The organism is Taklimakanibacter lacteus, from assembly GCA_003576695.1.
GTDB lineage: Bacteria > Pseudomonadota > Alphaproteobacteria > Rhizobiales > Aestuariivirgaceae > Taklimakanibacter > Taklimakanibacter lacteus.
Window position 1 is genome coordinate 1 of record QOZQ01000005.1, and the last position, 111,805, is coordinate 111,805.

The 111,805-nt window shown below is 62.5% G+C and carries 111 protein-coding genes (1 of these 111 cut by a window edge); 56 read left to right on the forward strand and 55 right to left on the reverse strand.

The window, feature by feature from the left end:
• Nucleotides 1-114: 114 nt before the first annotated feature.
• Both DT068_RS10555 and DT068_RS10560 read right to left on the reverse strand, forming a co-directional pair.
• Entirely contained in the window at nucleotides 115-933 is an 819-nt protein-coding gene (locus DT068_RS10555) for a class I SAM-dependent methyltransferase (RefSeq protein ID WP_162914129.1), read from the reverse strand.
• Between the two features lies 1 nt (nucleotide 934).
• Complete coding sequence (locus DT068_RS10560) at nucleotides 935-1,447, reverse strand: OsmC family protein (protein ID WP_162914130.1); 513 nt, start codon at nucleotides 1,445-1,447, stop codon at nucleotides 935-937.
• A 165-nt stretch (nucleotides 1,448-1,612) separates the two neighbouring features.
• Between DT068_RS10560 and DT068_RS10565 the strand changes: the two genes are divergently transcribed.
• The 3 genes from DT068_RS10565 to DT068_RS10575 all read left to right on the forward strand — a co-directional run bounded on the left by DT068_RS10565 (nucleotide 1,613) and on the right by DT068_RS10575 (nucleotide 11,207).
• Nucleotides 1,613-2,299: a glutathione S-transferase family protein gene (locus tag DT068_RS10565; protein WP_119389809.1), complete on the forward strand. Its 687-nt coding sequence runs from the start codon at nucleotides 1,613-1,615 to the stop codon at nucleotides 2,297-2,299.
• Between the two features lie 274 nt (nucleotides 2,300-2,573).
• Entirely contained in the window at nucleotides 2,574-10,592 is an 8,019-nt protein-coding gene (locus tag DT068_RS10570; RefSeq protein ID WP_119389810.1) for an autotransporter outer membrane beta-barrel domain-containing protein, read from the forward strand.
• 63 nt (nucleotides 10,593-10,655) lie between these two features.
• On the forward strand, nucleotides 10,656-11,207 hold the full coding sequence (locus tag DT068_RS10575) for an invasion associated locus B family protein (RefSeq protein WP_119389811.1): 552 nt from the start codon (nucleotides 10,656-10,658) through the stop codon (nucleotides 11,205-11,207).
• Nucleotides 11,208-11,228: 21 nt separating this feature from the next.
• Here DT068_RS10575 and DT068_RS10580 read toward each other — a convergent pair whose 3' ends face one another.
• From DT068_RS10580 to mntR, 5 genes are all read right to left on the reverse strand, one after another.
• Complete coding sequence (locus tag DT068_RS10580) at nucleotides 11,229-12,857, reverse strand: MFS transporter (RefSeq protein WP_119389812.1); 1,629 nt, start codon at nucleotides 12,855-12,857, stop codon at nucleotides 11,229-11,231.
• A 132-nt stretch (nucleotides 12,858-12,989) separates the two neighbouring features.
• Nucleotides 12,990-14,051 carry a PAN domain-containing protein gene (locus DT068_RS10585; RefSeq protein ID WP_119389813.1) on the reverse strand — a complete coding sequence of 354 codons (1,062 nt, stop codon included), beginning with the start codon at nucleotides 14,049-14,051 and terminating at the stop codon, nucleotides 12,990-12,992.
• A gap of 160 nt (nucleotides 14,052-14,211) precedes the next feature.
• Entirely contained in the window at nucleotides 14,212-14,880 is a 669-nt protein-coding gene (locus DT068_RS10590; RefSeq protein ID WP_119389814.1) for a DUF899 domain-containing protein, read from the reverse strand.
• The gene (locus tag DT068_RS10595) at nucleotides 14,877-15,716 is read right to left on the reverse strand and encodes an AraC family transcriptional regulator (RefSeq protein ID WP_119389815.1); all 840 of its coding nucleotides are present in this window, start codon (nucleotides 15,714-15,716) and stop codon (nucleotides 14,877-14,879) included. The genes DT068_RS10590 and DT068_RS10595 overlap by 4 nt, the downstream gene beginning before the upstream one ends.
• A gap of 75 nt (nucleotides 15,717-15,791) precedes the next feature.
• Nucleotides 15,792-16,247 carry a manganese-binding transcriptional regulator MntR gene (gene mntR, locus DT068_RS10600; RefSeq protein WP_119389816.1) on the reverse strand — a complete coding sequence of 152 codons (456 nt, stop codon included), beginning with the start codon at nucleotides 16,245-16,247 and terminating at the stop codon, nucleotides 15,792-15,794.
• Between the two features lie 129 nt (nucleotides 16,248-16,376).
• Here mntR and DT068_RS10605 point away from each other — a divergent pair, with 129 nt between their 5' ends.
• The 4 genes from DT068_RS10605 to DT068_RS27985 all read left to right on the forward strand — a co-directional run bounded on the left by DT068_RS10605 (nucleotide 16,377) and on the right by DT068_RS27985 (nucleotide 19,287).
• Nucleotides 16,377-17,522 carry a multicopper oxidase domain-containing protein gene (locus tag DT068_RS10605; protein ID WP_368904630.1) on the forward strand — a complete coding sequence of 382 codons (1,146 nt, stop codon included), beginning with the start codon at nucleotides 16,377-16,379 and terminating at the stop codon, nucleotides 17,520-17,522.
• Nucleotides 17,519-18,709 carry a ZIP family metal transporter gene (locus DT068_RS10610; protein WP_119389817.1) on the forward strand — a complete coding sequence of 397 codons (1,191 nt, stop codon included), beginning with the start codon at nucleotides 17,519-17,521 and terminating at the stop codon, nucleotides 18,707-18,709. Before DT068_RS10605 ends, DT068_RS10610 begins: the two co-directional genes overlap by 4 nt.
• 112 nt (nucleotides 18,710-18,821) lie before the next feature.
• Nucleotides 18,822-18,974: a hypothetical protein gene (locus tag DT068_RS27980; protein WP_162914131.1), complete on the forward strand. Its 153-nt coding sequence runs from the start codon at nucleotides 18,822-18,824 to the stop codon at nucleotides 18,972-18,974.
• 148 nt (nucleotides 18,975-19,122) lie between these two features.
• Nucleotides 19,123-19,287, forward strand: coding sequence for a hypothetical protein (locus tag DT068_RS27985; RefSeq protein ID WP_162914132.1), 165 nt, complete (start codon nucleotides 19,123-19,125; stop codon nucleotides 19,285-19,287).
• A gap of 3 nt (nucleotides 19,288-19,290) precedes the next feature.
• Here DT068_RS27985 and DT068_RS10615 read toward each other — a convergent pair whose 3' ends face one another.
• Together DT068_RS10615 and DT068_RS10620 are read right to left on the reverse strand one after the other, a co-directional pair.
• Nucleotides 19,291-20,049: an anti-sigma factor family protein gene (locus DT068_RS10615; protein WP_119389818.1), complete on the reverse strand. Its 759-nt coding sequence runs from the start codon at nucleotides 20,047-20,049 to the stop codon at nucleotides 19,291-19,293.
• Nucleotides 20,039-20,590, reverse strand: coding sequence for a sigma-70 family RNA polymerase sigma factor (locus DT068_RS10620; RefSeq protein ID WP_119389819.1), 552 nt, complete (start codon nucleotides 20,588-20,590; stop codon nucleotides 20,039-20,041). Before DT068_RS10620 ends, DT068_RS10615 begins: the two co-directional genes overlap by 11 nt.
• 139 nt (nucleotides 20,591-20,729) lie before the next feature.
• On the opposite strand from DT068_RS10620, the gene DT068_RS10625 reads away from it, so the two are divergent.
• Together DT068_RS10625 and DT068_RS28350 are read left to right on the forward strand one after the other, a co-directional pair.
• Nucleotides 20,730-22,103 carry a S8 family serine peptidase gene (locus tag DT068_RS10625; protein WP_162914133.1) on the forward strand — a complete coding sequence of 458 codons (1,374 nt, stop codon included), beginning with the start codon at nucleotides 20,730-20,732 and terminating at the stop codon, nucleotides 22,101-22,103.
• A gap of 201 nt (nucleotides 22,104-22,304) precedes the next feature.
• Nucleotides 22,305-22,688, forward strand: coding sequence for a hypothetical protein (locus DT068_RS28350; protein WP_368904632.1), 384 nt, complete (start codon nucleotides 22,305-22,307; stop codon nucleotides 22,686-22,688).
• Here the strand turns inward: DT068_RS28350 and DT068_RS10635 are convergent.
• From DT068_RS10635 to DT068_RS10655, 5 genes are all read right to left on the reverse strand, one after another.
• Nucleotides 22,683-23,456 (reverse strand): DUF6065 family protein, encoded by a 774-nt coding sequence (locus tag DT068_RS10635; protein ID WP_438816429.1) that lies wholly within the window; start codon nucleotides 23,454-23,456, stop codon nucleotides 22,683-22,685. The two genes, DT068_RS28350 and DT068_RS10635, sit on opposite strands and share 6 nt — an antisense overlap.
• A gap of 75 nt (nucleotides 23,457-23,531) precedes the next feature.
• On the reverse strand, nucleotides 23,532-24,641 hold the full coding sequence (locus DT068_RS10640; protein WP_119389822.1) for an S-(hydroxymethyl)glutathione dehydrogenase/class III alcohol dehydrogenase: 1,110 nt from the start codon (nucleotides 24,639-24,641) through the stop codon (nucleotides 23,532-23,534).
• A gap of 81 nt (nucleotides 24,642-24,722) precedes the next feature.
• Nucleotides 24,723-25,295 (reverse strand): S-(hydroxymethyl)glutathione synthase, encoded by a 573-nt coding sequence (gene gfa / locus DT068_RS10645; RefSeq protein ID WP_119389823.1) that lies wholly within the window; start codon nucleotides 25,293-25,295, stop codon nucleotides 24,723-24,725.
• Nucleotides 25,296-25,364: 69 nt separating this feature from the next.
• Nucleotides 25,365-25,580: an aldehyde dehydrogenase family protein gene (locus DT068_RS10650; RefSeq protein ID WP_119389824.1), complete on the reverse strand. Its 216-nt coding sequence runs from the start codon at nucleotides 25,578-25,580 to the stop codon at nucleotides 25,365-25,367.
• 63 nt (nucleotides 25,581-25,643) lie between these two features.
• A complete protein-coding gene (locus tag DT068_RS10655) occupies nucleotides 25,644-26,708 on the reverse strand; it encodes a hypothetical protein (protein ID WP_119389825.1) in 1,065 nt (354 codons plus the stop codon).
• A gap of 215 nt (nucleotides 26,709-26,923) precedes the next feature.
• Here DT068_RS10655 and ku point away from each other — a divergent pair, with 215 nt between their 5' ends.
• Complete coding sequence (ku, locus tag DT068_RS10660; RefSeq protein WP_119389826.1) at nucleotides 26,924-27,790, forward strand: non-homologous end joining protein Ku; 867 nt, start codon at nucleotides 26,924-26,926, stop codon at nucleotides 27,788-27,790.
• A gap of 66 nt (nucleotides 27,791-27,856) precedes the next feature.
• Nucleotides 27,857-30,376, forward strand: coding sequence for a DNA ligase D (gene ligD / locus DT068_RS10665; protein ID WP_119389827.1), 2,520 nt, complete (start codon nucleotides 27,857-27,859; stop codon nucleotides 30,374-30,376).
• On the opposite strand, the gene DT068_RS10670 is transcribed toward ligD, so the two are convergent.
• Nucleotides 30,373-30,933, reverse strand: a complete 561-nt coding sequence (locus DT068_RS10670; protein WP_119389828.1) for a TetR family transcriptional regulator — start codon at nucleotides 30,931-30,933, stop codon at nucleotides 30,373-30,375. The genes ligD and DT068_RS10670 overlap by 4 nt on opposite strands.
• A 66-nt stretch (nucleotides 30,934-30,999) precedes the next feature.
• On the opposite strand from DT068_RS10670, the gene DT068_RS10675 reads away from it, so the two are divergent.
• The 8 genes from DT068_RS10675 to DT068_RS10710 all read left to right on the forward strand — a co-directional run bounded on the left by DT068_RS10675 (nucleotide 31,000) and on the right by DT068_RS10710 (nucleotide 36,200).
• Nucleotides 31,000-31,908 (forward strand): SDR family oxidoreductase, encoded by a 909-nt coding sequence (locus DT068_RS10675; protein WP_119389829.1) that lies wholly within the window; start codon nucleotides 31,000-31,002, stop codon nucleotides 31,906-31,908.
• Nucleotides 31,909-31,923: 15 nt separating this feature from the next.
• Nucleotides 31,924-32,796: a DMT family transporter gene (locus DT068_RS10680; protein WP_119389830.1), complete on the forward strand. Its 873-nt coding sequence runs from the start codon at nucleotides 31,924-31,926 to the stop codon at nucleotides 32,794-32,796.
• 133 nt (nucleotides 32,797-32,929) lie between these two features.
• Nucleotides 32,930-33,121 carry a hypothetical protein gene (locus tag DT068_RS10685; protein ID WP_119389831.1) on the forward strand — a complete coding sequence of 64 codons (192 nt, stop codon included), beginning with the start codon at nucleotides 32,930-32,932 and terminating at the stop codon, nucleotides 33,119-33,121.
• Between the two features lie 61 nt (nucleotides 33,122-33,182).
• On the forward strand, nucleotides 33,183-33,536 hold the full coding sequence (locus DT068_RS10690) for a PRC-barrel domain-containing protein (RefSeq protein ID WP_119389832.1): 354 nt from the start codon (nucleotides 33,183-33,185) through the stop codon (nucleotides 33,534-33,536).
• 3 nt (nucleotides 33,537-33,539) lie between these two features.
• Nucleotides 33,540-34,049 (forward strand): low affinity iron permease family protein, encoded by a 510-nt coding sequence (locus DT068_RS10695; protein WP_119389833.1) that lies wholly within the window; start codon nucleotides 33,540-33,542, stop codon nucleotides 34,047-34,049.
• Between the two features lie 54 nt (nucleotides 34,050-34,103).
• Nucleotides 34,104-34,709, forward strand: a complete 606-nt coding sequence (locus tag DT068_RS10700; RefSeq protein ID WP_119389834.1) for a PRC-barrel domain-containing protein — start codon at nucleotides 34,104-34,106, stop codon at nucleotides 34,707-34,709.
• A 126-nt stretch (nucleotides 34,710-34,835) separates the two neighbouring features.
• Nucleotides 34,836-35,846, forward strand: coding sequence for a sensor histidine kinase (locus tag DT068_RS10705; RefSeq protein WP_162914134.1), 1,011 nt, complete (start codon nucleotides 34,836-34,838; stop codon nucleotides 35,844-35,846).
• 147 nt (nucleotides 35,847-35,993) lie between these two features.
• Nucleotides 35,994-36,200, forward strand: a complete 207-nt coding sequence (locus tag DT068_RS10710) for a CsbD family protein (protein ID WP_119389836.1) — start codon at nucleotides 35,994-35,996, stop codon at nucleotides 36,198-36,200.
• Between the two features lie 51 nt (nucleotides 36,201-36,251).
• Here the strand turns inward: DT068_RS10710 and DT068_RS10715 are convergent, their stop codons facing one another.
• Nucleotides 36,252-37,637 carry a sensor histidine kinase gene (locus tag DT068_RS10715; RefSeq protein WP_119389837.1) on the reverse strand — a complete coding sequence of 462 codons (1,386 nt, stop codon included), beginning with the start codon at nucleotides 37,635-37,637 and terminating at the stop codon, nucleotides 36,252-36,254.
• Nucleotides 37,638-37,858: 221 nt separating this feature from the next.
• On the opposite strand from DT068_RS10715, the gene DT068_RS10720 reads away from it, so the two are divergent.
• Nucleotides 37,859-38,119 carry a hypothetical protein gene (locus DT068_RS10720; RefSeq protein WP_119389838.1) on the forward strand — a complete coding sequence of 87 codons (261 nt, stop codon included), beginning with the start codon at nucleotides 37,859-37,861 and terminating at the stop codon, nucleotides 38,117-38,119.
• Nucleotides 38,120-38,175: 56 nt separating this feature from the next.
• Here the strand turns inward: DT068_RS10720 and DT068_RS10725 are convergent, their stop codons facing one another.
• Nucleotides 38,176-38,742 carry a sigma-70 family RNA polymerase sigma factor gene (locus tag DT068_RS10725; RefSeq protein WP_119389839.1) on the reverse strand — a complete coding sequence of 189 codons (567 nt, stop codon included), beginning with the start codon at nucleotides 38,740-38,742 and terminating at the stop codon, nucleotides 38,176-38,178.
• Nucleotides 38,739-38,933, reverse strand: a complete 195-nt coding sequence (locus tag DT068_RS10730) for a NepR family anti-sigma factor (RefSeq protein WP_119389840.1) — start codon at nucleotides 38,931-38,933, stop codon at nucleotides 38,739-38,741. The genes DT068_RS10725 and DT068_RS10730 overlap by 4 nt, the downstream gene beginning before the upstream one ends.
• A gap of 190 nt (nucleotides 38,934-39,123) precedes the next feature.
• Here DT068_RS10730 and DT068_RS10735 point away from each other — a divergent pair, with 190 nt between their 5' ends.
• The 8 genes from DT068_RS10735 (at nucleotide 39,124) to DT068_RS10770 (ending at nucleotide 46,839) form a co-directional block, all read left to right on the forward strand.
• Nucleotides 39,124-39,927, forward strand: coding sequence for a response regulator (locus tag DT068_RS10735; RefSeq protein ID WP_119389841.1), 804 nt, complete (start codon nucleotides 39,124-39,126; stop codon nucleotides 39,925-39,927).
• A 94-nt stretch (nucleotides 39,928-40,021) separates the two neighbouring features.
• On the forward strand, nucleotides 40,022-40,810 hold the full coding sequence (locus tag DT068_RS10740) for a methyltransferase domain-containing protein (protein ID WP_119389842.1): 789 nt from the start codon (nucleotides 40,022-40,024) through the stop codon (nucleotides 40,808-40,810).
• Nucleotides 40,811-40,812: 2 nt separating this feature from the next.
• A complete protein-coding gene (locus tag DT068_RS10745) occupies nucleotides 40,813-41,451 on the forward strand; it encodes a TetR family transcriptional regulator C-terminal domain-containing protein (protein WP_119389843.1) in 639 nt (212 codons plus the stop codon).
• Nucleotides 41,448-42,629, forward strand: a complete 1,182-nt coding sequence (locus DT068_RS10750) for an acyl-CoA dehydrogenase family protein (RefSeq protein ID WP_119389844.1) — start codon at nucleotides 41,448-41,450, stop codon at nucleotides 42,627-42,629. Before DT068_RS10745 ends, DT068_RS10750 begins: the two co-directional genes overlap by 4 nt.
• A 61-nt stretch (nucleotides 42,630-42,690) precedes the next feature.
• Nucleotides 42,691-43,797, forward strand: coding sequence for a polyamine ABC transporter substrate-binding protein (locus tag DT068_RS10755; protein ID WP_368904635.1), 1,107 nt, complete (start codon nucleotides 42,691-42,693; stop codon nucleotides 43,795-43,797).
• Between the two features lie 69 nt (nucleotides 43,798-43,866).
• Nucleotides 43,867-45,024 (forward strand): ABC transporter ATP-binding protein, encoded by a 1,158-nt coding sequence (locus DT068_RS10760; RefSeq protein ID WP_119389846.1) that lies wholly within the window; start codon nucleotides 43,867-43,869, stop codon nucleotides 45,022-45,024.
• A gap of 4 nt (nucleotides 45,025-45,028) precedes the next feature.
• Nucleotides 45,029-46,003 (forward strand): ABC transporter permease, encoded by a 975-nt coding sequence (locus DT068_RS10765; protein ID WP_119389847.1) that lies wholly within the window; start codon nucleotides 45,029-45,031, stop codon nucleotides 46,001-46,003.
• Nucleotides 46,000-46,839, forward strand: a complete 840-nt coding sequence (locus DT068_RS10770) for an ABC transporter permease subunit (protein WP_119389848.1) — start codon at nucleotides 46,000-46,002, stop codon at nucleotides 46,837-46,839. Before DT068_RS10765 ends, DT068_RS10770 begins: the two co-directional genes overlap by 4 nt.
• A 29-nt stretch (nucleotides 46,840-46,868) precedes the next feature.
• On the opposite strand, the gene DT068_RS10775 is transcribed toward DT068_RS10770, so the two are convergent.
• The 5 genes from DT068_RS10775 to DT068_RS10795 form a co-directional block, all read right to left on the reverse strand.
• On the reverse strand, nucleotides 46,869-47,171 hold the full coding sequence (locus DT068_RS10775; RefSeq protein WP_119390245.1) for a helix-turn-helix domain-containing protein: 303 nt from the start codon (nucleotides 47,169-47,171) through the stop codon (nucleotides 46,869-46,871).
• Nucleotides 47,172-47,182: 11 nt separating this feature from the next.
• On the reverse strand, nucleotides 47,183-47,491 hold the full coding sequence (locus DT068_RS10780; RefSeq protein ID WP_438816425.1) for a type II toxin-antitoxin system RelE/ParE family toxin: 309 nt from the start codon (nucleotides 47,489-47,491) through the stop codon (nucleotides 47,183-47,185).
• A 102-nt stretch (nucleotides 47,492-47,593) separates the two neighbouring features.
• Nucleotides 47,594-48,247, reverse strand: a complete 654-nt coding sequence (locus tag DT068_RS10785; RefSeq protein WP_119389849.1) for a LysE family translocator — start codon at nucleotides 48,245-48,247, stop codon at nucleotides 47,594-47,596.
• Nucleotides 48,247-49,233 (reverse strand): acrylyl-CoA reductase (NADPH), encoded by a 987-nt coding sequence (gene acuI, locus DT068_RS10790; protein WP_119389850.1) that lies wholly within the window; start codon nucleotides 49,231-49,233, stop codon nucleotides 48,247-48,249. Before acuI ends, DT068_RS10785 begins: the two co-directional genes overlap by 1 nt.
• Before the next feature lie 55 nt (nucleotides 49,234-49,288).
• Nucleotides 49,289-50,626, reverse strand: a complete 1,338-nt coding sequence (locus tag DT068_RS10795; RefSeq protein ID WP_119389851.1) for a dihydroorotase — start codon at nucleotides 50,624-50,626, stop codon at nucleotides 49,289-49,291.
• A gap of 63 nt (nucleotides 50,627-50,689) precedes the next feature.
• Between DT068_RS10795 and ygfZ the strand changes: the two genes are divergently transcribed.
• Genes ygfZ through DT068_RS10815 form a run of 4 tightly spaced genes read left to right on the forward strand, consistent with a single transcriptional unit; the run spans nucleotide 50,690 to nucleotide 53,269 of the window.
• Nucleotides 50,690-51,550: a CAF17-like 4Fe-4S cluster assembly/insertion protein YgfZ gene (gene ygfZ / locus DT068_RS10800; RefSeq protein ID WP_119389852.1), complete on the forward strand. Its 861-nt coding sequence runs from the start codon at nucleotides 50,690-50,692 to the stop codon at nucleotides 51,548-51,550.
• A complete protein-coding gene (locus tag DT068_RS10805; protein ID WP_119389853.1) occupies nucleotides 51,534-52,151 on the forward strand; it encodes a DNA-3-methyladenine glycosylase I in 618 nt (205 codons plus the stop codon). The genes ygfZ and DT068_RS10805 overlap by 17 nt, the downstream gene beginning before the upstream one ends.
• A 2-nt stretch (nucleotides 52,152-52,153) precedes the next feature.
• Nucleotides 52,154-52,756: an HD domain-containing protein gene (locus tag DT068_RS10810; protein ID WP_119389854.1), complete on the forward strand. Its 603-nt coding sequence runs from the start codon at nucleotides 52,154-52,156 to the stop codon at nucleotides 52,754-52,756.
• A 6-nt stretch (nucleotides 52,757-52,762) separates the two neighbouring features.
• A complete protein-coding gene (locus tag DT068_RS10815; RefSeq protein ID WP_119389855.1) occupies nucleotides 52,763-53,269 on the forward strand; it encodes a tyrosine phosphatase family protein in 507 nt (168 codons plus the stop codon).
• 120 nt (nucleotides 53,270-53,389) lie between these two features.
• Here DT068_RS10815 and DT068_RS10820 read toward each other — a convergent pair whose 3' ends face one another.
• The gene (locus DT068_RS10820; protein ID WP_119389856.1) at nucleotides 53,390-54,244 is read right to left on the reverse strand and encodes a branched-chain amino acid aminotransferase; all 855 of its coding nucleotides are present in this window, start codon (nucleotides 54,242-54,244) and stop codon (nucleotides 53,390-53,392) included.
• A gap of 130 nt (nucleotides 54,245-54,374) precedes the next feature.
• Here DT068_RS10820 and DT068_RS10825 point away from each other — a divergent pair, with 130 nt between their 5' ends.
• Nucleotides 54,375-55,244: a DUF3108 domain-containing protein gene (locus DT068_RS10825; protein ID WP_119389857.1), complete on the forward strand. Its 870-nt coding sequence runs from the start codon at nucleotides 54,375-54,377 to the stop codon at nucleotides 55,242-55,244.
• A 293-nt stretch (nucleotides 55,245-55,537) separates the two neighbouring features.
• Here DT068_RS10825 and DT068_RS10830 read toward each other — a convergent pair whose 3' ends face one another.
• The 10 genes from DT068_RS10830 to DT068_RS10875 all read right to left on the reverse strand — a co-directional run bounded on the left by DT068_RS10830 (nucleotide 55,538) and on the right by DT068_RS10875 (nucleotide 67,537).
• Nucleotides 55,538-56,197, reverse strand: a complete 660-nt coding sequence (locus tag DT068_RS10830) for a hypothetical protein (protein WP_119389858.1) — start codon at nucleotides 56,195-56,197, stop codon at nucleotides 55,538-55,540.
• Nucleotides 56,198-56,493: 296 nt separating this feature from the next.
• A complete protein-coding gene (locus tag DT068_RS10835) occupies nucleotides 56,494-57,375 on the reverse strand; it encodes a cell wall hydrolase (protein ID WP_119389859.1) in 882 nt (293 codons plus the stop codon).
• Nucleotides 57,376-57,541: 166 nt separating this feature from the next.
• Entirely contained in the window at nucleotides 57,542-60,211 is a 2,670-nt protein-coding gene (gene ppdK, locus DT068_RS10840) for a pyruvate, phosphate dikinase (protein ID WP_368904640.1), read from the reverse strand.
• A gap of 173 nt (nucleotides 60,212-60,384) precedes the next feature.
• Nucleotides 60,385-61,512 (reverse strand): sulfotransferase family protein, encoded by a 1,128-nt coding sequence (locus tag DT068_RS10845; RefSeq protein WP_119389861.1) that lies wholly within the window; start codon nucleotides 61,510-61,512, stop codon nucleotides 60,385-60,387.
• Complete coding sequence (gene glyS / locus DT068_RS10850) at nucleotides 61,513-63,588, reverse strand: glycine--tRNA ligase subunit beta (protein WP_119389862.1); 2,076 nt, start codon at nucleotides 63,586-63,588, stop codon at nucleotides 61,513-61,515.
• A gap of 266 nt (nucleotides 63,589-63,854) precedes the next feature.
• On the reverse strand, nucleotides 63,855-64,094 hold the full coding sequence (locus DT068_RS10855; protein WP_119389863.1) for a CDGSH iron-sulfur domain-containing protein: 240 nt from the start codon (nucleotides 64,092-64,094) through the stop codon (nucleotides 63,855-63,857).
• A gap of 28 nt (nucleotides 64,095-64,122) precedes the next feature.
• Entirely contained in the window at nucleotides 64,123-65,031 is a 909-nt protein-coding gene (locus DT068_RS10860; protein WP_119389864.1) for a glycine--tRNA ligase subunit alpha, read from the reverse strand.
• A gap of 172 nt (nucleotides 65,032-65,203) precedes the next feature.
• Nucleotides 65,204-66,334 (reverse strand): trypsin-like serine peptidase, encoded by a 1,131-nt coding sequence (locus tag DT068_RS10865; RefSeq protein WP_119389865.1) that lies wholly within the window; start codon nucleotides 66,332-66,334, stop codon nucleotides 65,204-65,206.
• Nucleotides 66,335-66,483: 149 nt separating this feature from the next.
• Entirely contained in the window at nucleotides 66,484-66,666 is a 183-nt protein-coding gene (locus DT068_RS10870; protein WP_119389866.1) for a hypothetical protein, read from the reverse strand.
• A 31-nt stretch (nucleotides 66,667-66,697) separates the two neighbouring features.
• A complete protein-coding gene (locus DT068_RS10875) occupies nucleotides 66,698-67,537 on the reverse strand; it encodes a S49 family peptidase (protein WP_119389867.1) in 840 nt (279 codons plus the stop codon).
• Between the two features lie 195 nt (nucleotides 67,538-67,732).
• Here DT068_RS10875 and DT068_RS10880 point away from each other — a divergent pair, with 195 nt between their 5' ends.
• Nucleotides 67,733-68,011, forward strand: a complete 279-nt coding sequence (locus DT068_RS10880) for a hypothetical protein (RefSeq protein ID WP_119389868.1) — start codon at nucleotides 67,733-67,735, stop codon at nucleotides 68,009-68,011.
• 39 nt (nucleotides 68,012-68,050) lie between these two features.
• Here DT068_RS10880 and DT068_RS10885 read toward each other — a convergent pair whose 3' ends face one another.
• Together DT068_RS10885 and DT068_RS10890 are read right to left on the reverse strand one after the other, a co-directional pair.
• Entirely contained in the window at nucleotides 68,051-68,863 is an 813-nt protein-coding gene (locus tag DT068_RS10885; protein WP_119389869.1) for a tRNA1(Val) (adenine(37)-N6)-methyltransferase, read from the reverse strand.
• A 119-nt stretch (nucleotides 68,864-68,982) separates the two neighbouring features.
• Nucleotides 68,983-69,189 (reverse strand): putative signal transducing protein, encoded by a 207-nt coding sequence (locus DT068_RS10890; RefSeq protein WP_119389870.1) that lies wholly within the window; start codon nucleotides 69,187-69,189, stop codon nucleotides 68,983-68,985.
• Between the two features lie 114 nt (nucleotides 69,190-69,303).
• Here DT068_RS10890 and DT068_RS10895 point away from each other — a divergent pair, with 114 nt between their 5' ends.
• From DT068_RS10895 to DT068_RS10920, 6 genes are all read left to right on the forward strand, one after another.
• On the forward strand, nucleotides 69,304-70,320 hold the full coding sequence (locus DT068_RS10895) for a polyprenyl synthetase family protein (protein ID WP_119389871.1): 1,017 nt from the start codon (nucleotides 69,304-69,306) through the stop codon (nucleotides 70,318-70,320).
• A gap of 342 nt (nucleotides 70,321-70,662) precedes the next feature.
• Nucleotides 70,663-71,523, forward strand: coding sequence for an ABC transporter permease (locus DT068_RS10900; protein ID WP_119389872.1), 861 nt, complete (start codon nucleotides 70,663-70,665; stop codon nucleotides 71,521-71,523).
• The gene (locus tag DT068_RS10905) at nucleotides 71,520-72,341 is read left to right on the forward strand and encodes an ABC transporter permease (protein WP_368904645.1); all 822 of its coding nucleotides are present in this window, start codon (nucleotides 71,520-71,522) and stop codon (nucleotides 72,339-72,341) included. Before DT068_RS10900 ends, DT068_RS10905 begins: the two co-directional genes overlap by 4 nt.
• A gap of 23 nt (nucleotides 72,342-72,364) precedes the next feature.
• Nucleotides 72,365-73,507: an extracellular solute-binding protein gene (locus DT068_RS10910; protein ID WP_119389873.1), complete on the forward strand. Its 1,143-nt coding sequence runs from the start codon at nucleotides 72,365-72,367 to the stop codon at nucleotides 73,505-73,507.
• A 275-nt stretch (nucleotides 73,508-73,782) separates the two neighbouring features.
• A complete protein-coding gene (locus DT068_RS10915) occupies nucleotides 73,783-74,871 on the forward strand; it encodes an ABC transporter ATP-binding protein (RefSeq protein ID WP_119389874.1) in 1,089 nt (362 codons plus the stop codon).
• Between the two features lie 221 nt (nucleotides 74,872-75,092).
• Nucleotides 75,093-75,677, forward strand: a complete 585-nt coding sequence (locus tag DT068_RS10920) for an imm11 family protein (RefSeq protein WP_162914136.1) — start codon at nucleotides 75,093-75,095, stop codon at nucleotides 75,675-75,677.
• 531 nt (nucleotides 75,678-76,208) lie between these two features.
• On the opposite strand, the gene DT068_RS10930 is transcribed toward DT068_RS10920, so the two are convergent.
• The 4 genes from DT068_RS10930 to relB are packed head-to-tail and all read right to left on the reverse strand — an operon-like array spanning nucleotide 76,209 to nucleotide 77,578.
• The gene (locus DT068_RS10930) at nucleotides 76,209-76,724 is read right to left on the reverse strand and encodes a GNAT family N-acetyltransferase (protein WP_119389876.1); all 516 of its coding nucleotides are present in this window, start codon (nucleotides 76,722-76,724) and stop codon (nucleotides 76,209-76,211) included.
• Between the two features lie 3 nt (nucleotides 76,725-76,727).
• A complete protein-coding gene (locus tag DT068_RS10935) occupies nucleotides 76,728-77,069 on the reverse strand; it encodes a type II toxin-antitoxin system TacA family antitoxin (protein ID WP_119389877.1) in 342 nt (113 codons plus the stop codon).
• 51 nt (nucleotides 77,070-77,120) lie between these two features.
• On the reverse strand, nucleotides 77,121-77,282 hold the full coding sequence (locus tag DT068_RS10940; RefSeq protein WP_368904648.1) for a hypothetical protein: 162 nt from the start codon (nucleotides 77,280-77,282) through the stop codon (nucleotides 77,121-77,123).
• Nucleotides 77,279-77,578, reverse strand: coding sequence for a type II toxin-antitoxin system RelB family antitoxin (relB, locus tag DT068_RS10945; RefSeq protein WP_119389878.1), 300 nt, complete (start codon nucleotides 77,576-77,578; stop codon nucleotides 77,279-77,281). Before relB ends, DT068_RS10940 begins: the two co-directional genes overlap by 4 nt.
• An 85-nt stretch (nucleotides 77,579-77,663) precedes the next feature.
• Here relB and DT068_RS10950 point away from each other — a divergent pair, with 85 nt between their 5' ends.
• From DT068_RS10950 to DT068_RS10960, 3 genes are read left to right on the forward strand one after another with little or no spacing between them, the layout of a single operon-like run.
• Complete coding sequence (locus DT068_RS10950) at nucleotides 77,664-78,122, forward strand: nuclear transport factor 2 family protein (RefSeq protein WP_162914137.1); 459 nt, start codon at nucleotides 77,664-77,666, stop codon at nucleotides 78,120-78,122.
• A 6-nt stretch (nucleotides 78,123-78,128) separates the two neighbouring features.
• Nucleotides 78,129-79,517, forward strand: coding sequence for an aminotransferase class III-fold pyridoxal phosphate-dependent enzyme (locus DT068_RS10955; RefSeq protein WP_119389880.1), 1,389 nt, complete (start codon nucleotides 78,129-78,131; stop codon nucleotides 79,515-79,517).
• 46 nt (nucleotides 79,518-79,563) lie between these two features.
• Complete coding sequence (locus DT068_RS10960) at nucleotides 79,564-80,490, forward strand: DUF2971 domain-containing protein (RefSeq protein ID WP_119389881.1); 927 nt, start codon at nucleotides 79,564-79,566, stop codon at nucleotides 80,488-80,490.
• A gap of 122 nt (nucleotides 80,491-80,612) precedes the next feature.
• Here DT068_RS10960 and DT068_RS10965 read toward each other — a convergent pair whose 3' ends face one another.
• The 3 genes from DT068_RS10965 to DT068_RS10975 are packed head-to-tail and all read right to left on the reverse strand — an operon-like array spanning nucleotide 80,613 to nucleotide 84,062.
• Nucleotides 80,613-81,437: an E2 domain-containing protein gene (locus DT068_RS10965; RefSeq protein WP_119389882.1), complete on the reverse strand. Its 825-nt coding sequence runs from the start codon at nucleotides 81,435-81,437 to the stop codon at nucleotides 80,613-80,615.
• Between the two features lie 8 nt (nucleotides 81,438-81,445).
• Complete coding sequence (locus tag DT068_RS10970) at nucleotides 81,446-82,921, reverse strand: adenylate/guanylate cyclase domain-containing protein (protein ID WP_119389883.1); 1,476 nt, start codon at nucleotides 82,919-82,921, stop codon at nucleotides 81,446-81,448.
• Nucleotides 82,908-84,062 (reverse strand): adenylate/guanylate cyclase domain-containing protein, encoded by a 1,155-nt coding sequence (locus DT068_RS10975; RefSeq protein WP_119389884.1) that lies wholly within the window; start codon nucleotides 84,060-84,062, stop codon nucleotides 82,908-82,910. Before DT068_RS10975 ends, DT068_RS10970 begins: the two co-directional genes overlap by 14 nt.
• 258 nt (nucleotides 84,063-84,320) lie before the next feature.
• Between DT068_RS10975 and DT068_RS10980 the strand changes: the two genes are divergently transcribed.
• Complete coding sequence (locus tag DT068_RS10980) at nucleotides 84,321-85,136, forward strand: hypothetical protein (RefSeq protein ID WP_119389885.1); 816 nt, start codon at nucleotides 84,321-84,323, stop codon at nucleotides 85,134-85,136.
• A gap of 102 nt (nucleotides 85,137-85,238) precedes the next feature.
• Here the strand turns inward: DT068_RS10980 and DT068_RS10985 are convergent, their stop codons facing one another.
• Complete coding sequence (locus DT068_RS10985; protein ID WP_119389886.1) at nucleotides 85,239-86,063, reverse strand: hypothetical protein; 825 nt, start codon at nucleotides 86,061-86,063, stop codon at nucleotides 85,239-85,241.
• 442 nt (nucleotides 86,064-86,505) lie between these two features.
• Here DT068_RS10985 and DT068_RS10990 point away from each other — a divergent pair, with 442 nt between their 5' ends.
• The 6 genes from DT068_RS10990 (at nucleotide 86,506) to DT068_RS11015 (ending at nucleotide 91,623) form a co-directional block, all read left to right on the forward strand.
• The gene (locus tag DT068_RS10990) at nucleotides 86,506-86,856 is read left to right on the forward strand and encodes a hypothetical protein (protein ID WP_162914138.1); all 351 of its coding nucleotides are present in this window, start codon (nucleotides 86,506-86,508) and stop codon (nucleotides 86,854-86,856) included.
• The gene (locus tag DT068_RS10995; protein WP_162914139.1) at nucleotides 86,843-88,222 is read left to right on the forward strand and encodes a PBSX family phage terminase large subunit; all 1,380 of its coding nucleotides are present in this window, start codon (nucleotides 86,843-86,845) and stop codon (nucleotides 88,220-88,222) included. The genes DT068_RS10990 and DT068_RS10995 overlap by 14 nt, the downstream gene beginning before the upstream one ends.
• A gap of 129 nt (nucleotides 88,223-88,351) precedes the next feature.
• Nucleotides 88,352-88,939: a helix-turn-helix domain-containing protein gene (locus tag DT068_RS11000; RefSeq protein ID WP_119389889.1), complete on the forward strand. Its 588-nt coding sequence runs from the start codon at nucleotides 88,352-88,354 to the stop codon at nucleotides 88,937-88,939.
• A complete protein-coding gene (locus tag DT068_RS11005) occupies nucleotides 88,932-90,152 on the forward strand; it encodes a type II toxin-antitoxin system HipA family toxin (RefSeq protein ID WP_119389890.1) in 1,221 nt (406 codons plus the stop codon). The genes DT068_RS11000 and DT068_RS11005 overlap by 8 nt, the downstream gene beginning before the upstream one ends.
• A gap of 168 nt (nucleotides 90,153-90,320) precedes the next feature.
• Entirely contained in the window at nucleotides 90,321-90,854 is a 534-nt protein-coding gene (locus tag DT068_RS11010; protein ID WP_368904653.1) for a hypothetical protein, read from the forward strand.
• A gap of 25 nt (nucleotides 90,855-90,879) precedes the next feature.
• Nucleotides 90,880-91,623 carry a hypothetical protein gene (locus tag DT068_RS11015; RefSeq protein WP_162914140.1) on the forward strand — a complete coding sequence of 248 codons (744 nt, stop codon included), beginning with the start codon at nucleotides 90,880-90,882 and terminating at the stop codon, nucleotides 91,621-91,623.
• A 69-nt stretch (nucleotides 91,624-91,692) separates the two neighbouring features.
• On the opposite strand, the gene DT068_RS11020 is transcribed toward DT068_RS11015, so the two are convergent.
• The 7 genes from DT068_RS11020 to DT068_RS11050 form a co-directional block, all read right to left on the reverse strand.
• The gene (locus tag DT068_RS11020; protein ID WP_119389892.1) at nucleotides 91,693-92,019 is read right to left on the reverse strand and encodes a hypothetical protein; all 327 of its coding nucleotides are present in this window, start codon (nucleotides 92,017-92,019) and stop codon (nucleotides 91,693-91,695) included.
• A gap of 107 nt (nucleotides 92,020-92,126) precedes the next feature.
• Complete coding sequence (locus DT068_RS11025; protein ID WP_368904655.1) at nucleotides 92,127-92,441, reverse strand: hypothetical protein; 315 nt, start codon at nucleotides 92,439-92,441, stop codon at nucleotides 92,127-92,129.
• Nucleotides 92,442-92,464: 23 nt separating this feature from the next.
• A complete protein-coding gene (locus DT068_RS11030; protein ID WP_162914141.1) occupies nucleotides 92,465-92,908 on the reverse strand; it encodes an Hsp20 family protein in 444 nt (147 codons plus the stop codon).
• A gap of 384 nt (nucleotides 92,909-93,292) precedes the next feature.
• Nucleotides 93,293-94,270 carry a hypothetical protein gene (locus DT068_RS11035; RefSeq protein ID WP_119389895.1) on the reverse strand — a complete coding sequence of 326 codons (978 nt, stop codon included), beginning with the start codon at nucleotides 94,268-94,270 and terminating at the stop codon, nucleotides 93,293-93,295.
• A 375-nt stretch (nucleotides 94,271-94,645) separates the two neighbouring features.
• Nucleotides 94,646-95,494, reverse strand: a complete 849-nt coding sequence (locus DT068_RS11040; RefSeq protein WP_119389896.1) for a LysR family transcriptional regulator — start codon at nucleotides 95,492-95,494, stop codon at nucleotides 94,646-94,648.
• A gap of 110 nt (nucleotides 95,495-95,604) precedes the next feature.
• On the reverse strand, nucleotides 95,605-97,206 hold the full coding sequence (locus tag DT068_RS11045) for an ABC transporter substrate-binding protein (protein ID WP_119389897.1): 1,602 nt from the start codon (nucleotides 97,204-97,206) through the stop codon (nucleotides 95,605-95,607).
• 34 nt (nucleotides 97,207-97,240) lie between these two features.
• The gene (locus tag DT068_RS11050; protein WP_119389898.1) at nucleotides 97,241-99,889 is read right to left on the reverse strand and encodes a hypothetical protein; all 2,649 of its coding nucleotides are present in this window, start codon (nucleotides 99,887-99,889) and stop codon (nucleotides 97,241-97,243) included.
• 216 nt (nucleotides 99,890-100,105) lie between these two features.
• Here DT068_RS11050 and DT068_RS11055 point away from each other — a divergent pair, with 216 nt between their 5' ends.
• The 4 genes from DT068_RS11055 to DT068_RS11070 are packed head-to-tail and all read left to right on the forward strand — an operon-like array spanning nucleotide 100,106 to nucleotide 104,651.
• On the forward strand, nucleotides 100,106-101,485 hold the full coding sequence (locus DT068_RS11055; RefSeq protein WP_368904658.1) for an ABC transporter substrate-binding protein: 1,380 nt from the start codon (nucleotides 100,106-100,108) through the stop codon (nucleotides 101,483-101,485).
• The gene (locus DT068_RS11060; RefSeq protein WP_119389899.1) at nucleotides 101,482-102,195 is read left to right on the forward strand and encodes a hypothetical protein; all 714 of its coding nucleotides are present in this window, start codon (nucleotides 101,482-101,484) and stop codon (nucleotides 102,193-102,195) included. Before DT068_RS11055 ends, DT068_RS11060 begins: the two co-directional genes overlap by 4 nt.
• Before the next feature lie 2 nt (nucleotides 102,196-102,197).
• Entirely contained in the window at nucleotides 102,198-103,535 is a 1,338-nt protein-coding gene (locus DT068_RS11065) for an L-lactate MFS transporter (RefSeq protein WP_119389900.1), read from the forward strand.
• Nucleotides 103,536-104,651: a serine hydrolase domain-containing protein gene (locus DT068_RS11070; protein WP_119389901.1), complete on the forward strand. Its 1,116-nt coding sequence runs from the start codon at nucleotides 103,536-103,538 to the stop codon at nucleotides 104,649-104,651.
• A 50-nt stretch (nucleotides 104,652-104,701) separates the two neighbouring features.
• Here the strand turns inward: DT068_RS11070 and DT068_RS11075 are convergent, their stop codons facing one another.
• From DT068_RS11075 to DT068_RS11090, 4 genes are all read right to left on the reverse strand, one after another.
• The gene (locus DT068_RS11075) at nucleotides 104,702-105,538 is read right to left on the reverse strand and encodes a 4-(cytidine 5'-diphospho)-2-C-methyl-D-erythritol kinase (RefSeq protein WP_119389902.1); all 837 of its coding nucleotides are present in this window, start codon (nucleotides 105,536-105,538) and stop codon (nucleotides 104,702-104,704) included.
• 3 nt (nucleotides 105,539-105,541) lie between these two features.
• Nucleotides 105,542-107,272, reverse strand: coding sequence for a tetratricopeptide repeat protein (locus DT068_RS11080; RefSeq protein WP_119389903.1), 1,731 nt, complete (start codon nucleotides 107,270-107,272; stop codon nucleotides 105,542-105,544).
• A 211-nt stretch (nucleotides 107,273-107,483) separates the two neighbouring features.
• Nucleotides 107,484-108,521, reverse strand: coding sequence for a TadE/TadG family type IV pilus assembly protein (locus tag DT068_RS11085; protein ID WP_119389904.1), 1,038 nt, complete (start codon nucleotides 108,519-108,521; stop codon nucleotides 107,484-107,486).
• A 187-nt stretch (nucleotides 108,522-108,708) separates the two neighbouring features.
• Nucleotides 108,709-110,346 carry an electron transfer flavoprotein-ubiquinone oxidoreductase gene (locus DT068_RS11090; protein WP_368904699.1) on the reverse strand — a complete coding sequence of 546 codons (1,638 nt, stop codon included), beginning with the start codon at nucleotides 110,344-110,346 and terminating at the stop codon, nucleotides 108,709-108,711.
• A 178-nt stretch (nucleotides 110,347-110,524) separates the two neighbouring features.
• Between DT068_RS11090 and DT068_RS11095 the strand changes: the two genes are divergently transcribed.
• Complete coding sequence (locus tag DT068_RS11095; protein ID WP_119389906.1) at nucleotides 110,525-111,361, forward strand: uracil-DNA glycosylase; 837 nt, start codon at nucleotides 110,525-110,527, stop codon at nucleotides 111,359-111,361.
• Nucleotides 111,351-111,805 carry the 5' portion of a LysE family translocator gene (locus DT068_RS11100; protein ID WP_119389907.1) on the forward strand. It continues 172 nt past the right edge of the window, so 455 of the gene's 627 nt are visible here — the first part of the coding sequence; its start codon is at nucleotides 111,351-111,353; the stop codon falls past the right edge of the window. The genes DT068_RS11095 and DT068_RS11100 overlap by 11 nt, the downstream gene beginning before the upstream one ends.

Here is a 111,805-nt window from a genome sequence, read left to right on the forward strand (position 1 = left end):
CGTTATACAATCTGTCGGCATCGGAGCGCTCCTCGAATCCATCGAAGTTATTGCAGCACAACAACTTTCGCTGATTCGGCGCTCCGATGCGCTCCTTAGTTTGAGAAATCCGGGCTAGCGCCGTCCGCGCACCGTGACGAACTCGCCGGGAATGAGATAGCGGCCATCGGAGCTGCGATGATCGCGCACCGAATGCAGGAACTCCTGCTCGACTTCCGCCATTATCTGCGGCGTGAAGCGCTTGACGGCCAGCGCCACCGGCCCGCCGACGAGCATCGCGGTCAGCAGCGCGCGGTCGCTGGCGAATTCCAGCACTTCCTTCTGGCGGTGTTCGGCGATACCGGTAAGCCCGGCTCGCGCGAAATCATGCGCGAGCGCGCCCGGCACGCCGCAGGCATAGAACAAGGGGCAGACCTCCGACTGGACACGCGCATCGACGATGGGGAATATCTCGGCCCAGCCGCAATTGCGCCGCTCACCCCAGACTGTGGCGACGACGCGTCCGCCCGGCCTCACCGCGCGCCGCATCGACTGCACGGCAGCGAAAGGCTCGGGCACATACATGAGGCCGAGCGCGCAGACGGCGGCATCGAAGCGGCCTTCCGCGACAGCGAGATCATCGGCATTCATCCGCGCCGTCGTCACCCAGGAGAGACCGTCATCAGCGCAGTTCGCCCGGGTGAGATCGGTCATGTTCTGCGACAGGTCGGTGGCCAGGACTTCGCCTGACGGCCCGACGGCGTGCGCCATTTCCTTCGTCACCAGGCCGCTGCCGCATGCCGCCTCGATGACTTTTTCGCCCGCCACAAGGGCCACAACTTCGAGAAGTGTGCGCTGCGCCGGCATAAGCTGAGCGCGCCAGCCCTCTTCGTAGAATTTAGCCGCGGCATCCCAGCCATAGCGCTGGACCCGGTTCTGCAGCTTCGCTTCCACCCTATTTTGCTCCCGCCACCGTGGCGACCTTGACATTCTGCGCATCGCGCAGGGCGATGAAGAACGGATCGGCCGCCAAAGCGCGCTCGACCATCGCCGTCACCTCGGGCCACGGGGCGGCCGTCGCCAGCGTGATGGTGAAGCGCGTCTCGAGCGGAGCCGCCGTGTTGTCGCCAAGCCCCAGAAGGGCGCTGTCATCAAAATCCATGTCGACATCCACATCAACCGCCGCAAGGGCAATGTCTTCGCGCGCGGCGGTGAGCTTGATCCCGATCGCAACACAGCTCGCGAGGCCGACGCGGATGAAGAAGCCCGGCGTCGGCGCCGAACCACCGCCACCCAGGACCGGGGGCATGTCCGCCACCGCTTCGCGATCACCCTGGCGGACCGTGCAGACAAGGCCCTCGCCCACGTGACCGCTGGCCCTCGTCGAGCTGAAAGCGGCGGTCGGCTTCTTGCGGAATATATCCGCGACGCGCTCCTGCGCGGCACGGATCTGGGCGTCGCGGTGCATGATGCTGGTCTCCTCTTGACGCGTCGTCATAACAGCCAAGACCGCTTTTACAAGAGCGAGGAACGCTGTTCGGCGTCCTTTTGACGAGCCACTTCACGAGAACAACAGAAAGACTTCACGCCAAGCCTACTTGTGCTGATCACCATCTGTCTTAGTGTGGGGACCATGTCGCTCACTCTTTACAGCCATCCCCTCGCGTCGTTCTGTCACAAGGTTCTGATCGCGCTTTACGAGAACGGCACGCCGTTCCATGCCGAGACCGTTAATCTCGGCGATCCGGGCTCGGCCGCCGCCCATATCGAGCGCTGGCCGGTCGGCAAGATGCCGGTGCTGCACGATGCCAAGGCCGGGCGCGTCATCGCCGAGACGAGCATCCTCATCGAATATCTGCAGGAGAAATATCCGGGTCCGGTGCGGCTGCTGCCCGAAGCGCCTGATGTGCTCCTGGAAACGCGCCTGTGGGATCGCTTCTTCGATCTCTATGTCAACATGCCGATGGGCAAGATCGTCACCGATCGCATCCGGCCACAGGGCCAAGGGGATCCGTTCGGCATCAATGAAGCGCAGGCGACGCTCACCACCGCCTATGCGATGATCGAAGAGCGCATGGCGACGCGCGAGTGGGCGACAGGCAAAGACTTCACGCTGGCGGACTGCGCGGCAGCCCCGGCTCTCTTCTATGCATCGATCGTGCATCCTTTCGGCGACAGCCAGCGCCATCTCGGCCGCTATCATGACCGCCTGCTGGCGCGGCCTTCGATGAAGCGCGTCATTGCCGGGGCACGGCCCTATTTCGTGATATTTCCCTATCGCGATGCCATGCCGGAACACTATTTCAAGGATGATGCCTGAGGACCGCACCGGCGTCGGACGTATTTCTCAATATTTTCAGTCGTTTAACTGATCCATAAGCGATCCGTAAGTCGCCGGCTGCGAGCCTCCCAGGCTCAGCGGCGGGGCGCCACTGTGTCAGAAACAGCACAGTCACCAGAAAAATTCCCAGGGGTAATTTGCGGGGGCTTACGTGACGAAAATTGGGTCTAGTCTCTCCTTGGGATCGGTGTGGGTTGCGGATGCGTTCGCGATGCCCCTGGCGCAACCATCGAAAAGGTGGATGCGACGCCCAATGGGCGCCAGCGCTCTCGCTGCGCTTGCTGTCAGCTGTTACCAATTCATCGATCTCTCGCAGGTGCGCGCCGACGATGCCTGTGTCGGCGGTGGTGGCATCATCACGTGCTCGGGCGACCAATCGGAAGGCGTCAACGGCTCAGGCAATACCAGCGTCACTGTCAACAACCTCAATCAGCCGATCGCACCTCCGGACAATGTACCAGGCATCATTGTCACCAATACCGGCACAGGTGGATCGGACGGCGGCGGGATTGGCGAAGACGGTGGCAACGGCGGCACCGGTCCCAGTGTCCTTATCAATTTCGACGGAAGCCAGCCGATCAGCACCGATGGAACTCCCGCCGCCGGGATTTTCGGTCGCAGCACCGGCGGATCTGGCGGCAATGGCGGCAACGCAGCAATAGTCAATGCGGGCGACGCCGGAAACGGTGGTGCGGGAGGCTCCGTCACCATCAACAGCAGCGGCACCATTCAGTCTACGGGCACAGATTCGCCCGGTCTCATGGCGATCAGCCGCGGCGGGAATGGCGGCATCGGCGGTGATTCCTCGGTGACTGGCGATGCCGGCACCGGCGGCGGCGGTGGCGCGGCCGGTGCGGTGACGGTCAACAATCAGAGCAACATCACGACCGGTGAATCCGGCTCGGCGGGCATCATTGCCCGCAGCCTCGGCGGCAATGGCGGCAACGGCGGCGATGGTTTCCTCGTCATTATCGGAAGCGGCGGTGGCGGCGGAGCTACGGGCATCGGCGGTCCGGTCAATGTAACAAGCACCGGTGTCATCACAACCACGGGTCCGTCGAACGCGGCGGGCATCTTTGCCCAGAGCGTTGGCGGATTTGCCGGAAGCGGCGGTGACGCCATTGGCCTCATCACATTCGGCGGCGATGGAAACAGCGGCGGTCACGGCGGCAATGTCGAAGTCCATGTCAATGGCGGTTCGATCACCACGTCGGGATCCAGCTCATCCGCTGTGTTCGCCCAGTCGGTCGGCGGCGGCGGCGGCGCGGGCGGTGTCGGCGGCGGACTTGTGGGCTTTGGCGGCGCGGGCACGGTCGGCGGCAATGGCGGCACAGTTCTCGTCACTAATTCCGTGGCGCTGACGACGAACGGTGTCCAATCGGCGGGCATTTTCGCCCAAAGCGTCGGCGGCAGCGGCGGCTCCGGCGCACCAGCCGGCGGCGCTTTTGCCATAGGTGGATCCGGCGGACCCGGCGGCAATGGATCGGGTGTCACCGTCAACAGCTCGGGTCCGATCACGACGCAACTCGAACAGTCGGATGGTATTTTCGCCCAGTCGGTCGGCGGCGGCGGCGGCAGTGGAGGCGTGGCCGGCGGGCTTGTCGGCATCGGCGGAACGGGTGGTGAAGGCGGCATCGGTGGCGCCGTTTCGGTGACGGCGAGCACCAGCATCACGACATCCGGCACCAATTCGGCCGGCATCTACGCCCAGTCGATCGGCGGCGGTGGCGGACGCGGCGGCGCCACCGGCGGCGTCGTCGCCGTCGGCGGCAAAGGTTCAAGCGGCGGCGGGGCCGGCACGGTGACCGTCAACAACTCGGCAGCGATCACCACCAATGGCATCGGCTCCGAAGCCATATTCGCGCAATCGATCGGCGGCGGCGGCGGCGATGGCGGCTTCGCCGGCGGCTGGTTCAATTTCGGCGGCAGCGGCGCCAAGGGCGGCAATGGCGGTCTCGTGACCGTCACCAATAGCGGCAATCTCACCACTCACAAGGAACAGTCCTCGGCGCTCTTCGCGCAATCGGTCGGCGGCGGCGGCGGATCGGGCGGCGGTGCGGTGGGCGGCGGCCTGTTCATCTCGCTCTCGATCGGCGGCTCGGGCGGCCCCGGCGGCACAGGCGGCGAGGTCAAGATCAATGAATTCAACAATGCCGGAACGCCTGGTTACACGATCATCACGGAAGGCGAGCGCTCGGCCGGCGTATTCGCCCAGTCGATCGGTGGTGGCGGCGGCAATGGCGGATATGCCGTGTCGGCGGCCGTCGGGCTTTATGGCGGTGCGGCGGCTTCATTCGGCGGCACTGCCGCCGGCGGCGGCGATGCGGCGCAGGTGATCGTCGGCAACAATGGCAGCATCACGACGAAGGGCAATTTCTCCGCCGGCATCAGCGCGCAATCGACGGGCGGCGGTGGCGGCGACGGCGGCTTCTCCATTGCCGCGGCTGCCTCGACAGGCGCCGCGGCGTCACTCTCCTTCGGCGGCAAGGGTGGCGCTGCCGGCGCCGGCAAGAAGGTGACAGTCAACAGCTTCACCACCATCGACACGACGGGCACTCAGTCGCATGGCATTTTCGCGCATAGCGCCGGCGGCGGTGGCGGTACGGGCGGGTTTGCGATATCGGTCGCGGGCGCTCCCTATGGCGCGCTCGGCCTGAGCTTCGGCGGCGATGGCGCGGGCGGTGGCGCCGGCGGCGAGGTGCTGGTCAACAGCACCGGCAACATCACCACCAAGGGCACGCTGGCACACGGCATCCTGGCCGAGAGTATCGGCGGCGGCGGCGGCTCGGGCGGCTTCAGCATCGCCGCGGGGCTGACGATCTCATCCGGCGGCGTCTCGGCCGATCTCAGCTTCGGCGGCAAGGGCGATGGCGGCGGCGAAGGCCAGAGGGTCGATGTCAACAGCACCGGCAAGATCGATGTCGCCGGGCAAGGCGCCATCGGCATTTTCGCGCAGAGCGTCGGCGGCGGCGGCGGCAATGGCGGCTTCGCCGGCGCGCTCAGCGTCGCGGCGGGGACGACCTTCGGCCTGAGCATGGGCGGTGCCGGCGGCACGGCCAGCAAAGGCGGCATCGTGAATGTCACCAATAACGGAACCATCGTCACCGGCGGCGAGAACGGCATCGGCATTCTTGCCCAGTCGATCGGCGGCGGTGGCGGTTATGGCGGTTTCGGTCTGGTCGGCACCTTCAGCCTCGATGGCGATGCCGAAGGTCACAGCATCGGCGGCACAGGGGGCAAGGGCGGTGCGGGCGACAACGTCACCGTCAATCACACCGGCGATATCACAACGAACGGCAACAACGCAGCCGGCATCCTGGCCCAGTCGGTGAGCGGCGGCGGCGGCACCGGCGGCTTCAGTGCCGGCGTTTCCGCCTCGTACAAGGCCAACGCAAAGCTCGGCGGCGTCGGCGGCACCGGCGGCGATGCGGCCAATACCACGGATGACAACCTGACCGTCGTGACGGTCAATGCCGGTGGCGGCAAGATCCTGACCAAGGGAGCAATGTCGCACGGCATTCATGCGCAATCGATTGGCGGCGGCGGCGGATCGGGTGGTTTTGCGGTGGGTGCCGGCCTCAGCATCAAGGGCGAGTCCGAGGCGGAAGTCGGCGGCGGCAGCGCCGGAGCTGGCGGCAATGCCGGTCAAGTGAAGGTCACCAATAGCGGAGCGATCGAGACCCAGGGCCATCTTGCCATCGGCATCTTCGCGCAGTCGGTCGGCGGTGGCGGCGGGACCGGCGGCTTCGCGATCGGCGGCAGCTTCACCTCGGGCGATGACGCCGGCGCGGCGACCAACAGCGTGGGCGGATCGGGCGGCGTCGCCAGCCGTGGCGGCAATGTCGAAGTCACCAATCAGGCTTCCGGCACCATCCTGACCCTCGGCAACCGCTCGCATGGCATCCAGGCGCAATCGATCGGCGGCGGGGGCGGATCGGGCGGCTTCGCCATCGGAGCCGCGGTGAGCCTCGATGGCGATGCCGAATCCGATATCGGCGGCGGGGCAGGTGGCGCCGGCGGCAATGCCGGAACCGTGACGGTCGTCAATCATGGCAGCATCGAAACACGCGGCAAGGATGCGATCGGCGTGTTCGCGCAGTCGGTCGGCGGCGGCGGCGGCGATGGCGGCTTCTCGATCACCGGCAGCTATGGAAGCAAGGCCGCCAATAACAGCGTCGGCGGCAATGGCGGTGGCTCGAGCATGGGCGGCACTGTGTCGGTAACGAATACCGGCTCGATCACGACCGGCGAGGTCAATTCTATCGGCATCCTGGCGCAGTCGATCGGCGGCGGCGGCGGCAGTGGCGGCTTCTCGATCTCGGCGGCGCTCAGCAGCGACGAAGGCGGCGAGAATTCCAGCGTCGGCGGCGAGGGCACCGGCGGCGGCAATGGCGGCGATGTGACCGTCATCAATTCGGGCACCATCCTCACCAAGAAATCGGAATCGACCGGCATCAAGGCGCAGTCGATCGGCGGCGGCGGCGGCAATGGCGCCTTCACGATCGCGGGCTCGCTGAGCAGCGGCGGCGATACGACCTCGAGCGTCGGCGGCAATGCCGGCGGCGGCGGCAATGGTGGCGTCGTCAAGGTCACCAATACCGGAACGATCACGGTCGCCGGCGCCAACTCCTTTGGTGTCTTCGCGCAAAGCGTCGGCGGCGGCGGCGGATCGGGCGGCATTTCCGGCGGCCTCTCGACCGGCGGCCAGATCGACAATGTGGTGGGCGGTTCCGGCGGCAAGGGCGGCAATGGCGGCGAAGTCACGGTGGAGAGCAGCGGCGACATCTTCGTGACCGGCGCCAACTCGTCGGCGGTGTTCGCGCAAAGCGTCGCCGGCGGCGGCGGCTGGGGCGGCCTCTATCTTGGCCTGGGCGGCGGCGGTTCGGACGGATTGAAGGTCGGGCTCGGCGCCACGGGCAATCCGCTCGACGGTCTGCCGGTGACGGGCGAGACCGGCAAGGTCACCGTCACCATCAACGGCCAGACCACGATCACCGAAGGCAAGCTCTCCTATGGATTGCTGGCCCAGGCGATCGGCGGCGGTGGCGGCGCGGCCGGCACCGTGATGGACGGGCTCCTGAATTTGACCGGCAGCAATGTCGTCATGGATGTCGGCTCGAATGGCGCGATGAACGGCCATGGCAAGCTGCTGACCGGCTCCTACAGCAATGACGCCACGATGGGCGGTGTCGGTTCCATCGGCCTCATCGCCCAGTCGATCGGCGGCGGCGGCGGCGTCAACGGCATGGCGCTCGACCAGGTCAGCCTCAATCCGGCAGGCAATGACGAATTCCTCATCCGGGTCGGAGGCTTCAGCGCCGGCGCCCAGCATACGGGCGGCGGCACTGGCGGCGGGTTCGACTTCACCGCCACGGGCACGGTCACGACCAAGGAGAAGAACGCCATCGGCGTGCTCGCCCAGACCATCGGCGGCGGCGGCGGCGTCGGCAATCTCACGGTGGAGAGCGTCACCAACACGGCCAATGCGCTCAGGATCACGGTCGGCGGCTCGCAATTGACCGAAGGCGATGGTGGTGACGCTTCCAAGGTGACTGCGCAGGACACGATCGTGACCGGCGGCGCCCTGAGTCACGGAATGGTGGCGCAATCGATCGGCGGCGGCGGCGGCGTGTCCAACCTCCTGTTCCAGAATGGCGTCTCGACGAGCGGCGTCACGATCACGCTGGGCAGCGGCGGAACCGGCGCCGGCGGCGATGGCGGCGATCTGACGGCGACGGCTGCGGATGTATCCACCACGGGGTCGGGCGCGATGGGCATCGTCGCCCAGTCGATCGGCGGTGGCGGCGGCCTGACCGGCATCTTCAGCAACGGCCTGATCTTCGGCCAGGACGGCTTCTCGGCCGGTCCTCTCACCATAGTCGGCGGCGCGGCGGCGGATGGCGATGGCGGTGTCGTCGCCGTCTTCGCCAATGGCGCGGTGCATACGACGGGCTATGGCGCGCATGGCGTCGTGGCGCAGTCGATCGGCGGCGGCGGCGGCATTGCCGGCGGCGGCCTGTTCGCCACCACGCTCGGCGGCACCAGCGCCTTCGCGGGCAGCGTCGGCGGCGACGGCAGCGGCAAGGACGTCGATGTCACGACATTGCGCAATGTGGTGGTCGCCGGGCAGAACAGCGTCGGCATCTTCGGCCAGAGTGCCGGTCCCGACGGACAGGGCGCCGTCGACATCCGCGTCGACAAATCCGGCAATGGCGTCGGCCTGATCTGGGCCCTGGCCGGCATGGGATCGGCGGTGCAGTTCGCCGATGGCGCCACCAATACGCTGCAGACGGACGGCACGCTCTATGCCCAGGGCAGCATCGTCGGGACGGGTCTGCCCAATCTGGGCGGCATCGCCATTCGCGGCGGCAGCGGCGATGAGAACCTGACCAACCTCGCTTATCTGTTCCCGGCGGCACCGCCGCCCGGAACCTTCGGCTTCGGCGCCGATTATGGCGTGCTGTTCGACATGACCACCGGCGCGCTCGATCCCGTCACCAACCTGCCGCTCTTCGATGCCGGGACGCGCACCAACAACATCATCGGAAATGTCGATGTGGCGGGCGGCAACAACAATCTCACCAACCAGGCGGGCGCGCTCTTCATCACCGAAAAATCCGTCACACTGGATGATGACGGCAATCCCAACCCGTTGGGCTCAGGCCAGGAACTCACCAATCATGGCCTGCTGTCGCCGGGCGATCGCGGCCGCATCCAGGTCACCGACGTGGGCGGCAATTTCGTCGAAACCCTGACCGGCAAATATTTCATCGACATCGACCTCAACCAGCAGAATACCGGCAATCAGCTCACCGACCGGCTCAATGTGACGGGCGGATCTGGCGTAGGCGGCGAAGGCGGATTGCTGCTGCTTTCCATCAACAAGGCGTTCACCGAGTATGTGATCGTCAGCTCAGCTGAAGGCACGGCGGACAACGGCTTCACCCCCAAGCTGACGCCGCCCGCCATCGGCTTCAATTTCAAGGTGAAGCTCGCCAATGCCGACCAGGACCTGGTGCTCTATGCCGATAAACCGCCGCTCGAGGATCTGTTAAAGGATCCGGCCTCGGGAACGCGCGATCCCAATGTCTGGCGCATGGGCGAAGGCCTCGACAATATCGAGAACGCGATCACGGTCGATGACCCGTTCAACTATCTGATCAACATCCTGCGCCTGCAGCCCGACGCGAAGGCGCTCGGCGATGCGGTCGTGACGCTGACGCCGAGCCAGGCGCCGCATATCTTCGAGGCCACCTTCCGCCGCAACATGGCGTTCCTCGACCAGATGATCGACTGCCCCCAGGATTTCGGACAAGGCTGGTTTGCCGACCGGCGCAGCTGCGTGTGGGGAAAGTTCAGCTACAGCGTATATGACCGCGACAGCGTCGAGGACAGCCCGACCAATGCGGATGTCTATAGCGGGTTCAGCTTCGGCGCCCATGCGGCGGTCGACGAGAACTGGCAGCTCGGCTTCGGATTCGAGAAGGGCGAGATCAATTCCGACCAGGAGCGCGACGGATCGCCACTTTCGACGCTCGAGAGCGACATCTATCAGTTCGGCGCCTCGGCCACCTACCGCAATTCGGGCTTCGGAATGGCGCTGGCGGCGGCCGGCTCCTATGGCGACTGGGACGCCAGGCGCTTCGTCAATGTCAACGGCTTCGTCCAGAATTATACGAGCTTCGAGGGCATCATGATGAACGAGGCGGGCGTCGAGCAGCCGGCCTTCGTCAACAACGAGATCGTGTTCGACGGCGTCTCCGGCACCGCGCGCAGCAAGCCTGAGGTCTTCACCTTCAACCCGCGCCTGCGGCTGAGCTATATCGACACTTTCGGTGGCGTCGACGTGATGCCCTATCTCGATGTCGACGCCTATATCCTGCACAGCGAGCGGCGCGAGGAGGAAGGCGTCGGCCTCACCAATCTCGAATATCCGGCGAAGACCGAGACGGCCTTCACCTTCACGCCGGGCCTCGAGCTCGGCGGCACGACGCAGCTCGACGAGGGATCGGCGATCCGCGCCTTCCTGCGCGGCAGCGTCATGCTGGCCACCGATGACAGCTGGACGGCGCTGACGCAGTTCGCCGCGGCGCCGGAGGGATTGCCCGATATCGAGATCATCGACGATTACGACGATGTCCTCGGCAAGGTCGATGCGGGTCTCATGGCCTTCGGGGCCTGGGGCCATCAATTGCGACTCAACTACAGCGGCATATTCGGCGAGACCACCGAGCAGCATGCGGTGAGCGGCGACTTCACCTACCGGTTCTAGAATCAGGCTGGCTTCGGGCGCCGATCTGCGCCATCTTCGGGCGCTCTCGGCAAAGGAGGCAGCGTGCCCACTGGCTGGACCACCCGCGCGCGGCGCGGCATCTTCGCGCTCTGCATTGTCGTCTCGATTCCCGGCACTGCCGGCATGGCCCAGGATGCGACCAATCTGCCGGGCGGCGCCAGTGCCATGAGCGAGACCCATGGCGACTGGACGGTCAATTGCGCGGACAAGCAGGGCAAAAAGATATGCACCATGTCGCAGCAGGGCTTCGACAAGGACAGGAAGCAGCGACTCCTCGCCATCGAGCTTGCCATGCCGGAGAAGAACCGGCTGCAGGGCATGATCGCCTTGCCCTTCGGGCTTCTTCTCAAGCCCGGCGTGACGCTGAGGATCGATGACGGCGCGGCGGCCGCGCCCCTGCCTTTCCGCACCTGCCTGCCGCTGGGCTGCCTGGTTCCGCTCGATATCGATGCGAAGACCGTGGACCTGCTGCGCAAAGGCAAGGCCATCAATATCACGGCGACCGTGGCGCAGACCAACGAGCCCGTCACTTTCACGGTTTCCCTGAGCGGCTTCAGCACCGCGCTGGCGCGGACGGTCGAGCTGGCGAAATAGAGCGCCATGGCGCGGCCGCCATCACGGGTTGATCAGCTCCTTGGGCGGCACATCGAAATCGGAGCGCGCGGTGGTGCGCTCGATGAGGCGATGGGCGCGCGGCGGCCCGGCGCCCTTGTGCAGCCGGCGGATCTTCTCGCCCACCGCATCATCGGCGAAGGTGACGCGCTGGGCGAGGCGCACATAGTCGACCCAGGTCGGCACATTGTACATCTCGGTCCATAATTCGGGATTCTCGACGTCTCGGAAGAGCGCCCAGTGGCGCGCCCCGTCCCGCCGGCGGATGCGCCGGCGTTCGGCCATGGCGTCGAGGAAATCGCGCGTATCCTCGGGGCGGATGATGTATTCGACGGTGATCCGGATCGGCCCGCTGCGCGGCTTGAGATCGAGCGCGAGGCTGGGCTCGCGCCAGCGGCCGAGCGGGTCGAGATTGAGCTCGCGCTGATCCGGCATGGCGAACCAGCGCAGGCCCATGAGCACCCCCAGGAGCGCAACTCCCGACGCCCAGAGCAGTGCGTTGTCCGAGCCCCTCTCCTCGGCGATGAGGCCCCAGACCCAGCTGCCGAGCGCCATGCCGCCGAAGGTCGCCGTCTGATAGAGCGACAGGACACGGCCGACCACCCAGCGCGGGGTGGAAAGCTGCAAGGTGATGTTGAAGAGCGACAGCGTGACGACCCAGCTGGCGCCACCGAGCATCAGAGCAGCACCGGTGAGCCAGGGCGAGGAACTGATGGCCGCCGTGGCGAGGCAGATGACGAAGCCCAGGAAGCCCAGCCGCACGCAATTTTCATTGGAGAACAGATTGCGCAGCCGCGCACTCGACAGAGCGCCGCCGACGGCGCCCATGCCGAAGGCGCCGAAGAGCAGGCCGTAGAGCAGAGCATCGCCCTGCAGCAGGTCGCGGGCGATGAGCGGCAACAGGGCCACAGAGGCGATGGTGGCAAAGCCGAAGACCGCGGCGCGGAACTGCACCCGCCGGATATTGGGCGACATTGCGAGATAGCGCAGCCCGGCCGCCATCGCGGTGCCCATCGATTCGCGCGGCAGCCGGTCGGCGGTGGCCGCCGGGCGCCAGCGCGACAGCACGACGATCAGTGCCACATAGCTCGCCGCATTGATCGCGAAGGCCGTCACCGCGCCCGCCGCCGCCACGATGATGCCGCCAAGCGCCGGGCCGACACTGCGGCAAAGATTGTAGTTCATGCTGTTCAAGGTCACCGCACCCGGAATATCCGAGCGCGGGACCATGTCGCCGACGGCCGCCTGCCAGGAGGGATTGTTGAGGGCATTGCCGCAGCCCAGCAGGAAGGTGAAGGCCAGAAGCAGCCAGGGTGTCAGCATCCCCAGATAGGCCGAGACGGCGAGCAGCACCGAAACCACCAGCATGAAGCCCTGCGCGACCAGCATCACCTTGCGGCGGCCGAAATTGTCGGCAATGGCGCCCGAGGGAAGCGAGAACAGCATGATGGGAAGCGCCAGCGACGCCTGGACCAGCGCCACCATATCGACCGAGCTCGAGATGGCGGTCATCAGCCAGGCGGCGCCGACATTCTGGATCAGCGAGCCCAGATTGGACACGAAACTTGCGGTCCACACCGCCCGGAAGACCGGATGCCGCAACGGCGCCAGAGATGAAATGCGATCAGGCAATAGTCTTGCGGTCCCCGCTGACCGGCAGGCGCTTGGCGCGCCACCGCCGGATCAGTGTTGATTGAAGGCCCGCAAGCCGCGAGTCAACCATGCCGCTGTTGCAAGGACGGCAAGCCGGCCATGCGCAAGGCTTCACTTGGTGCCGGACACCAGACCGCTGGCCGGTTCCGCCGATCCGATATCGTTCTTGAGCCAGCACTCCCCGCGGGCCGCAACAAAGGTGAAGGCCTTGCAAACCTCGGCCTCACTGCAGGCGAGAAGACAGGTCTTGAACTTCATGCCCTTCAACCGGTCGATGTCGTTACCCGGATAGTCCGTTTCATCGCGGACCGTCATGGCGATATGCCGGATGCCTGCCTCAAGCCGGGCGCGATAACCCGAAATGGCCCAGGGATAGCCGATGGCGAGTTCGGCGCTCGCTTTCAGGAAGCAGGCGGAATGCTTCTGGTTGAAGGTGAAAGCGGCGCACTCGCCATCACCCACGCAGCGTGCCTCGCAATCGGCAGCGTCGATGTTGCGGATCGGCATGCCGGGAAGGTCGAGACCGATCAAGTCGATTGCGGGGACCCGCTTCATGGAAGCGGCAGGCGCCTTGTCCAGGGAACCGGTTATGCCTTCCTGTGTGTAGGTGCCGGCCTCGATGCCGAGACTGCGGGCATCATCGATGGAGAGCCAGTACATCCTCTCGGGCGGCGCCCCGGTAATATGCGCGATCGTCCGGCGCGGCAAAGCCAGCCCCCTCAAATACTCCGTGACGACGGCATTCGCGGTCGTGCTCCTGCGCGCCCTTCCGCCCCTGCTGACATAGGCGGCGTGAAAGCCGATTTGCGAACTCTCCGCCATGAGGCGCGGAGTCCCGCCAAGCCAGGCGAGCGCGCAGGCCGAAGCGCAGTTGATCGCGGACGGCACGACGGTGCGAAACCCCTTCTGGCGGATGGCCCTGCCGATCTGCACTCCGGCGACGGCATTGCCGCCTGGGCTCTTGAGGAGAACAACCGCATGGATCAGATCTTGTGTTTTGCGCAGGAACTCGACGGTGTCCGCGAAATCAAGCTCGCCTGCGACCGTGACCAGCGACGGGCCGGATCCTGACGAAACGGAAATCTGTGCCGGCGCGGCATCATCGACGCCAGCCAGCCAGACGACGCAAGCCAGCGCCAGCCGCAACACCCTCAAACGAGCAATTTCGATCATCGAGCGGCATCCACCCCCGGCGCCTGCTTCATGATGGCATGATTCCGAACGAAATGGCAGGTGCTGCGGCTGGTTTGGACGTCACGTTCGGCGAATTCCATGCCGATTTAATCGAGGCACATGATCAGACTGTATTTCTGTTTTCCGGTCATCACCTCGTTCAATCGTCACGCCACGATCCCCACTCGTAAGTGGGGGATTGCGGCCAGCCTTCCGGCGAGTCTTCCCATGCCTCCTGGCGTCCATAAGGCGTCAGGTCGAGAAGCTGGCGAAATCCCGAAGGCTCGACGCCGCGGCCGGTGGTGAAATAGCTGCGGCAGACCACGCCGTCTCCTCCCTTCAGGAAAACACTGAGCCCGAAATCCTCGCCATCCTCGCTGCTGACGCCCATATCGGCGTTGAAGGTGCTGCCGGCCGAGGAATAGAACGGGACGGTCCAACCCTTGCGTTTCCGCAAATCGGCGAGACGCGGATAGGGCGCCAGCGCCACGGCTACGAAGCTCGTGTCCCTGGCATGGAGATGAGCCAGATGCCCGACATCGTCGATACGGCGGGCGCAGCCGGCGCAGGCGGTTTGCCAGTCGGGAGCGAACATGAAGTGATAGACGATCAGTTGCCGACGCCCGGCAAAAAGATCCCGTATCGACGCCCTCCCGTCGGCGCCAGCAAGGACATAGTCACGGCCGAGCGGCACCATGGGCAAGCGGCGGCGCTGCGCCGCAAGCTCGTCGAGCAATCGCGTTGCCGCCTTTTCCCGGACCAGCAGCCGGTCGCGGGCGGCCTGCCATTCAGCTCGCGTGACGATGGCCGGCAGGGGAACGCCCTTCACCGCGCGGCCTCCAGAGGTATCCACAATGTAAGGCCGCCCTCACCCGTGCCTGGATCGAAGGCCGGATTGTGACGCTCGATAGCGGGCGCGTCGGCGGGCCTCAGCCCCTGCGCCGGCAGGGCCTCGTTCCAGATCGTTGTGTAGGTTTCGTAGATCCGCGAGACGTGCCCCTTATGCTCGAATATCGCATATCGGCGTGGCGCGATTTCGAGCCTCGCCAGCTCTTCCGGGATATCGCCGAAGCGCGACACCTCGACTGCGCAGATATAGGGAAACTGGCCATTGTCGTCCGGTGCATGGCTGATGCCGATCGGGATGTGATCCAGCTTAGCCGGGATGGCTTCATAGTAGGCCATGAAACGCTGCCATTGCGCCGGAATGCCGATCGTCGTCGCAAAGGTGAAGACCTGCGAAAGCCCGACGGCGCGGATCGGCCCCTCATCGCAGAGGCGCGGCACCGCCAGATGCCCCTGCGGCTGCGTCTTGAGCTCCAGCGGCGCAGTCAATTCGAGTCCGGCGAGGCTGCGGCCATCGCGCACGCTTTCGGGCGTCCTGCCGAATTGCTCGCGAAAAGCGCGGGTGAAGGCCTCGTGCGAGCTATAGCCCGCCTCGAGCGCCACAGCGAGAATATCCGGCGCGCCATCGGCCAGGATGCGCGCGGCTTCGCTCAGGCGCCGGGCGCGCAGATATCTGACCACCGACAGCCCGGTCGCCGTGCCGAAGGCATTGGCGAGATGCGAGCGCGAGACGCCACAGGCCTCGGCGATCGAAACCAGCGTGATCGGCTGCTGCAAATTGCGCTCGATGACCCAAAGCGCGTTGTCGGCAATCGGCATGAATTATCCTCTTCGACCGCTCCCATAACAAGGATGCGGAGATGCCGCTTGATCGTTCGTCCAGACAGGCGCCGATCAGTTGCGCTGCTTCAGGAAATCCCGGAAGGCGTTCAAGGTCTCGAGGCTGACATGATGCTCGATGCCCTCGGCATCGACTCGGGCGATTTCCGGGCTGATGCCGAGCGCGCAGAGGAAATTCTCGACGATCTGGTGGCGCTCGCGGCTCTTCCCGGCAAGGCTCGAGCCCTCCTCGGTGAGGAACACGCCGCGATAGGGGCGCTGCTGGATGAGACCGTCGGCGGCGAGCCGCTTCAGCATCTTGGCGACGGTCGGCTGGGCGACGCCCAGACGCTGGGCAATATCGACCTGGCGCGCCTCGCCGCGGTCGGCAATGAGATCGGCAATGAGCTCGACATAATCCTCGACCAGCTCGGTGCGCCGGTTGTGGCGGGTCTGGCGGAAGCTTTCGACATGAGTATCGGCGTCCACCAAAGTGCTTTCGGGGATCGCTGCGGCTTTCTTCACTTTCATCACGGCACTCGGAAATAAACTTCTTAGCTCCGGCTATACGATGTTCCTGGATTAACATCAAAACATAGCCATTGCTATAACATTACTCTTGTGCTCTTATTATTGCCCGGGGCTAACAAGGAGCGGATCATGTCGGGCTGGTTGCCATTCGACCTCAAACGGCGCGGCTTCATGGGCGCGGGGCTGCTCGCGGCAAGTGCGGCGGTCATCGGTACCAAGCGTGCGCTTGGGCAGGCGGATCAGGCGTCCGCACATCACGGCCACCAGGCCGCGACGACAGGCTCTGCCCAGTATGATGCCGGCAATCACATGAACGCCCATGGCGAGATGATCACCATTGGCGATGTCGATTATGCGCGCAACGGATTCGATCCAACACCGATGCTCACCCAATGGGAAACGGGCACTGTCTCGATCCTTCCCGATGGGCGCAGGCTGCGCAGCTTCGAGGTGACCGCCGAGGACAAGGAGATCGAGATCGCGCCCGGCGTCATGTTCCCGGCCTGGACCTTCAATGGCCGCGTGCCGGGCCCGGCTCTGCGCGCCACCGAGGGCGATCGGGTGCGCATCACCTTCAGGAATTTCGGATCGCATCCGCATTCGATGCATTTCCATGGCTTCCATGCGGCGCGCATGGACGGCATTCCGGGCGCCGGCCTGGTGCCGCCGGGCGGCGAATTCATCTACGAGTTCGATGCCCGGCCCTATGGCTGCCATCTCTATCACTGCCACGCTTTGCCGCTGGCGCGTCATATCCACAAAGGCATGTATGGCCTGTTCGTGATCGATCCGGATCCCGAGAAGCATCCCGAAATGGCGGCCGCCGCCAGATCGCGCCTCTTCGGCACGCCCGAGAATGCGCAATGGCAGGAAATGGCGATGGTGATGAACGCCTTCGACACCAATTTCGACGGCGAGAACGAGTTCTATGCCTGCAACACCATCGCGCACTGCTATGCCAAGCAGCCGATCAAGGTGGTGAAGAGCCGGCCGGTGCGCATCTATCTGGTCAATGTGACCGAGTTCGACCCGATCAACTCCTTCCACCTGCATGGCAATTTCTTCGACTATTACGACCAGGGCACGACGCTGACGCCGACGCTCAGGACCGTCGATGTCATCATGCAGTGCCAGGCGCAGCGCGGCGTTCTCGAATTCACCTTCGCCGAACAGGCCGATCACGAGCCCGGCCTCTACATGTTCCATGCGCATCAGTCGGAATTCACCGAGCTCGGCTGGATGGGCATGTTCGATGTCGTCGAGGCGCTGTCATGAGCCTGGAACAGACATCCGACGTCCCAGCGTCGCGTCCTTGGACGAAGCTATTATGGGCGCTGGCGCCGCTCGCCCTTCTCATCGCCGCTCTGTGGTGGCTCATTGCCGGCAATCTCCTCGGCCAGTTCAGCAATGGCGCGCCGCCGGTCGAGAATCTCACCATCGAGCGCACCATCCTCGACCAGAACGGTTTGCGCCTCCTGGTGCGGGGCGGCGGCTCGGCACCGATGACCATCGCGCAGGTGCAGGTCGATGCCGCCTATTGGCGCTTCACCCAGGATCCGCCCGGCGAGATTGCGCGCGGCAGCGCCGCCTGGGTCGCCATCCCCTTTCCCTGGGTGCTGGGCGAAGCGCACAAGGTGACCTTCGTCACCAACACCGGCGCCACATTCGAGCATGACATTCCCGTCGCCGTCGAGACGCCGCAAGCGACGTCGCTCAATTTCGCCGCGCAGGCGATGCTCGGCGCCTTTGTCGGCATCGTGCCGGTGGTGATCGGCCTCATGTTCTATCCGGCCTTGCGCGGCGCCGGCCCGGCGCTGATAAGCTTCCTGCTCGCGATGACGATCGGCCTTCTCCTCTTCCTCCTGATCGACACGATGGAGGATGCGCTCGAATTCGCCGGGCGCTCGGCGACGATCTTCCAGGGTCCGATGATGGTGATCCTTGCCGCCGCGGCGAGCTTCATCGTGCTGCTCGGCATCTCACGCCGGCAGGGCCAGCCGAGCGGCCTGGCACTCGCCACCTATATCGCCATCGGCATCGGGCTTCACAATCTGGGTGAGGGCCTTGCCATCGGTGCGGCCTTCGCGGCGGGTGCGGCGGGTCTCGGCACTTTCCTGGTGATGGGCTTCACGCTGCACAACATCACCGAGGGCGTCGGTATCGCCGCACCGCTGCTCAAGCTCCAGCCGTCGCTCGCCCGCTTCGCCGGCCTGGCGCTCATCGCCGGCGGGCCGGCGGTGATCGGCATGTGGGCGGGAAGCCTGGCCTATGCGCCGCACTGGTCGGCGCTGGCGCTTGCCATCGGCGCCGGCGCCATCCTGCAGGTCATCATCGAGGTTGGCGCCTTCCTCACCCGCTCGTCTGAGAGGCCGCTCAACGGGCTTATGACGCCGCCCGTTCTCGCCGGTATCGCCGTGGGCGTGGCGCTCATGTATGCGACCGCCATGCTGGTCAAGATCTGACAGAAGGCCAGCCCGCCAGCTGCAGGACCGTTCCGGCAAGGTCGGCCGGCGTCTGGCCATCGGTCGGGACCGAGATGATTCCTTCCCTCCCCTGCCCGGCCATCCGGCGCGCTTGTCTCAGGCTGCGCTCGAACTGGTCAGCGGCACCAGAGCCGACCTCGCGCTGCGCCAGGCGCGCGGCCAGCGTCGCTTCGCTGCCAAGAAGGCGGATGACGGTGATCTCGGCATCGGCGATGGCTGCAAATCGATATGCCTCGGCATTTAGCAGCCTGTGGTAGAATTGCGGTCTTGAGAAATCGCCGGTTGTGGGCGTAAAGATTTAATGGACGGAATCTGCAGATCGGAGGGACTGTTTACCGGATAGTCATCCGTCTTCTGCTTGTTCGGTCACGACATCGAGGAGGCGGCGCAGGATGACTGATGCGGAACTGGCGGAGGCATTGCGATCTCAGGCGAGAAGCTGCGAGGAGACAGACAGGGTCAATCCGTTTCTCACCCATGAATATGAGGTCCTGCTGCGGGCGGCGGACCGCATCGACTATCTCAGCACGAAACTACGCCTGACCGGTCAGTCATAGACCTCAACGGAGCTTGCCCAACGCATCGCTCTCCACCTCCGCCTCGAGCGCCGGCCCGGCACCCAGGGCTTCGAGATAGGCGTCGAGCGTCTCCGCCGATGAAGCGGGCCTGTAGCCATCCCCCACGCCGCCCTCGATGCGCATCGCGAAATCGACACCCCATTTGCCGGGGCCGTGGCAAGCCACCACCAGATAGTTGCCCATATCGGCGCGGCTGATCCGGAATTCCCGGCAGAGCGCCTGGTCGCCGCGATGGAAGGAAGAAATCATGGCGATCTCGGCGCCGGAACTTGCCAACCGTGAGCTCTTGCCGGCCGGGAGGCTCGATAGCAGCCGCGCCAATTCCGGATCGGCGGCGGCCGCAATCTCATAGAAGCCGGGAGACCCTGCATTCTGGGTCGCGATCCAGTATCCGATGGCGCCCGAGATCACGGCGAGCACCGACGCCGCCATCGGCAGGGCCCAATTGCGGAAGGGCTGCCGCGATGCCGCTGCCTTTGCCGGCTTCATGGCCGTGACCGTGGCGGACGAGGCGTTGCGGATCATGTCCTCGACCGAGGCCTTGAGCCCGCCCGGCACCGGTTCGCCAAGATGCGCCCTGACGCTTTCGGCAGAAGCTTCCCGTGTTGCGACAAACAGAGCGATGCGCCGGGCCAGATCGGGACGCTGCGGCAGCAGATCGGCCAGCCTTGCCGCCTTGGCCGCCTGCATCTCGCCGTCGGCATAAGCCATCAATTCCTCGTCGGTGAAATCATCGCTCATGGCTATCGACCTTGTTGTCACGATGGGAACGGCTGGCCGGCTGATCTATTCCGGTGCTTGCCGCTAAGTTCGCCCGCGCGCGCGCCAGCCGGCTCATCACCGTGCCGATCGGGATACCGAGCACGTCCGCGGCTTCTCGGTAGGAAAGCTCCTCGACACAGACCAGGAGCAGCACCTCGCGCTGATCGCCAGCGAGATCGCCAATGGCACTCCAGACCTGCCTCAGCATCAGCCGATGCTCCGGCGCCATGCCGGCATCGCCTGCAAGCCTGCCCTCATGGAGGCCGATTTCCTCACGCGGGCCGGCGGTGCGGTCACGGCGCATCTGGTCGATCCATAGATTGCGCAGGATGCGGAACATCCAGGCATCGAACCGCGTGCCCGGCGCAAAGGACGACGCATTGGCAATCGCCCTTTCGCAGGCAAGCTGCACCAGGTCGTCGGCGAGGTCCGACGAGCGGCAGAGCGAGATGGCGAACCGGCGCAGATTGGGCAGGAAGCCGATCAGCCGGGAACCGAAATCCTCAGGAAGTCCTGCCATGCGATGCCCGGAAAGTGATTTCCATTTCGCCGGAATAGGTGATCATGAGCGCCGTTATCACGATGCCCGGCTGTGATCGGATCGCATGCCGATGCCGCAATGGCAAGCCCGGCGGTACCGAGGAACCAAGGAGGCGACAATGGACGAATACCGCAGATGGATGCGCAGGCTCGTCGCGGCGCTTGGCGGGCTCATCGTGATCACCATCGGCGTGCCGCATCTGACGGGAAGCTCCGCCGGCTTCATCGCGACGGCCACGGCGGATGATGATGACGATGGCGGCGATGACGATGATGGTGGTGGCGCATCCTCGTCGCGGGGAGGCCGCGATGGCGGGGCGCGAAGGTGGAAGCCGAGGAAGAGCATCTTCGACAGGGCGCGGCCATCCCGCCCGCCAAAGCGGCGACGCGCCGCCGTGCGGCCGACCCGGCCCGCTTTCGCGCCGGCGGAGCTCATCGGCCGGAACATCGCCGGTGACGATGTCGCGCGCCTCGCAGCGGCGGGCTACACCATCCTCGAGCAGATGACGCCCGGCGGCTCTGGACGGACGATCTATCGCCTGCGCATCCCGCCACGGCTGACGCTCAGCCAGGCGCGCGCCGAAATCGCCGTCGCATCGCCACAAGCCACGATCGATCTCAATCACTACTACAAGCCCGATGCCGAGACACCCTGCACCGCGAGTGCGTGTCTGGCCCGCCACATGATCGGATGGACCCCGGCGAGCGCGGACATGGCCTCGTGCAGCGCCGGATTGCGCATCGGCATGATCGATACCGCCATAAATGCCGAGCATGACGCGCTGGAGGGCAGCCGGATCGAGGTGAAGCGTCTCGCCGGCGACGAGCTGCCGGTCTCCGGTAAGCAGCATGGAACGGCGATCGCGGCGCTCCTCGTCGGCAAACCCGACGGCCGTTCGCCAGGACTGGTGCCCGAGGCAACCCTCATCGCCGTCGATGCGTTCCACCGCTTCCGCGGCGGGTCCGATATTTCCGATGCCTATAGCCTCGTCAAAGGCTTGGACTACCTCGACAGTCGCGGGGTCGATATCATCAATCTGAGCTTCACCGGCCCGCCCAATTCGGTTCTCGAAGACACGATCCGCGAGTTGGCGCGGAAAGGCATCGTGCTCGTGGCGGCGGCCGGCAATGACGGCCCCCGCGCCAAGCCCCTCTATCCCGCCGCCTATCCCGAGGTCGTCGCCGTGACGGCGGTTGACAGGAACAAGCGTCCCTATCGGCGCGCGGCGCGCGGCTCCCATATCGATATTGCCGCGCCCGGCGTCAATGTCTGGATCGCCGCCTCGGTCGAGGGATCGCGGCCGCGGACCGGAACGTCCTTCGCAGCACCTTTCGTGACGGCGGCGCTGGCGCTCGCCCGCAAGCACGCAGCCGGCACCGAAGGAGGCGCAGCGCTGATGCATGTGACCGGTTCGGCCGAGGACCTGGGCGCGCCCGGCAAGGACGATGTCTTCGGCTGGGGTCTTCTCAACCCCAGGGGGCTGTGCGGCTAGCGCATCGGACCGCAGAGCGCAAAGCGGCTTTAGGAGAATCCGATGCGCAAAACAAAGAGATAGAGCGCCGCGGCACTCCACGCAGCTCGCCAATGCGACAGGAAGGGCACGGACTGCCCGTGCCCTTCCCGATGCAGATGCAGGATCGCTCCGACTCAACGCCGCCATTTCCCCCATCTGCGCGAAGAGTTCGAAGAGCTGTTGGAGCTCGAATTCGACGACGAGTTGGAAGATGAGTTGGAGCTCGAATTGGAGGAGCTGTTCGAGCTCGAATTCGATGACGAATTGGAGGAACTGTTCGAGCTAGAGTTGGAGGAGCTGTTCGAGCTCGAATTCGATGACGAATTGGAGGAGCTGTTCCCCGCCAGGATGATCTGGCCGCTCGTGCCAGTCACGCTCTGCATGCCCAGCAAATCAGGCTTGGCCACGGTCATCGCTTGCGCCGCACCGGTGCCAAGGCCCAAGGCCAGGGCTCCCAGGATCACTTTGCGTTTCATGCTGTTTCCTTTCATCAAGGTTGCGAGTGGCTCAGGGGCGCACTCCATCGGCAAACGGGCGAGCGGCGCGGCTATTCCCCGTTCATGACCTCTTCGCCCGGGCGAATTTCCGGTACCAGCCTTCGCCGGCGATTGTGTTGCGGCGAATGCGCTCGCGCTCCTCGCTCTCTTGCAACTGCTCGCGGCGAACGGAAAACCCCCGAGCTTCATCCGCCTCGGCGTCGATGGCCGGCGCGAGCGCACTGTCGGTGCGCCGGAAGGGAATGACCTGCACCAGAGGCGTGCCTCTTTCGAGGGTGTGCACGCCGTCGGCGCCGGTGGCGAAGAACGGGAAGTTGACCAGCGAATGATAGCTGTCTGTATCGACCACGCCGGCCATGATCTCGACCGGAAGCGGCTCGCGATTGAGCGGCGCCACGAACAGGCAGCTCCATCCGGGCGGGGTCTTGATGGTCCAGTAATTGTGAAACTTCATCGGCGGATGGTCGGCGCGCGGATGCCCGGCGATCTGGTGGCTGCCATGGTTGCTGACCATGACCTTGTCGAATTCCCAGCCGGCATTGACCGTCTTGCCGCCCTCCGAGATTTCAAGGCGGGTCGTGGCGGCCAGAGGCAGGATATAGCCGAGCGCCATAGCGTCTAGGAACGGCATGCAGCGCTTGACGGTCAGGCCGTTATTGGTCGCCGACACGACGGAAGGCTCGATCGCGGGGATCCGCCGAAACCAGTCGGGCAGGACCGTTTTGGCGGGAACCGGTTCGGCGATCACGCCTTTATCCTGCGGATCGCAGATGAATTCGATCGTATGGCAGGGTTCGCCTGACGCCTCCGGACGGCTGCGTGTGAATCTGAGAATATCCCGTAAAGCCATGGGCCGTTCTCCTCGCATTCACGGGAGAACGGACCAGCTTGCGGGTTATTCCATCGATTGTCAGTAAATCACGACGCTCCTGATCGACTTGCCCTGGTGCATCAGGTCGAAGGCGTCGTTGATCTTGTCGAGCGGCAGGGTGTGGGTGATCATCGGATCGATCTCGATCTTGCCCTTCATGTACCAGTCGACGATCTTCGGCACATCGGTGCGACCGCGGGCGCCGCCGAAAGCGGTGCCACGCCAGACGCGGCCGGTAACGAGTTGGAACGGCCTCGTCGCGATCTCCTGGCCAGAGCCCGCCACGCCGATGATGACCGATTCACCCCAGCCCTTGTGGCAGGCCTCCAGCGCAATGCGCATCACCTTCACGTTGCCGATGCATTCGAAGGTGTAGTCGGCGCCGCCGCCGGTCAACTCGACGAGATGGGCGACAAGATCGCCCTTCACGTCATTCGGGTTGACGAAATGGGTCATGCCGAAGCGCTCGCCCCAGGCCTTGCGGTCATTATTGAGATCGACCCCGACGATCATGCCGGCGCCGGCGAGCCTGAGGCCCTGGATGACATTGAGGCCGATGCCGCCGAGACCGAAGACGATGCAGTTCGAGCCTTCTTCCACCCTGGCGGTGTTGATCACCGCCCCGATGCCGGTGGTGACGCCGCAGCCGATATAGCAGATCTTGTCGAAAGGCGCGTCACTGCGCACTTTCGCCAGCGCGATCTCGGGCAGCACCGTATAGTTCGAGAAGGTGGAGCAACCCATATAGTGATGCACCATCTTGCCCTTGTAGGAGAAGCGGCTAGTGCCGTCCGGCATCAGCCCCTTGCCCTGAGTCACGCGGATCTTCTGGCAGAGATTGGTCTTGGGATTGAGGCAATAGTCGCATTCGCGGCATTCGGGCGTGTAGAGCGGGATGACATGATCGCCCTTCTTCAATGATTTCACGCCGGGTCCGACATCGACGACGATGCCCGCTCCCTCATGACCCATGATCGCCGGGAAGAGCCCTTCCGGATCGGCGCCGGAGATCGTGAACTCGTCGGTGTGGCAGATGCCGGTCGCCTTGATCTCGACCAGCACCTCGCCTTCGCGCGGGCCCTCGAGATCGACCTCGACGATCTCCAGCGGTTTGGCTTTCTCGAAAGCGACGGCAGCGCGGGTCTTCATGGCGGGGAATCCTTCTTCACATGTCTCATCGATCTAGCCCGGCATGCGCCGTGCCGTCCACCCCAAGATATGAGAAAGCCGTCAGGCCTTGAGCACGCCCGATGCCTTGGCGATATGTGTCGCGATGTAGTCCATGAGCGACGGCGACAGACAGTCATAGGGCTCGAGCTTGAGCTCCCTGAGCCGCGACCTGACCGCATTCATTTCACTGGGCGGGAAGCCCGACTCGATGATTGAAGAGACGAAGGCGGCGAATTGGGGCGCCGACCAACCCTGCTCCTTGGACAATTCGGTGTGGATGAAGTCGAGACCATAGAAGGGATGCTTGGTGTTCTCGACGCGACCATACATATGGACGCCGCAGCCCGTGCAGGCATGGCGCTGGATGGTCGCATTGGCATCGACCACTTTGAGCTTGTTGCCATTGGCGGTGACGGAGAGATTGTCACGCGGAACGACGGCCACGACCGAGAACACTGCACCCTCAGGCTTCCAGCATTTGGTGCAACCGCAGGCATGATTATGCGCGCTCTGGCCAGTGATCTTGACGGTCACCGGATTGCTCGCGCATTTGCATGTGAGCGTGCCGCCTTTGAAGTTGTCGTCCCCCGGCTTAAAGCCCTTATCGACAGATGGATGGATACCAACTGGCATTGCGAGTTCCTCCCTGGTTGATGGCTCACGACGATGACGAGGGGCCGAAGCCCCTCGTCTCATCGCTTGTTATTGTCGTTCACGATACTGCGCGTCGAAGCGCGCAGCAAGAGCGTGTCCGGGCCGTGCGGCTACCCACTTGGCCTCGGTATAGTGCTCCATCACGTCTTCGCTCATTTCGCGGCCCCAGCCCGACTGCTTGCAGCCGCCGAAGGGCCAGGCCGGATCGCCGTAATTATGGGTGTTGATGCAGTTGGTGCCGGCCTTGATCCTGCGGACCGTCATGTGAGCCGCTCGTCATCGAAAGCCTGGGCCGGCGCCGCTCGTCACCGAAATCTGATCTCGCGATCAGGGTTTGGCCGTGGTTTCTGGTGGCTTGGCCGTGGTGTCCGGCGACTTGGCTGTGGCTTCGGGCTTCGCCGCGGTCTCCGGCTTCGGCGCATCGGCCGCAGGCACCGTCTTGGGTGCGCGGTCGACAAGGATCTTGCCCGACGGGTCGATCAGGTTGCCCTTCGGATCCGACATGACGACGAGGACATGGTTCGGCACGTCCGCCGGATAGGTCGGATGCAGGTCCTGCGCCTTGCCGAGCAGGGTCTCGCCGGCCTTCACCGCGAAGCGCGATTTGGCCGCGAGCGCCTGGTCGATCTCCGGCACAAGCTCGACGAAATAAATGGCCGAGCGATAGCCATCGGCACTGCGCAGCACGACGCCCTGCAATCCTTTGCGCGGATCCTTGCGCCGCTCGACCCAGCCGTCGATGGTCGCATAGACGGGATCGCCCGGCCTGGTCAGATAGTCATTGCCGCCATAGAAGCGCAATTTCGTCTTCTCGCGCCGGTCATTGAGGAAACTGCCGCCGCCGCCCACGAGACAGCAGGGCCGCATCTCGCCCGACTTGGTCGGCGGCACGAGCTTCTCTTTCTCGGGATAGCCCTGGCCCAGTTTCGCATTGGGCTGCAGGAACGGGCGGAAATGATGGACGTCGCGATCCTCGATCTCGGCCGCGGTCACTTCCTTGTTCTTCACGAACTCGGCGAGCTTGTTGAGCTCCTTGTCGCGCTCGGTCAGCACCGGATCGGTCTTGTCGCCGCGATATTTCTTCTTCGGGTTCTTCGGGTCGTAAGTATAGGTGCCCTTCTTGTCGTAGCCGATGCCGCTTTCGATCCGGCAGCGCCGATCGCTCTTGTCGGTGAAGGTATCGCAATAGCCATATTCGATCGCCTGGCCGGTCTTTTTAACGCCCCGCTCGATTGCCCGGCCGGTCTTCTTCACGCCGCGCTCGATCGCATTGCCGGCCTTGCGGGCGCCCTTCTTGATATCGGTGAGGAGGTCGGCATTGACCGGGATGGAATGCACGGCCGAGAAGGAAAGAAGGGCGATGAAGCAAAGAGCGAAGCGGCGCAGGATCATCACATCAACCTTTCGACAGCCGATTGAATCATCAGACTCGCATCTTGCTTTTCCGATTTCAACGTCAACCGGGACGTTAGGGCAAAGTTCCATTTTCCATATCTGGTAGGTGGATTTGGTTAACCGCATAGTGCGTTTTCGATTTGTTTCCGTAGAGGAACCCCAACCCGCAGGTTACACTTTAAATCGAAGTCAGTTGGTCAGTGGTGAGTATCATGGCAATGCCGGGCCGCGCCTATTGGAAGGGCTTCCTCAAGCTTTCCCTCGTCTCCATCGGTGTCGCCGTCTACAACGCCGTCGACACGGCGGCGGAGATCAAATTCAACCAGATCCACAAGCCAACCGGGCAAAGGATCAACTACACCAAGACCGTCAAGGGCATAGGGCCGGTGGAGGCCGCCGACATCGTCAAGGCCTATGAGGTCGACGAAGACACCTATGTGATCCTCGAGCCGGAAGAGCTGGACGCCATCAAGCTCGAAAGCAAGAAGACCCTCGACCTGCACCAGTTCGTCGCGACCGACGAGATCGATCCGCGCTATTTCGAGCGGCCCTATTACATCGTGCCGACCGATGAGCATGCGGTCGAAGGCTATCTCGTCATCCGCGATGCGCTGAAGAAAAGCGGCAAGCTCGGCGTCGGCCAGGTCACCATGTCGGGACGCGAATATCTCGTCGCCGTCGGCCCGATCGCCAACGGTCTCGGCATGCATATCATGCGCTATGCCAATGAGATCAGGGCGGCGGGCCAGTATTTCGGCGACCTGCCGAATGAAAAGCTCGACCAGGAGATGGTGTCGCTGGCAAGCGAATTGATCGGGCGCAAGGCGTCGACCTTCGCGCCGGACAAGTTCAAGAACCACTATACGATCGCCCTCCAGGACCTCATCAAGCAGAAGGCCAGGGGCAACAAGATCGTCGCGGCCAAGGAAGATCGCCCGACCGGTCCCAATGTCGTCGACCTGATGGATGCGCTGCGCAAGAGCGTCAAGGTCGATCAACCGGCGAAGACCGGCAGCGCGAAAGGCAAGACCAGCACTGAAAAGTCGCCTGCCAGGAAAAAGGCCACCGCTCGCAGCTAGCTGGTGCCGTACGAAAGCCTTATGCTCGCCGGCATGACGTATATGCCGCAACCGGGCCGGCGCTGAATGCCGTCACCCAGCAGGAAGAAAGCCGCCAAGCGATCGCCCGGGCGTCTCGAGGCCTATCGCAAGAAGCGCGATTTCACCAGGACCCCCGAGCCGCGCCCCAGGATCGCGCGCAAGAAGGCCTTCCGCTTCGCCGTGCAGCGCCATGACGCACGGCGCCTGCATTTCGATCTGAGGCTGGAGCTCGACGGCGTGCTCAAGAGCTGGGCCGTCACCAAGGGCATCAGCATGGTACCGGGCGTCAAGCGGCTGGCGGTGCAGACGGAGGACCATCCGCTCGATTATCTCACCTGGGAAGGCACCATCCCCAAGGGCGAATATGGCGGCGGCACGATGATCGTGTGGGACCATGGCACATGGATGTCCGATGTCGATCCGCATGAGGGCCTGAAGAAAGGCAAGCTTATCATCGCGCTCAATGGGGAAAGGCTGAAAGGCCACTGGCATTTCGTGCGCATGAAGCGCCGGCCGGGCGAGAAGCAGGACCAGTGGCTGCTGTTCAAGGGCGAGGATGAATATTCGCTGGGCGCCACCGATCTGGAGCCCGCGGCGACCGAGCTTTCATCCGTCATCTCAGGCGTTACCAATGAAGACCTCGAACAGCGTAAGCAGATACGACCCGACCACAAAGCGCGCGAGAAGATCAGGCGCGCCAGCGGCTCGAGAGCGGCCGACTACGAGAAGCTCAAGGGTGCGAAGAAGAGCATCCTGCCGGTCTTCGTAGAGCCGGCGCTGGCGGAAGAAGATGACGCCCCGCCTGGCGGCAAAGGCTGGCTGCATGAGATCAAGCAGGACGGCTATCGCATGCAGGCGCGGCTCGACGGCGGCAAGGTCAAGCTCCTCACCCGCACCGGCCTCGACTGGACGAAGCGCTTCCCCACCATTGCCAAGGCGGTGGCGCAATTGCCGGTGAGCTCGGCGCTTCTCGATGGCGAGATCGTCGCCCAGGAAGACAACGGCATCCCGACCTTCAGCGCGCTGCAGTCCGACCTGAAGAACGGGCGGCGCGACCGCCTCGGCTATTTCCTCTTCGATCTTCTCTATTGCGAGGGAGTCAACCTGACCGGCGTGAGCTTGCGCGAGCGCAAGGCCGCCCTCGAAAAACTGTGCGCGGCGCTCGATGGCGGATCGCCGGTGCGCTACAGCCAGCATATGGATGACGGCGACAGCCGCACCATCTTCAAGCATGCCTGCCAGATGGGGCTCGAAGGTCTCATCTCGAAGCGCGCCGATGCGCCCTATTATAGCGGCCGGTCGCGCAACTGGATCAAGTCGAAATGCGTGCTCAGCCAGGAATTCGTGATCATCGGCTATGTGCCGTCCTCGACATCGCGCCAGGCGGTCGGGGCGCTGGTGCTCGGCTTCTACGAAGAGGGCGAGCTGGTGCATGCCGGGCGCGCCGGCACCGGCTTCACCGATGAAACGGCGCTGGCGTTGCGCAGCGGGCTTTCGGCGATCGAGATCGCCAAGCCCGACTTCAAGCGCCCGATCACCAGGGAATCATTGCTGAATGTGCATTGGGTGGAGCCGCGCTTCGTCGCCGACATCCAGTTTCGCGGCTGGAGTCCGGACAGGCTTCTGCGCCAGGCCGCGTTCAAGGGCATTCGCGAAGACAAGGCGCCAAAGGACATTGTGCTTCAGGGACCGCAGGGCCGGACCGCAAAGCCGGCCACGAGCCGGGTCAAGCTTACCCATCCCGACCGCATACTCTGGCCAGAGGACGGCATCACCAAGCAGGGCCTGGCGGATTTCTACAGCGACATCGCCGACTGGATCCTGCCCCATATCACTGGCCGGGTGCTGAGCCTGGTGCGCTGCCCGGCGGGCATCGGCAGATCCTGCTTCTATGCCAAGCATGTATGGGACGGAGCCGACAAGTCGCTGATCCCGATCGATGTCGGCGAAACCGAGCCGATGATCGCCATCCGCGATCTCGACGGCCTCATGGCCCTGGTGCAGGCCAATGCGCTCGAGATCCATCCCTGGGGCTCGCGCGTCGGCAAGCTCGAGCAGCCGGACCGGATCATCTTCGATCTCGATCCGGGCGAGGATGTGGACTGGGCAGAAACGATTGCCGGCGCCTTCGAGGTCAGGGAAAGGCTCAAGAAGCTCGGCCTCGAAAGCTTCGTCAAGACGACCGGGGGCAAGGGTCTGCATGTGGTGGCGCCACTGACACCTTCGGCCAAATGGGAAAGGGTGAAGGCCTTCACGAAGAAAGTGGCGGAAGCGATGGCGGCGGACAGTCCCGGCAAGTATCTCGCCCTTATGACCAAGTCGCGGCGCAAGGGCCGGATCTTCGTCGACTATCTGCGCAACGGACGGGGCGCCACCGCGGTCGGAGCCTATTCGACGCGCGCCCGCAACGGGGCGGCGATCTCGGTGCCGCTCACCTGGCCCGAGCTTCAGACCGGCATCAGGGCCAATCACTTCACCATCGACAATCTTCGCCAGCGGCTCAGCCACCGCAAGCGCGACGCATGGGCGGGCTTTTTTGATGTGAAGCAGAAGCTGCCACGCTAACGCGTCATCGCGGCGACGAAGCGCCTGAGCCCCGTTTCCACAAAGCGCTCGACATCATCCTTGGGATCGAAGCCCCACCACAGGAGCGAGCCCTGCCATTGCGACGCCATCAGGAGACCGACATCCTTGGGCATATCCGGGATGGCGGCGAAGCACTCATTGAGCGCCTTCGCCAGTGCCCGCCGCCAGGCGGTTCCGCGCGCCCGCAATGCCGGATCGCGCAAATCCTCGCGCAGGATGAGCAGCCCATCGGCATAGGCCTCGATGCCGCCATAGGAACCGGAAAGGCCAACCAGCAAGTGGATGGCCCCCTCGGGCGTTCGCGGCAGCGCAGCGGCAAGCTCGGCGGTCCGGGCATCGAGCTTGTCCCAGGCAAAAAGCAAGGTCGCCTGCATCAGGCCGGGCTTGCTCTTGAAGCGCTGGACCAGGGTGGCCGGCGCCAGCCCGCAATATCGCGCAAGCCTCGCGAAGCTCAGCGCCTGCGGTCCCTCGGCATGGATGAGCCGGTGCGCCGCTTTCAGCACTTCCTCATCGGTCTGGGTTTTCGGCCTGGGCATCTTGACTTTCATTTATAAACGAACGATCATTTATAAACAAGACCCTCTGTTTGTCTGGAGCGTTCGATGAGCTTGCACGGAAAAATAGCCCTCGTGGCCGGCGCCTCGCGCGGAGCCGGCCGCGGCATCGCAGCCGAACTCGGCGCCGCCGGCGCCACTGTCTATGTCACCGGCCGCACGACCCGCCAGCAGCAATCGGAATATCAGCGGCCGGAGACGATCGAGGAGACGGCCGACATCGTGACGCGCCTCGGCGGCAAAGGCATCGCCGTCCAGGTGGATCATCTCATCGCCACCGATGTGGCGCGGCTCATCGAGCGCATCCGCGACGAGCAGGGCCGCCTCGATATCCTGATCAATGACATATGGGGCGGCGAAAAGCTGTTCGAATGGAACAAGGCGGTGTGGGAGCATAATCTCGACAATGGCCTCAGGCTGCTCCGCCTCGGCATCGACACGCATCTGATCACCGCGCATCATGCTTTGCCGCTCATGATCGAGCACAAAGGCGGCCTCCTGGTCGAGGTGACCGACGGGACGGCCGAGTACAACGCCGATCACTACCGCCTCTCACCTTTCTATGATCTCGCCAAAGTGGCCGTGAACCGCATGGCGTGGGCGCATGCCAAGGACCTGGAACCTCATGGCGCCGTGGCGGTTTCGATCACGCCCGGCTGGCTCAGATCGGAAATGATGCTCGAGGCTTTCGGCGTCAGGGAGGAGAACTGGCAGGACGCGACGAAGAACGTGCCGCATTTCGTGATCTCGGAGACACCGCGCTTCGTCGGCCGCGCGGTGGCAGCGCTTGCCGCCGATCCTGACAAAGCGCGCTTCAACGGACAATCGCTGTCAAGCGGCGGGGTCGCCAAGGTCTATGGCTTCACCGATCTCGACGGCTCGCAACCCGATGCCTGGCGCTATGTGCCGGAAGTCCAGGAAGCCGGGAAACCCGCCGATGCGACGGGCTATCGCTAACGCAACAGCCGACACATGAACCTCGCCTCCCCACCCTCCACCCGATCACCGCAAACGACCGGCATCATCCTGATGATCGTGGCGATGCTCTTCATTCCCTCGGTCGACGGGCTCGCCAAATATCTGAGCTCCGGCTATTCGCCGCTGTTCCTCGGCTGGGCGCGCTATGCGGTGGCGGCGCTGATCGTCCTGCCGGTCGCGGTCTGGCGCAACGGCACGCATATCTTCCCGGGGGAAAGACGCGGTCCGCATCTGCTGCGCACCCTCTTCCTCGTCCTCTCGATGACGCTCTATTTCCTGGCGCTGGCGCGCATTCCGCTGGCGACGGCGATCAGCGTCTTCTTCATCGGCCCGATCGCCGCCGTGCTGCTCTCCATCTTCGTCCTCAAGGAGCGGATGACATGGACCAAAGGCATCAGCCTCGCACTGGGCTTCATGGGCGCTATCGTCATCCTGCGGCCGGGGCCCGACATCAATCCCGGGCTGCTGCTGGCCTTTGCCGCCGGCCTTGCCTTTGCCTGCTACCTCATCGCCACGCGCGCGGCCGCGCAGCAGAGCGATCCCATCAAGACGCTGGCTTTCCAGTGCGTGATCGGCACCCTGCTCCTGACCCCGCAAGCCATCGCCACCTGGACGGTGCCGCAGTCGGGCGATCTCGTCTTCTTCCTGGGCCTCGGCTTCTGCTCCGTCTTCAGCCATCTGCTGTCGATCGCGGCCTTCCGCCATGCCGAAGCCTCGCTCCTGGCGCCGCTCGTCTATCTGGAACTCCTCGGCGCGACGCTCATCGGCTATTTCGCCTTCGACGAAATTCCCGATATATTCACCATCGTCGGCGCCGGCTTCATCATTACGGCGGGTCTGGTTCTGTTCAGACATCGGACGAGATAATCTTCCTACACATCGGCGAATCCGGCCTGATCCTCCTGGAACCAAAGGACAAAGCAGGCGTTAGCCAGATGAGCTCCGTGCCCGCAACACGGCACGGGAAAGCTCTTCCCCTTACCCAAAATGGAGGCGATCAATGACCAATCGCAATCAGCAGGATCCGAAGCACGTGCAAGGTCAGAAGCCGAACGAGGATCAGCAGCGGCAGAAGCAGCAGCAGGCGGAGAATCCCGATCGCGAAAAGCAGCAGGGTGGTTTCGATCCCAACAAGGAGCGCCAGCAGGGCAATCCGGACCCGGTACGGCACATGCCGGACCAGAGCCGTTAGCGATGCGAGACTGGGCGCCATCACCGGCGCCCTCTTCTCATCCGCACTCCAGGAGGCTGAGATGGAACGCGTACATCCCAATCATGATCTGATTTCTTCCGAGCAGGTCGAGGGAACCGATGTCTTCGACCGCAAGGGCGACAAGGTGGGCAAGATCGACCATCTGATGATCAACAAGAAGAGCGGCCATGTGACCTATGCCGTCATGAGCTTCGGCGGCTTCATGGGCCTCGGCCACAATCACTATCCCCTGCCCTGGTCGGCGCTCTCCTATGACACCGATATCGAAGGCTACCGCACGGCGGTCAACGAGAAGCAGCTGCGCGATGCGCCGGAATTCACCGACGATGCCTGGCAGGACCGCAACTGGGAAACCCGGCTGCATGATCACTATGGCGCGCCCTATTACTGGTAGGCCATGGGCAGCGCGGTCGAAGCCAGATTTGCCCAGCTGACCAGCTGGGTGGCGCGCCAGGCGGGAAGCCCGGTCACATTCGCGGGCGCCTTCCTCGTCATCCTGGCGTGGGCGGCGGCCGGGCCGATTCTCGGCTTCTCCGATATGTGGCAACTCACGGTCAACACGGCGACGACCATCATCACCTTCCTCATGGTCTTCATCATCCAGAATTCGCAGAACCGCGATACCGAAGCCCTGCAGATCAAGATCGACGAGCTCATCCGCACCACGATGGGAGCGCAGAATGCGCTATTGGACCTCGAAAACCTGCCGCAGGGAAGTCTGGACGAGTTCCGCGAACACTATAGCAAGCTCGCCGAACACGCCCGCCAGAAAGGGTTCGATCTCAAATCGATGATCGCCGGCATGGAAGCCGAAGAGGAAACGATCCGGCGCAAGAAGCGGCGGGTTCCGACAAAGTCCAGCAAGGCGGGCAAACGTCATATGGCGCTGGCCCTCAGAGGAACCTGACCGGTGAAGAAACGTTACCTTGGCGACGGCATCGATTATGCAAGGAGTTCCCTCATGAAGAGATTCGCCATCCCAGCAATCTCGCTCGCGGCTCTGATGGCGAGCGGCGTTGCTTTCGCCCAGACAACCCCCGACCAGCAGCCGGCGCAGGAAATGCAGCAGAAGCAGGACCCCGCCACCCAGGCACCGGTGACGCCGGATCCCTCGCAGACCGGCCAATCGTCGGAACAGCCGAAGGACCAGGACACGGCGCAACAGCCCACGCCCTCGACCGAGTCTACCATGGCGGTGACGGTCGACGCCACGAAGGCGGTGCTCGCCACAAGTTACATCGGAAGCTCGGTGTTCACTGCTGCCAACGAGAATGTCGGCGACATCAATGATCTCATCTTCGACGACAAAGGCATGATCCAGGCTGCGATCATCGGCGTCGGCGGATTCCTGGGCATGGGCGAGAAGGACGTCGCCCTCCCGATCGGCAAGATCACGGTCACCCGCGATGAGACCAACGCCATCAAGCTGACTGTCCAGGCTTCGCGTGAGGAGCTTGAACGGGCGCCGGCCTTCGACAGAACGCTGTTCCTCGTCAAGACGCCGGCGCCGGACACGACGACATCGCAGCCGACCACGCCCGGCGGTGGGTCTGCGACACAACAGTAGCCTCTTGTTGAGCCTGGGTCCGGATGGTGCATCCATCCGGACCTCTTGCCCGCCGGAGCAAGAGACAAATTCGTTCTTATAGAGTAACGTGCCGTGCTTTCCCGTAACAGACTGCAAGCGTGCATCGTGCGACAGGCGGCAAACGGAAACAAGCGAGGGAAGCAGCGTGGCGCAACAGCGGGCACGAGGCTCGACGACATATCCGCCGCCGTAAACTTGTCGGGCGCGATGCTCTTCCAGCAGGACAGCGATCTCAGATATGTGTGGGTCAACAACCTGCCGGCCGGCTACCAGCTGGCACAGTTCATCGGCCATGCGGACGAGGATATCTTTTCCGCCGAAACCGTAAACATTATCGTGCCGGCAAAGCGCAGGGCGCTGGAAAGCGGCGAGCCGCAAACAGTCGAGTTCCAGATGCTGGTCGACGGCAAGCCGCGCTGGTTCGAATTGCGCATCGCGCCTTCCGGCAAGGACAGGACGGAAAGAGGCCTGCTGTGCGCCGCGATCGACATCGGCGAACGCAAGCAGACCGAATATCACATGCGCGTCCTGCTGCTCGAGCTGGCGCATCGCTCGAAGAACCTGCTGGCCGTCATCCAGGGCATCGCCAATCGCACCGGACAAACCTCCTCCACGATCGATGAGTTCAACCAGCGCTTCTCGGGACGGCTGATGTCGCTGTCGCGGGCGCATGACATCCTCACCGACGAGAACTGGCGAGGTGCCGCGATGGGCGAGCTCATCCGCACCCAGGTCCTGCTCTTTGCCGGCAAAGCGGCGGAACGGGTGAACTACAAGGGCGATCACGCGTCGCTGCGCCCCTCGGCGGCACAGCATGTGGCGCTGGCCCTCTATGAGCTGACCGCCAATGCGCTCAAATTCGGCGCCCTTTCGGGCGAGACCGGCCAGGTCGAGATCACCTGGTCGCTTGCCGAAAAATCCGGGGCGAAGCCGCAATTCCAGATCCGCTGGATCGAGACGGGAGGCCCCGAAGTGGCGCCGCCCAACGCACGACACTTCGGCCGGGTGCTCCTGGAAGAGGTCGTGCCCCTCTCGGTGCAGGGCAAAGCCAAGCTTGCCTTCACGCCGACCGGCATCAGCTACACCCTCACCATGCCACAGACCGAGCTGATCTGACATTCGCCAATCGCCGGCGCTCATGATCTTCGCCTGCCTGAACGGTGTGGTCTCCTCGCTGTCGCAGGAACCATCGCGCGATCCCACCGTTAGTGAGGCAGGAGCGAGCGCTCGCGTCCGCCACATCATCAGCACAAGGAGGAACCCATGAACTGGGATCGCGTCGAAGGCAATTGGAAGGTCTTCAAAGGCCAGGTGCAGCAGCAGTGGGGCAAGCTCACCAATGACGATCTCGACATCATCGCCGGCAATCGCGAGGAGCTGATCGGCAGGATCCAGAACAACTATGGCATCGCGCACGACGAGGCCGAGAAGCAGGTTACCCTGTGGGAGAAGGACAAGAAGGTCTTCTGACCCGATACCCGCGATGGTCACGCCGTCCCGGAGCCTGCCGGGACGGCGAACTTATGCCGCTGCGGCATCCTGGCTGAAGTCGAGTTCAATCCGTGTTCCACGCCGCGGGCCATCGGGCAGGACATGGGTTCGGCTGAGCTTGGCGCGCAAACTCACCGAGAGCGCCTCGGTGATCTGACTTCCAAGACCTGCCTGCGACCCCGCTTCATCGAAGCCTGCGCCGTCATCTTCGACGATCACGCGCAAAGGCTTCTTGTTCCTGTCCGCCTCCAGCGTCACGCGGATGCTGACGGGGCCGTCGCCCCTGCCCGCATATTTCACGGCATTGTTGATCGCCTCGGTAATGATGACCCCCACGCTCACCGCGTCATGGCTCGGCGCCACCATCTCCTGCGCCTTGAGGGTGATCGTCACCTTGTCGTTGTCGCCGAGGGCCGAGCGTAGATCATGAATCAGATTGTCGAGGAAATGGTTCACCTCGACAAGGTCGTTGCTGCCGGAGAGGCGCACACGCCGCTGCGCCGAGGCGATGGCGTGGACGGAGCCGCGCACCGATTCGATCACCTCGCGCGCCTCCTGGCTCTGGATTCTCGCCCCATGCATGCCGAGAAGCGACGATACGATCTGCAGGCTGTTGCCGACCCGATGATTGAGATCGGCCAGAAGCGCTTCGGCGCGATCCTTCTCGCGCTGAATATCCGCCTTCGCCGTCTCGAGCTCGGCGGTGCGCTGGTGAACGCTCATTTCGAGCTGTGCGTTGAATGCCGATAGGACGCGCTCGCTGGCCTTGAGCAGGTTCACCCGCCGGCGCAGCAGCAGAAGCGCCCCCACGCACAGGAAGGCCGAGAGCAGGAAGGAGGTGGTCGATCCGACCGCCAGCCACCGGCGGCCGATCTCGCTATCGCTGCGGCTTTCGACCAGGCTGGCCATCTCGATATTGGCGACCTGGCGCAAAAGCCCGCCGACCTCGTCGAGCGAGGCTTCGCTGACATCGCGGAATTGCTGATTGAAGACGACGTCGAGACCATCCACGCGCCGCGCCTCCACTGCCTCCGTGAAGCGGGATGCGCGCACCGCAATCTGCGCGGCGATGGCCTTCATCATATCGGCGTGACGTCCAACCTTGCTGGCGAGCTGCGTGAGATTGGCCAGCTTGCCGCGCAGGCTCTCTTCGGCGCGGCCATGGGCGGCAAGGGCCGCATCATCGCCGGTGACCAGGAAATCCTTGGCGGCAAGCTCCTCGCTCTGCACGGCATTCAGAAGCTCGAGGCTCGCTATCCTGATCTCATTGGCTTGGCGCGCGAGCGAGCTTCGATAGGACGTGTCCCAGGAGAGATAGGTCGAAAGCGCCGCCACGAGGAGCAGCAGGCCGAAGCCGACAAGCAAGGCGGAGCTGCTCAACTCCTCGCGCATGCGCCAGAAGCTGCCGCCGGTCATGAGCGTTTTGATTCCGCTGCCAAGGGAAGCCACTTGTCGTACGTCCTCCCGTCTTGCCGAGCTCCCGGCAAATTCTGCAGACACGTCCGCGGGCGACTTCGCAAGCTCTCCGCGAGCATCCCGTTTCACGGCGATGCTCCAGCTTTGGGCGGGATTTGCCCTGGGGAACCCGGCCTGGATCCCCGCGTTGATATTAAACAATATTTGGAAAGGGTAGAGCAATGACAAAATCTGTCGTCAGCGAAGCGATCGCAGATCCGTCACGCATGTTCCCCAGCCCTGCGGCCGTGGCCGAAGCCAAAGATCTGTCCCGCGAAGAGAAGATCAAGATCCTGCAGAACTGGGAGCTCGACGCCAGGCGGCTGCTCGAATCGGCGGACGAGAACATGACCGACGAAAGAGGGCGCGAACCCAATCAGCTGCCCGAAATCCAGAAGGCGTTGCGCGCGCTCGGCGGGGATGCGGCGCTCCCGCCCCGATAACTCCCCAAAAAACCCGCCGGCCGGCGGGTTTTTTCTTCATTTGGCCTCCTCGGAAATCAGTCCTTCCTGCCGCCGCTCTGGCGTAGCGCCGAAAATGTCGCCTCCGATGTGTGATCAGGACCGATATCGGCAGTGCTCTCGATATTGAGCCTTTTGGCGAGATGGGTGCGCGCCCGGTTGACCCGGCTCTTGATGGTGCCGATCGCCACGCCGCAGATCTTCGCCGCATCCTCGTAGGAAAAGCCCGAGGCGCCGACCAGGATGAGCGCTTCCCTCTGATCGTCGGGAAGCTTCTGCATGGCGGCCTTGAAGTCCGCCATATCGAGATGACCATATTGCTCAGGGTGGGTGGCAAGCGTCGCCGAATAGCGGCCCTCGACATCCTCGATCTCGCGCCGCCGCTTGCGGATCTCCGAATAGTAGTGATTGCGCAGGATCGTGAACAGCCAGGCCTGGAGATTGGTGCCTTCCTCGAACTTGTCGAGATTGGACCACGCTTTGACGATGGCCTCCTGCACCAGATCGTCGGCGACATCGGTGCGCCCGCACAATGACACCGCAAAAGCGCGCAACGAGCGTATCGACTTCAGCATTTCCTCGGTGATTTGCGGGTTGAGCTTCATTCCGTGGAACGACCTTCGAGTTTTGCCAATAGATCGAGTATTTCCTTGGGCAACGGCTCGGCCGCGACCTCGTCATAGACGGCCTTCAGCTTGCGGCCGATATGGACCTGAACCTGGCGATCAAGCACGGGCTTTGTTCCTGTAGTTCTCAAGCGGCCGTTCCCTGCCGCGTCGGCTTCATCTTTCGACATCTGTGAATCCGGCCTGCCTCAGCAGCACCCCTTCCGATTGTAGTCGTCACCACACGCCGACAACTCCCATCCCCTGACAGGGTTTCCTAAGGGCGGAAATATTTTTACAGGGGCAGGAACCGCTCAGGCGGGCAAACGTTGTAAAACGATAGTTGTGCTGAAAAGCGTGGCAAGAGACACAGGGGTCCGCATGACCATTGCACAAAGAATTTCCCCATATATTCCGTATCTTAGGCGATATGCGCGCGCGCTTACCGGCAGCCAGAAATCCGGTGATGCTTATGTGGCAGCAGCAATCGAGTCGCTGCTGGCCGATCCATCATCCTTCGACACGGAATTAAAGCCCAAGGTTGCCCTCTACAAGGTCTTAACCAAGATCTGGCGGTCGCTGCGGGTCAACCGGCAGAAATCGGAAGGGGTCAGCTTCGACCACTCTATCGACAGCAAGCTCGACATCATCACGCCACCGGCGCGCCAGGCCTTCCTGCTTCTCTCGATCGAGGATTTCAGCAACCAGGAAGCTGCCGCCGTCCTCGAAGTGAGCGAGAAAGAGCTCGATACGCTGATGGCGCAGGCCGGCCGCGAGATCGCCGAGCAGATCGCCACCACCGTGCTCATCATCGAGGACGAGCCGATCATCGCCATGGATGTCGAGCATATCGTGCGCTCGCTCGGCCATGATGTGGCGGGCATTGCGCGCACCCACAACGAAGCGGTGAGCCTGGCGCGCCGCGGCGGCATCGGCCTTGTCCTCGCCGATATCCAGCTTGCCGACGGCAGCTCCGGCATCAATGCGGTGAACGAGATCCTGCAGAATATCGAGTTGCCGGTGATCTTCATCACCGCCTATCCGGAACGCCTCCTGACCGGTGAACGGCCGGAGCCGACCTTCCTCATCACCAAGCCCTTCCAGCCGGAAACGGTGAAGGCGGTCATCAGCCAGGCGCTGTTCTTCGAATCGGCCGCCCACACGGTGACCCGCAAGAGCGCCTGATCCGCCAGCCCGCCGGCGATCGTTGATTGACTATTCAGCCAGAATGATCTTAGCCTGACACCTGGACGAAATCTCGGGTCAAGCCAAGGTGCAGATGGCCGATCACGGCGCCAGCGGAGAGCTCTATTCAGGGGAGCTGATCGGCATGCTCGAGTTCGTCTGGGGCGAAGGCTGGCTGTCGCCGGGCGGCCCGGAAGAAGTCGCCACCGCGATCAAAGGCATCTCCTTCGCCGGCAAGACCGTGCTCGATATCGGCTGCGGCGTCGGTGGCGTCGACTTCCTGCTGTGCGAAACCCATGGTGCCCGTTATGTCACCGGTATCGATGTCGAGGATACGGTGCTCACCACCGCGCGGCAGCGCGCCGAGGCCAAAGGACTCTCAGACAGATGCGGCTTCGTCAAAGTATGGCCGGGACCTCTCCCCTTCCCGCCTGAGAGCTTCGACATCGTGTTCAGCAAGGATGCGGTGGTCCATATTCCCGACAAGCATTCGCTGATGCGCGATGCCTTCCGCATCCTCAAGCCTGGTGGCTGGTTCGTCGCCTCCGACTGGCTGATCGGCCATGACGGCGATCCCTCGCCCGAGATGAAGACCTATATTGCAGCGGAAGGCCTCGATTTCGGCATGGCCTCGCCCAAGCGCTATCGCGCCGCGCTCGAGGAAGCGGGCTTCCGCAATATCGGCATCGTCAACCGCAATGGCTGGTACCGGGAGACCGCCCGCCAGGAGCTCGCCCGGATGGAGGGGCCGCTCTATGGCCCGGCGGTTCGGCGCCTCGGCAAGGAATTCGTCGACCACAATATCGACATCTGGCGCAAGATGCTTGTCGTGCTCGACACAGGAGAGCATTGTCCGACCCATCTCAGAGGACAGAGGCTCTAACGATGGCTGCGATCGAACAAACCATTGGCCGCAAGGCATCGAAAGAAGTCCGCCGCCAGCAGCTGATCGAAGCCACCATCGATGTGATGGCGCGCAAGGGCTATTCCGGCACCACCATGTTCGATGTCGCCAAGGCGGCGGGGCTTTCCTCAGGCATCGTCAACTTCCATTTCGAGACCAAGGAGAAGCTCCTGGTCGAGACGCTGAAATATCTTGCCGATGAATATCGCGCCAACTGGCACAAGGCCCTGAACGGAGCCGGCAGCAACCCGGCCGATCAGCTCGGCGCGCTGCTGTTCTCGGATTTCAATCCCGATATCTGCTCACCCCGCAAGCTCGCGGCCTGGTGCGCCTTCTGGGCGGAAGCACAGAGCCGGCCGACATATCTCGAGCATTGCGGCTCCAATGACGAGGAATATTCGGCGATCGTACTCGAGCTGTGCCGGGCCATCATCAGGAAGGGGCGCTATCCACTGGTGCCCGACCTCATCGCGCGCGCACTCGATGCGCTGCTGGAAGGCTTGTGGCTCGATCTGATGACCATGGCCAAGCCCTATTCGCTCGAGGATGCGAAGCAGACCATCGCTGCCTGCCTGCATGCCTTCTTCCCCAAGCATTATCCTCCCGCCGGTAAATCATGACCTTCAGCCTGCCGCCAGAGGCGGCCCAGTGGCGCGACAAGGTCCGGCAGTTCGTCGACAGCGAGCTCCAGCCCTTCGAGCTGGAGGCGGAGATGCATGAGGGCCGTATTCCGGAAGCTGCCCGCAAGGCGCATGAAAAAACCTGTATCGCCATGGGTGTGACGCGCATGGACGTGCCGAAGGAACGGGGCGGGCTGGCACTCCCGATCCTCACCCAGACGGCGATCGTCGAGCAGTTCGGCCGCGTCACCAATGCGCTTGGCTGGTGCTATGGCGAGGCGCAGGGGTGGATGTTCGAGGCCTTCAACGAGGAACAGGTGGCGCGCATCGTCATGCCGGTGACGCGCGGCGAGATCCATCTGTGCTATGCCATCACCGAGGAGAATGCGGGCTCGGATCCCGGCGCCATCGCGACCGAGGCGCGGCGAAAAGGCGACAGCTATTTCATCAGCGGCGAGAAATGGCATGTGACCAGCCACAATCTGGCGAGCCATATGATCGTGCAGGCCAAGCTCGGCGGCGGTGAGCATGAAGGCGAGCATTGCCTGTTCGTCTGCCGTGCCGATGCGCCGGGCGTCAGTATCGCGCGCTCGCCCGCCTACACGCACAACTACAATCACCATCATCCGGTCCTGCGCTTCGACAATGTCGAGGTCCCGCTGCACGACCGGATCGGCGCCGAAGGCGACGGCATGGGCTTCACCCATTCCTGGTTCCGGCGCGAACGCCTCATGATCGCGGCGCGCTGCTGCGGGGCGATGGCGCGGCTCATCGAGGAGGCGAGTGAATTCGCCAAAATGCGCGTGGTGTCGGGCCAGCCCATTGCCGACTACCAGATGATCCAGGCCATGCTCGCCGACAGCGTGCTCGATCTGCATGCCGCCCGCCTCCTTACTTATGAAGCTGCCGCCGAGCATGACCGGGGCTGCGATCTCAAGTCACTCCATGCCCGCTGCTCGATCGCCAAGCTGTTCGCCTCGGAGGCCGCCTTCCGGGTGGCGGACCGGGCCGTCCAGATATTCGGCGGGCGCGGCTATATGCGTGAGAATGTGGCGGAACGTTTCCTTAGGGAAGTCCGGGTGGACCGGATCTGGGAAGGAACCAGCGAAATCCAGCGTCTGATTATCGCACGGTCCCTCCTCAAGCGGGGGCTTGAGGGTACGATTGGACCGAACTAGTATTGAATGATCATTCAATGAACCGGCCGGAAGAGTCGGGTAACATCTAGGGAGTAACATTATGAAGATCACAAGACGGTCCGCGATCCAGCTGATCGGCAGCTCGACGCTCGCCATGCCCTTCATCAGCAGGGCCAAAGCCGAAGAAGGCAAAGTCCACGTCTACAACTGGGTGGACTATATCGGCGAGACGACGCTCGAGGATTTCAAGAAAGCGACCGGTATCGAAGTCGTCTATGACACCTATGATTCAGCCGAGACGGTGGAAGCCAAGGTGATGGCGGGATCGACCGGCTATGACGTCATCGATATGGCCTCGGTCAACCTGCCGCGCTTCATTCCCGGTGGCGCCTTCGAGAAGCTCGACAAATCGAAGCTGCCCAATGTCGCGCATATGGATCCCGAGATCATGAAGGTCCTCGCCGATCGCGATCCAGGGAATGAATATGCGGTTCCCTATATGTGGGGCACGGTGGGCACGACCTACAATCTCGACATGGTGAAGGAGCGGCTGCCCAATGCCGATCTGAAGTCCCTCGACACGATCTTCAAGCCTGAAAACATCTCCAAGCTTGCCGATTGCGGCATCAACATGCTGGAAAGCCCGGGCGACATCATGCCGATGGTGCTCAAATATCTGGGCCGCGATCCTGACTCCGAGAAGCAGGAGGACTATGATGCGGTGGTCGAGGCCTTCAAGCCGATAAGGCAATATATCAAGACCTTCGACTCGGCGAACTACCTCAACGCCTTGCCCAACAAGGAGCTGTGCGTATCGGGAACATGGTCGGGCGACTATGCGACGGCCGCCGCGCGCGCCGAGGAAGCCAAGATCGACGTCAAATTCGAGTATAATGTGCCGGCCTCAGGCTCGCCCGCCTGGTTCGACGTCTGGGTCATTCCGGCGGATGCCCCCAACAAGGAAGCCGCCTACAAGTTCGTGAACTATATGATGGATCCGGAAGTGATCGCCAAATGCACGAACTTCACCAACTACGCCAATGCCAATCTGGCGGCGAAGCAATTCATCGACAAGGGCGTCCTCGAAGATCCGGCCGTCTATCCGAGCGATGACATCAAGAAGACGCTGTTCGTGCCCAAGATGCTGTCGCAGCAGGGTGAACGCCTGCGCACCCGCGCCTGGAACAAGATAAAGGCGGGCTCATAATTCTCCAGCAACGAAACCCGGCATCGCAAGATGCCGGGTTTTCACGTTGAAGCGACAGGGGAGAGAGTTATGGACGTCGAAGCAAAACCGCAGAACGGCAGCGAGCGGCCGTGGCTCGATCAAAAGGCCAAGCCTTTCATCCGCATCGACAAGGTGACGAAGAAGTTCGGTGACTTCACCGCCGTCGACAATGTCAGCCTCGACATCTTCAAGGGCGAACTCTTTGCGCTACTCGGCGGCTCGGGCTGCGGCAAGACCACGCTCCTGCGCATGCTGGCCGGCTTCGAGATGCCGACCGCCGGACGCCTCTATCTTGACGGCCAGGACATGACCGACATCCCGCCCTATGAGCGCCCGGTCAACATGATGTTCCAGTCCTATGCGCTGTTCCCGCACATGACGGTGGAAAAGAATGTCGGTTATGGCCTCAAGCACGAGCAGATGACCGACGCGCAGCGCAAGGACCGGGTCAGGCAGCTTCTCGATCTCGTGCAACTGACGCCGCTCGCCGGGCGCAAGCCGCATCAGCTCTCGGGCGGCCAGCGCCAGCGCGTCGCGCTCGCCCGCGCCCTGGCCAAGCAGCCGAAAGTGCTGCTGCTCGATGAGCCCCTGGGCGCCCTCGACAAGAAGCTCAGGGAACAGACGCAATTCGAGCTCATCAACATCCAGGACAAGCTCGGAGTGACCTTCATCGTCGTCACCCATGACCAGGAAGAGGCGATGACGCTCGCCACGCGCATTGCCGTCATGGACCAGGGACTGATCCGGCAGACCGGCACACCGACCGAGATCTATGAATTCCCCAGGACCCGCTTCGTCGCCGACTTCATCGGCTCGATCAACATCTTCGACGGTGAGGTCAAGTCCTCGGCCAAGAGCAAAGTCACCGTCGCCTCGCCCACGCTTGGCACCGATGTGACCGTCGATCATCCGGGCACGCTTGCCAGCGGCGCCAAGGTTGCAATCGCGGTGCGCCCCGAGAAGATTTCGATCGAGCGCAAGAAGCCGGGCGCCAAGGCGGCCGACAATGCGATCGCCGGCAAGGTCATGGATCTCGGCTATTTCGGCAAGGATTCTCTCTACCGGGTGAAACTGCCCTCGGGCGCCATGGTGCGCGTCAATGCCGTCAACAGCAGGCGTGCCGGCGAGAATGAGCGCGTGGCGGTGTGGGAAGACGATGTCTGGCTCACTTTCGCGCCCTCCTCCGTCATCGTGCTGACGGAGTAGCGCCATGGCTGCACTGGCTCCCGCGCCCACTTCGGCGCAAGGCGAAGAAAGCCACCTGCCCAAGGCGCACACCTTCCGCGCCTGGCTTGACCGCGAGGCCTGGCGGCAGGCGATCATCGCCATACCCTATCTCTGGCTCCTGTTCTTCTTCATCGCGCCCTTCCTCATCGTGCTGGCGATCAGCATCGGCACGGCGCAGGTCGGCATTCCGCCCGTCATCTGGAAGGACAGCTTTCCCTTCGGCACCTTCGACAACTACGCCTTCCTGACCCAGGACGACATCTACTGGCAGGGATATCTCAACTCCCTCAAGGTCGCGGTGATCGCGACCTTCTTCGCGCTGCTCATCGGCTATCCGATGGCGCTCGGCATTGCGCGCGCCTCGGGCACCTGGCGCAATGTGCTTCTGCTCCTCGTGATCCTGCCCTTCTGGACCTCATTCCTGCTGCGCGTCTATGCGTGGATCGGCCTTCTCGGCAACAACAGCTGGTTCAACAAGGGACTTACCTGGATCCTCGCCACCTTCTTCCCCTTTTGGGTCGAAGGCGACCATATACAGATGATGAACACGAATTTCGCCGTCGTGCTCGGCATCGTCTATTCCTACCTGCCTTTCATGATCCTGCCGCTATATGCGACGCTGGAAAAGCTCGACCGCACGCTCGACGAAGCGGCGATGGATCTGGGCTCCAGGCCCTGGCAGGTATTCAAGGACATCACCTTGCCCTTGTCGGTGCCGGGCATCGTCGCCGGCGCCATGCTGGTCTTCATCCCGGCGACCGGCGAGTATGTCATTCCCTCGCTGATGGGCCGCGGCGACAGCCCGATGATCGGGCGCGTGCTGGCGGACGAGTTCTTCCAGAACCGCGACTGGCCGGTCGCCTCCTCGGTGGCGGTGGCGCTGCTCGCCATACTGGTCATCCCGATCATGATCTATAATTTCTTCCAGGCGCGCGACGCGCGGGCAGGTGCGAAATGAGACGCCGCCCCTATTTCCTTATTTTCGTGCTGATCCTGGGCTATGCCTTCTTCTATGTGCCGATCGCCTCGATGATCTTCTATTCCTTCAACAAGTCGCGGCTGGCGACGGTGTGGGGCGGCTTCTCGACCGAATGGTACGGCAAGCTTCTGACCAACCAGCAGGTGCTCGACGCCGCCTGGCTCAGCCTGCGCATCGCGTTCCTCTCCGCCACTATCGCCACCATCCTCGGGACCATGGCCGGCATGGCGCTGGCGCGCTTCTCGCGCTTCCGCGGCCGCGTCCTGTTCTCAGGCCTCGTCTCGGCGCCGCTCGTGATGCCCGAAGTCATCACCGGCATCTCCCTGGTGCTGTTTTTCATCGGGCTCGAATTCCTCATTGGCTGGCCGAATGGCCGCGGCTTCACCACCATAACCCTCGCCCACATCACCTTCTCGCTCTCCTATGTCACGGTGGTGGTGCAATCGCGCCTCGCCTCGATGGACCGCTCGGTAGAGGAGGCGGCGATGGACCTGGGGTCGAAGCCGCTGCGCGTCCTCTTCGACGTGACCTTGCCGATCATATCGCCCGCCATCATCGCCGGCTGGCTGCTCGCCTTCACCCTGTCGCTCGACGATGTGGTGATCACCGCCTTCACCAACGGGCCGGGCACGACGACGCTGCCGCTTTATATATTCTCCAAGGTGAGGCTCGGTGTGACGCCCGACATGAATGCGCTCGCCACCATCATCGTGCTGCTGGTCGGCACCGGTGTGGCGCTGGCCGGTTTCCTCATGTACCGCGCCGAGAAGAAGCGCGAGCGTGACGTGCAGATGGCGATTGCCGCGAACAAGTAAACTGTCGGAACCGAGCTGGCCCGCCCGACCTACACGTTTTCCAGCTTTCGTTTCCTGGGTTTGCCGACCTCGATCCTCACTTCTTCGCCCATGAGCTCGAGAAAGCTCATGAGCATTTCGAGCGAGAACTTGCTGAGCTTACCCCGCATCAGATCGGAGGCCCGAGGCTGGCTGATGCCCAGCATCTTGCCGATTTCCGGCTGACTCCATTTGCCTTTCTCGATCTTATCCTGAATGAGGAGCATAAGATTGGCGCGGCGCTCCTTGGCGCGGGCGACAAGGGGATCGTCTTCGAGCGCATCCCAGACGCTCTTGAAGCTTTCACTTTTCATGGCGGCCTTCATCATTTCACTTCACGGTAGCGGCGTTTGGCCAAATCAATATCCTTTTGTGGCGTCTGCTGCGTTTTCTTCTGAAAAGCATGCAGCACATGCACTTTATCGGCAATCTTGACTACATAGATTGCGCGAAAAGCACCATTCGCATCCTGTGTCCGAAGTTCTCGGACTCCCGGGCCAACTGAAGGCATGGGCTTCCAATCTTTCGGTTCGCGATCGTTTTGAACTGCCCAGAGCTGCTGGCCGATATCATCTTTGGCAGCCTCGGGGAAATCCCTGAGGTCTTTCCTCGATGAACCGAGAAAAATCACCATCCTCGGCATTCTCATCGAAAGATGATATCAGTACTTATATGAAAAATCAACTGATACAATTAAGATTAATGAGATTCCGGCGGGAAACGATTGCTGCGATGCTTAGAGTTTCAGATTGAAATAGGTCAGCACAAGATTGCCGAGAATGACGAAGCCGAAGACGGCGATCGCGATGCCGGCCCAGATATTGAGGCGCACCAGCGTGTAGCTCGTCACCCGGCCCTTGATGTGGGTGACGAGATAGGTGAGGAAACTCCACCAGACGAGCGTGCCGAGAATGACGCCTGCCACGGCATTCAGCGGCCTGTAGGGCACGCTGCCGAGATCGAGCACGCCGCCCAGGCCGCTGAAGATGGCGAAGAAGCCGAGCAAGGCTCCCGGATTGGTGATGGTGAGGAAAAAGCAGGTGAAGGCCTTGCGCACATAGGCGCCGCGGCCGAGATCGGCGAGCGAGAGTTCGGCATCCTTCACATGATGCATGGCGGTGCGGATGCCGATGAAGATGAGCAGCAGGCCCCCGACGATCTGGATGGCCTGGGTGTGGGCATGCACCCAATCCTCGATCCAGCGCACGCCATAGGCGGCGAGCGTGGCAAAGAGCGCATCGCTGACAATGGAGCCTGACGCCGCCGCCATGCCGCCGCCCATGCCGGCGCGCAGAGCGGAGCGGATGACGGTCAGATTGACAGGCCCCAGCGGCGCGGTCACGGCAATGCCGATGGCCATGCCAATGGCGATAAGGTCGAGATCTATCATCAAAGGTCGATCACCACGCGGCCACGGATCTTGCCGGCGATGATGTCGGCGGCGATGGCCGGCACGTCATCGAGCTTCGCATGGCTCGTCAGGGCGTTGAGCTTGGCGCGATCGAGATCGCGCGCCAGGCGCGACCAGGCCTCGATGCGGCGCGTCGGCGCGGCGGTCACCGAATTGATGCCGATGAGCTTGATGCCGCGCAGAATGAAGGGCGCCACGGAAGCCGGGAGATCCATGCCCTGAGCCAGGCCGCAGGCCGCCACCGTGCCTTCCGGCTGGATCTGCGAGAGCACATTGGCGAGCGTCGTCGAGCCCACCGCGTCGACGGCGCCGGCCCAGCGCGTCTTGGCCAGGGGCTTCACCGGCCCCATGAATTCGTTGCGGTCGATGATCTGGGACGCGCCGAGGCCCTTGAGAAAGGCCTCCTCCTCGGGTCGGCCGGTCGATGCCGCCACCCGGTAGCCGAGCTTGGCCAGTATGGCGATGGCGATGGAACCGACCCCGCCGGCGGCGCCGGTGACCAGGATCTCGCCGTCCTCGGGGCGTACCCCCTGGCGCTCCAGCGCCACGACGCACAGCATGGCAGTATAGCCCGCCGTGCCAATGGCCATGGTCTCGGCCGTCGTCATGGTGTCCGGCACCGGCACCAGCCAGTCGCCCTTGACGCGGGCCAGCCCGGCGAAGCCGCCATGATGGCTTTCACCCACGCCCCAGCCATTGAGGATCACCTTGTCGCCGACCTTGATCAGGCGGTGGGTCGAGTCGACCACGGTTCCGGCGAAATCGACCCCCGGGATGAGCGGATAATGGCGGATGATCGGGGCGCGGCCGGTGACGGCCAGGCCGTCCTTGTAATTGACGGTCGAATGCTCGACGGCGACGGTCACATCGCCCGGCATCAGATCGGTCTCACTCAGCGTCACGAAATCGAGCTTCTGGCCCTTGTCGGTCTTGCTGATCTCAATGGCGCGGAACTGACGACCCATGAATCTCCTTTAATGTTACCCTCGCCCCCAACGGGGGAAAGGGGATTCCTGTTGCTTATACAGAGGGCAAGGTCTCCATGAAAGCGATGGCTTGGCCCCCAGCCTGCCCCAGTATCTCGCCATCCCACATGACGCGCCGTCCACGGATGATCGTCCCCACCGGCCAGCCGGTGACCTCCACTCCATCATAGGGCGTCCAGCCAGCGCGGCTCTCCATCCAGCGGTTGGTGATGGTGCCACGGCGCTTCAGATCGACGATAGTGAAATCGCCGTCATATCCTTCAGCGATCCGCCCCTTGCGGCTGAGATTGAAGATGCGGCCCGGCCCATGGCTCGTCAGGTCGACGAAGCGCTCGAGCGTCAGCCGGCCCCTGCTCACATGGTCGAGCATGATCGGCACCAGGGTCTGGACGCCCGTCATGCCCGATGGTGACTCAGGATAGGCCTTGGCCTTCTCTTCCAGCGTATGGGGCGCATGGTCGGAGCCCAGCACATCGACGACGCCCGACAGCAGCGCCTGCCAGATCGCCTCGCGGTGATGCGCCTCCCGAACCGGGGGATTCATCTGGGCCTTCGCGCCGAGGCGCTCATAGGCCTCGGGAGCCGCCAGAGTGAGATGATGCGGCGTCACCTCGACGGTCGCCAGATCCTTGTTGGCGGCAAGCAAGGGCACCTCGTCCGCCGTCGAGACGTGGAGGACATGGATGCGCTTGCCATGCTTGCGGGCGATGCGGATGAGGCGCTCGGTGCACAGGCGCGCGGCTTCGGCATCGCGCCAGACCGGATGGCTTGCCGCATCGCCCGAGCGCTGCTCGCTCTTGCGGGCGCGCAATCTCGCCTCATCCTCGCTGTGGAAGGCGGCGCGCCGCCTGATCTGCGACAGGATGAGATCGATGCCGGCATCGTCCTCGACCAGGAGATCGCCGGTGGACGAGCCCATGAACACCTTCACCCCGGCGCAACCGGGCAGGCGCTCGAGCTCGGGCAGGAGCTTCGCATTGTCGCGCGTGCCGCCCATATAGAAGGCGAAATCGCAGAACATGCGGTTGGTGGCGCGGCCGATCTTGTCGGCGAAGGTCTCGGCCGAGGTGGTCAGCGGCCTGGTATTGGGCATCTCGAAGACGCCGGTGACGCCGCCCGCCACGGCGGCGCGGCTGCCCGTCTCCAGGTCTTCCTTGTGCTCTGCCCCCGGCTCGCGGAAATGGACCTGGCTGTCGATGACGCCCGGCAGGATATGAAGCCCCGAACAGTCGATGACCTCGGCGGCGGCCGCCCCGGCAAAGCTGCCGAGCCCGGCGATCCGTCCGCCTCTGACCGCTATGTCCCTGATTCCCGTCCCATCCTGGTTGACGACGGTTCCGCCTTTTAAAACAAGATCATAGGTGGCGGGCATCAGGACTCCTTGAATAGGCTTCCGAGCATTCGTAGATGTCTCTCTCCGGAGGTGCAACATCCCATGCAACGCCTGCCTTTTGCCACCCACAAGCTTGCCGGCCGCGCCGTCCTCACGATCGCCGGCGAGGATGCCCGGCACTTCCTGCAGAATCTCATAACCGCCGATATTGACGGGCTGAAGCCCGGCCAGGCCGCCTATTCCGCCCTGCTGGCGCCGCAAGGCAAGATCCTGTTCGATTTCTTCGTCCTCGCCGAAAACGGGCACTATCTCATCGACTGCTCGGCGGCGCAGAAGGCCGAGCTGCTGAAGCGCCTGACTTTCTACAAATTGCGCGCCAGGGTGACGCTTGCCGACAATGGCGAGGAGGTGGGCGTCACGCCAGTGAAGCCGGAATCGGGCCTTGCCTATACCGATCCCCGCGCCGCCCAGCTCGGCGTCCGGCTCATCGCTGCGAAAGGCAGCCTGCCCCACACGGATGACGCAGCCTATGAGGGCGGGCGCATCAGGCTCGGCCTTGCCGACAGCGACAAGGATATCGGCTCGGGCGAGCTCTTTCCGCATGAGGCCAATCTCGACCAGCTGGGCGCGGTGAGCTTCGACAAAGGCTGCTTCATCGGCCAGGAAGTGGTCTCGCGCATGGAGCATCGCGGCACGGCGCGCAACCGCATCGTGCCGGTCCATGCACCCAAGGGTGCGGCTGCCAAAGGCAGCGAGATCAAGGCCGGCGGCAAGCCGATCGGCACCATGCTTTCATCGGCGGGCAGCGACGGGCTCGCCCTCATCCGTCTCGACCGGCTCAAGGACGCGGTCGAGGCCGGTACTGCGCTCCTGACAGAAGCCGGGCCCATCCATGTTAGAAAGCCGGGCTGGGCGCGATTCGACGTCGCCTTGCCGCGAGATGACGATGACGAAAACGAATGACTCGGTGATCAAGCACGAAGACGGGATAAAGCGCTGCTTCTGGTGCGGCACGGATCCCGTCTATGTCGCCTATCATGACAATGAATGGGGCGTGCCCGAATATGACTCACGCGCTCTTTTCGAGAAGCTTCTGCTCGATGGATTCCAGGCCGGCCTCTCCTGGATAACCATCCTGCGCAAGCGCGATGCCTTCCGCGAGGCGTTTGATGGCTTCGAGCCCGAGATCATGGCGCGCTACAATGCGCGCAAGCTGCAGAGCCTCATGAAGAACGAGGGCATCGTGCGCAACCGGCTCAAGGTCGAGGCCAGCGTGACCAATGCGCAGGCCTATCTGACGCTGTCGGAGAGCCAGCCGTTTTCCACTTATCTGTGGGACTTCGTCGGCGACGGGCCGCGGCAGAACCGCTTTCGCAGCCGCAGGGACGTGCCGGCCGCCACCCCCCTGGCCGAAGCCATATCCAAGGACCTCAAGAAGCGCGGCTTCCGGTTCTGCGGCCCGACCATCGTCTATGCCTTCATGCAGGCCTGCGGGCTGGTGAATGACCACATGGTGACATGCCATCGCCACGGCGCTCACCTCGACAGCCGGCGGCCAAAATAAAGATGGCGCCGAAAAAATCCCAAGAGCCCCGCGCCTGGCAGCGCATGCTGTCGGGACGAAGGCTTGACCTGCTCAATCCCTCGCCGCTCGATATCGAGATCGAGGACATCGCCCATGGCCTGGCGCGCGTGGCGCGCTGGAACGGCCAGACCAGGGGCGATCATGCCTTCTCGGTGGCCCAGCATTGCCTTCTGGTCGAGGCATTGCTGCTGCACGCGGAAGACAATCTCGACCGTGGCGCCCGGCTCGCGGCTCTCCTGCATGATGCGCCCGAATATGTGATCGGCGACATGATCTCGCCCTTCAAGGCCGCACTCGGCCTCGATTACAAGGCCTTCGAGCACAAGCTTCTCGCCGCCATCCATCTGCGCTTCGGCCTGCCCGCCCGGACTTCCGATGCCTTGGGCCGGAAAATCAAGAAGGCCGACCAGGTCGCCGCCTATCTGGAAGCGACGCAGCTTGCCGGTTTCAGCCTGGAAGAGGCCGCCAGGTTCTTCGGGAGACCGAGCGGCCTCGACGGGGCGCGCGGTTTTCACTCACTGCGGCCTCTTGCGCCCAATGACGCGGAAGCGGCATATGTGCGCAAATTCAAGCAGCTTCTGTAGAGTTCCATGGAAATCATCGTCAGCCCGCTCGCCGCCGTCCAACTGCTCGTCAACCGGCACAAGGTCAGCCATGTGGTGAGCCTGCTGGGCCCTGAGACGCCGCATCGCAGCTTTTCCGGCATCGTGGACGACAATCACCTGAAGCTCACCTTCCACGACATTATCTCCCCGGCCGACGGCTTCACCGCACCCATGGCCGATCATGTCGAAACGCTCATCACATTCCTGAAGGCGCGCCAGGGCGAGGATCCGATGCTCATCCATTGCTGGGCCGGGATCAGCCGCTCGACGGCCTCCGCCTTCACCGCCATGTGCCTCTACAATCCCGATCTCGACGAAATGAAGCTCGCCCAGCAATTGCGCGCTCTCTCGCATGTGGCGACCCCAAACCGGCGTATCGTCGCCTTCGCCGACGATATCATGGGCCGCCAGGGCCGCATGGTCGATGCGGTCGATGCGATCGGGCGGGGCGAGGATGCCTATGAGGGCGTCATCTTCCAGTGGAAGGTGTGAGCACTACCGTCATCCCGGCGAAAGCCGGGACCCATTAAATTGGTGAAGTGCCGGCAGCGCCGCCCGGTTGATTCTATTCAGGGGGTCCCGGCTTTCGCCGGGATGACGGAGTGGTGGGTGTCAGCCATGCGCGTATTCCCAGTAGAGCTCGCGCGCTTTCTTGAACATCGGGCCGGGCTGGAGATCGCGATTCTCGATGCGCGTCACCGGAATGACCTTGCCATAATTGCCGGTCGAGAAGACCTCATCGGCGGAAAGCACTTCGGGCCAGCCGACCGCGCGCTCATGCACCGTGACGCCGGCCTTGCGCAGAAGCTTGATGACGCGCTGGCGCGTGATGCCGTTGAGCAGCGTGCCGTTGGGGATCGGCGTGTGGACCTCGCCCTCCTTGGCGTAGAAGAGGTTCGAGGTGGTGAATTCCGACACCTTGCCCACCGGATCGAGCAGGACCGCATTGTCGAAGCCCCTCGCCTGCGCCTCGCGCACCGCCCGGCTGGAATTGGCATAGTGGCAGGCGGCCTTGGCGTCGGTCGGCGCATATTCATAGGACGGCCGGCGGAAGGTGGAGAGGCCGGCCGAGAACCCCTTGGTCGACGGCATCGCCGATTCATAGACCGAGACGCAGTAGCGCGTTTCCACCGGCCCCGGATCGAGAAAATTGCTCTCGGCCCAGAACATCGGGCGCAGGTAAAGCGGAGTATTCTTGGGAAATTTCTTGATGCCATCGCGCACCAGTTCCTCGATGGCGCCGGCCTTCAGGGGCTTCAATCCGAAGGCCAAGGCAGAGCGTTCGCAGCGCTGGCAATGCAGGTCGAGATCGGGGGTCACACCTTCGAAAGCCCGCCCGCCATCGAATATCGCCGAACCCAGCCAGGACGCATCGCTCCACGGCCCCATCAGCGGCGGGTTGCCCTGATGCCACTTGCCCTCGATATAGGTCCAGCACTTGCTCGCGTCATACTGCGAAATCGCCATGATCAATCTCCCATTCGAGAGCAGCTTAGGCGAGCCGACATAAAAAGACAAAGCGCGGCCCAACAAAATGTGGTCACAGAGTTAGCCCAAGCAGATAGGCACGAGAACTTGCCCGCCGGGAAAAGGCACGATGGAAATCGCCGCAGGAACTTTGATCAGCAAGGCCTTCAGATTCAAAATTGCGGCAGGTTGCGCGCCGGCTCTGGCCGCGATCCTTTTGGCATATGCTTTCGAGGGCAGCGCTGTCGCGGCGCAGAAAGGCCGGGTAAAGGCCGGTTATGTGGTCGAAGTCGGCGGTATCTCGGTATTGAAGATGTCCTATGATGCAGCCCTCACTGAAAGAGCCTATCAATCGAAGGCCACGGTAAAGACGAAGGGCCTGGCGGGCCTGTTCTCCGACTACCGGATGGACATGACGGCGACCGGCGCCGTGGTTGGAAACGATCCCCGGCCGTCATGGTTCAGATCGCGTGCCGAGAAGAAGGACAAGAACAAGACAATCGAATTGAGCTGGCGCGACGGCGAGCCGCCGAGCATCGACCCCAGTCCGGACGCCGATGACAAGCGGCTGTTCGGCGATGCCGTCATAGCGAGCCTCGTCGACCCCTTGTCGATGATCGTTCGTCTGACGGCATTGCAGGAAGACCGCCCCTGTCAGACGGTCGAGAGGGTGTTCGACGGCAAGGAAGTATATGACTTGAAGTTTGAACTGGCCGGCAAGGTCACGATCGGATCGGAAGAGGGCGGCAACTATCGCGGCCCCGCCCTTAAATGCAGTGTGACTTACACGCCCGTGGCAGGACGACCGGCCGTCAGGTTCAAGAAGAAGGGGCTGACGCCGCCCAAATTCGATATCTGGTTTGCACCGGCACGATCCGGCACCGAGGGCACATTGTTCCTCCCGGTTCTTGCCACCGGGAAGCTCAAGGGCTTCAGCTTCGTTGCCTATGCCAACAAGACAATGATCGACGGTGTGCCGCTCGCCTCGAGCGCAGATTAGATCTTCGTCAGCCCTGGAGCTGAGATCGCGCCATATGTGCGAAATCTCCCTTCGCCACGCGAAGCGCGGGGAGGATGGCCGCCCGTAGGGCGGACGGGTGGGGTTTCTCCACCGGTTAGTATTCGACGATTGGACTGAGCATATTCAAGATACTCTGCCGGAGAGGTCTCCCTTGCTCAAACACCCCAGCCGTCGCGCGTTCCGCGCGCCACCCTCCCCGCCTCTCGCCTTCGCGAAGCCGAGACTTCGCTTCGGCGGAGCCAGGTCGGCGGTGAGGGAGAAATCATCATGCTCTAGAATCTCACGCGAATGCCGGTAACGACGAATGACGAGCCGCTATGCACGCCATCTATTGTTCCGAAGATGCCGGAACGGTGATGCAGCCTGAGCACGAATTCGAGGTTCTTGTTGTCCGGATCGGCAATCGTGATCTCGGGCGAGAAATTGTGCAGGACCTGCGAGGACTGGCCGCCGCTGCGGTCTTTTTCGAACTCCGAAGTCTCGGCAATCCAGCTGAGGCCGGTGTTCAGCGCGGCGGTCGTATAGATCGTGTCATTCCAGAGAAAACCGTCATAGCGGAAGTAGAGCGATCCCCAGAATTCTCCCTGCTCCTCATATCCGAAACGGTAGGCGGCACCAGCCTCCACTTCGATGGAAACATAGTCACCGAAATGGCCGATATCCGAACCGACCAACTCGCCTATCGTTCCCAAGCGCCGGGATCCGGTGATGCCCAGCATCGTCAGATCAACGAAATTCGTCGTCCATGGTTGGGTGATGATCTGGGTGAAATCCGTGTCGGTTCCCCATCCAACCTGGAAAGTGACGGCATTGGGGGCACCTCTCGCTTCAGCGAGGGCCGGCCCTGTATGGCAGAATGTTGCCAAGGTCACACCAACGGCGAGCGCAAGACCGTTGCGGTCCCAATTGCGGCCTGCTGCCACCTGAAACATGCACTCCGCCCCTTGATACCCCGACGCACTCACAGACAGCCAAGCAGACTGGACTCTAGCCGCGCCCAGCGCAAACGGCACGGTAATCCATGGATAATTTCATGTTTCTGTTCAAGCACAATAGGCCCAAAGGGCAATGGGGCCCGGCAGAGACAATCGGCCGGGCCGCCATACGATGAAACGATGTGAAGGCTGTCCGGCTGTCTTCGAGGGGCCAGGAGCGCTGCTTACGCTGCACCATCATCACACCAGAACCAAGTTCTGCTGTTCGCACAAAACTTGACTATGCGAGAAGACTAGCTGTCGGAATAGAAGATGTGGCGGCCGATCTTGATCAGCTTGCGCATCTCTTTCGCCCATTTGGGCCGCACATAATCGGCATGGTAGTTGGTGGCGGCGCCGATCACGCGGATGGTCTGGTCGCCGGCGATCGCCTTCTGGGCAACGAGCTTGGAGCGGTCCCAGGCGGCCTTGCTCTTCACCTCGTCGGGCACGCCGTCGCAGGCGAAGGAGAACTGGCAGGAATTGCGGCGATCCGATCCCTGATAGACGACGCCGCAGATCGTCTTGGGATAGTTGGGATCCTTGACGCGGTTGAGAACGACCTTGGCGACCGCGAGCTGGCCGAGCTCCGATTCCGAACGCGCCTCGAAATAGACGGCCTTGGCGAGGCAGTTTTCCTCGGCCATGGCGAGACGGCGCTGGGCGACGATCTTCTGCTTCTCGTTGCGCTTCAGCTTGAAGGTCGATTCGAGCTTCCACACCGGCGGCGTCATCGCCAGGCGCTTCTCGATCTTTTGCGGCGCGGGCTGCTGAACCACTTCCGGCACATCGGGCTCGGGGCTGATATAGTCGCCCTTGGCCGTCGACATGACTTCCTGCTCGCGCGTGATCGGCAGATTTATGAGATCGAGGGTCGCATCGCTCGGCATGAGCGAGCCCTTCTGGATCAGGGTCGATACGGGCGAGGCAACCGCCATCATCGGCTCATCTTCGCCAACGAGGCTGTGGGCATCGGCATTGCGGCCCATATAGTGGCCGGCAAAGGCGAAGCTCGCGACCAGCATGGCACCGGCAAAAGCATAAGGCACATAGCTGAGCGCACCGGCCTTCTCAGGCTCCAGCGGCTCATCATAATCCGGCTCGAACTGCCTATGCGCTCGCTTCGCTGCTTTCACTTCCCCTCGCGCTACCGTCTCAACTCTTAAAGTTTCCCGAACAGGCGGTAGTATGACCCTTCCGCGTTTAGCATAGGTTAACCATGCCAGCAACACAAAGCGGCCTATAATCAGCCACTAAATGCTTCAAGGTTAACAAGGCCTTAGAGGGCTGTCTCGCCATAATTCAGCCACGTTTTGCGAGGGCTGCCTGGGCACTTGCGAGTCTGGCGATGGGCACGCGGAAGGGCGAGCAGGATACATAATCGAGGCCCACTTTCTCGCAGAACTGGATCGATGCCGGGTCGCCGCCATGCTCGCCGCAGATGCCGAGCTTGATGCCGGACCGCGTCGCGCGCCCGCGCTCGGCGGCGATCTGCACCAGTTCACCGACGCCCTCGGTGTCGAGCGACACGAAGGGATCAGTCTTGATCACGCCCTTAGCCGCATATTCATTGAGAAATCTCGCTGAATCGTCGCGGCTGATGCCGAAGGTGGTCTGGGTCAGGTCATTGGTGCCGAAGGAGAAGAACTCGGCCGATCTGGCGATATCGCCGGCCCTGAGCGCGGCGCGTGGCAACTCGATCATCGTCCCAACGAGATAATCCAGCTTGTTCCCGGTTTCCTTACGGACCTCCTCGGCAATGGCGACGATGCGGTCGCGCACGATGTCGAGCTCGGCCTTGGTGGCGACGAGCGGCACCATGACCTCAGGGATCGGCGGTGTTCCCGTCCGGCGGCCGACCTCGGCCGCCGCCTCGAAAATGGCGCGCGCCTGCATCTCGGCGATCTCGGGGTAAGAGACCGCCAGGCGCACGCCGCGATGGCCCAGCATCGGGTTGAATTCGTGGAGTTCCGCCACCCGGCTGCGCAGCGAATCGGGGCTGACCGAAAGGGCCGTCGCCACCTCGGCGATCTCGGCCTCGCTATGCGGCAGGAATTCATGCAAGGGCGGATCGAGAAGGCGAATGGTGACCGGCAGGCCCGCCATGATCTCGAACAGCTCGATGAAATCCTTGCGCTGCATCGGCAGGATCTTGGCGAGCGCGGCGCGCCTGCCCTTCTCGTCCGCGGCCAGGATCATCTCGCGCATCGCGACGATGCGGTCGCCCTCGAAGAACATATGCTCGGTGCGGCACAGGCCAATGCCTTCGGCGCCGAATTCGCGCGCCGCGCGTGCATCGAGCGGCGTCTCGGCATTGGTGCGCACCTTCATGCGCCGCGCCTTGTCGGCCCATTCCATGATGGTGGCGAAATCGCCGGAGAGTTCGGGCTTGATGGTGGGAACCGCCCCCTTCATCACCTGCCCGGTCGAGCCGTCGATGGTGACGATATCGCCCTTCTCCAGCACCGTGCCTAAGGCGGACAAGGTCCCCTGGCGGTAGTCGACGCGGATATTGCCGGCGCCCGACACGCAGGGCTTGCCCATGCCGCGCGCCACCACGGCCGCGTGAGACGTCATGCCGCCCCGCGTGGTGAGGATGCCTTCCGCCGCATGCATGCCGTGAATGTCCTCAGGGCTCGTCTCGATGCGCACCAGGATGACGGCGCGGCCCTGCTCCTTCAGCTTCTCGGCCTCATCGGAATCGAAGACGATCTCGCCCGATGCGGCGCCGGGCGAGGCCGGCAGGCCCTGGCCGATGATGTCGCGCCTGGCGTTGGGATCGAGTGTGGGATGCAGAAGCTGGTCGAGCGAGCCCGGATCGATGCGCCGCACCGCTTCCTCGCGGCTGATCAGGCCCTCATTGGCGAGATCAACGGCGATCTTGAGCGCCGCCTTGGCGGTGCGCTTGCCGGCGCGCGTCTGCAGCATCCACAATTTGCCGCCCTGGATGGTGAATTCCATGTCCTGCATGTCGCGATAATGCTTCTCGAGACGCGCGAAGGTCCGGGTGAGCTCGGTGAAGGTCTCGGGCATGAGGCTTTCGAGCGAGGGAGCGCGCGAGCCCGCCTCCTTGCGCGCGACCTCGGTGATGTTCTGCGGCGTGCGGATGCCGGCCACGACATCCTCGCCCTGCGCATTGACGAGGAACTCGCCATAGAGCTCATGGGCACCGGTCGAGGGATTGCGGGTGAAGGCGACGCCCGTCGCCGAGGTGTCGCCCAGATTGCCGAACACCATCGCCTGCACATTGACCGCGGTGCCCCAGTCTTCCGGTATGTTGTGGAGCTTGCGATAGGTGTTGGCGCGAGCCGACATCCAGGACTGGAAGACGGCGCCGATGGCGCCCCAGAGCTGCTCCTTCACATCCTGCGGGAAGGGCCTGCCGGTCGCCTTCTCGACGCAGGCCTTGTATTTGGCGATGACCTTCAGCCAATCCTCGGCAGTGAGCTCGGTATCGAGGCCCAGCTCCTTCTCGTCCTTGTATTCGCCGAGAATGTCCTCGAACTGATGATGCTCGACGCCCAGCACGACATCCGAATACATATGGATGAAGCGGCGGTAGCTGTCATAGGCGAAACGGCGGTCCTTGGCGCGGGACGCCAGGCCCTCGACGGTCTCGTCATTGAGGCCGAGATTGAGGACGGTGTCCATCATGCCCGGCATCGAGGCGCGGGCGCCCGAGCGCACCGAGACGAGCAGCGGATTTGCGGCATCGCCAAATGTCGAGCCGACGATGCGGCCGACTTCGGCCAGGGCCGCATCGACATCGCCCGAGAGCGCTGTGGGATAGGAGCGGCCATTCTTGTAGTAGCCGGTGCAGACTTCGGTGGTGATGGTGAAGCCCGGCGGGACGGGCAGACCGAGATTGGCCATCTCGGCGAGATTGGCGCCCTTGCCGCCCAGGAGATTGCGCATTCCCGCTTCGCCATCGGCCTTGCCATTGCCGAAACGGTAGACAAGCTTCCCATTCACCTGCTGACTCACCCTCGGTGCTCCTCTTTAGGTCCTTGAAGGCCCCCCGCAAGGGGAACGCCCAAGATCATGATCGGCCGTCCAATAGCGAGCGCTGCTCGGTTTCCGACTTTCCATATTGCACTTGCGAAATCAAGTGTGCAGATGCGCAGCCAATGCCGCAGGAGAAAAACTCAGCCGAAATGGGCGAGGTTCCGCCGGATCTCTTCCGGCGTCTGGGCAAAATCGGCAGGGGAATAGACGTGACGGCCATGCTTGTCCTTCGGATTCTCGGCAATGAACCTGCCGAAGCTCCGCTCAAGCTCGGGCCCGATGGTGAGACCCAGACGCTCATAGATGCGCATCATCACCTGCAGAGGCTGACGCGTCAGCTCCTCATAGTCGACCTCCAGAATATGACCTCGGCATGTCGGATATGCCGATACGTAATGCCGGGACTCAGTGGCGTAGAATGTTAGATTGGATTGGCCAAGCTTCGTCTTGTCCGCGCCTGCCGATGTCACCTGATGCAGGCCATCGATCAGGCTGTTGAAGCTTGCAAGCGCCACGGCCGGGTCGCGGCGGCAAACAAGAACGAGCGCCTCCGGCACGCTTTCGATGAGCGCCGCGAGCCCGCCCAGATGATCGGGCGCTTTCAGCAGAAGGCGCCGAGTGGGTGCCCGACGTTGCAGAAGGCAGAGGATGTCGCGATATTCGTGGTATTTCCGGCGGCGATCGGCATTGCCATACCAGGCGAGATAGGAATGGACCGGCGCCAGCGTCCAGGGCAGAAGCGTGCGGAACGAGATCGCCAGAGCGAACATGCATTCTTCCGGTTCGTCGCTCCTGGTGAAGTGTCTGGCATCGAGCCCGCGATTGAGGAGGCGCATCACGGCAAGCTCGATCTTGAGCCGCAGATCGCGAAGCCAGCGTCTCGGACCCGGGCTTTGCACGACGGGCTCGAACAGCTCGCGCAGGATGGGGGCCCGCATCCGCTCATCCACGGCGAGAAGGCGGTGCAGAAAAGTGGTGCCGCTGCGCGGCATGCCGGTGATGATGACGGGCGGCAGCAAGGGCGCCGTAAATATTTCGGGCTGGGTCTTCCGCAGCTCCTGGATCAGGAGACGCTGCTCGAGCGCGATCGTGATGCTGCGCTCCAGCATGCGCCGGCCGATCAGCGTGAGCTTCGCGTCCCGGCGCAGCGAACGCAACAGGATACGCAAGCCCGAACGGTAATAGGGATCGCCGAAATCGCTCAAGCCCGTCGCGCGGCAGGCAGCCTTGCAGAATTGATCGAGGCAGCTTTTGCGCTGCCGCCTCATCTAGCCTTCGATCTTGGAGAAATCCGCAACCTCGCGGGTGGCGGCACGGATGCGGTTCAGGAGCTTCAGCCTGTTCTCGCGGAAGGAGGGGTCATCGGCATTGACCGTCACCTTGTCGAAGAAGGCATCGACCGGGGCCCGGAGCTTGGCGATGGCGCGCATCGCCGCTGCGAAGTCCTCGGCCGCGACCGCCTTCCGGGCCTGGGCGCTCAGGCCGTTGATCGAGGTGTTGAGCTCGCGCTCCTCGCCCTGGATCAGGATGTTGGTGTTGACATTGCCGTCGAAGCTGCGGCCGTCCTTCTTCTCCTCGATCTTGAGGATATTGGTGGCGCGCTTGACGCCGGCGAGCAGGTTCCTGCCGTCATCGCTGTCGAGGAATTTCGACAAGGCCTCGACCCGCTTGACGATCATCAGGAGATCGTCCTGCCCGCCCAGCGCAAAGACCGCATCGATCAGGTCATGGCGCATGCCCTGGTCGCGCAAATAGACCTTGAGCCGATCGGCGAAGAAGGAGAGAAGGTCCGCCCGATCGAAATCGCCGCCGAAAGCCTGGCCGAGCTGAGCGCGATAGAGCTGCAAGCCGCTATCGAAAAGAGCGAGCAGCGGAAGACGCACCTGGTTTTCCTGCACGATGCGGATCACACCCAAAGCGGCCCGGCGCAGCGCATAGGGGTCCTTCGAGCCCGTCGGCTTTTCATTAATGGCCCAGAAGCCGACCAGCGTATCGAGCTTGTCGGCCAGGGCGGCGACGATCGAGAGCGGCGCAGCAGGAACGGCATCGGCCGGTCCCTGTGGCCGGTAGTGATCCTGAATGGCCGCCGCAATTTCGGAATTCTTGCCCTCGTTCAGCGCATAGTAGCGCCCCATCAGGCCCTGCAATTCAGGAAACTCTCCCACCACGCCGGTAAGCAGATCCGACTTGCTGAGGCGCACCGCCATCTGCGCCGCAACCCTGTCGGCCTTGCAGTGCGGGGCAAGATCATTGGCCCATCCCTCGAAACGCTTCACGCGCTCGCCCTGGGTGCCGAGCCTGGCGTGGAAGGTGATGTGGTCGAGCTTCGGCAGCAGCTTCTCGAGCGGCGTCTTCTTGTCCTGCTCCCAGAAGAATTTTGCATCGGACAGGCGCGCGGCGATGACCTTGTTGTTGCCCTGCACGATCTGCTGGCCGCCATCCCTGGCGATCATGTTCGACACGAGCAGGTAGCGGTTGGCGAGCTTGCCCGTCTTGCCGTCCCTGAGCGCGAAGCATTTCTGATGCTGCTTGATCGAGGTGACGATCACTTCCGGCGGCACGTCGAGGAAGCTTTCGTCGAAGGATCCCATCAGCACCACCGGCCATTCGACGAGGCCCGCCGTTTCCTTCAGCAACGCTTCGTCCTCGATCAGCTCGAGGCCTTGCGCGAAGGAAAGGTTCTTCGCCTCGACCCGGATGAGCTCGGCGCGGCGCGCGGCATCGACCACCACCTTCGCGTCATGGAGCTTCTGCGCATAATCCTCGAAGCGGCGCGCGGTGATCTCGCCCGGCGCCAGGAAGCGATGGCCCCTTGTGGCCGCCCCGCTCTTCAGGCCGGCAATCTCGCAATCGACGACCTCGCCATCGAAGCAGCACAGGATCGATTGCAGCGGGCGCACCCAGCGCAGATCGCCCGAGCCCCAGCGCATCGATTTGGGCCAGGGGAATTTGCGGATCACATCCGGCACGATCTCGGCGATCACGGCTTCGGTGGCGCGGCCCGGCTTGCTGATCCGGGCAATATAGAACTTGCCCTTCTTGTCGTCCTGGACCGTGAGATCAGCGAGCTTGAGCCCGGTCGATTTGAGAAAGCCCTGGATCGCCTGCTCTGGCGCATCGACGCGCGGCCCCTTGCGCTCTTCCGCCACGTCCCTAGTGCGGGCGGCAAGGCCCTCGACCGACAGAACGAGACGGCGGGGCGTGGCATGCGCCTGCGCCCCCTCATAGACGAGGCCCGCCTCGACCAGCGCGTTGGTGACGAGCGATTTCAGGTCCTCGGCCGCCTTCATCTGCATGCGGGCCGGGATTTCCTCGGAGAAGAGTTCGAGAAGAAGCTCAGCCATGATCGGGGCTCAAATGCGCGAAATCTCCCTCCGCCGCGCGAGGCGCGGGGAGGGTGGACGCCCGCAGGGCGGACGGGTGGGGTCTATCCACCGGGAAGTACTCATCGATTGATCCAAACCGCTCGGAGAGAATTTGCTTGAGAAACCTCACCCGCGTCGACACCCCACCCGTCGCGCGTTCCGCGCGCCACCCTCCCCGCCTCTCGTCTTCGCGAAGCCGAGGCTTCGCTTCGGCGGAGCAAGGTCGGCGGCGGAGGGAGAACTCGTCAAAGCGTCTTGTGCGTGCCGTCGCAGAAAGGCCGGCCGTTGGTGTGCTTGCAGGCGCAGAAGAATTTGCGCGCCGATTTGTCGGCCGTCCATTTGACGGGCGAGAATTCGCTGCCCTTGTGGCTGCCGTCGCAGAAAGGCTGGTTCCTGGAGCGGCCGCAGGCGCACCACCAATAGTCCTTTCCGGCCTCGACCATGACCGGAATGGGCTCTTTCCGGGCGATATTGGGTACCGACATTGCATGTCCTCCCTCGTTGCAATTGCGATCATTGCGCGCCTCCCCCTGAAGTCCTGGCCCAGGCCTCGCAGCAGCCCTTGGCCAGTTCGCGCACGCGCAGGATATAGGCCTGGCGCTCGGTGACCGAGATCACGCCCCTGGCATCGAGCAGATTGAACACATGGCTTGCCTTGATGCATTGATCATAGGCAGGCAGCGCCAATTCATGGCGGGCACCTTTGTCGCCGGCCTTGAGCAGCGCCAGACACTCCTTCTCGGCATCCTTGAAATGCTGGAGCAGGATGTCGGTGTCGGCATATTCGAAATTGAAGCGTGAGAATTCCTGCTCGGCCTGCAGGAACACATCGCCATAGGAGATGCGTTTCGCACCATCCTGGCCGTTGAAGTTCAGGTCATAGACATTGTCGACGCCCTGCACATACATGGCGAGGCGCTCGAGGCCGTAAGTGAGCTCGCCCGACACGGGCGCGCAATCGAGGCCGCCGACCTGCTGGAAGTAGGTATATTGCGAGACCTCCATGCCGTCGCACCACACTTCCCAGCCGAGGCCCCAGGCGCCCAGCGTCGGGCTTTCCCAATCGTCCTCGACGAAGCGGATGTCATGCAGATCGGGCTCGATGCCGATCGCGGTGAGCGAGCCCAGATAGAGCTCCTGCAGATCGGGCGGCGATGGCTTGATGATGACCTGATACTGATAATAGTGCTGCAGGCGGTTGGGATTCTCGCCATAGCGGCCATCCTTGGGACGGCGCGAGGGCTGCACATAGGCCGCGGCCCAGGGCCTCGGGCCCACCGAGCGCAAGGTCGTCGCCGGATGAAAAGTCCCCGCCCCCACTTCCATGTCATAGGGCTGCAGGATGACGCAGCCCTTCTCGCCCCAGTACTGGTGGAGCGTGAGGATCAGGTCCTGGAAGGATTTGCGTGGATTCAAAGACATTTGCGCCCATAGATCACGATGACTTTGGATTGTTCAATCCAAAGTCATGAACGTGATCGGTTCCTTAATTTTGGCGCGTGATCGGACGGAAAACCGTGTTCACTTTTCCTGATCACGCGCCGAGGTTCCGTTGCGGGCGCAAACTATGGGCCTCGGCCCTATGGGTCAAGAACTACTGCTTCTTGGGGGCTTGGGATTCGTACTCATCCGCTTGCGTGTCGTCGGGGCTGACTTCGTCGTCGCCGCCGGAATTGTCGTCGGTCTCGTCGCCCTGGGTGTCGTCGTCATCGCCACCGGTGACTTCACCACCGCCCTCGGCATCTTTCATCCAGGCCTGGAGCGTGTAGAAGGCCTCTTCATTGATGCGCTGGCCCCACAGATCGGATTTCAGCGGACCGCCATGGAGGGCGATCAGCATCGGACCATTGGACTGCCGGTCGACGATCCAGATGGCCGCACCCGCCATGCCTTCGAGCGGCTTCTTGAGCGGGCAGCCATAGACGATGAAGGATTTGTCGGCGCCCTTCACCGGGCAGGTGGTCTCCCACATGGTGAAGTCGGGCACGCCCGCCGGATAGCCGGTCATGGCCGGGCCCTTGGGAATCTGCGGCAGGTGGCCATAACCGAACCAGCCATTCTGCTCGCCGACATCGCTCTGCAATTCGACCAGGCCGAAAGCCAGGTCCCAATTGCCCTGCTCGGCAAAGCCCTTGGTGACCCAGGCATTCTTCCACTTCACGCCGTCAAACGGGCGGTTGTCGCCGTTCATGCCGGGATAGAAATCGAGATTCTGCTCCCACTGCTTGCTCTCCGGATTGAAGATGCAATAGGCGGCGGTGAGCACGAAGCGCTTGCCGATGAGCGTGCCGGAGCAGCCATTGGAGAGCAGGCCGACGGCGGTATAGGGATATTGCGTCGTGTCCCTGATCGGCACCAGCTTGCCGGGCTTCGGCGCCTGGCCGATCGCTGCAGCACCCTGACCTTTCAGAACCATGCCCTTCAGCCGGTTCGGCACCTTGACGCTGCGGGCCTTGCCGTCGCGGCTCATCGACATGCCGGTGAGCGCATTGAGCTGGCCCGCCGGGGTCAGCTTGCCGCTGTCCTTGCGGGCGAGACCGGCGGCGCCTGGCTTGCCGACCGGCGCCTTCACGTCGCCCGGCTTCGCCTGGCTCGCCTCCACCGAGGGCCACTGGCCGCGCTTGATCTTGGGCGCTTCGGCGCCCACGGCCGGGCCGGCGAGGATTGCGGCGGCGAGAAGCGAACTGGTGAAAACGAGGGATGTGATCGATGAGGATCGAATCATGAGCCGTCCTTAAGGTTGCAGATTGTAGTCGATAATCAAAACGACGTTACAATCTAGCCATGTTCGCGTGACGAAAACTAGACCTGACGGCAATAATTTAGCGGCGGAAAAATGTTCCCGCGGCGGAACCGAAACAGCTGTGGAGTGGCTCAGGCTTCCGGATAGTAAATGCCGGTTCTGGGGTCCTGCCGAAGGCGGGTAACCGCTCGGGGATCCGCCGCCTTGCGCCTGACGGCGACCTTGGCCTTGGCAGCGTTAAGACCATCCATGAGCTGCTTGATGGCGGCGGCGGTGAGGATACCGGCGACGGCAATTGTCAGGGCTTTCAACATGAAATGGTCCTTCCAGTCTTAGTCACAGAGATCATAACCCGAAACGCCCCCATAATGCACGTATTTCCATGGCATCAATGAGGCCCGAGACAGGGTCCAGCGTGCTGCCGAAACCCAGCCGGCGCAAGCCCCAGCCTTGCGGCTTGGCAATCAGCCTGAACTCGGTCTTCTCGCCGAAACGAGCCCGCAAAACGTCGCGCATATGGCCGATGCCGTCGATCAGGCCAAGCGCCAGCGCCTGGCGGCCGGACCAGAAGGCGCCCGAGAACAGCTCCGCCTCGTCGCCCCGCAACTTCCCGTTGCGGCGCGATCGGACCAACGCCTTGAAGTCCTCGTGAACGTCGCGCTGCAGGCTCTTGAGCCGCTCGACATCTTCCGGCTTCTCGGGCTGGAACGGGTCGAGAATGGACTTGCTCTCGCCCGCCGTGTGGACGCGCCGCTCGACGCCCAGCTTCTTGATCGCCTCGACAAAGCCGAAACCCGCCGCGATGACGCCGATCGAGCCAACGATCGAGCTTGAATCGGCATAGATCTCATCGCCGGCGCAAGCGAGCCAATAGCCGCCCGAGGCCGCCACATCCTCGCAGAAGGTGAAGACCGGGATCTTCTTTTCCTCGCTCAAGGCGCGGATGCGGGCATGGATGAGCGCCGACTGCACCGCCGCACCCCCCGGGGAATTGACGATGAGGGCTACGGCCGAGACACCCTTGCGGGCGAAAGCACGCTCGAGCGTTTCGGCGAGGCCTTCCATGGTCAGCGGCGGCTTGAAGGGCGTGCCGACGCCAATGGCGCCCTGCAGGCGCACGACATGGACGAGCGGTGTTTTCTTGCGCCAGCGGCGCGGGATCAGGCGCTGGAGGAGATTGGGCATGGGGCACAAATAGGCATCGCAAGGCCCCCCGGCAAGCTCGCGCGCATGATGTCCCGGCGATCGCCGGGCCCGCCAGCGCTAGGCCCATCGCGCGCGGTTGTGAGTTTCCGCACTGCGCCGGGCGCCACGGGACACTACTCTCCGTCCATCCTATTTCGGTGCGTGCATGGGGGCGTGAACACCAGGAGAGCTTCCATGACTGTCGAGCAGCGTACCCTCATTCGTCCGGCCGGCCTCACCTTGCTGGGCCGCATCTGGTCGGCCGTGATCGCCAGCTTCAGGGCCTGGCGGGCGGAGCGCGCCGAAAGGATGGAGCTGGAGGCCCTGGAAGCGCTCGGCCCGGAAATCCTGGACGATATCGGCGTCAGGATCATCAGGACCGACAATCCGCCGAAGCCCCTCGCTTCATGCAATCCCCATCTGATCGCGGCGATGGCGCTCGGCGCATCGAAACGCGGCAGGGACGAGCGCTAAGCATGATCCGGAAAGTGGATGCCGGTTTTCCGGAACGTTTTAGCGCATCCGCCAGGCAGCGCCTTCGCGCAGGATGGCCTCGGCCTGCGCTGTGAACTTGCCGTCATCGCCATGCAGCACGAGGCCCGGCAGCAGCTGGACGGGTGCCCGCGATCCTTTGATGCCCTGGACGATGATGCGGGTGGCGGCGAGGCCGTCGCGCGGAAACAAAGGCGCCACGGTGATGTCGCCGAAGCGGCCTTCGAAGGTGGCGAGGATCTTGGGTAGCGCCTCGGCGCGATAGACCAGCGTGGCGGTGCCGCGCGGCTCGAGCAGCCCATGCATGGCCTTGATCCACAGATCGAGGTCCTCAGGCGAAAAATTATGGGCGCCCGCCTTCAGTGTCACCGGAGACGGCGTCGACTTGCCCTCTTCGAAATAGGGCGGGTTGGCGAAGGCATGGGCGAAGGAGCCGGCGGCCGGCAGATGGGCGACATCGCGGCGCAGCGTGTCCTTGACATCGGCATGGATCACCTTGATGCCCGCCCCGCAGTCATTGCGCCTCGCATTCTCCTCGGCCAGCATCGCATAGCGGGCGGCGACCTCGATGCCGGTGATCTGGATGCCGGGCACGCGCCAAGCGAGGCAAAGGGCGGCGACGCCTGTCCCCATCCCGGCCTCGAAGACCTTGTCGCCCGCGGCACAGGGGATGCTGGCGGCGAGAAAAACCGCATCGATGCCGGCCCGATAACCCTTTTCCGGCTGCAGGATGCGCAGGCGGCCATCGAGGAAGCCGTCCTCGGTGAGGCTCGGCGGGATGGTGCCCGGTGCCGGGGGCGGCGCGGTCTGGTCGGGGGGTTGGGGTTCCTGCATGGCGCTATATCTACAGAGTCGAGGTTATCGCGGCGTTACCCAAAAGCATCGAACCGAAACTGCGCAGCGGTTTCGGACAATTCGATGCGTAATAACAATGAGCTGGAGCGCCGGGCCGTCTAGCGGATCGCCTGGCGCTCCAGCTCCCGTAAAGCTTTCGCAATATCATCGTCTTGGACCATCAGGCGGCGCGGAAAGGCCCCGATCGAGCCCTCGACGGCGCTCATATGACTATCGAAGACGACCGCCTCGATCCCGGCCTCGGCCAGGACATGGGTGGCATAGGAGAGCAGCACCAGGTCATTGGTTCTCAGCACCTCTTTCATGGGTCCTGCCTGCCTCCTCCAGCCCTTATTCTAGCGTCAACCGGTCACGCTTGCTCATGGGCGGTGCCGCCCCCTATTGTCGGGACAGTAGCATAATCGAGAAGGTGCAATCTCTTGGGTGTCGTCATTCCCTTCGAAGGCAGCGATCAGAAGCAGCCGAGCCTCGATCCCCTGATCGCGCTGACAGCGGCCGACATGGTCAAGGTGAATGAAGCCATCCTGGCCAGGGCCGCCTCCCATGTCGAGCTCATCCCGGAGCTCGCCGGGCACCTGATCAATTCCGGCGGCAAGCGCATCCGCCCGATGCTCACCGTCGCCACCGCCCGCATGTGCGCCGCCAAAGGCGAGGCCCATGTCAAGCTCGCCACCGCGGTCGAGTTCATGCACACCGCCACCCTTCTCCATGACGATGTCGTCGATGAAAGCGACCTCAGGCGCGGCAAGAAGACCGCCCGCCTCATCTGGGGCAACCAGGCGAGCGTGCTGGTCGGCGACTATCTTCTCGGCCAGGCCTTCAAGATGATGGTCGAGACCGGATCGCTCGAAGCCCTGCGCATCCTCGCCAATGCCGCGGCCGTGATCGCCGAGGGCGAGGTGCTGCAGCTTTCCGCCTCGCATGACACGTCCACCACCGAGGACGCCTATATGCAGGTGATCGTGGCCAAGACGGCGGCCCTGTTCTCGGCCGCGGCCGAGGTGGGTGCGGTCGTCGCCGGTCGCCCCAAAGGCGAGCAGGCGGCGCTTGAATCCTATGGCCGCAATCTCGGCATCGCCTTCCAGCTCGTCGATGACGCGCTCGATTATTCCGGCAAGCAGGCGCTCATGGGGAAAAGCGTCGGCGATGATTTCCGGGAAGGCAAGATCACGCTGCCTGTCGTCCTCTCCTATCGCCGCGGCTCGCAGGAAGAACGCAACTTCTGGAAGCGCACGCTGGAAGACGGCAATCAGACGGCGGATGATCTGGTCTATGCCCAGAAGCTGGTGGAGCGCCACAACGCCGTCGCCGACACGGTGGAGCGCGCGCGCCACTATGGCGACATCGCCCGCGACGCGCTGGCCATCTTCCCCGACAGCGCTCACCGGGCGGCGCTGGCCGAGGCCGTCGATTTCTGCGTGGCGCGCGCTTTTTGATTTGGGTAGGAACGTCATCCCGGCGAAAGTGACGGACATTATAATCCGTCATCCCGGCGAAAGTGACGGACCCCATAGTCCGTCATCCCGGCGAAAGCCGGGACCCATTAAATTCGTGCAGAGCGGGCAGCGCTGATGGAATTGCACCTGCCCCCCGATCCGGCTAGGCTCGCCAGCAATGTTCGAACCGGGATCCCGTATATTCTTTCAGCGCCGACCGTTTGATCCCATTCAGGGGGTCCCGGCTTTCGCCGGGATGACGAATAAAGTGTTCGTCACTTTCGCCGGGGTGACGAACTATGGTGGCGTTCGTCACTTCCTCCGGAATGACGGTTCATAGAGATGCAGCAGACCCGCTTTGCCTGGTATCTGCTGGCGCCGGCCCTCATCCTGCTCGTCATTCTCCTGGTGCTGCCGATCATCATCATGATGATCTACACCTTCTATGAGTTCATCACCGCCGGCGTCGAGCAGGCGAACTACACAGCTGCCAACTGGCGTGAATTCTTCACCGACAGCTACTATCACCTGTTCCTGTGGAAGACGGCGCGGGTCGCCGCCATCACGGCCATCGCCTGCGCGCTCATGGGCTATGTGCCGGCCTATTTCATCTGGATGACGTCCTTCCGGCACAAATGGCTGCTGCTGCTCCTGCTGATCGTGCCCTTCTGGATCTCCTTCACCATCCGCACCTTTTCCTGGATCCATATCCTGGGCGAGCAGGGCGCCATCAACGTGACCCTGATGTCGATCGGCATCATCGATAGCCCGATCCAGATGCTCTATACCGAGGGCGCCGTCATCATGGGCATGATCCATTTCCTGCTGCCCTATATGATCCTCAATGTCTATGTGAGCCTCGAGGGCATCGACCGCGACCTGCTCTCGGCGGCGCGCACGCTGGGCTGCACCAGCGCGCAAGCCTTCCGCGAAGTGACGCTGCCCCTCTCGCTGCCCGGCCTCTGCGCCGGGCTGCTTCTGTGCTTCGTGCTGGCGGCCGGCAGCTATGTGACGCCGCAGATCCTCGGCGGCAACCGCGATGCGCTGTTCGGCAACCTGATCTATGACACGATCATGCAGCAGCTCAACTGGCCGATGGGCTCGACGCTCTCGATCGTGCTCTTCGTGCTGCTCGGCATCGTGTCGGCGATCTACAGCCGCTATATGGGCCTTTCCACCATCTTCAAGGGATTGAGCCGATGATGAAGGTGCGGCAGGCCGAGGACGCCTCGGGCGTGTGGGGCTGGCGCGCGGTGAAGCTCCTCACCATCGCGGTCTATGTCTTCATGTTCGCGCCCATCATCGTTACCGTGATCTTATCCTTCAACGCCTCGATGTTCGGCGGCTTCCCGATGACGGGCCTCTCCTTGCAATGGTACGGCAAGCTGTTCCAGAACGAGGCGGTACTGCGCGCGTTCAAGACCTCGATCTGGATCGCCATCCTCACCGCCATCGTCTGCACGGTCATCGGCGTGATGGCCGCCATGGCGCTGACCCGCTATGAATTCCGCGGCAAGCAGCTGATGAACACGATGGTCATCATGCCGGCTCTGGTGCCGGAGACCATCCTGGGCGTCGGCCTCCTGCTCCTCATGAAATGGGCGCACCAGCCCAGGAGCTACCTGCTCCTCGTCCTCGGCCATATCATGCTGGCGCTGCCCTTCGTGGTGCTCGTCGTCCAGGCGCGGCTCATCGGCATCAAGCGCGTCTATGAGGAAGCCGCCCTCTCGCTGGGCGCCAGCCGCTTCAGCACCTTCAGGGAGGTGACGCTGCCGCTCCTGATGCCGGCCATCGTCGCCGCCATCCTCCTCGTCTTCACCATTTCCTTCGACAACATCACGGCGAGCCTGTTCTGGCGCCCGCCCGGCGTCGAGACCATGCCGACCCAGATCCTCGCCATGCTGAAAATCTCGATCAGCCCGGAGATCAATGCGCTCGGCACGCTGATGATCCTCATCACCGTCGGCCTCCCCTTGGCAGGCGGCCTGATTGGGCGCATTCTGTTCGGAAATCGCCAATAACCAACAACCAGGGAGAAACTGAAATGAAGCTGACACAGACGAAGAGGCTCGAGCGGCTCACCGAGCGCTACCGCAATGGCGGCATGGACCGCCGCACCTTCTTAGGCCTGGCGGCCGCGGCCGCGGCCTCCACCGGCGTCATGACCCGCTGGAGCGGCCCCGCTCTCGCGGCCGTCACCGAAGTGCGCTTCGACGGCTGGGGCGGCGTGGTGCAGGAGGCGATCGATAAATTCGCCTTCCAGCCCTATACCAAGAAGACCGGCCTCAAGGTGGTGCAGGGTACCTTCGGCGATGAGAACGAGGTCATCACCAAGGTGAAGACCTCCAATCCGGGCGATTTCCAGATCATCCATTCCTCGGGCGTCGAATATTACAAGAAATATGTCGATGGCGGCTGGGTGTCGGAGATCAACGAGGCCAATATCCCGAACATGGCCAATGTCATGACGGCGATGATCGAGCCGTTCCGCAAGCTGACCCCCAAGCTCTCGGCCATCCCTTACGACTATGGCACCACCGGCATCGCCTACAACACCAAGGTGATCTCGCCCGAGGAGGCGAAGGAGAAGGGCGCCCAGCTCCTCGTCGACAAGAAATATGCCGGCAAGATCGGCGGCTTCTCGGACAAGAACACCCGTGTGTGGTACGCGGCGCTGCAGACCGGCCAGAGCCCCAACGACATCAAGGACATCGAGGCGGTGTGGGCGAAGATCCGCGAAAGCCGCGACATGGTGAAGAAGTACTGGGGCTCGGGTGCCGAGCTCATGGATCTCCTGTCGAAGGAGGAGATCGTGGTCACCGACGCCTGGTCGGGCCGCGTCGCCGCGCTTCAGGAGCAGGGCCATCCGATCGGCTATCTCGACCCCAAGGGCAGCTATGCCTGGATGGAGGACATGCTGGTGCTGAAGGGCTCGCCCATGGCCGAATGCGAGGAGCTGATCAACTTCATGCTCGACACGGAAACCTCGATCGCCGTGGCCGAGGGACAGAAATACCCGCCCTCGCTCGATCCCACCAAGGTCAAGCTCACCGACGCCATCGCCAAACTGCCGGCCTTCGATCCCACCGGCACGATGACGGCGCTCACCTTCGGCGATCCCATCTACTGGGCCGAGCACGACGCCGAATGGCAGAAGCAGTGGGACCGCATCTCCAAGGGTGCGTGAGCTGAAGCAATATCCCCTCTCCCTCTGCGGATGAACTTCCCTCCGCCGCGCGCAGCGCGGGGAGGGTGGCCGCCCGCAGGGCGGACGGGTGGGGTCTTTCCGCCGGAAAAGTGCTCAATGACAAGCCTCAACAGCGTGCATAAAGCCTTAGCTGAGGGATTTTCCTCGTGGAGATACCCCACCCGTCGCGCGTTCCGCGCGCCACCCTCCCCGCGCTGCGCGCGGTGGAGGGAGTATTGGCGTGCGTCTCGAAGCCTCTCGCCTGTTACCACCTCATGACCACCACCGCCGTAGACCTCAAATCCGTCACTCTCACTTACGGGCCCTTCGTCGCCGTGAAGGATGTCGATCTCGCCATCGAGAAAGGCAGCTTCGTCACCCTCCTCGGCCCGTCTGGCTGCGGCAAGACCACCATCCTGCGCTCGATCGCCGGTCTCGTGACCCCGACCTCGGGCGAGATCGTCGTCGCCGGCCGCCTCATCAACGACGTGCCCATCTACAAGCGCAATATCGGCCTCGTCTTCCAGAACTATGCGCTCTTCCCGCACAAGACCGTCGAGGACAACATCGCCTTCGGCCTCAAATACCGCGACGTGCCTAGACTTGAGATCGCGCGGAAAGTGAAGCGCGCCCTCGACATGGTGCGCCTGCCGGGCGTCGAGAAGAAACTGCCCTCGCAGCTTTCGGGCGGCCAGCAGCAGCGCATCGCGCTGGCGCGGGCCATCGTGATCGAGCCCGATGTGCTGCTCCTCGATGAGCCCCTGTCGGCGCTCGATGCCAATTTGCGCGAAGAGATGCGCACCGAGCTCAAGATCATCCAGCGCGAGGTCGGCATCACCACCATTTTCGTGACCCATGACCAGGAAGAGGCGCTGGCCATGTCCGACCGCATCGTCGTCATGAATCACGGCCTCATCGAGCAGAACGGCACGCCGGAAGAGGTCTATCGCACGCCGTCTTCGAGATTCGTGGCGAGCTTCCTCGGCCAGTCCAACCTCATCGCCGGCACCATCGCGTCGAATACCAGGGGCAAGGCGAAGATCACCCTCGACAGCGGCGCCAGCATCGACGCCGCGGCGCCCGCTTCCGCCAAAAAGGGCAGCAAGGTCACGGTCGTGGTCCGCGCGCAACGTCTCGAGGTCGGCAAGAAAGCGGCGGCCGGAAGCAACAGGCTGCAAGGCCGGATCGCCGCCACCTCCTATCTCGGCGGCACCGCCATCTACATCATCGAGGCCGAGGGCCTGAAGCTGCAAGCCAATACGATCATCGATACCCATGTGTTTCGCGAGGGAGACGCGGTGGATGTGAGCTTTTCGCCGGGGGATTGTGTGCTGCTGGGGGAGGATGATCGGCGGCTGGCGTGAGCGCGCCCCCTCCGCATCGTCATCCCGGCGAAAGCCGGGACCCCCTGAATAGAATCAACCGGGCGGCGCTGCTCACGCTTCATCAGCCTAGTTTTTGCAGTACTTTGCGTAAGCCGAGAATCGCCCTCGACAATAGCCGGAGCTCGATGCCACCTTCGGACCCGCCAGCTGCCCAGCCATATTGGCCGGCTGATCAAGATAGCGATCTGCGGGAGCCCTGAATGAGAATTTACACTCCAGCGGTGCTGGCGGGCGTTGAATGGACCACGCTGCAGGATGCCGGTCCCGACGACTGGGAGATGCTTTACGCCCTGTCCGGGCCTGTCGGGCCTGGATGGCGGACGCCGAGGATGACCTTCATCCGCGAGGAGGAGGACGGCACGAAGCGGCTTCATTCCGACTGTCCGTGGTGCCTTCACACCATCCTCGTCTTGCGCGATCGGGTGGTGCCGTCGCTGTTGCCCTTGCTTGAAGCATATGGCGAGCTGCTGTCCGTCGACTGCGAAGAGCCGGTTTCCCTGTTCAACGCCACGACGATCATCGCGGCGCTCGATGAGGAACGCTCCGCCATTGCCCGCTTCTCGGACGGCGAAATCCTGGCGATAGAACGCCATGTGTTCAAGCCGGACGTCATCGGGAATACCGGGATCTTCAAGCTCCCCGGCCGCGCCTCCGCCATCTATCTGAGCGAGACGGTCGTGCGGCGTTTCGGCGAGCTGGGCCTGCGCAACCTGGCCTTCGATTTGCTCTGGTCGGATGAAGCCGTCGCAGACGGTGATCTGCGCATTGAGTATCTGGATCGATGAGGCGGCGGCGCCGATTTCGGTGTTGTGGTGGCGCCCGCGCAGTTGGACCCCGGAAACATGAAAGCCCTGGGCGGGGGGCTCAGGGCTCTCAAGGGCGCCTGGTTCACTGCCGTGGGGGTCGTGTTCGGTGCGCCGGGAATATTCAATCCCAATGTCATGTTGCGGCCAAGCACCAACGGACTGCAGTGCCTAAGTCCAGGGTCCGGCCATGGTGAATTCCACCCTGAATAGGTGAAATCCGCCGGCCACACATTCCTGGCATGCCGGCCCGCCGCGGACTCCCGATTGCCCTGTGCGCACGACCTGTCGCTTCAGATTTCTGTGCCCTTTGTCCCTCATTCCACTTTCCTTTTCTATCACCCCGACATCGGCGAGCTTTTCGGCCGCGGCCGCCTTCCGCTTGTCATCCACGCGCACATGAAGCATCGAAGTCCGAGCGATCGGGGGGATCCTTGAAGTGCCCTCGATAAAGGCACCGGTGGAGCGCTGTGGAATGAGGATAAGGCTGTAATCTTCGGACAGAAGGCCTGGCTAGCCGAAGGCCTCGACCACGGTTTCTATCGGGAGGAACAGGGTTCGGCTGTCCTCGGGATATTCGATGAACTCCGCGCAACGCAGATAGAAGCGTCTGGCTGCGTCGTCCTTTGCCTGTACCAGAACAGCCCCGATACCGATGCTCTGCGACGCCACGGCGATCCGACGCAACGCGTCCGAAAGCATGTCTGCGCCCAGGCCTTTGCCGGCATGCTCGCGGCTGACGGCAAGCCGCCCGATCACCGAAACGGGAATCGTGTCGGGTGCGTTGCGCCGCACCTTGCCCGGTGCGGCGCTGCGCTGCACCGCGCCTGCCGAGATGCAGAAATACGCGATGACCCGATTGTCTTCGCACACGACATAGCTGCGCGAGAAACGGCTTTCATTCCGCAAGGCCCGATGTCGCAGCCAGTCGTTCAGCGCGGGCTCGCCGCAGTCGAACCCGGACAGGTCATGCTCCGCCGTCAGGGGAACGGGAGCCGACAGGCCGCGATCCTGTATGGTCCGGGGCACCGTCTATTTCTGCCATACCGGCGTCCGGCGCAGCAGCGACCTGAGTTTTGGTCCAGGTGCGGGCGGATTGTCGAGCGCCTGCATGAAGGCGTCGTAGCGCGCCGGATCGAGCACGAACAGGCGCTGGTCGAGCAGCACATCGACCGCCTGCCGCCGGGCGCTATCGATCATGAACTCAGTGCGCGTCTTGCCAAGAACCGCCGCCGCATCGTCGATGAGCTGGCGTGTGCCGGTCTCGATCCGCAGATTGATACTGCCCTTCGCATCAGACGCCGAAACGCGTTCCGCGACGGCGACAGTGGCGGAACGGGAGGCTTCTGAAGGGGTGAGGCTAGCTTTGGTCATGGCCCGAATATGGGCGCTTGTATCTACAGTGTCAATACGCCGAGCGGCGGACTATCTCTCTGCACCAGGCTTTTGGCTTCGCCGCGTACGGATCAACGCGGAGGCCATCGCGAACTCCTCCTCGAGCGCGTCATACGCGGCGACATATTCAGGGTCTTTCCGCCATTCGGTGAAAGCCTCTTCGACCGGAATAAATTTGCGCTTGCGGCTCATTTCGCCTCCTTCGCCCGCTTCCTGTCGATCAGCGCCTGCGCCTCGTCCATGACCTTGCGATGCGGCACCGGCGGCCGCGTGTCGTCGAGCGCTTCCTGCACCTTGGCGCGGAACCAGGCGTCATAGGCTTCCGGGTCTGCCGTCAGGCCGGCCGGCAAGCCGCCTTCCTTGGCTATGCGGGTCAGCAGGATGCGCACGGCATCCGAGACTGTCAGCCCGACATCGGCGAGCTTTTCGGCCGCGGCCGTCTTCAGCTTGTCATCCACGCGCACATGGAGCATCGAAGTTTGAGCCATTGAGGGTTCCTTATTTGCTTGCATGAATGTATCTCATTTGAGATACATGTGCAATCAATCATCCAGAGCCGGGAGACGCGAGGCTATGCACCCTTCACCCACACGCCGGGATTTTTCGATTGTCGCTTTGATGGGCCTCTCCACCTTGGCCGCGTCCGCGGCACAGGCGGGCGCGACGGTTGAGATCTCGCCGGAAGAGGCCCTGCAGGCGCTCGATCCCTGGGTGGATGCGCTGGTCACCGGCGATCCGGCCCTGATCGACAAGGTCCTGGCGCCGGAATACCAGACCTTGCGCTCAAACGGCGTCGGCCATGACAAGGCAAGCTACCTGAAATCGCTGCCCCGGCAGAATGTCCGTCCCAAATTCAGCGGCATCGTCGCCACCGGCACGGCCGATATCATGGTCATCCGCTATCTGATCGAGACCGACCAGGTGATCGAGGGCAAGGAGGTCAAAGGCGTCTCGCCGCGCCTGTCGGTGTTCCGCCGCGAAGGCGAAAGCTGGCTGATCTCGGCCCATGCCAATTTTGCCCAGCTGGGCTGACGCATCATGACCGGACCATCGCGCTTCGAGCAGGCCACGAATGAGATGCTGGCCAAGACGAGGAAGTGCCAGGCCATGACGGGCGACCGGGAGAGCATCCTGTTCTCCGGCATGCGCGCCAATCTCCATCTGCCGCATCCGATCTATATCGCATCCGGCGAAGGGGCCACCCTCACCGATATCGACGGCAACACCTATATCGACACCTGCATGGGCTTCGGCGTCTGCGTGCTGGGCCACCGCCACCCCGACATCGCCGCTTCCATGGCGCGGATCTCAGGGAGCGGCTGGCATTTCGGCATTCATTCGCAGGAGCAGCTGCCTTTGGCGCGGCTTCTGCAGGACGCCGTCCCTTGCGCCGAGCGCATCCTGTTCTGCAATTCGGGCTCCGAGGCCACCTCCTATGCGATGCGCGCCGCCCGCGCTTTCACGGGGAAGGAGAAGATCGGCATATTCGACGGCTACTGGCACGGCATGCATGATTATTGCATGGTGGCGCCCACCAACGTCTCCTCGCGCGACCGGCCGGCGGGCGTCGAGATCAGCACCGGGGTGCCCAAGGCCATTCGCGATCTCACGGTTGCGCTGCCCTATCGCAACAGGTGCGCCTTCGACATCATCCGTGAGAACAAGGACGAGCTGGCGATGGTCATCATCGAGCCGGTGCAGCATTCGAACCCGCAACGGGACGTGCGCGACTGGCTCCTGGAGCTTCAGCAGGTGTGCCGCGACTGCAATGTGCTCTTCTGCCTGGATGAGATGGTCACCGGCTTCCGCCTGGCCTATGGCGGCGGCCAGGAATATTTCGGCATCACGCCCGATCTCGCCACGCTCGGCAAGGCCTGCGGCGGCGGCCTGCCGATCGGCGTCATTGCGGGGCGCGAGGATTTCATGCGCATGTTCCTGCCCAGGACGGGCGAGCAGGGCGTGTTCACCGGCGGCACCTTCACCGGCAAATCCGCTGACCATGGCGGCCGGCACGGCTGCCGTCACCTGTTACAAGGAGCATCCGGAGATCTATGCCGGCATGGCGGCGCAGGGCGACCGCCTGACGGCGAAGTTCAACGAGTTTGCCGCGCGAAACAACATGGCGGTGCAGATGGGCAATATCGGCTCGATGTTCCACATCTACTTCCAGAGCGGGCGGGTCGCGTCGAGCTTCGACATCGACGAAAAGCCCCTCGAGCAGGCGCGCCAGGCCTTCCTGATGCACGCCCTCAACCGGGGCGTTCTGATTTCGGGCGGCAATCGCTATTATCTCTCAGCCGCCCATACGGCTGCGGTCGTCGACCAGATGATCGAGGTGTTCGAGGAGTCGCTGGCGCTGGTTCGAGAGGATGGGTTGTTTTAAAAGTGTCGGCGGAGTCGTGTTGGCGCGATCGCGTCGATATTTAAAAAAGCTGATTTCTTTGCAGTAGGTTGATCGTCTGGAGCCGGCGCAATGATAGAGAAGATCGCCTCAATGGCCGACAACAAAGGAAAGCTCGACGAGCATACTGCCGAGGAGCTTAAGGTGCTCGACACCTCGTTGGCGCAAATGCGTGAAAGGCATTTCCCAAGGATCGCAACCAAAGACCTTCAGGCCGTTGTATATCATTATACGAATGACGAGGGGCTCAAGGGGATACTCCAATCCTCCCAGCTTTGGTTTACCAGTATATTTAACCTCAATGATCCTTCAGAATTAACTCGCGGCATGCAGGCTGGCCAGGATCTCCTCATAGGGGCCTTGGGTCACAGAGGCAGCAAGATAAGAAAATTTATAGAAGATCGGCCCTTAGACGCGGCTTACCTCAAATCAACCAGGTTCTTCACTTGCTCCTTCAGCACCGACAGCGATGAGCTGGGGCAGTGGCGATCCTATGCTGACGATGGCAGGGGCTTTGCTATCGGCTTTGAAAGCAAAAATCTATTGCAAGACCAGAATACAATTACCTATCCCGTAAAATATGACGACAAATCCTTTAATGAAACCGCTCGGGACCTCATCGCCATTGCCATTCCATTCTTGCTTAAACATGAAGGTAGCGGCGTCGACGTCGCAAGACCCGCTGTCTCGGGATATGCTTCTCTCCTAGCCTCACTTACTATGGCGGCGATCCTTCATAAGCATGAGGACTACAAGCAAGAAAGTGAGGTTAGATCTATAGTTCGAGCCAAGCAGGGTTTTCAGTACCGAATGCGACCCTATGATTTGGTTCAATATGTCCCGTATCACTATGGAGATACACAAATCATTCGCGAGATTGTGGTCGGCCCATCCCAAAGAGAACGTTCAGCTGCGTTCGTGAGAGACTGCCTTAGTGCATTTTACAAGCACAAAGTCGAGATTCGGTTTTCTGACATCCCTTATCGACCATCTCGCTAGTTGTACAGCACGTCTCCGTCCCCATTCGCGCTATTTTCCTCCACGAGACCAGAGTCTTAGCAAATCGATACATGGAGCTTTCAGCCACTTCGAGTATCGCCTGAACCACTTCTCACTGCCACTTACTCGTTTCGCGCCCTGGCGCGCCGAAGGGCGCGACGATCGGGCAAGGGCTTCCATTTCGGACTAAGAGGACACGTCGCCATCGTGCCGCAGCACAGCTTCCCCTCGTTCAACTTCCAGAAGTCCTGCTCGGCGTCGCGGCGCCGAGCCTCGAGGACGACGAGACAGGGCTCGTTAGCCTTGCGGCACTCTTTGCGTAGCATGCGCCCGCCCCGACTGTCGATTCGCCCGCATATGCAAGGCATACGTCCGTTTAGCAGACGATTGCCATCATCTGTTACTTGCCAGACGTTGTCCGAGACCCAGCCGACGCCATGCATCGCGGACCTGAAGTCTTCGAGTTTGTCTAGCTGCCTCGCAGCCGCTTCTCCCTCCATCTGAAAGAATGCAGCGGCGCCGTGGGCGAGCGCGGCATAGTCTGGCCAATAGCCGGTGTTGGTCGCGGTATCTTGGCACAGGAGGAAGGAACGGAGCTTTTCCCACCACTGCCTACCGGTATCAGCATTGATCACTTGGTTCCCAGCTTCATACCCAAGGCAGAACGAGGTATCGTCGTTAATGTGCCGCTCTGGACAGAACGAAGGCAGCAAGTCGGGCTGGCATTCGCGAATTTCTACCTCTCCCGCGAAGTCGCGCGATAGCCGAAGTCGGTATTGGCGCCCTTTTTTTCCGCTGCCTTGGACGGCTTGCGCACTCAGGTTCACACCGTCCTGCGTTTCCTGCTCGATCACTACCCACTGGGGTGCGCAATCGACAAGTAGCCGCAAACCAGCATGGTTTGCCCTATCGGGAGAGGTCTGAATTTCCGCAATCGTCTCGGCCACAGCGAGTATCAGCTCACATGGGACCGTGCGGAGGGCTGCTGGCTGATGATGGTGGTGACTTGCGAAACAGGGGCCCCAAGCAGATTAGCGGCATCGTCGTATTCAGGGATGCGCCTTGTGCTTCCGAAATGCTGTCTCACGCGATGGGAAGCCACATTCATAGCGCCCTCGCCCAGGCGGGTGCCACCATTCTCGATCTGCTGCTGAGCACGCTCGGACTCAATGACCGCTTTGCCTGCGGCGCATCGAATGCTTTCCTCGCCGGGCCGGCCGATCCTGGTGAGGGGCACCACGCCGTAATCGATGCCGATTGCGAGATCAAGATCTTGCAGTCCAGGAACGATCTCGCAACACAAATCAAAGGAAGACTTCATCGCTGCTGCGCACATGCAAGCATCCAAGACGGCTCCGGCATCATCGTCGGTCGCTACTGTCCCTTTTGTCATTAAGCCGTGGATGCAATCGCCGATGAACCGCACCCGTTTGCCCTCGCAATCTGCTTTCAGGACATCGTTCAGCTCTTCGCGGATCACATGTATGCCGACGACGGCGGTCTTGATGGCCTCGGGCCCTTGGCGGATGGCGTTATCGACGAAGGCGGTATAGCCGTCGATATCGGCGAACAGGGATGCCATGCCCATGCGAACTGTGTTTGAGGGGCTGAGTTCGGAGAACTTCGTCTTGGACAGGGGTGGCGTGGCGCGCCTGAACCCAAATTTGGCCCTATTGGTTGCAGACGCAATGACACGGTTCGCCGCGGCATCGACAGACGTGAAGGGATACTGTCGCCTTGCGAGATCGATCAGGTCTTGCCGCGCCCGAAAGGATGGGATGCCAGACTGCGAAGGAACCTGGGTGACGATCTGCTGGGCATTGGGCATCAGAAAGATGCCACTCTCCTGCCCGCTCGACGCGAGCTTTGCCGCGTGATTGGCGGGCGATCCGAGGAACAGCGTGTCGGTATCGTGGGAGCGCCCGGTAGTCATCGCCAAGCATCTGCCTTGGTCGATGCCGAACCGAATTCGGGAGGAAAAGCCGTAAGCCTGTCCGACGCGCGCTGCCGCTTCACCGAGCTTTGCGGCAAGCGCCATAGCTCGCAGAATCTGCTCCCTTGGATCTTTGATTGGGTAAACGACGACGGCATGCAAACGAGGGCCGTGAAAATCGACCCTGAGCGCGTCATCACCATCAACAATGCTATCCCAGACTTGGTAGTGGGTGTTAAGGAAATCGAGGACTCTTTTGTGGCTAGCCTCCGTCTCCCCTTTGCCTTGCTCGACTACGAGGTCGTCAAAATCGACGAGCTGACCATAAAGCTGAGCGCCTTCGACCAAAATGGCGCGAGTGTTTGGAAAGCGCCCCTCCGATCGCGCGGTGGCCGCATCAGCTCGGACGCGCGCCAATGTAAGGTTCGCGTCGACCGATGGGGCACGTTTAATATGCTCTTTAATCCGGGCAATGGCCCGATCTTCATTCCATGCCATCTGATGCTCCTTCAGCCCAATAGACCACGAAATTGTCGTGCTTCACCTTTGCGTTGACAGGCCCGACGAGGCCACTCACTGCACCCGTCGCGTAAATAAGATCGCGCAGCTCCGGACTTATGCGGATCGGTCCGAGGTCTGGGTAATGTTCCGGATCTGCGCGAAGCTGCTCGTATCGCGAGGCGAGATTGATCGTTTCGCCGAGAAGCGTGACCGCGATCCGTTCCTCAGTTCCAAAATCGCCGAAACAAGCTTGGCCAGTGTGCAGGCCGATTCGCAACGAGAGTTCGGGTATGCCGCTTTCGTCAGTCACTCGCGCAAATTCGCGCACTATCCTTCTGGCGCACTTGTACGCCCGACCTGGCACGCCGTTCCGATGGGGACCATCGCAAAACCAATAGGCCATCATCCCGTCGCCCATCATCTTGTCGATCTCGCCGCCGTGTTCGCGGATGAGCTTCACTTGGAGGCCAAGAAGCGCCCGGGCAGCGTCTGCTACAACGCCAGGGTCTCGCGCCCGCGACCAGGTGCTGAAGCCGGCGATGTCGCTGAACCAGACCACCACGGTGCGGTCCGCTGTAAATGCCGACCGGCCGCTCATAGCAGCTTCGACCACTCCCAGGGCCGTCTTGTCGCAAAATCTGGTGAGCAGATGGTTCCTGTCGGCGACCTGGCTGGCCTGTTCCGCCCGCTGGCCGGTGGCCTCGACCAGTTTGACATTGATGACATTCGCTAGGAGTTCATACCAAAGCGCACGCTCTTCGGTCGTGAGCTTATCGACGAGCGCAGCATCGAACCGCAGAACGCGGGTCTGGCCGTGAGCGACTAACCTTGCCGAACGCCCCGGAGATTTGCCGTCGGCCAGCTTTGCGCATGGAGTATTGGCGAGTAAGAACGCCTGCTCGCCAAGCAAATCGCCGCGAAGGCGCTTCCGGATCGGAGCGTCCGCCTGTTCGTAGACATCGACCTCGCCCTCAATGACGAGCCATAAGCAATCGGCCGGGTCGCCCCGCCTGCAGAGCTCGGTCCCGTGCGGAGGCCGTTCAACCTGATATAGGCCATTCCTCGTCAACGCATCGTAGAGCTTGTCTGCGTGAACGGAGTAGCGGTGCAGGAATTCACGAAGCACAACAGGCCACAATTGCCATTCTCCTGAAAATGAGAAACTATGCAGTTGCGTAAATTTTTGGAAAAATGGGGCTTACGCCTAGGCATTTCAATACTGAATTGCCGTTGGTAACTCTGATTAATTACTTGACGAAAACAGTCGCTTGGCGCCGCGCACCGAATCAGTAGCTAGGAGGAGTCGGATAAGACTTACTCGTGCTAGCGGCACTAGATGATAGCGTCGCTCCACTGACCTCCGCACCTCGCATCTCCTCTGTAAGGAGCAAACCGCATGCCTGTACTCGGCCCGCAAACCGCCATTGCGATTGAGCAGTTCGCTTCGAGGGTGACTGTTCCTCTTCTACTTAAAGATACTAAACACGGAGTCGTTCCTCACGGTACGGGAACGTTCTTTGATATTGGAGGGCGCGTTTTCCTGGTAGTCGCTGCGCATCTCCTCGATGATATCGAGCTTTCTAAACTAGCCGTTCCGGTCGGCCCGCGGGGTCCTGAGGTGCTTACTTTGAGTCCGTTTGACACCTATCGACCACAGGACATCGACCTCGACGTTGCGATCGTGGAACCGACGGACATGGATCTACTTGCAAAGTTTCGCAAACACTGGCGCTTTCTAGATTTGTCAAACGTTGCGGTGCCATCCCAGGATGGCGCATTTATCCTTTGCGGTTACCCAGCTTCGATCACCTTAAGGAGAGGGGATAAGCTGGGCGGTCAGCTCCTTACGTTCTATACGGAACGTCTAGGAACTCCGCCTAATCTAGCTATTTTTCGTGACCGGCCTCACGACCCGAGCGTCGATTTCTTTTTTAAGTATGACGAAACCGCAATGCTGGTCAACACAGCGGACGACGGAGAAACTCCGGAACTTCCCGGCGCGAGCGGTGCATCAATATGGGAGTGGAGCGAACTCCCGAAAGACGGCATTTGGACGCCCGAGGCTGCTTTGAAGGTCGTGGCCGTTCAATCGTCGTGGAACGAGAGGACGAAAAAGTGGTTTCGGGCTACCGGTTGGCAAGTGGTTTTTAACTTGCTGCGGCAAGCCGGGGTTCTTGGCCTGCCTGCTAACTCGATTGTAAAGCAGCCGTGAGATATGAGGCCTCAGTTTTATTCTGACCAACCCCTCCGACAGTATCTGGGAGTTGGGATGAACAATACCAGAGAAAGTAGAGAAGGATTGGACAAGAACCAGTTACACCAGATTATCAGACCTAGGATCGCGAGTACCGAGAAGATAGAGGCCACTATGGACATCCACAAGACTCCAGGCTGGTAACCCTTTCAGTACATTCACAAACAAGTCGTTGTTCTCAAAAATCGCCCCCGGCTCGAATGCCTCATCATCTAGCTCACTGCCAGAAGGCTTCTTTGGCAGAAAATGCACACGGTGCAACAGATTCAATGCGTTGAAGATTGGGCCACCAGGCGGCAGCATTACACGAGGCTCAACGAGAGATTTGGCCAAACCGGGTTGGGCGAACAACGCGACCATAAACATTGCGGTCGCATTCCAACTGCCGATATAGCGAGGTCGGTCCTTCGAAATAATCGGACTAAACCACCGGTCTTCAGCGGCGCGCAATCGATCCAAGTCGTTAGGCAAGGTGTCGGGCAGTTTGACCCTAGAAAAAAGCGTATGTGCGCCACGAAGTGAATCTTCGATAGGAGCTGGACCGCGTTCATAGTGGAACATTTTTGCAAGTTTCAAGTCGTCGTCGTTCCAGTTCGCGATTAGTCGACAGGCTACCTTCGTGAACTCAACATCTAATTGGGCCAAATGCCCCCATGAAAGCCCTATTGCGAAGCAGATGTGCCACGGATTAGCGGTCGCGAGTTCCTTCATCTGTGCGGCAACTTCATTGAACGCCAGTTTGTTCAACGTTTGGCCGCTCGCTTTGAGCAACTGTTGGACCTTGATACGAGCTGGCCCACCTTTTGGACCGCCGCCCTTTTCACATAGGTCCTTAAAGGTGCGTTGAGTATCGTTCAAGGGTTTAGGAAAACCAGCTGTGAGCATTGCAACCCCAACAAAAGTTGGTTTACTTCGTTACGTTTTCTATGTGCGCTTGGCACAAATAACACAAGAACCTCATCAAGGCTCCGTTATGGGCTTTACTAACAAGGACTTAGGGGTAATTACAGTGCTCAGACGAAAATAGCGCTTGATCTTGCGGGCCAAAGCGTGTGATTTGGAAAATATCAGGATCGAAGAAATTGCGCCCGCGACTCATATCCGCGGGCCTTTCTATTCTGAACACCGCTTGCGCTCAAAACCGCAACCTACCACGGGCTTCCTCAAACCAAGCCTGCCTCATCCTTCTCTCTAGTCCAGACATTACGGGTGCATCATGGTCGCCCATCGATTCAAGGGACGGAATTCCACGGTTCCGACATTCCTCACAGAGACGGGCCATCGCCACTCGAGCGCACCGGCACAAGACGACTCTCCGCCGGAGCAAGTGCCCGAGCCGTCGAGACAGTCGCCCCCGCCAGTCCAGCCGCCGTCACCCGCCCTGTTGCCGGCCTTTTCACCTTCACCACCCGCTCGCGCCCTGCGCAATGCCGAACGGATCGCGGCGGATCGTCAGAAGATTGCCGACAGCGGCATCCTGGACATCTTCCTCGATTGCATGCGCGGCAAGATCGAGCTTAGCCAGGTCCAGGTCAATATCGGCTTCGGCCTGCTGAAGAAGGTCCTGCCGGATTTCTCCACGAGCGCCCCGCCAACTGACGATGAGGAGAAGCGGGACGATGGCGGAGGCGGCACTTCCCCGGAACCCGAATTCGAGGTCGTCATTGTCGACCCCTAAGAGGCTTCAAGTCCCCCGCGCCTTCCAGCCGCTGCTCCAGCCCCGGCGCTACAAGGGCGCCTATGGCGGCAGGGGAAGTGCCAAGTCGCATTTCTTCGCCGAGCAGCTCATCACGCGTTGCTGTAGCGCCCGGCTACGGGCCGTCTGCATCCGCGAAGTGCAGAACTCGATCCGGGAATCGGTGCGCCAGCTCCTCATCGACAAGATTGCCAAGTTCGGCCTGGGGCCTAAGTTCAGTGTGCTCGAATCGGAGATTCGCGGACGCAACGGCTCGCTCATCATCTTCAAGGGCATGCAGTCCTTCAATTCCGAGAACATCAAGTCGCTCGAAGGCTATGACATCGCCTGGGTGGAGGAAGCGCAGAACCTCTCCGAAACCTCGCTACGCCTGTTGCGCCCGACCATCCGCAAGGCGGGATCGGAATTGTGGTTCAGCTGGAATCCGCGCCATGAGACGGACGCCGTCGACAGGTTCTTCCGCGGCGGGCCACCGCGCGATGACGCCGCCCTCGTCGCCGTCACCTCGCGCGACAATCCGTGGTTTCCCCAAGTGCTGGCGGCCGAGAGGGAGTCCGACTATGCGAGCGATCCCGAGATGGCCGACCATGTCTGGGGTGGCAATTACGAGACCGTCGGTGACGCCTCCTATTATGCGCGCCTCATCGCTCAGGCGGAACGCGAGGGCCACATCGGCGATTTCCCGCACGATCAGCGCATGCCCGTCGAGACGGCCTGGGACATCGGCATCGACGATTACACGGCGATCTGGTTCCTCCAGCACGATGGCGTGCGGGTGACGGCGATCGACTATCATGAGACGAGCGGCCAAGGGGCGGAGGAGATCGTGCGCGAGGCGCTGCCCGAATTGCAGCCGGAAAGGTTTCTGGTCGCACCCGCCCTTGCGGCGATCGGGCGCGACGCCGCATTCCGCTATGCCGAGCATTATTTCCCGCATGATGTGAAGCTGCGCGAATGGGGTGCGGCCGGGCGAACCCGCGCCTTGACGCTCATGGGCCTCGGCGTGAAGCCCATCCGGGTCGGAGCGCAACAGGGTCCGGCGGAGCGCATTAATGCCACGCGAGCCCTTCTGCCACTTATGCGTTTCAACCGTACGAAGCGGGTCATGCTGGGCCTGTCGCGGCTGCGGCGCTATGCGCGAAGGCCAAGCACGACATTGGGCGGCTTCGCCGGCCCCTTGCATGACATCAACAGCCATGGCGCCGATGCTTTCGGCGAATATGCGGTGAACTGCCCGCTCATCGCGCCGAAGCCGGTTGCCGTTTCGCGGCCGCGGCCACCGTTGCGCAGCGGTGTGTTTCTGGAGGGTCCGCCGGCGGAACGACGGGCGCGGAGTCTCCGGATATAACTGATATCTTTATAGATATCGACCTCGGAGTTTGATGTTCTTTACAATATCATGATTTGCGCAAACTGCGAAATTGTGATATCTATAAATATATAATATTCTAATTCTGATATATGAAAAGATATCGACATGGATCCAAGGACCGAACATCTCGCTTTTGAGGTCAGAAAGGCCCGGGAAAACAATCAGCTAAGTCAGCGCGACCTCAGCGCTGCAACGGGCATGCCCCAGGCGCAAATATCCAAGATCGAAAATGGCGCCGTCAGCCCAAGGCTCGACAGCCTGATCCAGATTGCCCGCGCGCTCGAGCTCGAGGTCATGCTCGTTCCGCGAAAATTCGTGCCGGCGGTGCAGGCAATCACCCGCGGGGCCGAAGGCGAGCTTCCCGGCAGCGATACCCGTCGCGCCACCCTGGAGCTCAAAAAGCTCGAAGCTCAACTCGCCCGGATTTCGGACAGAACCGAGGAGTGGCGCCGCCTCAACCGTACCATCCGCGAACTCCATAACTTCCGGCTGACGCCCATGCATATCGACAAGGTGAGAAGAGTCACGGGCGTGCTGAAGCGACTGAAGCCCGAAGACGATCGCAACGAAACACTCCACAAGCTTCTCTCTGAAATCAAGGCCGTGCGCAATTCGCTCGCCCATGCTTTGCCGGAAGCTCCACCGTCGCCACGTCCTGCCTATTTCCTGGAGGAGAACGACGACGATGCCTGATGTGTCGGTATTGAACGTTCTTCTTCATGGAGATGCGATCGGAACGATCACGAATGTCCCGGGTGACCAATCGATCTTCGCCTTCAGCCAGGGCTACATCGACAACCCGCGACGGCCAACGTTAAGCCTCCGGTTCAAGGACTCACTCGGCGGGCTGATCACCGACATCCCGAAGACACAGACACGGGTGACGCCTTTCTTCGCGAATATGCTGCCGGAAGGATCGATGCGAGACTATCTCGCTTTGCGTGCCGGCGTCAGCTCCAGGCGGGAGTTCTTCCTTCTCTGGGCGCTTGGCGCCGATTTGCCAGGCGCCATGATTCTGGCCCCGGCGGATGGCGCCGAATTGCCCCCTGACGAAATGGACGATGATGATGACGACGAACGAAAGAAAAGAATCTTCCGGTTTTCGCTCGCCGGCGTTCAGCTGAAGTTTTCCGCAGTCAAGGAGGCTGCCGGCGGCCTTACGATCCCGGTGCAGGGAATGGGTGGCTCATGGATCGTGAAGCTCCCTTCCACGAAATTCGCCGGCGTGCCTGAAAACGAATTCTCGATGATGAGCCTCGCCGCAAAGATCGGCATGGACGTGCCAGACATCAAGCTCGTCTCGCTGAAGGACATTTCCGGCCTGCCTGACGGCATCGGCGAACTTAAAGGATCGGCATATGCCATCAGGCGTTTCGATCGCGCCGATGACGGCTCCAGGATACATATCGAGGACTTTGCCCAGGTCTTCGATGTGTTTCCCGAAGACAAGTACAAAAGAGCAAGCATGCGCAATATAGCGGATGTCATCGCCGCCGAAGCGGGACAGGACGATATCGCCGAACTCATCCGCCGGATGGTCTTCAACACGCTCATCGGCAATGCGGATATGCACCTCAAGAACTGGTCCTTGATTTATTCGGATCGCAGGACCGCGCGCCTGTCGCCGGCCTACGACTTTGTTTCGACCATCCCTTATATCGACAGCGCCAAGTCAGCGCTGACGATCGGCCGCAGCAAGCAGATGAAGGACTTTTCGATCGAGCAGCTGAAGTACCTGGCCGGCAAGGCCCGGCTTCCGGAGAAGCTCGTCACAGACACGGCGAGGAAGACGGTGGCGCTCTTTCATGAGATATGGGCAAAGGAGAAGAAAAATCTCGCTCTCTCCTCCAAGGTTGTTGACGCCATCGATGCCCACATCAAGACCGTACCCGTAGCCGCGGAGTAAGCCCCGCAGCTCAAAGATCATTTGCTATTGGCCTCGGTGCCAGTTTATCTAATGCCGCTGGTACATAGAGAGAACAAAATCCGTTGACAAATGTTGACATTTCCTATATGTGGCGGCGACGTGATGGCCCGATCACCTCACCCTGACAAGGGAATCAAGGCCAGGAACATGAAGACTCATGCTCTCACCATCATTGCATCCGGTCTTGATCCTGATGACTGGTCTTATGCCGACCGCTTTTACGAAGCGGGTTGCTCAGACGCGACAATCTCGCTGCAAAAGGGATTGTTTGTCCTCGAATTCGACCGGGAAGCCGAGACCTTCCGGAAGGCATTGGTCTCTGCAATTCATGACGTCAAGAAAGCCGGTGCTACGATCGAACGTGTCGAGCCAGACCATCTGGTCAGCTCGTCGGAAATAGCGGAACGGTCCGGCCTCACGCGATCCGCTGTTTCCCTTTTCGCTTCCGGAAAACGCGGCACGAATTTCCCGGCGCCGATTGCAAGAGTTACCAGCGAAAGCCCGCTCTGGGATTGGGCAATGGTTGCCGGCTGGATGTTCGAGCATGGCAAGATCGCCGAAGACGCCGCCATCGAAGCTGCCAGCATTCGGACAGCCAACATCGCAATCGTTCAGAGCCACTACCCAGCCTCCGCATTGCAAGCTGAGATCAGCAGAAACCTGACCGAAGACGTCTCTTAAAATTATGACGAGCACAGAAACATCTATGATGGATTTGGCCGCCAGGCTCAGTCCTGCGGGGCGGCTCGCAGAGAGAGGGAAATATCAGCAGGCTCTTGACCTCTATGGTGAAATGAAGGCCCGAGGTGTCGAGCTCACTTCCCAGGATCGCGCGAACTGCGGAACTTTTTTGCTGTGTCTGGAGAAATATGAAGAGGCATTAGCTCAATTCAGAGCAGCGAGCGCGCTGGAGGATATGTCGGACCTGAAAGGCGAAGGATCATATCTGGGTCACCAGGGCGTTGCCCAATGGCTCATGGGCAGACACCGTGAGGCTGTCACCGCGTGGCGATGCAGAGTGTCAGGCATCCTGAGTGGAAAGGTCCGCGATGCTGCAGGCGCTTCGGAAGGGCTGTTGCTCTGGTATGCCGCCGTCACATTGAAAGATCATGATTTGCTGAAGTACACGACAGACTATTTTCAGAAGCTGTCGATTCTTGGTCGTATTGCGTCCTGGCCTGGACCTTTGGTGGAGCTTGCTCTGGGGGAAAAATCCGCTGACGACGTTTCCTACGAGCGCTTTCACAATATGTGGTTGGATTGGCTGCTGGGGAGGGGTTCTGAGCATCGGGAAGACCTCCTGAAAGCTGTGTTTTATTTTGCCGTGAGGCACAGGCTCGACAGTCAAGAGCCTGAATGCCGAAAGACAATGGCCCAGGTCGCCCGGAGGAAGAACCGGTGGAGTGAGCTCGAATGGCATCTGGCTCGCGGAGAGCTTTCCCGCGCCTAAGTCCCGTGCAAGGATCCGGGCCTGCACTCTCGGCATGACTTACCGTGCCCGCCGAAGCGTGCCCCGGCTCTAGGGATAGTCCGCCCCGCAATGCTCGCAATGGTAACCATCAGGCCTCGCATCTGCCTGCAGGGGAACGCTTTCTCCCAGCACGATCCAGCAATGCGGGCAGTTCGGCTCGGCATCGCGGTCGGGCCGATAAAGCGCAAACCTCGAGAGCGCCTGGCTGCAATTCTCCAGATCGGCCCTCAGCTTCTCGAGCTCTGCGCCATCGGCGTCGCCCGGGCGACCGCGGGCTTCGCGCCGGCCGATCTCCACCGACAGCTCGATCCGCCGCACCGTCTGGCTGCTTGCGAGAGCTCCGGCCTGTCTCAGCAGGTGATAACGAATGTTCATGATCTCTACGGTTGGAAGGTGCCCGCCGCTGCTGTGGTGACATGCGGCGGGCGCGAGCCCTGCGCCCGCGACAGGAACGCGCGGGGGGATGGCTCGATTTGCGTGCGCTAAGGAATATCCCCGTGCCTGACCCACCGCCGATAGGACGGCGTGCGCTTCATTCCCTCGCGCGCCTGCGCATCCAGTTCCTTGAGCGCGTCCATGATCTCATCGAATGCCACGGCCTGGCCGGCGGGCGTCCGCCGCAGGCCGGGCATGGCCTCCACCGCGCAGGCATCGGACGCCCAGGAAGCCAGGATGGCCCGCTTCTCGTTGACCGACAGATCCGGATCGCACACCACCTCCTGCGGATGAGCGAATGCATCCGCAGGCCGCATCATGTCGTCGAGGTTCAGCTCGCACAGCATCTTCCGTGCCGACATCAATCCACGCACAACCGCCTCCATCAGTTCAGGAGCTTGGCTGTCGCGCCGCCATTGATGGCGATTTTCCGCGGCTTGGCGGCCTCCGGAATCTCCTGGCGAAGCTCGATTTCGAGAACGCCGTTCTCATAGCGCGCGCCGGTCACTTCCACATGGTCGGCAAGGCTGAACTGGCGCTCGAAACTGCGTCCGGAAATGCCTTCATACAGATATTGCCGCTTCTCATCGGCCTTCTTCTCGCCGGCGACGGTCAAGAGATTCTGCCTGGCGGTGATGGTCAGCTCGTCTCGTGAGAAGCCGGCAACGGCAAGGCGAATGACATAGCTGGATTCATCCTTGCGGATGATATCATAGGGCGGAAATCCGCCTTCCTGGTCGAACCGCTTCTGAGCCTCGCTGATGAGGTTGAAGAGCGGTTCAAAGCCGACGCTTGAACGCGAAAAGCCGGAAAAATCGTAGGCGCGCATAGCCACATCCTCCATTTGAGCAACATGGGTACGAGCAGCGCACCGGACGTCCGCCGGTGCCCGCGCCGGACCTGATACCCTGCGATCCGGCGAGATTCGATCTAGTCTCCGTCAGCCTGTCTTCAAGACCCCCGCCCAAAATTTTTTATGCCACGGATCCCCGGTCACCATTCCCTGAAAAAACAAATGCTTGCCGGCTGCATCGTGATGGTGTTGGCGCTTTTCGGAAAAGCGGCAATTGACATTGCGTGCATGGATGGGAGATTTGGGAAATGCCAGCATCGAAGACGTTGCGTCCGCGGCTCAAACCCGCGGGCGTTTCGATTCTGAACGGCGTTGCGCTCCGACCGCGGCCAACCAGCCGCCGCCAGGCAAGCGTGACCTTCACGACCCCTTGCAGATCGGCAGAGGCCGCGGCGGCGCTTCCGGATGATCCTTCTGGTACTGAATCAGGATCGGCTCAAGCGATTCCCTGGGCCAAAATTTCGGAGAGCGAATCTCCTTCAGGCAGGAGGCGTTCCAGTACAGGCCTCCGCCCATGAGTGAGCGGCCGGCCTTGACGGCCTGGGCAACGGCTTCGATATCCGCCGACTCGGGATAGATATAAAGCGTCGTCCTGTCCTTCATCATCGGGATGATCTGTCCGGCATCGGCCGGCGACCAGCTGGTGCAGCCATTGCTGCGGCCGGCCGAATAGTTCACCAGCTTGCCGGACGGAACATAGCCGTCCTGGTTCGCATGGGAGCTGCCCGGATCCTTCCGCAGGCACAGGCCGTGCAACAGCACCGCCGCATGGCCGCCAATGGCGCGCGGCCGCGCATTGGCCGTGTCGCCTTCGCCGTCGAACTGCACGAAGGAGCGATTCAGGGCCACGCTCTTCCCGGATGCGGTCCGGTAATAGCCTTTGAAGGAGATCTTCTCCTCGCCGGTCAGATAGGCTCCCCCTGTCGTCAGCTTGGAATGCATCGCATTGCTGAAGTTCCTGGCGCAGCGAATGCCATTGGCGAAATTGACGATGCCCTTCAAGTGACGGCCATTGCCGTGGCCCGTCGGAACCGCGCGAAAGATGCGCTTGTCTTCGCATATGGTGTAGAAGCGCCGGTTCGATCCGGCCGGCCGCGTCGCGTCCATGGCGAAGTAGCAGGGATTCTTCACGGCACCTTCGCTCACTTTTTTCAGGTAAAGGGTGCGCGCCCTCTGCAGCACCACTTGCGCGATCTGGCCTGGGCCTTGGCCGACATGGGCACCGAGCCATGCCGGCATATCCGGCGTCTGCTCCGCGGCAAAAGCTGAGGGAAGGCCCAGCCCGGCCGTCGCCACGCTGAGGCCGGCGACACTGAGAAGGCGCAATCTCAAGCGCATGGGATCTCTGGCACACCCGCTTGTGAGTCGCCCCCACGCCATAAGAACCATGGAAAAAGGGCAAGTTCAAGCCGGCCGGCGGTTCCGGTAGTCTCTCGGTTCCAGTGGCGACAAAATATTGCCGTCCCTGCCCTTCGCATATTCGCCGACATCATCGATGTCCGCAGACTCGTCACGGCGATGGATGCTTGACATCGTGGGCCAGACGGCAGGATTGGGAATTATCAAAGTTGGAATTTCGCCAGGACTTCATCGCCGCGTTGGATGGCAGGGCGGCCTCGCCAACCCGCTGCGCGGCATCAACAGCCACGGCGCCGACGCCTTCGGCTAATATACGGTCAACTGCCCGCTCATCGCGCCCAAACCGGCCGCCGCCTAAGGCCAATTCTCCCTCGCTATGCTGCGAAGACCGCGCAGGCCGAGCTCCAGCGCAACGGATTTGGCTGAGGACTCATACACCAGATAGCCCGGACGCCGGATCACCGGCGCATCGACGATCCGGTGCAGGCGGCCTTCGGCAAGATGCTGCCGCACCATCAGCAGCGGAAAATAGCCGGACCCTTCGGCCTGAAGCACATAGTTCAGCGCCGGCGGCCCGATCCAGGAGGAAACCCTGGCGCTGAGATCCGGAAAGAACCCCTTGTGCTGGGTGCGGAACATGGCGCCCCAGTCGACGAAAACATAGTTGGCCGTCCAGTCGACATCGGCCGATCTGTCGGTGGTCACGAGGACGAGCTGCTCGGAAAACAGCTCTTCGATGATGAAGCCGGGGACATGTTCGGGCTCGAACATGACGCCGATGTCGATCGTCCCCCGCGCCAGCCTGCGCATGAGGCTGTCGGAAAAGCTCGCCTCCACATGCAGGTCGATGGTCGGATTGGCCTGTCGCATCCAGGGTATCCAGCGCAGCAGCACGGTCTCGCTGATGCTGGGCGCGGTGCCCAGCGCCACGAAATGCCGCGGCGCCTTGCTCGCCGAGATCTCCTGCTCGGCGCGCTGCCACAGCCGCTGCAGGTGCAGCGCATAGGGCCGCAGGCGCTCGCCTTCCGGCGTCAGCTTGACACCGGTGCGGGTGCGCAGGAACAGCGCGCAGCCCAGCCGGTCCTCCAGTGCCCTGATGCGGCCGCTGACGGTGGACTGCGTGACGTTGAGGCTGCGCGAGGCCTCGTGGAAGTTGCCCGTCTCCACGACCTGAAGGAACGTTCGTACCTGATCGATATGCATCCTTAACAGCACTCCAGGCGCCTGCGGCCCTGGGGAGGCCGCAGGGCGCAAGTCACGTCCTATCAGGTGTCAGGCCGCCTCGTCCAATCGCCGCAGCAAGCCTCGGCCCGTCAGGCGAACCACCAGCGCTCGGCGATCTTCATGCCGTCATTCTCCCAGTTGGCCGCCACCTCATTATGGGCCAGCGCCTTCGAATGCGCGCTCACGATGTTGTTGAACACCAGTACGATGGTGCCGCCGTCATCATGCACGAGTTGCTGCATCTCGGCATACATGGCCGCGCGCTTTGGCTCGTCGGTCTCGCCGCGGGCCGCCGCCAGGAGCTCGTTGAAGCGCGGATTCTTCCAGTGCGATTCGTTCCACGGCGCATCGGCGTCATAGGCGGTGGTGAACATCCAGTCGCAGGTGGGCCGGCCGCCCCAGTAGGAGGCGCACCACGGCTTCTTGAGCCACACATTGTCCCAATAGCCGTCGCTCGCCTCGCGGATGACATTGATGTCGATGCCGGCCTTGGCCGCCTGCTCCTTGTAGAGGATGGCGGTGTCGACCGCGCCGGCAAAGGCCGCGTCCGAGACCGAAATGTCCACCTTGAGGCCGGCGAGACCCACCTTCCCAAGATGGTGCTTCGCCTTGTCGGGGTCATAGGCGAAACGAGGCTTGGGATCGACGGCATATTTGACGGCAGGCGGCGGCGGGATGGGGTTGTCATTGCCGGCCGTCGCATGGTCGAGGAAGATCTTCTTCACGATCTCGTCGCGGTCGATCGCATATTTGAGCGCCAGGCGCACATCGACATTGTCGAAGGGCGGCACGTCGCAATGCATCGGCAGCACATAGTGGCCGTTGCCGGTCACCTCGTCGACCTCGATCTCAGGGGTGCGCTTCAGGAGCTCGAGCGTCTTGAGGTCGGCGCGCGCAATGTAATGGACGTCGCCGGTGATCAGCGCCGACTGGCGCGCCGCCGGGTCGGCCAGCGTCAGGAACTCGACCTCGTCGAGATAGGGCCGGCCTTCCTTGTGATAATTGGGATTGCGCTTGAATTTGGCGGCCACCCCCGGCTCGAAGCGCTCGAGCGAGAACGGCCCGGTGCGTATGCCGGAGCGCCAGTCGGCGCCACCGCCCTCCAGCGCCGGCATGATCGGAAGATGATAGTCGCTTACCAGATAGGGGAAATCGGCGCTGCCCGATTTCAGCGTGAAGACGATCGTCTGCGGGCCATCCGCCGTGATGTCGGAGATCGGCTCGAGCAGGTCCTTGATCGCCGATTTCGAGTCGGCCCCCATATGGTGGCGGAAGGAGGCGACGACATCGCCGGAGGTCACGGTCCTGCCATTGTGGAAGGTCAGCCCCTTGCGCAGCTTGAACACCCATTTCCTCGTCCCGTCGGAGGATTCCATGCTCTCGGCCGCATCGCCCGAAATGTTGCCGAGATGGTCGACCTCCGTCAGGCCGTTGGACAGCGTTCCCCAGAAGGCCGTCTGCGTGAAGCTGTCCGGATATTCGGAAGGGTCGAGCGTGTCGGTGGTCGAGCCATGCGCCAGGCCGAAGCGGGCGGAGCCGCCTTTCTTGCCCTCCGCGGCAATGCCCGCCCGGGTGAGCAGCTTGAGCGCGGCCGCGCCCGAAAGGCCAAGGACGGCCGCCCTGCCCAGAAACTCGCGGCGGCTGATGCGCCGGCGCCTGATCTGTTCGGTCCAGTATTGAAGCTCTTTCATGTTTTCCTCCCTGTCTGAACGCAATGACAAATCCTCATGCGGGTGCGACGGCAAAGTAGGGCTGGTTGGAAAGATCGGCCGCGAGGCCCGGATAAAGGGTCGAGCCTTCCTGTCCCGAAATCTCGAAATAATACTGGATGGCGAAGCCGCCCCGGGTCGCCGAGGCCGGAATGGTGCCGGTATAGCGAGCGCCATCGAAGTCCATCACGGCGCTGCCCCAGGCCTTGGTCTGGTCCACCTCGCGGAAGTGCAGCACGACGGCCCTGCCCTTGTCCTGGTCGATCGCGAGCGCGATATCGACGGGCTGCGCCGCGCTGAAGGCCGCCGGCGGCTCATGCGAGATCGCAAGGCGCTGCGGGCCGCCGCGCAGCAGCGCTGCCAGCGCGGCGCCGGTCAGTTCCGCCTCCATGGGCCGCGGGTGATCCTTCACCAGCTTCGCCATCAGGCGGATGTCGCCTTCGATATCCGCCGTCCGGTTGGCCCAGTGCCCGCCCATCCAGGGCGAAGGCCCGAACGACAGGTCGCTCTCATAGGCATCGCCCGCCGCCTCGACCGCGCTGCGCCACGCCGCCAATGCCTTGCCGTAGAAATCGATCGCCAGGGAAGCGGCGGCGGGGCTGCCATTCAGCGTGTAGAGCTCCCACAGGCAGGAGGACCGGTTCTTGTGCGCGAAGAAATGACCGAGCCCCGCCAGTATGGCGACATCGATCGCAAGCCTGCGGAAATCCGCGCTGTCCGGCGGCCCTGCCGCCCGGGCGGCCGCGAGCCCGCCATCCGCCGCCGATGCGCAGCGTTCAAGCCACAGGGCGACGTCGACCGGTGTGTAGCGCCGCAGCGGCGCGCCGGTATGCACGGCCTTCGCCCACTCCTCGGCCGACATGAAGAATTGCGGATCGAAGCTGCGCACGGTCCCGTAGCGCGCCGGGCGCTGCATGTCATAGCCATAAGGATAGCTCGGCGCCTCATCGACGATCGACATGTTGGTGTAGATCTCGGGCCAGTAGGTGTTGTTCGATGCCGAAGGCGCATGCGTCAGCGTCATCAGCGGAAGAATCCGGCTGGCCTCGGCCAGCGCTTCCTCGCAAGGCCTGGCGGCGGCGCCGAAGCGGGCGCGCAGAAACCGCCGCCATCCTTGCGCATCGCCGTCGGGCGCATAGGCCAGGCGTCCCAGCAGGCGATAGCCATATTCATATTTCTCCCAGTCATGCCGGGGAGCGAGCCCGGCATCGCGGTAGCCCGGCCGGCTCGCGGCAGGCCGTTCTTGAGACGACGACGGCATCCGGCCCCTGAAGGAAAGAGGCTCGCAATATTCGATGCCCGCTGCGCCGCCGAAAGTCGCGGTGCGGCCGAAGCCCGCGGCCAGCGCCGGATCACCCCACAGAAGCAGGCGCTGCGTTCCGGGCCACACGCGATAGACGACATCGTATGGCCGCTCTCCTTTCAGCAGATCGCCATAGCCATATCTGAGGTAGCGCCGCGAGCCTTCGCTCACGCCCCATTTCACCAGCGCATTGTCGTGGCGGATGCGCTCCTCCTGGCGGATGGAAGCGGCGTGATAGGGAAGGCCCGAATGCTCGCCCACATGCTTGGGAGAGATGGTCACCGGCATGCCGGTGGCCAGCGCCATGTCGAGCATGTCCTGGCTCACCCCCTTGGCGTGGAGATCGATGGTGATCTTCCGCCCGAACGACCCGAAGGCCTCGAACAGCGTGCGCCAGAAGGCCAGGTTGGCTTCCGAAATGCCGCTTTCGACGTGAACCCTGAAGGTTATCCCGGAAATCTCGGGGCAGGCCTGCAACAGCAGGCGCAGGGCATCGCGCGCATAAGCGGCGTGATTGCCCTCGCTCAGGCCCTCTATGGCGTGGCTCAGCCCTTTCGGATTTCCGAAATCATACTGGTGGTTCCACAACCCCAGGCAAAACTGCAGGCCGTGCTTCGCCGCTTCCCTGGCCATGAACTGAAGCGCGCGCAGGTTCTCCTCGCGCTCGCTCTCATCCAGATGCGCCACCCGCACATCATGGCCCGGCACCTTGACGAGGAAGGGATAGGGAAAGTGCAGATAGACATCGGAAACGAACTCGTTGTCATAGGGATAGTTGTAGGCCATCCCCAAGGTGAGGGAGAACTTGTTGAACCTGTTTCCGGAAAGCATCGCGAAATAGCTTTCCCAGAACGACCTGTCGACCAGCCACGGCCGGTCCAGGTCCCGGCACGAGAAAATTCTGGAAATTCCTCTTACGCGTGCCGCGGGCCCTTCCAGCAAGGGCTCCCTGACTGCCAGGCCGGTGTCATCGCCTTCTTCGCTCATGACCCGGTCGGAAAGCTCTGTCAGGGCATAGACGAGCCCGCTTGCATCGACGGAATAGACCAGGGTGACGGGACCCTTCCGGCTGGCGATCGGACAGATCAGGAAAGACTCAGGGTCAGCCGGGCGCGCTTCGGCGGCAATGCCCTGCGCTTCGGGAAAATGGCAGATGGACTGCCGGCTGGCGATGATGATGGTCGTGACGGGCTCGCCGTCGTGTTTCGAGCCGTGATGCGGGACGGCGGAAAATCCCCGCCGGGCGAGCGCTTCGATAAGGCGATTGATCGCCCATCGAACCGGCTCCCCGGCAACGACCGAATCCAGATGAGGCAAGTTCAGCAGGAGAATCTGCGGCGACCTTTTTCCGGTGATCGGCATCGGGCCTGGATCAGCTCCTTCGCGGCTTCAAGCGTCAACCAATTGAAGCCACGACTATGCGCAGGCGACTTAAGCGGCGAAAGCGGGAATTTCCGTTGCCGGCAATTCGAATCTCCGATCACCCATCGCCGGCGCCTCTCGCATGGCGTTTCCGATCCTGCGGTGAAAGGTCCGAATCCGAGAAAACTCACAAGCCCCTTGCGAAGCGGCGCGCCGTTGAAGGCCGCAATCGGGTCTGGTAGAAGGTCCATCACCGCAGGCGCAGGCGAATGGGGGAGAGCTACTCTGCAGATCAAGCTCAAACTGACACCGGTCCTCGCGCTCAGCCTCCTGGCGCTCGGCACGCTGTTCGGCCATCCGGCGCTGGCGCAGCAGGACAATTCGGGCGTCAGCCAGAAGGAAATCCGCCTTGGCATGTCGGCCGACTTCTCGGCGAGCGCCCGCGCGCTCAGCATCGAGCTCTATCGCGGCGCCATGGCCTATCTCATCCAGCGCAACCAGGCGGGCGGCGTCAATGGCCGGCATATCACCATCGCGGCTTATGACGACAGGTACCAGCCCGATCTCGCGATCCGGAATACGCTGCGGCTCATGAAGGAGAATGTCTTCGCCCTCTTCTCCTATGTCGGCACGCCCACCATGATCCGCACCCTGCCGCTGCTCCGCATGCGCCAGGGCGATCACTTCCTCCTCTTCTTCCCCTTCACCGGGGCCGATGCCAGCCGCATCCCGCCCTATGACGCCTTCAGCTTCAATCTGCGCGCCTCCTACGACCAGGAGACGCAAGGCCTCGTCGATCACTTCATCGCCGCAAGGCACAAGCGCATCGCGATCTTCTACCAGGCGGACGCCTATGGCAGGACAGGATGGGCCGGCTTACGCAAGGCGCTGGCGCAGCACGGACTCGAGATCGCCGGCGAAGCCACCTATCGGCGCGGCTCCCCCTTCGATCAGAGCTATGACGGCCAGGTGGCGATCATGCAGCGCGTGGCGCCTGAGGCCATCATCTGCGTCGGTACCTATCCCGCCTGCGCCGGCTTCGTGCGCGACCTGCGCGACAGGGACGTCGCCGTTCCGGTGGCCACGATCTCCTTCGTCGGCAGCGATGCCATGCTGAAGCTGCTCGCCCAAGCCGAGCAGAAAGCGGGCAAGGACTATACGTCGCGCCTCGTCAGCTCGCAGGTGGTGCCGAGCTATCAGGACATTTCGCTTCCCGTCGTGCGCGATTATCGCGCGGCGATGGATCGCTACCGCTATGACATCATGCCGCCCGAGGCGCTCCTCTATCCTTCGGGCAAGACACCCGAAACCGAATACACCCCGCTGCCCTACAGCTTCATCAGCTTCGAGGGCTATCTGAACGCCAGGATGTTCGTGGCGATCCTCGAGCGCATGGGCGAAAGCCCCAGCCGCGCCAAGCTGGCGCCGGCGGCCCTCGCCTTGGGCGATATCGATCTGGGCCTCGGCCAGACATTTTCCCTGGGCGGCGTGACCGGCCGGCGCCAGGCCTCGGACCAGGTCTATTACACCGTGATCAAAGGCGGCCAGTTCGTGCCTTTGGCGGATGCCGAGTGGGAGGCCTGGCTGAAACGATGAGGATCGCGCGCTTCTATCAGAAGACCCTGTTCGGCGTGTTCGCGCTCATGGGCCTCATCCTGGTGTCGACCTCCGTCATCTATGTCCACACCGTGGACCGGCAGCTCACCGACTATTTCCTCACCAGCAGCCGGGCGATCGCGCGCGCCATCGCCAATTCGGACAGCGACCTGATCATCAACCAGAATTATCCCGCCCTCCAGTCGGTCATCGATCAGTATGTCGAGATCCCCGGCGTCTCCTATGTCTATGTCGTCGACGGGCAAGGCACGATCATCGCCCACACTTTCGTGCCGGGCGTGCCGGATGAGATCGCCGCCGACTACAGAAGCGAGGCGGAAACCTATGACCGCACGCTGGCCGGGCTGGGCAGCTTCTCGGAAGTGACGGAAGGCATCATCGGCGGCGAGGCGGGACGCGTGCATGTCGGCATGGACAAGGGCTATTTCGCGCTCCAGGTGCAGACGGCCATCGGCAAGGTCGTCTATCTGCTCACCATCATCTTCGTCGTCAGCGTGCTGGCGACCTATGGGCTGATGTACCAGGTGTCGCGGCCGCTCCATCTCCTCGGCCGCTATGCCTGGCATTCGCTCTCCGGCGAGAAGCATGCGCCCCCGGCGCCGGGCCAGCTCGAGCCGCTGCTCGAGCGCGTCGATGAAGTGGGCGAGCTCGGCCGGCTGATCCGCCGGGCAAAAAACGAGGGAGTGTGAGCATGCCGACGCCCGCGCAGGCGCCCAACCGGTGGCTGGTCGCCGCCGCCTGCACCCTCCTGCAGCTCTGCCTCGGCACCGTCTATGCCTGGAGCTATTTCCAGCCGCTCCTGGTCGAGCAGTTCCGCTGGAGCAACACCGCAACCTCCTGGGCTTTCAGTCTGAACATCTGCTGTCTCGGCCTGTCGGCGGCGTGGGGCGGCGTCAATCTTGGCCGGATGGGCCCGCGCAAGCTCGCCGTCATGGGCGGCATTCTGTTCGCGGCGGGCTATGCCCTGGCGGCGGCGGCGCTGGCGGTCGAGAGCCTGCCGCTGTTCTATCTGGGCTATGGCGCCGTCAGCGGCATCGGCATCGGGCTCGGCTATGTGACGCCGATGGCGACCGTCATCAAGTGGTTTCCCGACCGGCGCGGGCAATTGACCGGCATCGTCGCCATGGGCTTCGGGCTCGGCGCCTTCGTGCTCAGCGTCCTGCTGGCGCCGGTGCTGATGCACCTCTTCTCCGCCGACCTGACATACGTGTTCGCGGCCCTTGGCGCCATCCTGGGCTCGGTCGCCATCGGCTCGGCGGCGCTGTTGAAGAACCCGCCCGACGGCCATATCCCCCCGGGCTTCGTCGCGACGACCAGGAAGGCGACTGAGAGCGAAGGCCCCTATGCACGGGCCGAGCGGGAAGCGGACCTGCCGATCGGCGACTATCTCCTCGCCGGCCAGTATGCGATCATGTGGTTCATCTTCTTCCTCAACATCACGGCCGGCATCTCGATCATCAGCTTCCTGTCGCCGCTCTACCAGGACATCTGGCGGCTTGGCGATCCCTCGCTCGAGCGCTCGGTGCTTGCCGGCTATGGCGCCACGCTGATCGCCGTCAGCTCGCTGTTCAACGGCTTCGGGCGCATCTTCTGGGGGGCGCTGTCGGAGCGGCTCGGCCGGCTCAATACCTTCCGCGTGCTGTTCGCCACGCAGCTCGTCGTGTTCGGCCTCCTGATGACGGAGCACAGCCCGTGGATGTTCGCCATTTTCGTGTGCTATGTGCTGAGCTGCTTCGGCGGCGGCTTCGCCATCATGCCCTCGATGGTCTCGGATGTTTACGGCACGCAGCGCATGGCGAGGCTCTATGGCGTCATCCTCACCGCCTGGTCGGCGGCGGGCGTGGCGGGGCCGCTCATGGTCGCCAGCATCAAGGACAGCTATCCCGACCGCGCCATCATCTATGCGTTCCTGCTCAATATCCTCGTGCTCGGCGTCGCCTTCACCTTCAGCTTCCTCGTCAATGACGAGCGCTTCGTGCCGCGGCGCATCCTCCTCAAGGTCTTCGCCAAGCAGGATGTCGCCACGTAAATGTTCACCAGACTGCAAAATGTCATCGACAATGCCGTTGCGCGCGGGTGCATCGTCGGCGTCGTTTTCCTGGTCGCCAGGGACGGCGAGATCGTCTTCGCGACGGAAAAAGGCTTTGCCGATCGCGAGGCGGGCGTGCCGGTGCGCCGCGATACGATCTTCCGCCTCGCCTCCGTCACCAAGCCCTTCGTAGCCATGGCGGCGCTCGCCATGGCAGATCGGGGCCGCATCAGGCTCGAAGATCCTGTCAGGCTCCACCTCCCCTATTTCCGGCCGCGCCTTGCCGATGGAACGGAGCCACTGATCACACTGCGCCATCTCCTCACCCACACTTCGGGCCTGAGCTACGATTATCCCGATGCCGATTTTTCCGATGGCCTGTCGGACACCGATTTCGGCTTCGAGGAGAACTTCACGCGCCTGGCGAAGCGCCCGCTCAAATTCGCGCCGGGCAGCTCATGGGAATATTCGGTGGCCATCGATGTGCTGGGCGCCGTGCTCGCCGCCGTCGAGGAGACGACGCTCAATGCGGTCGTCAGGCGCTATGTGAACGATCCCCTGGGCATCGCTGCCGATACGGGCTTCGCCATCGCCGATCGCAGCCGCCTCGCCACCGCCTATGCCGATGCCACGCCGGTTGCGATGCGCATGCCCGATCGGATCGTTCTCGGGAACGCCGAGACCGGCATCTTCAATTTCGCGCCGGTGCGCGCCTTCAACCCGCACGCCTTCCAGTCGGGCGGCGCCGGCATGGTGGGAACGGCGCCCGATGTGCTGCGGCTCCTCGAAGCGCTGCGCATGGAGGGCACGCCGGTGCTGCGGCCCGAGACATGGCGGGCCGCGGTCTCCAACCAGATCGGCGCGCTGCCGCGCGAAAGCGAGCCGCCCGGCCAACGCTTCGGCTATCTGAGCGCCATCGTGTCCGACCCGAAAGCGGCCGCTACGCCGCAATCGGCCGGCACGCTGAACTGGGGCGGGGTCTATGGCAATGACTGGTATGTCGACATCGCCAAAGGCCTGAGCGTCGTCAGCCTCAGCAACACTGCGCTCGAAGGCTGCAACGGGCAGTTCGTGAGGGACACGCGCGACGCGCTCTATGCCGATCTGGCTTCTTGATTGCGCATGATCTGATCGGAAAACCGCTGCCCACTTTTCCGGATCATGCTTCAGCCGATCTTCGTCGGCATGACCCACCAGTCGGGATGAGCACCCATGACATCGATGGCGGCAGCGTCCGCCTCCTGGACCGACGGGAAGATACCGAAGCAGGTGGCGCCCGAGCCCGACATGCGGGCGAAATGGACGCCCTCGGTCGCCTGCAAGGCCTGGATCACCTCCGCGATGACCGGCTCGAGCGCCAGAGCGGGCGCGGTGAGATCGTTGCGGTAGGAGGCGATGTCCGCTCCCGCCACGAGGCCTTCAAAAGCACTGTCGCCGGGCGCGAGCGCAAGCTTCGCAAAGACCTCCGCCGTCGCCACCGGCCGGCGCGGATTGACCAGCACCGCCGGCATCGGCGCCACATCGGCCAGCGGCTCCAGCCGATCGCCGACACCCCGCATGCGGCAGGCCCTGTTGAGAAGGCAGACCGGCACATCGGCGCCGAGGCCCGCGGCGACGGCGCGCAGCCCTTCCGCATCCACCCCGCCCGCAAGTGCCGCGAGCCCGCGCAGGCAGGCCGCCGCATCGGCCGAGCCGCCGCCGATACCCGCGGCGATCGGAAGATTCTTCTCAAGCGTGATGTGATAGGGCCGGCTTCGGGCGGGGAAGGCGTCGGCAAAATCCCGCGCCGCCTTGAGCACGAGATTGCCGGCGGTATCGGCAAGCTCGGCGGCGAAGGGACCGGTGATGGCGAGCTGCCAGTCCTCGGAGTCCGCGAAGCTCAGGCGATCCGCCACATCGGCAAAGGCGACGATGCTGTCGAGCTCGTGATAGCCGTCCGACCCGCGGCCAAGCACGTGAAGTGCCAGATTGATCTTGGCCGGCGCCCGCTCGCTGTGCAGCAAGGATTACCCGTTGTTCCCGGCAGGCGCGTTCTGTGCCGGGGTTACCGGCTGGTCGTCGGGAAGGCCTTCCTTGAGCTTCTGCTCGATGCGCGTCAGGTCCTCGGGCTCAGGCCTGTTGTCCTTGGCGTGCTGCCACTGGAAGCGCGCCTCGAGCTGGCGGCCGACGCGCCAATAGGCATCACCCAGATGGTCGGCAATGATCGGATCGGCGGGCTTCAGTTCGACGGCGCGCTCAAGCTGCCTGACCGCCTCGTCATACTCGCCAAGACGGAAATGCGCCCAGCCGAGACTGTCGACGATATAGCCGTCATTCGGCTTCAACTCGACGGCCTTACGCACCATGGCGATCGCCTCGGTGAGGTTGAGCTTCTTGTCGATCATCGAATAGCCGAGATAGTTGAGCACCATCGGCTGGTCGGGCTCGAGCTGCAGGGCCTTGCGGAAATCAGCCTCCGCCTTGTCCCACTGCTTGGTGCGCTCCAACGCGATGCCGCGATAGTAGTAGACGGTCCAATTGTCCTTCGTGGGCGTCGCGATCAAGGCTACCGCCGCATTATAGGCATCGGCGGCGAGCTGGAATTCCTCGTTGTTGCGATAGAGATTGCCGAGCGTCACGAAGGCATCATAGTCCTTGGGATCACTATCGGTCAGCGCCTTGAGGCGGGCCTTTGCCTCGTCCTTCTTCTCGAGCCTCTGCAGATTGACCGCGACCTCGAGATCGGCATTGGATTTCAGCGGCGAGGTCTTGTCGATCGCATCATAGGCGTCGATCGAGCGCTGATAGTTGTTCATGCTCTCATAGATGTCGCCCAGGAGCGTGAGATTGATGTTCTTGTCGCCCTCGACGGAAAGCGCGAGCTGGGCGTAGGCCAAGGCCACATCGAGACCCTGGTCGTCGGACAGCGCGCTCGCCACCGAGAACAGCGCCTCGCTCATGCCGGCCTGCGGCGTCTTGATAAAGGGCTCGGGCTTGTCACCGCGATTGAGGGCGTCGAGCTCCTGGCGCACCAGCGGATTCTTTTCGGCGGCGGCGAGGAACTGCTCGTAGACCTTGCGCGCCTCGTCCTTCTGGCCGATGCGGTCCAGATAGTTGCCATAGGCCTGGACGACACGCAGCGAATTTCCGGCCTGGGCATAGGCCTTCTTGTAGAAGCTGTCGGCCCTGAGATTGGCGCCCAGGTAATCGGCGATCAGCGCGCCGTGATAGGATTTGAAGTTCTCGAGCGTCTCGTTCCGGTCGAGCTTGTCGAGGGCGTTGAAGGCCTGCGCCTGGTTGCCCTGGGCGGCATAGGTCCAGGCGGTGAGAAGGGCCGATGTCAGCTCGCCGATCGGCGTGTAGGCGGCCTTCTTGAAGTTCTCGCGGGCGCGGACGAAGCGCTTCAGCCTGACATCGCGCAGGCCGAGCACGAAGCGGGCCATGCGATGCTGACTGTTGAAGGAAAGCACACGCTCGGCATAGTCCTCGGCGCTGGCGATCTTGCCTTCCGAGAGATCGAAAACGAAGACCCGCTCGATGAGCACCGCATTGTTGGGATCATCGCGCAAAGCCTGCTGGAAATACTGGCCCGCGGCATCCATGTCGCGCTGCTTGCCGGCGAAGCGGCCGGCGAGGTAGCTGCCAGACAGCGAGGTTCCTTCGATATCGAGATCTTCATAGCCCGCATGGGCGGGAAGGGCGGCAAACATCAGGCCAAAGGCCAAGGCCGGCAGCATCCGGCTGAGGGGCTTCATCATCAAGGTGGAACTCTTTCCGATCGCGAGGCACTCCCTGGCGATTCAGGACATAAAATGAGGTTTTTTGACGATTGCCGCAAGGGGCGTGGAATCGCAGGGCCGCCGACCTCAAGAAAAAGGGGCGTTTCGCAAGGAAACGCCCCGAGGTGCAAGCTGGCCCGGGTGGTGTATAGGGTCACTTGCTCAAACTCGAATATCGGTCGCAGGCTCGCTATTTGATGAGCCTCACGGAATTCTGGCCGCTGGCCTTCACAGTCGGACATTCCAGGACGATACGGATGTCGTTGTAGTCCCTGTCGGACCCGCCCTTTTCCGGCGGACGGTCTTCCCAGCCATAGTAGAAAAACTTGCCGGTCGAGCAGGTTGACGTCGCCTTTTTCGGCGTCCGGTTCGGCCCCTCTTGGATGATGCCGCCCTGATTTACCGGTTTGCACTGGTTGCTAGTATCGCACAGGATGGTTTCGAGCAGGCTGTAGCCGAGGCTATAGGTTTCCGAGCCGTCGTCGTTGACTACCGTATCGGTGTAATAATTGTAGCGCTCCGCGCTTCCCTTATCCCATTTCGACTTCGTGGTCCGCATATTGCGCACATTGTACAGCCGGAAGCTCAAGGTTTCCTTGGGCCCGCATACCGGCATCGTATAGGTGTATTTGGTGCCGCCATTGTCGGCGACGGCCGTCATCTGCGACCGCCCCTTGTCGGCATTGCCTTTCTTCGCGCTGTCGTAGCAATAGACGTAGATGCGGTTGTAGTCCCACGCCTCCGGGTCGAGATCAGTGAGGACTGGCGGCTTGTATTCCAGCACCGGCTCGGAATAGCGCGCCACGGCGATGATATCCACATCCATTTCCTTCGCAATGCCGGGAACGGCGCCCATGATCGTTACCGGCACCTTGGCCGTCGCAGCGACCTTGAAGTCCGTGGCGTTCAACCAGGTGCCCTGGAACGAGACATTCTCGATGCTGTCACCATAACGCGACTTTGTATGATCCTTGGCGGCGGTCACTCCTACCTGATCACCGGCCGTCGGCCCGCCGACGGCGCCCGCAAGTGCCGCGGCGTCCGCCTCGGCCTGCATGTAGGCCGTAACCGACTGCTGACGCGCATAGTCGATGGCGATGCCCGCCGAGGCAAACAGCGGAATGGCAACAAGCCCTGTGATGACGGCGACATTGCCGCGCGCATCACCGCGGAACCGGCGCAGCAGCGAGCCACCGCTTGTCCAAATCCTGCTCAGATGGTTTTTCATCTTCCTCACATCCCCGGCGCAGATGCGCGCGTCGCATGAGGGGCAAACTAAGAGAAGAGGGTTCTTGAGCGATTGCCGGTTTGATTAAAACTTTAATCAACCGGGGCTGATCAACGGGTCTTTTGCTGGTTGGCTTAAATGGCCCTGAAGGACTTCGAATAAACTTCGAAGTATTTTCCTAGACCGGTCACATATTGGGATAGTTGGGGCCCTCGCCGCCCTGCGGCACCACCCAGTTGATGTTCTGCGAGGGATCCTTGATGTCGCAGGTCTTGCAGTGGACGCAGTTCTGGTGGTTGATCTGGAAGCGCTGCTCCTGGCCTTCTCCGCCCACCACCTCATATACGCCGGCCGGGCAGTAACGCTGCGCCGGCTCGGCCCAGTTCGGCAGATTGACGGCAATGGGAATCGACGGGTTCTTAAGCTTGAGATGGGGCGGCTCGTCCTCCTCGTGATTGGTCGCCGAGAAGGCCACATTGGTGAGGCGGTCGAAGGAAATGATGCCGTCGGGCTTGGGGTAGTCGATCGGCTTCATCTGGGATGCGGGCTTGAGCGTTGCATAGTCGGCCTTGCCGTGCTTCCAGGTGCCGAGGCCGAAGCCGAAAAGCTGGTTGAGCCACATATCGGCGCCGCCCAGCGCCAGGCCGCCGACGAGGCCGAGCTTCGACCACATCGGCTTCACATTGCGCACCCGGCTCAGGTCCTCATAGACCCAGGATTTCTCATAAGCCGTCTGGTAGTCGGCAAGCTCGTCCGCGGCGCGGCCGGCCTGCAGCGCCTTGAAGGCGGTCTCGGCGGCGAGCATGCCGGTTTTCATGGCATTATGCGAGCCCTTGATTCGCGGCACGTTCACGAAGCCCGCCGAGCAGCCGATCAGCGCACCACCCGGGAAGAAGAGCCTCGGCACCGACTGCAAGCCGCCTTCGGTGATGGCGCGGGCACCATAGGCGATGCGCCGGCCGCCGCGCAGCACCGGCTCGATCAGCGGGTGATGCTTGAAACGCTGGAACTCCATATAGGGAAAGAGATGCGGGTTGTCGTAGTTCAGGTGCACGACGAATCCCACCGACACCAGATTGTCCTCGAGATGATACATGAAGGAGCCGCCGCCGACCTTCAGGCCGAGCGGCCAGCCCATCGTGTGGGTGACCTGCCCTGCCCTATGGTTCTCGGGCAGCACTTCCCAGAGCTCCTTCATGCCCAGGCCGAATTTCTGCGGCTCCTTGCCTTCCGACAGGTTGAACCTGGCGATGATCTCCTTGGCGAGCGAGCCCCTGACGCCTTCGGCGATGAAGACATATTTGCCATGGAGCTCCATGCCGGGCTGGAAGTCGGGCTTGCGCGAGCCGTCCCGGGCGATGCCGAAGACGCCGGCAACGACGCCCTTGACCGATCCGTCCTCGCGATAGAGCACTTCCGAGCAGGCGAAGCCCGGATAGATCTCGACGCCGAGCGCCTCGGCCTGCTGGGCCAGCCAACGGCAGACATTGCCCAGCGACACGGCGTAGTTGCCGTGATTGTCCATGAGCGGCGGCATCAGGATATTGGGCAGGCGCACCGAGCCTTGCGGCCCCAGGACATAGAAGCGGTCCTCCTTGACCTCGGTCTTGAGGGGGGCGCCCTTCTCCTTCCAGTCGGGAATGAGCTCGTTGAGCGCAATCGGGTCCATCACGGCGCCGGAGAGAATATGGGCGCCGACTTCCGAGCCCTTTTCGAGGACACAGACCGACACGTCATGGCCGGTCTCGGCGGCGAGCTGTTTCAATCTTATGGCGGCGGACAGGCCGGCGGGCCCCGCCCCCACGATCACGACGTCGTATTCCATGGCTTCGCGCTGGACGTCTTCCACAGTTCCCGTTCTCCCAATTCACCGGGTTGTTTGCGTAACCGGCTCTCGTTTTTCGCATAGCCATAAAATGGATGCGATTGGTTCCGGCCTGTTATAGTGACAGGAGACAGAGGCGCAAGCCACCCTTTAAGGCATTGAAAACACTGTTTGCGACATGAGAGCCAGCGAAGCAGCAGCAGCCCTAGAATGGCTGGTCGAGATGGGAGCGGACGAGATCATCGGCGATGCGCCGGTGAACCGGCTGCTGACGCCCACCCCCACGGCGCCCGAGCCGGCCAAGGCCGCAGCCGCACCTCTGGCCACACCGGGCATCGTCAGGCCTACTGCCATCGTCGCTCAATATTCCAGCGGCCCCGCGGCACAGCCGGCCGGCGCCAATGACGCCGCGCTGATGGCCGGTCAATGCTCGACGCTGGCCGAGATCGAGCAGGCGCTTCGGCACTTCGAAGCCTGCCCGCTCAAGAAAACGGCGACCAATCTCTGTTTCGCCGACGGCAACGCACAAGCCGATGTGATGCTGATCGGCGAGGCGCCAGGCCGCGACGAAGACATCCAGGGCAAGCCTTTCGTCGGCCGCTCCGGCCAGCTTCTCGACCGCATGCTGAAGGCGATCGGCCTGTCGCGGCATGGCGAGAGTCCGCAGGATTCCGTCTATATCTCGAATGTCATCTTCTGGCGCCCGCCCGGCAACCGCACGCCCACCGACCAGGAAACGCTGATGTGTCTGCCCTTCGTCAAGCGCGCCATCGAGATCAAGAAGCCCCGGCTTCTGGTCTGCCTCGGCGCCACCCCGACGCAGCGCCTTATCGGCAGGTCCGAGGGCATATTGAAGCTCAGGGGCCGCTGGTTCGACTTCGCCACGGAGAGCGGCAGCATCCCGCTGCTCGCGACCCTGCATCCGGCCTATCTCTTGCGCCAGCCGGCGCAGAAGCGTCTGGCCTGGCGCGATTTGATCTCCCTCAAGCAGAGGCTAAAAGCCGATGCCCATTAGTGCAGCCGACCTTGTCGTCTTCCTTACAGCGGCGCTCACCCTCAATCTCACCCCGGGCAACGACATGATGTATGTGCTGGGGCAAAGCATCAAGGGCGGCACCAGATCGGGCATCGCCGCGAGTTTTGGAATTGCCGCAGGATCGTTCATCCACCTGATGCTGGTGGCGGCCGGCATCGCGGTGGTCCTGTCGCATTATCCGGCGATGTTCGACGCAATCCGCTGGGCAGGCGCCACCTATCTGGTGTGGATTGCCTACAAGACGCTCACTTCGGCGGCGGGTCCCCTCGCCCAGGGATCGGAGAAGCGCAGCCTCCTCGCGGCGTGGCGCGACGGCGTTCTCGTCAACACCTTCAATCCCAAGACGATCGTCTTCATGTTCGCCTTCCTGCCGCCCTTCGTGCGGCCGGAAAACGGCTCGCCTTTGCTGCAGCTCTTCATTCT

Excerpts from the sequence above, each read along its gene's own strand:
- DT068_RS10560 (WP_162914130.1), bottom strand. The coding sequence starts at position 1,447 with ATGCACCGCGACGCCCAGATCCGTGCCGCGCAGGAGCGCGTCGCGGAT.
- DT068_RS10565 (WP_119389809.1), top strand. The coding sequence starts at position 1,613 with ATGTCGCTCACTCTTTACAGCCATCCCCTCGCGTCGTTCTGTCACAAG.
- DT068_RS10570 (WP_119389810.1), top strand. The coding sequence starts at position 2,574 with ATGGGCGCCAGCGCTCTCGCTGCGCTTGCTGTCAGCTGTTACCAATTC.
- DT068_RS10585 (WP_119389813.1), bottom strand. The coding sequence starts at position 14,051 with ATGATCGAAATTGCTCGTTTGAGGGTGTTGCGGCTGGCGCTGGCTTGC.
- DT068_RS10595 (WP_119389815.1), bottom strand. The coding sequence starts at position 15,716 with ATGCCGATTGCCGACAACGCGCTTTGGGTCATCGAGCGCAATTTGCAG.
- mntR (WP_119389816.1), bottom strand. The coding sequence starts at position 16,247 with ATGAAAGTGAAGAAAGCCGCAGCGATCCCCGAAAGCACTTTGGTGGAC.
- DT068_RS10605 (WP_368904630.1), top strand. The coding sequence starts at position 16,377 with ATGTCGGGCTGGTTGCCATTCGACCTCAAACGGCGCGGCTTCATGGGC.
- DT068_RS10610 (WP_119389817.1), top strand. The coding sequence starts at position 17,519 with ATGAGCCTGGAACAGACATCCGACGTCCCAGCGTCGCGTCCTTGGACG.
- DT068_RS27985 (WP_162914132.1), top strand. The coding sequence starts at position 19,123 with ATGACTGATGCGGAACTGGCGGAGGCATTGCGATCTCAGGCGAGAAGC.
- DT068_RS10615 (WP_119389818.1), bottom strand. The coding sequence starts at position 20,049 with ATGAGCGATGATTTCACCGACGAGGAATTGATGGCTTATGCCGACGGC.
- DT068_RS10620 (WP_119389819.1), bottom strand. The coding sequence starts at position 20,590 with ATGGCAGGACTTCCTGAGGATTTCGGTTCCCGGCTGATCGGCTTCCTG.
- DT068_RS10625 (WP_162914133.1), top strand. The coding sequence starts at position 20,730 with ATGGACGAATACCGCAGATGGATGCGCAGGCTCGTCGCGGCGCTTGGC.
- DT068_RS10640 (WP_119389822.1), bottom strand. The coding sequence starts at position 24,641 with ATGAAGACCCGCGCTGCCGTCGCTTTCGAGAAAGCCAAACCGCTGGAG.
- gfa (WP_119389823.1), bottom strand. The coding sequence starts at position 25,295 with ATGCCAGTTGGTATCCATCCATCTGTCGATAAGGGCTTTAAGCCGGGG.
- DT068_RS10650 (WP_119389824.1), bottom strand. The coding sequence starts at position 25,580 with ATGACGGTCCGCAGGATCAAGGCCGGCACCAACTGCATCAACACCCAT.
- DT068_RS10655 (WP_119389825.1), bottom strand. The coding sequence starts at position 26,708 with ATGATCCTGCGCCGCTTCGCTCTTTGCTTCATCGCCCTTCTTTCCTTC.
- ku (WP_119389826.1), top strand. The coding sequence starts at position 26,924 with ATGGCAATGCCGGGCCGCGCCTATTGGAAGGGCTTCCTCAAGCTTTCC.
- ligD (WP_119389827.1), top strand. The coding sequence starts at position 27,857 with ATGCCGTCACCCAGCAGGAAGAAAGCCGCCAAGCGATCGCCCGGGCGT.
- DT068_RS10670 (WP_119389828.1), bottom strand. The coding sequence starts at position 30,933 with ATGCCCAGGCCGAAAACCCAGACCGATGAGGAAGTGCTGAAAGCGGCG.
- DT068_RS10675 (WP_119389829.1), top strand. The coding sequence starts at position 31,000 with ATGAGCTTGCACGGAAAAATAGCCCTCGTGGCCGGCGCCTCGCGCGGA.
- DT068_RS10680 (WP_119389830.1), top strand. The coding sequence starts at position 31,924 with ATGAACCTCGCCTCCCCACCCTCCACCCGATCACCGCAAACGACCGGC.
- DT068_RS10685 (WP_119389831.1), top strand. The coding sequence starts at position 32,930 with ATGACCAATCGCAATCAGCAGGATCCGAAGCACGTGCAAGGTCAGAAG.
- DT068_RS10690 (WP_119389832.1), top strand. The coding sequence starts at position 33,183 with ATGGAACGCGTACATCCCAATCATGATCTGATTTCTTCCGAGCAGGTC.
- DT068_RS10695 (WP_119389833.1), top strand. The coding sequence starts at position 33,540 with ATGGGCAGCGCGGTCGAAGCCAGATTTGCCCAGCTGACCAGCTGGGTG.
- DT068_RS10700 (WP_119389834.1), top strand. The coding sequence starts at position 34,104 with ATGAAGAGATTCGCCATCCCAGCAATCTCGCTCGCGGCTCTGATGGCG.
- DT068_RS10710 (WP_119389836.1), top strand. The coding sequence starts at position 35,994 with ATGAACTGGGATCGCGTCGAAGGCAATTGGAAGGTCTTCAAAGGCCAG.
- DT068_RS10715 (WP_119389837.1), bottom strand. The coding sequence starts at position 37,637 with ATGACCGGCGGCAGCTTCTGGCGCATGCGCGAGGAGTTGAGCAGCTCC.
- DT068_RS10720 (WP_119389838.1), top strand. The coding sequence starts at position 37,859 with ATGACAAAATCTGTCGTCAGCGAAGCGATCGCAGATCCGTCACGCATG.
- DT068_RS10725 (WP_119389839.1), bottom strand. The coding sequence starts at position 38,742 with ATGAAGCTCAACCCGCAAATCACCGAGGAAATGCTGAAGTCGATACGC.
- DT068_RS10730 (WP_119389840.1), bottom strand. The coding sequence starts at position 38,933 with ATGTCGAAAGATGAAGCCGACGCGGCAGGGAACGGCCGCTTGAGAACT.
- DT068_RS10735 (WP_119389841.1), top strand. The coding sequence starts at position 39,124 with ATGACCATTGCACAAAGAATTTCCCCATATATTCCGTATCTTAGGCGA.
- DT068_RS10740 (WP_119389842.1), top strand. The coding sequence starts at position 40,022 with ATGGCCGATCACGGCGCCAGCGGAGAGCTCTATTCAGGGGAGCTGATC.
- DT068_RS10745 (WP_119389843.1), top strand. The coding sequence starts at position 40,813 with ATGGCTGCGATCGAACAAACCATTGGCCGCAAGGCATCGAAAGAAGTC.
- DT068_RS10750 (WP_119389844.1), top strand. The coding sequence starts at position 41,448 with ATGACCTTCAGCCTGCCGCCAGAGGCGGCCCAGTGGCGCGACAAGGTC.
- DT068_RS10755 (WP_368904635.1), top strand. The coding sequence starts at position 42,691 with ATGAAGATCACAAGACGGTCCGCGATCCAGCTGATCGGCAGCTCGACG.
- DT068_RS10760 (WP_119389846.1), top strand. The coding sequence starts at position 43,867 with ATGGACGTCGAAGCAAAACCGCAGAACGGCAGCGAGCGGCCGTGGCTC.
- DT068_RS10765 (WP_119389847.1), top strand. The coding sequence starts at position 45,029 with ATGGCTGCACTGGCTCCCGCGCCCACTTCGGCGCAAGGCGAAGAAAGC.
- DT068_RS10770 (WP_119389848.1), top strand. The coding sequence starts at position 46,000 with ATGAGACGCCGCCCCTATTTCCTTATTTTCGTGCTGATCCTGGGCTAT.
- DT068_RS10775 (WP_119390245.1), bottom strand. The coding sequence starts at position 47,171 with ATGAAAAGTGAAAGCTTCAAGAGCGTCTGGGATGCGCTCGAAGACGAT.
- DT068_RS10780 (WP_438816425.1), bottom strand. The coding sequence starts at position 47,491 with ATGGTGATTTTTCTCGGTTCATCGAGGAAAGACCTCAGGGATTTCCCC.
- DT068_RS10785 (WP_119389849.1), bottom strand. The coding sequence starts at position 48,247 with ATGATAGATCTCGACCTTATCGCCATTGGCATGGCCATCGGCATTGCC.
- acuI (WP_119389850.1), bottom strand. The coding sequence starts at position 49,233 with ATGGGTCGTCAGTTCCGCGCCATTGAGATCAGCAAGACCGACAAGGGC.
- DT068_RS10795 (WP_119389851.1), bottom strand. The coding sequence starts at position 50,626 with ATGCCCGCCACCTATGATCTTGTTTTAAAAGGCGGAACCGTCGTCAAC.
- ygfZ (WP_119389852.1), top strand. The coding sequence starts at position 50,690 with ATGCAACGCCTGCCTTTTGCCACCCACAAGCTTGCCGGCCGCGCCGTC.
- DT068_RS10805 (WP_119389853.1), top strand. The coding sequence starts at position 51,534 with ATGACGAAAACGAATGACTCGGTGATCAAGCACGAAGACGGGATAAAG.
- DT068_RS10810 (WP_119389854.1), top strand. The coding sequence starts at position 52,154 with ATGGCGCCGAAAAAATCCCAAGAGCCCCGCGCCTGGCAGCGCATGCTG.
- DT068_RS10815 (WP_119389855.1), top strand. The coding sequence starts at position 52,763 with ATGGAAATCATCGTCAGCCCGCTCGCCGCCGTCCAACTGCTCGTCAAC.
- DT068_RS10820 (WP_119389856.1), bottom strand. The coding sequence starts at position 54,244 with ATGGCGATTTCGCAGTATGACGCGAGCAAGTGCTGGACCTATATCGAG.
- DT068_RS10825 (WP_119389857.1), top strand. The coding sequence starts at position 54,375 with ATGGAAATCGCCGCAGGAACTTTGATCAGCAAGGCCTTCAGATTCAAA.
- DT068_RS10830 (WP_119389858.1), bottom strand. The coding sequence starts at position 56,197 with ATGTTTCAGGTGGCAGCAGGCCGCAATTGGGACCGCAACGGTCTTGCG.
- DT068_RS10845 (WP_119389861.1), bottom strand. The coding sequence starts at position 61,512 with ATGAGGCGGCAGCGCAAAAGCTGCCTCGATCAATTCTGCAAGGCTGCC.
- glyS (WP_119389862.1), bottom strand. The coding sequence starts at position 63,588 with ATGGCTGAGCTTCTTCTCGAACTCTTCTCCGAGGAAATCCCGGCCCGC.
- DT068_RS10855 (WP_119389863.1), bottom strand. The coding sequence starts at position 64,094 with ATGTCGGTACCCAATATCGCCCGGAAAGAGCCCATTCCGGTCATGGTC.
- DT068_RS10860 (WP_119389864.1), bottom strand. The coding sequence starts at position 65,031 with ATGTCTTTGAATCCACGCAAATCCTTCCAGGACCTGATCCTCACGCTC.
- DT068_RS10865 (WP_119389865.1), bottom strand. The coding sequence starts at position 66,334 with ATGATTCGATCCTCATCGATCACATCCCTCGTTTTCACCAGTTCGCTT.
- DT068_RS10870 (WP_119389866.1), bottom strand. The coding sequence starts at position 66,666 with ATGTTGAAAGCCCTGACAATTGCCGTCGCCGGTATCCTCACCGCCGCC.
- DT068_RS10875 (WP_119389867.1), bottom strand. The coding sequence starts at position 67,537 with ATGCCCAATCTCCTCCAGCGCCTGATCCCGCGCCGCTGGCGCAAGAAA.
- DT068_RS10880 (WP_119389868.1), top strand. The coding sequence starts at position 67,733 with ATGACTGTCGAGCAGCGTACCCTCATTCGTCCGGCCGGCCTCACCTTG.
- DT068_RS10885 (WP_119389869.1), bottom strand. The coding sequence starts at position 68,863 with ATGCAGGAACCCCAACCCCCCGACCAGACCGCGCCGCCCCCGGCACCG.
- DT068_RS10890 (WP_119389870.1), bottom strand. The coding sequence starts at position 69,189 with ATGAAAGAGGTGCTGAGAACCAATGACCTGGTGCTGCTCTCCTATGCC.
- DT068_RS10900 (WP_119389872.1), top strand. The coding sequence starts at position 70,663 with ATGCAGCAGACCCGCTTTGCCTGGTATCTGCTGGCGCCGGCCCTCATC.
- DT068_RS10905 (WP_368904645.1), top strand. The coding sequence starts at position 71,520 with ATGATGAAGGTGCGGCAGGCCGAGGACGCCTCGGGCGTGTGGGGCTGG.
- DT068_RS10910 (WP_119389873.1), top strand. The coding sequence starts at position 72,365 with ATGAAGCTGACACAGACGAAGAGGCTCGAGCGGCTCACCGAGCGCTAC.
- DT068_RS10915 (WP_119389874.1), top strand. The coding sequence starts at position 73,783 with ATGACCACCACCGCCGTAGACCTCAAATCCGTCACTCTCACTTACGGG.
- DT068_RS10920 (WP_162914136.1), top strand. The coding sequence starts at position 75,093 with ATGAGAATTTACACTCCAGCGGTGCTGGCGGGCGTTGAATGGACCACG.
- DT068_RS10935 (WP_119389877.1), bottom strand. The coding sequence starts at position 77,069 with ATGACCAAAGCTAGCCTCACCCCTTCAGAAGCCTCCCGTTCCGCCACT.
- DT068_RS10940 (WP_368904648.1), bottom strand. The coding sequence starts at position 77,282 with ATGAGCCGCAAGCGCAAATTTATTCCGGTCGAAGAGGCTTTCACCGAA.
- relB (WP_119389878.1), bottom strand. The coding sequence starts at position 77,578 with ATGGCTCAAACTTCGATGCTCCATGTGCGCGTGGATGACAAGCTGAAG.
- DT068_RS10950 (WP_162914137.1), top strand. The coding sequence starts at position 77,664 with ATGCACCCTTCACCCACACGCCGGGATTTTTCGATTGTCGCTTTGATG.
- DT068_RS10955 (WP_119389880.1), top strand. The coding sequence starts at position 78,129 with ATGACCGGACCATCGCGCTTCGAGCAGGCCACGAATGAGATGCTGGCC.
- DT068_RS10960 (WP_119389881.1), top strand. The coding sequence starts at position 79,564 with ATGATAGAGAAGATCGCCTCAATGGCCGACAACAAAGGAAAGCTCGAC.
- DT068_RS10970 (WP_119389883.1), bottom strand. The coding sequence starts at position 82,921 with ATGGCATGGAATGAAGATCGGGCCATTGCCCGGATTAAAGAGCATATT.
- DT068_RS10980 (WP_119389885.1), top strand. The coding sequence starts at position 84,321 with ATGCCTGTACTCGGCCCGCAAACCGCCATTGCGATTGAGCAGTTCGCT.
- DT068_RS10985 (WP_119389886.1), bottom strand. The coding sequence starts at position 86,063 with ATGCTCACAGCTGGTTTTCCTAAACCCTTGAACGATACTCAACGCACC.
- DT068_RS11000 (WP_119389889.1), top strand. The coding sequence starts at position 88,352 with ATGGATCCAAGGACCGAACATCTCGCTTTTGAGGTCAGAAAGGCCCGG.
- DT068_RS11005 (WP_119389890.1), top strand. The coding sequence starts at position 88,932 with ATGCCTGATGTGTCGGTATTGAACGTTCTTCTTCATGGAGATGCGATC.
- DT068_RS11010 (WP_368904653.1), top strand. The coding sequence starts at position 90,321 with ATGAAGACTCATGCTCTCACCATCATTGCATCCGGTCTTGATCCTGAT.
- DT068_RS11015 (WP_162914140.1), top strand. The coding sequence starts at position 90,880 with ATGATGGATTTGGCCGCCAGGCTCAGTCCTGCGGGGCGGCTCGCAGAG.
- DT068_RS11020 (WP_119389892.1), bottom strand. The coding sequence starts at position 92,019 with ATGAACATTCGTTATCACCTGCTGAGACAGGCCGGAGCTCTCGCAAGC.
- DT068_RS11025 (WP_368904655.1), bottom strand. The coding sequence starts at position 92,441 with ATGTCGGCACGGAAGATGCTGTGCGAGCTGAACCTCGACGACATGATG.
- DT068_RS11030 (WP_162914141.1), bottom strand. The coding sequence starts at position 92,908 with ATGCGCGCCTACGATTTTTCCGGCTTTTCGCGTTCAAGCGTCGGCTTT.
- DT068_RS11035 (WP_119389895.1), bottom strand. The coding sequence starts at position 94,270 with ATGCGCTTGAGATTGCGCCTTCTCAGTGTCGCCGGCCTCAGCGTGGCG.
- DT068_RS11040 (WP_119389896.1), bottom strand. The coding sequence starts at position 95,494 with ATGCATATCGATCAGGTACGAACGTTCCTTCAGGTCGTGGAGACGGGC.
- DT068_RS11045 (WP_119389897.1), bottom strand. The coding sequence starts at position 97,206 with ATGAAAGAGCTTCAATACTGGACCGAACAGATCAGGCGCCGGCGCATC.
- DT068_RS11050 (WP_119389898.1), bottom strand. The coding sequence starts at position 99,889 with ATGCCGATCACCGGAAAAAGGTCGCCGCAGATTCTCCTGCTGAACTTG.
- DT068_RS11060 (WP_119389899.1), top strand. The coding sequence starts at position 101,482 with ATGAGGATCGCGCGCTTCTATCAGAAGACCCTGTTCGGCGTGTTCGCG.
- DT068_RS11065 (WP_119389900.1), top strand. The coding sequence starts at position 102,198 with ATGCCGACGCCCGCGCAGGCGCCCAACCGGTGGCTGGTCGCCGCCGCC.
- DT068_RS11070 (WP_119389901.1), top strand. The coding sequence starts at position 103,536 with ATGTTCACCAGACTGCAAAATGTCATCGACAATGCCGTTGCGCGCGGG.
- DT068_RS11080 (WP_119389903.1), bottom strand. The coding sequence starts at position 107,272 with ATGATGAAGCCCCTCAGCCGGATGCTGCCGGCCTTGGCCTTTGGCCTG.
- DT068_RS11085 (WP_119389904.1), bottom strand. The coding sequence starts at position 108,521 with ATGAAAAACCATCTGAGCAGGATTTGGACAAGCGGTGGCTCGCTGCTG.
- DT068_RS11090 (WP_368904699.1), bottom strand. The coding sequence starts at position 110,346 with ATGGAATACGACGTCGTGATCGTGGGGGCGGGGCCCGCCGGCCTGTCC.
- DT068_RS11095 (WP_119389906.1), top strand. The coding sequence starts at position 110,525 with ATGAGAGCCAGCGAAGCAGCAGCAGCCCTAGAATGGCTGGTCGAGATG.